114 protein-coding genes, 2 pseudogenes and 4 other annotated features are annotated in these 113,043 nt (G+C 34.0%); of the genes and pseudogenes, 9 read left to right on the top strand and 107 right to left on the bottom strand.

Annotated features, from left to right (window positions below):
- Positions 1–79: 79 nt before the first annotated feature.
- On the bottom strand, positions 80–286 hold the full coding sequence (locus DWY01_RS02710; protein WP_371412811.1) for a hypothetical protein: 207 nt from the start codon (positions 284–286) through the stop codon (positions 80–82).
- Positions 287–488: 202 nt separating this feature from the next.
- Positions 489–1,229, bottom strand: coding sequence for a hypothetical protein (locus DWY01_RS02705; RefSeq protein ID WP_117992819.1), 741 nt, complete (start codon positions 1,227–1,229; stop codon positions 489–491).
- A gap of 302 nt (positions 1,230–1,531) precedes the next feature.
- On the opposite strand from DWY01_RS02705, the gene DWY01_RS02700 reads away from it, so the two are divergent.
- On the top strand, positions 1,532–2,047 hold the full coding sequence (locus DWY01_RS02700; protein WP_117992817.1) for a hypothetical protein: 516 nt from the start codon (positions 1,532–1,534) through the stop codon (positions 2,045–2,047).
- Between the two features lie 650 nt (positions 2,048–2,697).
- Here the strand turns inward: DWY01_RS02700 and ileS are convergent.
- From ileS to hpf, 4 genes are all read right to left on the bottom strand, one after another.
- Positions 2,698–5,424, bottom strand: coding sequence for an isoleucine--tRNA ligase (ileS, locus tag DWY01_RS02690; RefSeq protein WP_117992814.1), 2,727 nt, complete (start codon positions 5,422–5,424; stop codon positions 2,698–2,700).
- A 36-nt stretch (positions 5,425–5,460) separates the two neighbouring features.
- Positions 5,461–5,674: a binding site (T-box leader), on the bottom strand.
- Positions 5,668–6,396, bottom strand: a complete 729-nt coding sequence (locus DWY01_RS02685) for an RNA-binding protein (RefSeq protein ID WP_199519843.1) — start codon at positions 6,394–6,396, stop codon at positions 5,668–5,670. Its footprint overlaps the feature before it by 7 nt.
- Positions 6,397–6,420: 24 nt before the next feature.
- A complete protein-coding gene (locus DWY01_RS02680; protein WP_117992809.1) occupies positions 6,421–6,852 on the bottom strand; it encodes a cell division protein SepF in 432 nt (143 codons plus the stop codon).
- A gap of 116 nt (positions 6,853–6,968) precedes the next feature.
- The gene (gene hpf, locus DWY01_RS02675; protein WP_117992806.1) at positions 6,969–7,502 is read right to left on the bottom strand and encodes a ribosome hibernation-promoting factor, HPF/YfiA family; all 534 of its coding nucleotides are present in this window, start codon (positions 7,500–7,502) and stop codon (positions 6,969–6,971) included.
- 355 nt (positions 7,503–7,857) lie between these two features.
- On the opposite strand from hpf, the gene aroF reads away from it, so the two are divergent.
- Complete coding sequence (gene aroF / locus DWY01_RS02670; protein ID WP_117992804.1) at positions 7,858–8,871, top strand: 3-deoxy-7-phosphoheptulonate synthase; 1,014 nt, start codon at positions 7,858–7,860, stop codon at positions 8,869–8,871.
- A gap of 49 nt (positions 8,872–8,920) precedes the next feature.
- On the top strand, positions 8,921–9,850 hold the full coding sequence (locus tag DWY01_RS02665) for a TIGR01212 family radical SAM protein (RefSeq protein WP_117992801.1): 930 nt from the start codon (positions 8,921–8,923) through the stop codon (positions 9,848–9,850).
- 16 nt (positions 9,851–9,866) lie between these two features.
- Here DWY01_RS02665 and tyrS read toward each other — a convergent pair whose 3' ends face one another.
- From tyrS to DWY01_RS02585, 16 genes are all read right to left on the bottom strand, one after another.
- Positions 9,867–11,099: a tyrosine--tRNA ligase gene (gene tyrS / locus DWY01_RS02660; RefSeq protein ID WP_117992798.1), complete on the bottom strand. Its 1,233-nt coding sequence runs from the start codon at positions 11,097–11,099 to the stop codon at positions 9,867–9,869.
- A 32-nt stretch (positions 11,100–11,131) separates the two neighbouring features.
- Positions 11,132–11,323: a binding site (T-box leader), on the bottom strand.
- Between the two features lie 47 nt (positions 11,324–11,370).
- Positions 11,371–12,114, bottom strand: a complete 744-nt coding sequence (locus DWY01_RS02655) for a GDSL-type esterase/lipase family protein (RefSeq protein WP_117992796.1) — start codon at positions 12,112–12,114, stop codon at positions 11,371–11,373.
- Complete coding sequence (locus DWY01_RS02650) at positions 12,114–13,235, bottom strand: DHHW family protein (protein ID WP_117992793.1); 1,122 nt, start codon at positions 13,233–13,235, stop codon at positions 12,114–12,116. Before DWY01_RS02650 ends, DWY01_RS02655 begins: the two co-directional genes overlap by 1 nt.
- A gap of 11 nt (positions 13,236–13,246) precedes the next feature.
- Positions 13,247–14,620 carry an MBOAT family protein gene (locus tag DWY01_RS02645; protein ID WP_117992790.1) on the bottom strand — a complete coding sequence of 458 codons (1,374 nt, stop codon included), beginning with the start codon at positions 14,618–14,620 and terminating at the stop codon, positions 13,247–13,249.
- A gap of 8 nt (positions 14,621–14,628) precedes the next feature.
- Positions 14,629–15,105 carry a DUF4358 domain-containing protein gene (locus DWY01_RS02640; protein WP_117992788.1) on the bottom strand — a complete coding sequence of 159 codons (477 nt, stop codon included), beginning with the start codon at positions 15,103–15,105 and terminating at the stop codon, positions 14,629–14,631.
- Positions 15,106–15,194: 89 nt separating this feature from the next.
- On the bottom strand, positions 15,195–16,445 hold the full coding sequence (locus DWY01_RS02635) for a peptidoglycan bridge formation glycyltransferase FemA/FemB family protein (protein WP_117992785.1): 1,251 nt from the start codon (positions 16,443–16,445) through the stop codon (positions 15,195–15,197).
- 11 nt (positions 16,446–16,456) lie between these two features.
- Positions 16,457–18,871: a leucine--tRNA ligase gene (gene leuS / locus DWY01_RS02630; RefSeq protein WP_117992783.1), complete on the bottom strand. Its 2,415-nt coding sequence runs from the start codon at positions 18,869–18,871 to the stop codon at positions 16,457–16,459.
- 36 nt (positions 18,872–18,907) lie between these two features.
- Positions 18,908–19,104 (bottom strand) — a binding site (T-box leader).
- 18 nt (positions 19,105–19,122) lie between these two features.
- Positions 19,123–19,386: a hypothetical protein gene (locus DWY01_RS02625; RefSeq protein WP_199519842.1), complete on the bottom strand. Its 264-nt coding sequence runs from the start codon at positions 19,384–19,386 to the stop codon at positions 19,123–19,125.
- An 85-nt stretch (positions 19,387–19,471) separates the two neighbouring features.
- Positions 19,472–19,864 carry a prepilin-type N-terminal cleavage/methylation domain-containing protein gene (locus DWY01_RS02620; protein ID WP_117992781.1) on the bottom strand — a complete coding sequence of 131 codons (393 nt, stop codon included), beginning with the start codon at positions 19,862–19,864 and terminating at the stop codon, positions 19,472–19,474.
- A gap of 110 nt (positions 19,865–19,974) precedes the next feature.
- Positions 19,975–20,367 (bottom strand): competence type IV pilus minor pilin ComGD, encoded by a 393-nt coding sequence (gene comGD / locus DWY01_RS02615; RefSeq protein ID WP_117992780.1) that lies wholly within the window; start codon positions 20,365–20,367, stop codon positions 19,975–19,977.
- Positions 20,345–20,644: a competence type IV pilus major pilin ComGC gene (comGC, locus tag DWY01_RS02610; protein ID WP_117992779.1), complete on the bottom strand. Its 300-nt coding sequence runs from the start codon at positions 20,642–20,644 to the stop codon at positions 20,345–20,347. Before comGC ends, comGD begins: the two co-directional genes overlap by 23 nt.
- Before the next feature lie 10 nt (positions 20,645–20,654).
- Positions 20,655–21,563: a hypothetical protein gene (locus DWY01_RS02605; protein ID WP_147332149.1), complete on the bottom strand. Its 909-nt coding sequence runs from the start codon at positions 21,561–21,563 to the stop codon at positions 20,655–20,657.
- A gap of 4 nt (positions 21,564–21,567) precedes the next feature.
- Positions 21,568–22,557 (bottom strand): ATPase, T2SS/T4P/T4SS family, encoded by a 990-nt coding sequence (locus tag DWY01_RS02600; protein ID WP_158553641.1) that lies wholly within the window; start codon positions 22,555–22,557, stop codon positions 21,568–21,570.
- Positions 22,558–22,600: 43 nt separating this feature from the next.
- Entirely contained in the window at positions 22,601–23,212 is a 612-nt protein-coding gene (locus DWY01_RS02595) for an MBL fold metallo-hydrolase (RefSeq protein WP_117992776.1), read from the bottom strand.
- A gap of 39 nt (positions 23,213–23,251) precedes the next feature.
- Positions 23,252–23,401, bottom strand: coding sequence for a 50S ribosomal protein L33 (rpmG, locus tag DWY01_RS02590; RefSeq protein WP_003864966.1), 150 nt, complete (start codon positions 23,399–23,401; stop codon positions 23,252–23,254).
- 79 nt (positions 23,402–23,480) lie between these two features.
- Positions 23,481–25,556, bottom strand: coding sequence for a penicillin-binding protein 2 (locus DWY01_RS02585; protein WP_199519841.1), 2,076 nt, complete (start codon positions 25,554–25,556; stop codon positions 23,481–23,483).
- A gap of 101 nt (positions 25,557–25,657) precedes the next feature.
- Between DWY01_RS02585 and ispG the strand changes: the two genes are divergently transcribed.
- Positions 25,658–26,707, top strand: coding sequence for a flavodoxin-dependent (E)-4-hydroxy-3-methylbut-2-enyl-diphosphate synthase (ispG, locus tag DWY01_RS02580; RefSeq protein WP_117992775.1), 1,050 nt, complete (start codon positions 25,658–25,660; stop codon positions 26,705–26,707).
- A 14-nt stretch (positions 26,708–26,721) separates the two neighbouring features.
- Here the strand turns inward: ispG and DWY01_RS02575 are convergent, their stop codons facing one another.
- Entirely contained in the window at positions 26,722–27,561 is an 840-nt protein-coding gene (locus DWY01_RS02575) for a deoxyribonuclease IV (RefSeq protein WP_117992774.1), read from the bottom strand.
- Entirely contained in the window at positions 27,558–28,877 is a 1,320-nt protein-coding gene (locus DWY01_RS02570) for a DEAD/DEAH box helicase (protein ID WP_117992773.1), read from the bottom strand. Before DWY01_RS02570 ends, DWY01_RS02575 begins: the two co-directional genes overlap by 4 nt.
- A gap of 80 nt (positions 28,878–28,957) precedes the next feature.
- Between DWY01_RS02570 and ispH the strand changes: the two genes are divergently transcribed.
- Positions 28,958–29,857, top strand: a complete 900-nt coding sequence (ispH, locus tag DWY01_RS02565; RefSeq protein ID WP_117992772.1) for a 4-hydroxy-3-methylbut-2-enyl diphosphate reductase — start codon at positions 28,958–28,960, stop codon at positions 29,855–29,857.
- Here the strand turns inward: ispH and DWY01_RS02560 are convergent.
- From DWY01_RS02560 to rpsO, 22 genes and pseudogenes are all read right to left on the bottom strand, one after another.
- The gene (locus tag DWY01_RS02560) at positions 29,842–30,495 is read right to left on the bottom strand and encodes a class I SAM-dependent methyltransferase (RefSeq protein ID WP_117992771.1); all 654 of its coding nucleotides are present in this window, start codon (positions 30,493–30,495) and stop codon (positions 29,842–29,844) included. The two genes, ispH and DWY01_RS02560, sit on opposite strands and share 16 nt — an antisense overlap.
- A complete protein-coding gene (gene rpoD / locus DWY01_RS02555; RefSeq protein WP_117992770.1) occupies positions 30,495–31,730 on the bottom strand; it encodes an RNA polymerase sigma factor RpoD in 1,236 nt (411 codons plus the stop codon). The genes DWY01_RS02560 and rpoD overlap by 1 nt, the downstream gene beginning before the upstream one ends.
- 4 nt (positions 31,731–31,734) lie before the next feature.
- A complete protein-coding gene (gene dnaG, locus DWY01_RS02550) occupies positions 31,735–33,501 on the bottom strand; it encodes a DNA primase (RefSeq protein ID WP_117992769.1) in 1,767 nt (588 codons plus the stop codon).
- Positions 33,501–34,880 (bottom strand): glycine--tRNA ligase, encoded by a 1,380-nt coding sequence (locus tag DWY01_RS02545; protein ID WP_117992768.1) that lies wholly within the window; start codon positions 34,878–34,880, stop codon positions 33,501–33,503. The genes dnaG and DWY01_RS02545 overlap by 1 nt, the downstream gene beginning before the upstream one ends.
- A 162-nt stretch (positions 34,881–35,042) precedes the next feature.
- The gene (locus tag DWY01_RS11865) at positions 35,043–35,177 is read right to left on the bottom strand and encodes a hypothetical protein (protein ID WP_256372078.1); all 135 of its coding nucleotides are present in this window, start codon (positions 35,175–35,177) and stop codon (positions 35,043–35,045) included.
- 25 nt (positions 35,178–35,202) lie between these two features.
- Positions 35,203–35,430 carry a hypothetical protein gene (locus tag DWY01_RS11770; RefSeq protein WP_243001945.1) on the bottom strand — a complete coding sequence of 76 codons (228 nt, stop codon included), beginning with the start codon at positions 35,428–35,430 and terminating at the stop codon, positions 35,203–35,205.
- Positions 35,431–36,153: a DNA repair protein RecO gene (gene recO, locus DWY01_RS02535; RefSeq protein ID WP_117992767.1), complete on the bottom strand. Its 723-nt coding sequence runs from the start codon at positions 36,151–36,153 to the stop codon at positions 35,431–35,433.
- A complete protein-coding gene (gene era, locus DWY01_RS02530; RefSeq protein WP_117992766.1) occupies positions 36,143–37,051 on the bottom strand; it encodes a GTPase Era in 909 nt (302 codons plus the stop codon). The genes recO and era overlap by 11 nt, the downstream gene beginning before the upstream one ends.
- 11 nt (positions 37,052–37,062) lie before the next feature.
- Positions 37,063–37,410, bottom strand: a complete 348-nt coding sequence (locus tag DWY01_RS02525) for a diacylglycerol kinase (protein WP_117992765.1) — start codon at positions 37,408–37,410, stop codon at positions 37,063–37,065.
- Complete coding sequence (gene ybeY / locus DWY01_RS02520; RefSeq protein ID WP_117992764.1) at positions 37,391–37,846, bottom strand: rRNA maturation RNase YbeY; 456 nt, start codon at positions 37,844–37,846, stop codon at positions 37,391–37,393. Before ybeY ends, DWY01_RS02525 begins: the two co-directional genes overlap by 20 nt.
- A gap of 44 nt (positions 37,847–37,890) precedes the next feature.
- Entirely contained in the window at positions 37,891–38,898 is a 1,008-nt protein-coding gene (locus DWY01_RS02515; RefSeq protein WP_117992763.1) for a LacI family DNA-binding transcriptional regulator, read from the bottom strand.
- Positions 38,899–38,900: 2 nt separating this feature from the next.
- Positions 38,901–39,434 (bottom strand): hypothetical protein, encoded by a 534-nt coding sequence (locus tag DWY01_RS02510; protein ID WP_117992762.1) that lies wholly within the window; start codon positions 39,432–39,434, stop codon positions 38,901–38,903.
- A gap of 1 nt (position 39,435) precedes the next feature.
- Positions 39,436–39,786, bottom strand: coding sequence for a hypothetical protein (locus DWY01_RS02505; protein WP_117992761.1), 351 nt, complete (start codon positions 39,784–39,786; stop codon positions 39,436–39,438).
- A gap of 117 nt (positions 39,787–39,903) precedes the next feature.
- Positions 39,904–40,581: an ATP-binding protein gene (locus DWY01_RS02500; protein WP_243001947.1), complete on the bottom strand. Its 678-nt coding sequence runs from the start codon at positions 40,579–40,581 to the stop codon at positions 39,904–39,906.
- A gap of 195 nt (positions 40,582–40,776) precedes the next feature.
- Positions 40,777–41,099: pseudogene (locus tag DWY01_RS11645) on the bottom strand (AAA family ATPase); the annotation flags it as partial.
- 113 nt (positions 41,100–41,212) lie between these two features.
- The gene (murC, locus tag DWY01_RS02495; protein WP_117992760.1) at positions 41,213–42,520 is read right to left on the bottom strand and encodes a UDP-N-acetylmuramate--L-alanine ligase; all 1,308 of its coding nucleotides are present in this window, start codon (positions 42,518–42,520) and stop codon (positions 41,213–41,215) included.
- Between the two features lies 1 nt (position 42,521).
- The gene (locus tag DWY01_RS02490; RefSeq protein WP_117992759.1) at positions 42,522–43,211 is read right to left on the bottom strand and encodes a hypothetical protein; all 690 of its coding nucleotides are present in this window, start codon (positions 43,209–43,211) and stop codon (positions 42,522–42,524) included.
- On the bottom strand, positions 43,205–43,543 hold the full coding sequence (locus tag DWY01_RS02485) for a thioredoxin family protein (protein ID WP_117992758.1): 339 nt from the start codon (positions 43,541–43,543) through the stop codon (positions 43,205–43,207). Before DWY01_RS02485 ends, DWY01_RS02490 begins: the two co-directional genes overlap by 7 nt.
- The gene (gene trmB / locus DWY01_RS02480) at positions 43,536–44,171 is read right to left on the bottom strand and encodes a tRNA (guanosine(46)-N7)-methyltransferase TrmB (RefSeq protein WP_243001944.1); all 636 of its coding nucleotides are present in this window, start codon (positions 44,169–44,171) and stop codon (positions 43,536–43,538) included. The genes DWY01_RS02485 and trmB overlap by 8 nt, the downstream gene beginning before the upstream one ends.
- 7 nt (positions 44,172–44,178) lie before the next feature.
- A complete protein-coding gene (gene pepV, locus DWY01_RS02475; protein ID WP_117992756.1) occupies positions 44,179–45,567 on the bottom strand; it encodes a dipeptidase PepV in 1,389 nt (462 codons plus the stop codon).
- A 76-nt stretch (positions 45,568–45,643) separates the two neighbouring features.
- The gene (pnp, locus tag DWY01_RS02470) at positions 45,644–47,785 is read right to left on the bottom strand and encodes a polyribonucleotide nucleotidyltransferase (RefSeq protein WP_117992755.1); all 2,142 of its coding nucleotides are present in this window, start codon (positions 47,783–47,785) and stop codon (positions 45,644–45,646) included.
- 67 nt (positions 47,786–47,852) lie between these two features.
- Complete coding sequence (gene rpsO, locus DWY01_RS02465) at positions 47,853–48,119, bottom strand: 30S ribosomal protein S15 (RefSeq protein WP_117992754.1); 267 nt, start codon at positions 48,117–48,119, stop codon at positions 47,853–47,855.
- A 334-nt stretch (positions 48,120–48,453) separates the two neighbouring features.
- Between rpsO and DWY01_RS02460 the strand changes: the two genes are divergently transcribed.
- Positions 48,454–50,295, top strand: a complete 1,842-nt coding sequence (locus DWY01_RS02460; protein WP_117992753.1) for an IS1634 family transposase — start codon at positions 48,454–48,456, stop codon at positions 50,293–50,295.
- 103 nt (positions 50,296–50,398) lie between these two features.
- Here the strand turns inward: DWY01_RS02460 and hemW are convergent, their stop codons facing one another.
- From hemW to fmt, 3 genes are read right to left on the bottom strand one after another with little or no spacing between them, the layout of a single operon-like run.
- On the bottom strand, positions 50,399–51,478 hold the full coding sequence (gene hemW, locus DWY01_RS02455; RefSeq protein ID WP_117992752.1) for a radical SAM family heme chaperone HemW: 1,080 nt from the start codon (positions 51,476–51,478) through the stop codon (positions 50,399–50,401).
- Positions 51,478–53,280: a translation elongation factor 4 gene (lepA, locus tag DWY01_RS02450; RefSeq protein ID WP_117992751.1), complete on the bottom strand. Its 1,803-nt coding sequence runs from the start codon at positions 53,278–53,280 to the stop codon at positions 51,478–51,480. The genes hemW and lepA overlap by 1 nt, the downstream gene beginning before the upstream one ends.
- Before the next feature lie 10 nt (positions 53,281–53,290).
- Entirely contained in the window at positions 53,291–54,220 is a 930-nt protein-coding gene (fmt, locus tag DWY01_RS02445) for a methionyl-tRNA formyltransferase (RefSeq protein WP_117992750.1), read from the bottom strand.
- Positions 54,221–54,331: 111 nt separating this feature from the next.
- Between fmt and rpsT the strand changes: the two genes are divergently transcribed.
- Entirely contained in the window at positions 54,332–54,595 is a 264-nt protein-coding gene (gene rpsT / locus DWY01_RS02440; RefSeq protein WP_117992749.1) for a 30S ribosomal protein S20, read from the top strand.
- Between the two features lie 128 nt (positions 54,596–54,723).
- Here rpsT and holA read toward each other — a convergent pair whose 3' ends face one another.
- The 12 genes from holA to DWY01_RS02380 form a co-directional block, all read right to left on the bottom strand.
- On the bottom strand, positions 54,724–55,665 hold the full coding sequence (holA, locus tag DWY01_RS02435) for a DNA polymerase III subunit delta (RefSeq protein ID WP_158553640.1): 942 nt from the start codon (positions 55,663–55,665) through the stop codon (positions 54,724–54,726).
- The gene (locus tag DWY01_RS02430) at positions 55,662–57,509 is read right to left on the bottom strand and encodes a ComEC/Rec2 family competence protein (protein WP_117992747.1); all 1,848 of its coding nucleotides are present in this window, start codon (positions 57,507–57,509) and stop codon (positions 55,662–55,664) included. Before DWY01_RS02430 ends, holA begins: the two co-directional genes overlap by 4 nt.
- Positions 57,506–57,880 (bottom strand): helix-hairpin-helix domain-containing protein, encoded by a 375-nt coding sequence (locus DWY01_RS02425; protein WP_243001943.1) that lies wholly within the window; start codon positions 57,878–57,880, stop codon positions 57,506–57,508. The genes DWY01_RS02430 and DWY01_RS02425 overlap by 4 nt, the downstream gene beginning before the upstream one ends.
- A gap of 143 nt (positions 57,881–58,023) precedes the next feature.
- Entirely contained in the window at positions 58,024–58,512 is a 489-nt protein-coding gene (gene greA, locus DWY01_RS02420; RefSeq protein WP_117992745.1) for a transcription elongation factor GreA, read from the bottom strand.
- Positions 58,513–58,578: 66 nt separating this feature from the next.
- Positions 58,579–59,670 (bottom strand): endolytic transglycosylase MltG, encoded by a 1,092-nt coding sequence (gene mltG, locus DWY01_RS02415; RefSeq protein WP_117992744.1) that lies wholly within the window; start codon positions 59,668–59,670, stop codon positions 58,579–58,581.
- Complete coding sequence (locus DWY01_RS02410) at positions 59,660–59,917, bottom strand: DUF1292 domain-containing protein (protein ID WP_117992743.1); 258 nt, start codon at positions 59,915–59,917, stop codon at positions 59,660–59,662. Before DWY01_RS02410 ends, mltG begins: the two co-directional genes overlap by 11 nt.
- Before the next feature lie 32 nt (positions 59,918–59,949).
- Positions 59,950–60,375: a Holliday junction resolvase RuvX gene (ruvX, locus tag DWY01_RS02405; RefSeq protein ID WP_117992742.1), complete on the bottom strand. Its 426-nt coding sequence runs from the start codon at positions 60,373–60,375 to the stop codon at positions 59,950–59,952.
- Complete coding sequence (locus tag DWY01_RS02400) at positions 60,375–60,626, bottom strand: IreB family regulatory phosphoprotein (protein ID WP_117573013.1); 252 nt, start codon at positions 60,624–60,626, stop codon at positions 60,375–60,377. Before DWY01_RS02400 ends, ruvX begins: the two co-directional genes overlap by 1 nt.
- A 78-nt stretch (positions 60,627–60,704) precedes the next feature.
- Positions 60,705–60,956, bottom strand: a complete 252-nt coding sequence (locus tag DWY01_RS02395; protein WP_117992741.1) for a hypothetical protein — start codon at positions 60,954–60,956, stop codon at positions 60,705–60,707.
- A gap of 2 nt (positions 60,957–60,958) precedes the next feature.
- Positions 60,959–62,800, bottom strand: a complete 1,842-nt coding sequence (locus DWY01_RS02390; protein WP_117992740.1) for an ABC transporter ATP-binding protein — start codon at positions 62,798–62,800, stop codon at positions 60,959–60,961.
- Positions 62,793–64,976: an ABC transporter transmembrane domain-containing protein gene (locus DWY01_RS02385; RefSeq protein WP_117992739.1), complete on the bottom strand. Its 2,184-nt coding sequence runs from the start codon at positions 64,974–64,976 to the stop codon at positions 62,793–62,795. Before DWY01_RS02385 ends, DWY01_RS02390 begins: the two co-directional genes overlap by 8 nt.
- Complete coding sequence (locus DWY01_RS02380; RefSeq protein ID WP_117992738.1) at positions 64,973–65,410, bottom strand: MarR family winged helix-turn-helix transcriptional regulator; 438 nt, start codon at positions 65,408–65,410, stop codon at positions 64,973–64,975. The genes DWY01_RS02385 and DWY01_RS02380 overlap by 4 nt, the downstream gene beginning before the upstream one ends.
- 225 nt (positions 65,411–65,635) lie before the next feature.
- On the opposite strand from DWY01_RS02380, the gene DWY01_RS11945 reads away from it, so the two are divergent.
- Positions 65,636–66,007, top strand: coding sequence for a hypothetical protein (locus tag DWY01_RS11945; RefSeq protein ID WP_243001942.1), 372 nt, complete (start codon positions 65,636–65,638; stop codon positions 66,005–66,007).
- A gap of 94 nt (positions 66,008–66,101) precedes the next feature.
- On the opposite strand, the gene DWY01_RS02370 is transcribed toward DWY01_RS11945, so the two are convergent.
- The 4 genes from DWY01_RS02370 to DWY01_RS02355 form a co-directional block, all read right to left on the bottom strand.
- Complete coding sequence (locus DWY01_RS02370) at positions 66,102–66,542, bottom strand: hypothetical protein (RefSeq protein ID WP_117992737.1); 441 nt, start codon at positions 66,540–66,542, stop codon at positions 66,102–66,104.
- Between the two features lie 14 nt (positions 66,543–66,556).
- Positions 66,557–67,060 carry a toxin-antitoxin system HicB family antitoxin gene (locus DWY01_RS02365; protein WP_158553639.1) on the bottom strand — a complete coding sequence of 168 codons (504 nt, stop codon included), beginning with the start codon at positions 67,058–67,060 and terminating at the stop codon, positions 66,557–66,559.
- Between the two features lies 1 nt (position 67,061).
- On the bottom strand, positions 67,062–67,325 hold the full coding sequence (locus DWY01_RS02360) for a type II toxin-antitoxin system HicA family toxin (RefSeq protein ID WP_117992735.1): 264 nt from the start codon (positions 67,323–67,325) through the stop codon (positions 67,062–67,064).
- Between the two features lie 162 nt (positions 67,326–67,487).
- Complete coding sequence (locus DWY01_RS02355) at positions 67,488–70,100, bottom strand: valine--tRNA ligase (RefSeq protein WP_199519838.1); 2,613 nt, start codon at positions 70,098–70,100, stop codon at positions 67,488–67,490.
- 39 nt (positions 70,101–70,139) lie between these two features.
- Positions 70,140–70,332: a binding site (T-box leader), on the bottom strand.
- Positions 70,333–70,433: 101 nt separating this feature from the next.
- Here DWY01_RS02355 and DWY01_RS02350 point away from each other — a divergent pair.
- Positions 70,434–70,655, top strand: a complete 222-nt coding sequence (locus tag DWY01_RS02350) for a hypothetical protein (RefSeq protein ID WP_117992733.1) — start codon at positions 70,434–70,436, stop codon at positions 70,653–70,655.
- A gap of 44 nt (positions 70,656–70,699) precedes the next feature.
- On the opposite strand, the gene DWY01_RS02345 is transcribed toward DWY01_RS02350, so the two are convergent.
- The 42 genes and pseudogenes from DWY01_RS02345 to DWY01_RS02140 all read right to left on the bottom strand — a co-directional run bounded on the left by DWY01_RS02345 (position 70,700) and on the right by DWY01_RS02140 (position 112,977).
- Positions 70,700–71,212, bottom strand: a complete 513-nt coding sequence (locus DWY01_RS02345) for a hypothetical protein (RefSeq protein WP_117992732.1) — start codon at positions 71,210–71,212, stop codon at positions 70,700–70,702.
- Between the two features lie 13 nt (positions 71,213–71,225).
- A complete protein-coding gene (locus tag DWY01_RS02340; protein WP_117992731.1) occupies positions 71,226–71,519 on the bottom strand; it encodes an HIRAN domain-containing protein in 294 nt (97 codons plus the stop codon).
- Positions 71,520–71,563: 44 nt separating this feature from the next.
- The gene (locus DWY01_RS11940) at positions 71,564–71,938 is read right to left on the bottom strand and encodes a DUF2752 domain-containing protein (RefSeq protein WP_117992730.1); all 375 of its coding nucleotides are present in this window, start codon (positions 71,936–71,938) and stop codon (positions 71,564–71,566) included.
- On the bottom strand, positions 71,919–72,890 hold the full coding sequence (locus DWY01_RS02330) for a GYF domain-containing protein (RefSeq protein WP_117992729.1): 972 nt from the start codon (positions 72,888–72,890) through the stop codon (positions 71,919–71,921). The genes DWY01_RS11940 and DWY01_RS02330 overlap by 20 nt, the downstream gene beginning before the upstream one ends.
- 101 nt (positions 72,891–72,991) lie before the next feature.
- Entirely contained in the window at positions 72,992–75,010 is a 2,019-nt protein-coding gene (locus DWY01_RS02325; protein WP_117992728.1) for a CAP domain-containing protein, read from the bottom strand.
- 6 nt (positions 75,011–75,016) lie between these two features.
- Positions 75,017–75,304, bottom strand: coding sequence for a hypothetical protein (locus tag DWY01_RS02320; protein WP_117992727.1), 288 nt, complete (start codon positions 75,302–75,304; stop codon positions 75,017–75,019).
- A gap of 48 nt (positions 75,305–75,352) precedes the next feature.
- Positions 75,353–76,195, bottom strand: coding sequence for a hypothetical protein (locus DWY01_RS02315; protein ID WP_117992726.1), 843 nt, complete (start codon positions 76,193–76,195; stop codon positions 75,353–75,355).
- A gap of 109 nt (positions 76,196–76,304) precedes the next feature.
- A complete protein-coding gene (locus DWY01_RS02310) occupies positions 76,305–77,444 on the bottom strand; it encodes a zinc ribbon domain-containing protein (protein ID WP_117992725.1) in 1,140 nt (379 codons plus the stop codon).
- A 56-nt stretch (positions 77,445–77,500) separates the two neighbouring features.
- On the bottom strand, positions 77,501–79,345 hold the full coding sequence (locus DWY01_RS02305) for a nucleoside-diphosphate sugar epimerase/dehydratase (RefSeq protein ID WP_117992724.1): 1,845 nt from the start codon (positions 79,343–79,345) through the stop codon (positions 77,501–77,503).
- A 156-nt stretch (positions 79,346–79,501) separates the two neighbouring features.
- Positions 79,502–79,816, bottom strand: a complete 315-nt coding sequence (locus tag DWY01_RS02300; protein ID WP_117992723.1) for a type II toxin-antitoxin system RelE/ParE family toxin — start codon at positions 79,814–79,816, stop codon at positions 79,502–79,504.
- A complete protein-coding gene (locus tag DWY01_RS02295; RefSeq protein WP_117992722.1) occupies positions 79,806–80,066 on the bottom strand; it encodes a type II toxin-antitoxin system Phd/YefM family antitoxin in 261 nt (86 codons plus the stop codon). Before DWY01_RS02295 ends, DWY01_RS02300 begins: the two co-directional genes overlap by 11 nt.
- A gap of 81 nt (positions 80,067–80,147) precedes the next feature.
- Positions 80,148–80,969: a hypothetical protein gene (locus DWY01_RS02290; protein WP_117992721.1), complete on the bottom strand. Its 822-nt coding sequence runs from the start codon at positions 80,967–80,969 to the stop codon at positions 80,148–80,150.
- 83 nt (positions 80,970–81,052) lie between these two features.
- Complete coding sequence (locus tag DWY01_RS02285) at positions 81,053–81,430, bottom strand: YdcP family protein (protein WP_117992720.1); 378 nt, start codon at positions 81,428–81,430, stop codon at positions 81,053–81,055.
- 15 nt (positions 81,431–81,445) lie between these two features.
- Positions 81,446–81,760 (bottom strand): YdcP family protein, encoded by a 315-nt coding sequence (locus tag DWY01_RS02280; protein WP_117992719.1) that lies wholly within the window; start codon positions 81,758–81,760, stop codon positions 81,446–81,448.
- 219 nt (positions 81,761–81,979) lie between these two features.
- Positions 81,980–84,673: pseudogene (locus DWY01_RS02275) on the bottom strand (VaFE repeat-containing surface-anchored protein).
- A gap of 499 nt (positions 84,674–85,172) precedes the next feature.
- Positions 85,173–85,385, bottom strand: coding sequence for an ATP-binding protein (locus DWY01_RS02270; protein ID WP_158553638.1), 213 nt, complete (start codon positions 85,383–85,385; stop codon positions 85,173–85,175).
- 551 nt (positions 85,386–85,936) lie between these two features.
- Complete coding sequence (locus DWY01_RS02265; RefSeq protein ID WP_117992717.1) at positions 85,937–87,631, bottom strand: LCP family protein; 1,695 nt, start codon at positions 87,629–87,631, stop codon at positions 85,937–85,939.
- An 8-nt stretch (positions 87,632–87,639) separates the two neighbouring features.
- Entirely contained in the window at positions 87,640–89,367 is a 1,728-nt protein-coding gene (locus DWY01_RS02260; protein ID WP_117992716.1) for an LCP family protein, read from the bottom strand.
- Between the two features lie 101 nt (positions 89,368–89,468).
- A complete protein-coding gene (locus DWY01_RS02255; protein ID WP_117992715.1) occupies positions 89,469–89,831 on the bottom strand; it encodes a hypothetical protein in 363 nt (120 codons plus the stop codon).
- Between the two features lie 71 nt (positions 89,832–89,902).
- Positions 89,903–91,408 carry an LCP family protein gene (locus DWY01_RS02250; protein WP_117992714.1) on the bottom strand — a complete coding sequence of 502 codons (1,506 nt, stop codon included), beginning with the start codon at positions 91,406–91,408 and terminating at the stop codon, positions 89,903–89,905.
- A gap of 56 nt (positions 91,409–91,464) precedes the next feature.
- Complete coding sequence (locus DWY01_RS02245) at positions 91,465–92,085, bottom strand: CpsD/CapB family tyrosine-protein kinase (RefSeq protein WP_117992713.1); 621 nt, start codon at positions 92,083–92,085, stop codon at positions 91,465–91,467.
- 24 nt (positions 92,086–92,109) lie between these two features.
- Entirely contained in the window at positions 92,110–92,748 is a 639-nt protein-coding gene (locus tag DWY01_RS02240) for a YveK family protein (protein ID WP_117992712.1), read from the bottom strand.
- Between the two features lie 15 nt (positions 92,749–92,763).
- Positions 92,764–94,125, bottom strand: coding sequence for an exopolysaccharide biosynthesis polyprenyl glycosylphosphotransferase (locus DWY01_RS02235; protein ID WP_199519837.1), 1,362 nt, complete (start codon positions 94,123–94,125; stop codon positions 92,764–92,766).
- Positions 94,126–94,230: 105 nt separating this feature from the next.
- Complete coding sequence (locus DWY01_RS02230; protein WP_117992710.1) at positions 94,231–94,800, bottom strand: hypothetical protein; 570 nt, start codon at positions 94,798–94,800, stop codon at positions 94,231–94,233.
- Entirely contained in the window at positions 94,775–95,494 is a 720-nt protein-coding gene (locus DWY01_RS02225) for a CpsD/CapB family tyrosine-protein kinase (RefSeq protein ID WP_117992709.1), read from the bottom strand. The genes DWY01_RS02230 and DWY01_RS02225 overlap by 26 nt, the downstream gene beginning before the upstream one ends.
- Positions 95,495–95,496: 2 nt before the next feature.
- Positions 95,497–96,273 (bottom strand): tyrosine-protein phosphatase, encoded by a 777-nt coding sequence (locus tag DWY01_RS02220; RefSeq protein WP_117992708.1) that lies wholly within the window; start codon positions 96,271–96,273, stop codon positions 95,497–95,499.
- A complete protein-coding gene (locus DWY01_RS02215) occupies positions 96,273–96,968 on the bottom strand; it encodes a YveK family protein (protein ID WP_117992707.1) in 696 nt (231 codons plus the stop codon). The genes DWY01_RS02220 and DWY01_RS02215 overlap by 1 nt, the downstream gene beginning before the upstream one ends.
- A 106-nt stretch (positions 96,969–97,074) precedes the next feature.
- Complete coding sequence (locus DWY01_RS02210) at positions 97,075–98,133, bottom strand: NAD-dependent epimerase/dehydratase family protein (protein ID WP_117992706.1); 1,059 nt, start codon at positions 98,131–98,133, stop codon at positions 97,075–97,077.
- Positions 98,134–98,149: 16 nt separating this feature from the next.
- Positions 98,150–98,872 (bottom strand): 2-C-methyl-D-erythritol 4-phosphate cytidylyltransferase, encoded by a 723-nt coding sequence (locus tag DWY01_RS02205; RefSeq protein ID WP_117992705.1) that lies wholly within the window; start codon positions 98,870–98,872, stop codon positions 98,150–98,152.
- A 34-nt stretch (positions 98,873–98,906) separates the two neighbouring features.
- Positions 98,907–100,232 (bottom strand): CDP-glycerol glycerophosphotransferase family protein, encoded by a 1,326-nt coding sequence (locus DWY01_RS02200; RefSeq protein ID WP_199519836.1) that lies wholly within the window; start codon positions 100,230–100,232, stop codon positions 98,907–98,909.
- 12 nt (positions 100,233–100,244) lie between these two features.
- Positions 100,245–101,750, bottom strand: coding sequence for an oligosaccharide flippase family protein (locus tag DWY01_RS02195; protein WP_117992704.1), 1,506 nt, complete (start codon positions 101,748–101,750; stop codon positions 100,245–100,247).
- Positions 101,747–102,760 (bottom strand): glycosyltransferase family 2 protein, encoded by a 1,014-nt coding sequence (locus DWY01_RS02190; RefSeq protein WP_117992703.1) that lies wholly within the window; start codon positions 102,758–102,760, stop codon positions 101,747–101,749. The genes DWY01_RS02195 and DWY01_RS02190 overlap by 4 nt, the downstream gene beginning before the upstream one ends.
- Positions 102,757–103,701 (bottom strand): GNAT family N-acetyltransferase, encoded by a 945-nt coding sequence (locus DWY01_RS02185; RefSeq protein WP_117992702.1) that lies wholly within the window; start codon positions 103,699–103,701, stop codon positions 102,757–102,759. Before DWY01_RS02185 ends, DWY01_RS02190 begins: the two co-directional genes overlap by 4 nt.
- Positions 103,702–103,712: 11 nt before the next feature.
- A complete protein-coding gene (locus DWY01_RS02180) occupies positions 103,713–104,810 on the bottom strand; it encodes a DegT/DnrJ/EryC1/StrS aminotransferase family protein (protein ID WP_117992701.1) in 1,098 nt (365 codons plus the stop codon).
- Between the two features lie 2 nt (positions 104,811–104,812).
- Entirely contained in the window at positions 104,813–105,238 is a 426-nt protein-coding gene (locus DWY01_RS02175; RefSeq protein WP_117992700.1) for an FdtA/QdtA family cupin domain-containing protein, read from the bottom strand.
- 109 nt (positions 105,239–105,347) lie between these two features.
- Complete coding sequence (locus DWY01_RS02170; RefSeq protein WP_117992699.1) at positions 105,348–106,289, bottom strand: glycosyltransferase; 942 nt, start codon at positions 106,287–106,289, stop codon at positions 105,348–105,350.
- 38 nt (positions 106,290–106,327) lie between these two features.
- Positions 106,328–107,473 carry an EpsG family protein gene (locus DWY01_RS02165; RefSeq protein WP_117992698.1) on the bottom strand — a complete coding sequence of 382 codons (1,146 nt, stop codon included), beginning with the start codon at positions 107,471–107,473 and terminating at the stop codon, positions 106,328–106,330.
- Positions 107,474–108,319, bottom strand: coding sequence for a glycosyltransferase family 2 protein (locus DWY01_RS02160; protein WP_117992697.1), 846 nt, complete (start codon positions 108,317–108,319; stop codon positions 107,474–107,476).
- The gene (locus DWY01_RS02155; RefSeq protein ID WP_117992696.1) at positions 108,319–109,206 is read right to left on the bottom strand and encodes a glycosyltransferase; all 888 of its coding nucleotides are present in this window, start codon (positions 109,204–109,206) and stop codon (positions 108,319–108,321) included. Before DWY01_RS02155 ends, DWY01_RS02160 begins: the two co-directional genes overlap by 1 nt.
- 154 nt (positions 109,207–109,360) lie before the next feature.
- Positions 109,361–110,488, bottom strand: coding sequence for a glycosyltransferase (locus DWY01_RS02150; protein ID WP_117992695.1), 1,128 nt, complete (start codon positions 110,486–110,488; stop codon positions 109,361–109,363).
- A gap of 123 nt (positions 110,489–110,611) precedes the next feature.
- The gene (locus DWY01_RS02145; protein ID WP_117992694.1) at positions 110,612–111,688 is read right to left on the bottom strand and encodes a glycosyltransferase; all 1,077 of its coding nucleotides are present in this window, start codon (positions 111,686–111,688) and stop codon (positions 110,612–110,614) included.
- Between the two features lie 206 nt (positions 111,689–111,894).
- Complete coding sequence (locus DWY01_RS02140) at positions 111,895–112,977, bottom strand: sugar transferase (protein WP_256372079.1); 1,083 nt, start codon at positions 112,975–112,977, stop codon at positions 111,895–111,897.
- Between the last annotated feature and the right edge of the window lie 66 nt (positions 112,978–113,043).

The following is a 113,043-nucleotide window of genomic DNA, read 5'->3' as shown; positions in this document are numbered from 1 at the left end:
CAGATATTCTATCAGATTTTAAAAAGACTGTCGACAGTCACTTTGTCAACAGTCTGAGAGTAACTCTTGTCAAATAGAGTTACTCTTTTTCATATAAGAATTCTTCAGGTAAAGACAAATTAAAATCCCTAGCTAAAGATCTAAAATCATCTGATGTTATCGTCTGTCGCTTTTTTGATGTCATAGATAAAATTTCTGCACTCTTTTCAGCCGTATGCATCAATCCAAAAGTTGTATCAAAATCAGGTCCTGCCGCAAACATACCATGATGTGCCCAAATAATCAAATCATACTTCTCCATTAATCAATGAAAAGTATTACCATAAAATATCACTAATACTTTTAGCGTTTTTAGCATTTTTTCAGCTAAGATTGTTTTTTCGTTTATATCAGCATATTTCCTATGTTTCTCCATAAGTTTAAAAAAATTGATGTGTTCTGCATTTGTCTAACCAACTTCTGCCTGTCTACTAAAGAAAACAATACCATTACGCAGATTTGATGTTAGCAATTATGCAACTATGGTCAGGAATGCCAATACCTTGCTTCATATTACAAAAAACATCCTTATAAATGGCTTTATTAACGATTACGCCTTCTCCGGTGGCAATATGATCTATTTTCATATAACCACGATAACTGTTGCCTTCCATTGAATATAGGCTAATATTCTTATTTTTAAGATCATTTACAATCATCTGATAATTAAAAAATTGTCGAGGCCTATTATAATATTTGGTAATATCATTACTTATTACGCCGTGATTAAAGTCACCGGTTAAAACAATATGTGATTTATCTGATAAAGCGTCGATATAATTTACTATTTTTTTCCACTGCTTATTTCTATCTTTGAAATCCACATCATCACCACCTGCAACCAAAAGCCGAACTGTAATTAAATCAATATATTCATTTCCTTTTTCTATACGTAAATGCAACATATGTGGCTCTGTCATTTCACCTATGGTTTTTACCGCATATTCATTTTTGATTTCACAAAGAATGCCTCTGCCTTTTGCATCTAAAGATATAAAGCTATTATATCCTGAATTTTCAAACATTTTTAAATATGCTTCATTGTCACAATCCATAAATTCAACATTGGTATATATATCCGTATCTGAAAGAGATAATTGTTTCTTAGCAATATCTTCTGAAATCAAATAATTCTCCTTACTTTTACCATATTCAATTCTAAGATTCAAAGACGTTTCTACAAGTTTCATTTTGTTTTCTCCTCCTGTGTTTTTATTATGTTTCTATGGTGATTCAGGGGAGGTTCCCCGCTAAATCAATCATATATCTTGTCCATCAATTCCTCTTCAAGTTCATCATCTAATAGATTATGATTTCTACATATCGTTACAAAACATATTAATCCTCCTTTCACCTTTTTATATATTGAACTTCGTATTCATATTATATCATCATCAAATATATTTTGCAACATTTTTTGAATACGATTTTAAAATCACCTTACTTTTTTTTGAAAGTTATGCTAAACTTATAACACGGAGGCGAAAATAAAATGAGTTATATCTATAATATTCAACTTACTTTTGCAAATCCATCTCCTACAATTACCTTTACAGATAAAGAAGATGTGATTGATAACGCTATTGAAGATTACAACAATCGAACGTATCAAATGCAAAACCCAAAAAAAATCGAGAAAATATCTCTTGAAAAATCGGTTTTATCTATTAAATTAGAGAGTGCATTACCTTTAAATAGTTTAGGTAGAGCATTAAGAACTTTTTCTACAATTATTATAAAAGAATATAAAGATCCTGAGTTTATAGCTCAAATCACATCAAACGGACAGCTTTTTAGCACAGTTCATTCTTCCGAGAACACAAGTGAAGATGTTTCCAATATCAAAATAGATATTAATGATATTGATGATTTAGAAATTGTCAAAGCGCTACTGGATTACATTTACAAAAAAAGAGATTCAAACTCCACTGTATATAGACAGAAGAAGGCAGCTATGAATAAGATAAAACAAATTGTTGTAGATTCTGGAATATATATTAAAAAATAAATGCTAACATAAAACAATAACGGCAAGAATTCCTTGCCGTTATTGTTTTTCATATATAAATTCTGCATTCTCCATTTCGGTGTGCCTCACATACTAGCATTTTTTTACAAGACAAAAAAACTTCTTCAGCCTTTTTGCCAATGTCAACAAGATAACTTTTCATTTTATCGTAGAGTCGCTGTCCTCTTTTTCCAATTTCAACTTGTTCTTCTTTGAGAAGAATAATCCAAGAAATAAAACAATCGCCTTTTGTTCATATATACCGCCTATTTGTTTAAACATTGTCTTTTGCATAAACTTAAACCTATATTTACTTTGAATTTCTTAATAGGTGCGTGAAAGATTTTTGTTAATTAATTCATCTACTGCATCGGTATACCTTCCAATCTACTATGAGCTTATTAAACAAATTATTCAAACCTTCGATTATATTGCCATACTCAAAATCATCAATATATAAATTTTCTGCACCTCAAAACAAAAAGACAAACAACGCATATTTGATTATGATGTACAAGCGATATGGATTGTAGATAAAGATAGTGATGTTTCATCGGATTTAGAAACAAAAGATTATAAAATCATCACAACAGACAAAATAAAAAATAGAGTAACTCTTGTCAAATAGAGTTACTCTTTTCATTTACATATTAGTCATGTAATACGTGGTTACAACGATCACACAATCCATCTTCATTATCAGATTCAGTGTAGTTCCAGCAACGAGGACATACGTGACCTGTAGCCTTTTCTACTTTTACCTGACAAACTTCAAATTGTTCTAATTCATCCGTTGTGAATGTTACTTTCGATACGATAAACCATTGTGCTGCATTATTTAATACACGATCCATAATTTCTTTTTGTGCATCACTTACATGTAATACAACATGTGCTTCTAATGATTTACCAATTAAACCTTCAGCACGTGCATTTTCTAAAGCTTTGAAGACATCCTTACGAACCTTGAATAATTCTTCCATGTCCGCTTTAATCTTGTCTGCATCAAAGTCTAATTCTAAGTCTTTGAATGTAGTTAAGTGGATACTTTCTGCATCAAAATGCATGTAGTCATTGACTTCTTCACAAGTATGAGCCAAGATTGGAGCCCATAATTTAGTCATCACTTCAACGGCATTATAAAGTACAGTTTGAACTTGACGACGAACTGGAGCATCTTCCTTTTCAATATATAGAATATCCTTAGTGTAATCTAAGTAGTATGCTGATAATTCATTTGTCATTAGGTTTGTCAAATATGTAACAACATCAGAGAAACGATATTCATTATAAGCCTTACGACAATAATCTACAGCATCCTTTAATTCAGTTAAAATATATTGATCCAATTCACTTAATTCATTGAAGTTTACACAATCTTTGGCAGTAAATTGTTGATTATCTAAGTTTGCCATTAAGAAACGCAATGTATTACGTACCTTACGATAGTTTTCACTTACTTGTTTCAAGATCTTTTGACCCATTGAAACATCAGCCTGATAGTCAACGCTACAAGCCCATAAACGCAAGATATCTGCACCATATTTCTTAGTGATTTCACTAGGAGCCACAGCATTCCATTGTGATTTAGACATCTTAACGCCCTTTTCATCCATTACGAAGCCATGTGATAATACTTGTTTATATGGAGCCTTACCATGAACGGCTGTACCTACAATTAAACTTGAGTTGAACCATCCACGATATTGGTCACTACCTTCAAAGTATAAGTCAGCAGGATAGCCTAAACCACGATCCATCATAGCACCTGTGTGACTTGATCCTGAATCGAACCAAACATCCATTGTATCTGTTTCTTTACGGAAGATACCATTTGGAGAATGTTCATTTGTATATCCTTCTGGTAATAAATCTTTTACGTCTCTTTCAAACCATACATTAGATCCATATTCGCCAACTAATTCAGCAACATGATCAAAGATAGCCTGATCCATAATTGGCGTATCATCTTCACCATAAACAATAGGAATTGGTACACCCCATGCACGTTGACGAGAAATACACCAGTCATTACGATCCGCAATCATATTGTGCATACGTTGTTCACCCCATGAAGGAATCCAAGATACAGAGTGAATTTGTTCAAGTAATTCATCACGAATCTGATCAATTGACGCAAACCATTGTGTTGTTGCACGGAAAATGATCGGTTTTTTTGTACGCCAGTCATGTGGGTATGAGTGGGTAATAAATTGAAGCTTTAATAACACACCTAATTCATCTAATTTTTGAGTGACTGTCTTGTTGGCATCTTCAACATATTGACCTGCAAGCCATTCACCAACATCATCCATCATGCATCCTTGTGCATCTACGTTACAATATACTGGTAAACCATATTTCATACCAATATTAAAGTCGTCCACACCAAATCCAGGCGCTGTATGAACACATCCAGTACCAGCATCTGCAGTTACGTGATCTCCACACATCAATAAACTTTCTCTTTCTGGATATAATGGGTGTGTACATGTAATGTATTCGAATTCTTTACCTTTGAAAGTCTTTAAAACATCACGTTTTTCAACTTCAAATTTATCGCATAATTCTTCAACCATGCTTGATAACATGATTAATTTTCCCTTTTCTGTATCCACTAATGAATAGTCAAAATCAGGGTTTACACTAATTCCTAAGTTTGCAGGAATTGTCCAAGGAGTTGTTGTCCAAATAACGAAGTTACAATCTGTATCTAATACTCCTTTACCATCTTTAACGGCAAATTTAACATAGATTGTTGGACTCTTCACATCTTTATATTCAACTTCCGCTTCCGCCAATGCAGATTCACTACTTGGTGACCAATAAACAGGCTTTAATCCTTTATAGATCAAACCTTTCATAGCCATCTTTCCAAAGATTTCGATTTGGTGTTTTTCAAAACCTTTTTGAAGAGTGATATAAGGATGATCATAATCTCCAATCGATCCTAAGCTTAAGAATCCTGCCTTTTGATTTGCGACTTGTTTTAAAGCATAGTCGTAACAAATCTTTCTAAATTCAGCGATACCCATCTTTTTACGATCATAACCTAATTTTGTAACCGCTGTTTCGATAGGTAAACCATGTGTATCCCAACCAGGAATGTATGGTGTTTTATATCCTTCCATAAAATGAGATTTTACGATAACATCCTTTAATACCTTATTTAAGGCATGACCCAAGTGGATGTCGCCATTCGCATAAGGAGGTCCATCGTGCAACACAAATGGTGTAGCTCCCTCTCTTTTTTCTAACATCTTTTCATACAATTTTTCGTCTTGCCAGCGCTTTTGGAAACCAGGTTCTTTTTTAGTCAAATTTCCACGCATTTCAAATGCCGTTTTAGGCATATGAAGAGTTTCTTTGTAGTCCATACTTTATCTCCTTTCAAAATAAAAAAAACGCCCTTATAAAAGGACGTAATAAACACGCGGTACCACCTTAATTCATAGCTTACGCTATGCGCTTTATTGAGATAACGGTTCTACCGGATCTAACTACTACTATTTCGTAAGATCAGCTCAAAAGGGATACCCTTAAACTTATTCATACAATGTTTCACCAAAATTTCATTGCTCTCTAAAATCCTAACGAATAAAGGCGTGTCTTTTTCATAGCTAAATATATTGATCAAAATTCAAAACAAGTCTTCCTTTTTTTGTCGTCGAAATGACTTCTTTAAATTGAAAACGGCCTGTCTTTCGGATTGACACAAAATCATTATTACACAATTGTAAATTTTGTTCAAGTACCACATCATTAACTTTCACAAATCCCGCATGAATTTTTTTCAAGGCCTCACTCCTTGAACAATGCGACAATTGCGCCACAATACTATCCAGTCTTAAACTGCTGCACATAATACGTATTTCTTTTGTGTTGTTTTTGGTGATGACATAATCTAAACACTCTTCAAAATGAACTGTACACTTTCCGATCTGCGTACAATTATCAATAATATATTTTGAAATCTTTTCCTTACAGAAAATATAAAGATCATCATCATGTACAATCAAATCACCAATCACACTACGCTCGATTCCAGAATGCATTAAGCATCCCAAAAGATCCGAGTGAGTCAATGTTTTAAATTTCGCATTGTATGTGGCATGAAGACAAACACAATCACTAAAGCCTTCATAACCCTCAGGTATAAAACAAGCTATTTTTCTTTCTGCCTGATCATAGCCACCATCAAAAACTAAACATATATTTTTTGGCACCATGCTTTGAAGAATACTTTGTTCGGATACCGATAAAAAATAGGTCATGATTGGCCTATTTTGTTTTTGAAAAATACGAATCTGATCTTTCATCTGCGAAATAAACACTTCATGACCTACCATAAATGAGCTCATTAATAGTAAATATTAGTCTTCATCTTCGAAGTCATCAGGACTTCCTAATGAAATAGTTCCTTGAACACCGATTTCAGCTGGAGAACATAAAATTACGTTCTGACCGATTTTTTGAATCTTACCATCAAGTGCATATACAACACCAGTTAAGAAATCAATTGTACGTTGTGCATAATCACGATCTAGCTTGTGTAAGTTTACTACAACAGCACGACCTTCCTTTAAACGTTGTCCTACTTCTTCAGCTTCTCCAAAGCTTCTTGGTTCAAACAATACCATTTTTGTATTTGAATTCAAAGAAGTTGTATTCGTACGAGTTTTTGGTCTCTCATAACGACTTTGAGGTTCTACTTCTTCTACCTTTTCAGCTTGTGGTGCTTCTTGATAATCGTCTTCTTCTTCGATTGGAGCAACGAAGTCTTTTACTTTATCCATAAATCCCATGGGAAAAACCTCCTTAACGAACAATATTATAGCACAAAGAATAACTTAATCAAACCGATATTTATAATTTCCTTACGAATTGAAAGGCATGCCTTTTTGACACGCCTTTTATCCTTTTATTCCGTTTCAATCAATCCGTATCCACCATCATTTCGTTTGTAACAAACGGCGATTTTATTTGTTTCATCATCCGTATAAATGAAGAAATCATGTCCTAATAATTCCATCTTCATAATTGCTTCATCCAAGCTCATTTCAGTTGGAACAATAGATTTTGTACGAACAATTTCATCATCCTGGGCGACATCATCATTAAACAATTCATGATCCACAAAAGCTTCGGCAAGTGATTCTTTATTTTTACGTGTTAAACGCGTTTTTTGTCTACGAATTTGATCTTCCAATTTATCTACAGCACGATCGATAGCTGCATATAAATCGTCATCTACAACCTCTGCACGAAGAATCGCATAACGTGTTGGGATTGTAACTTCAATTTTTTGTTTTGTTGGATATGTACGAACTAAAACATTCGCTACATCATCCTCGCTAATAATGAAGTACTTTGTTAAAACATCCAATTTCTTATGAATTTTTTCTGAGATTCCTTCTGTAACTGTGATGTTTTTTCCTACAATATTGACTTTCATATTATGTACCTCCTATATGATTTGTATTTCTACTTAGATTATAACACGTTTATTTTCTTTTACACTTTTTGACAAAAAATGACAAAAATATAACCAAGTTTGCCAAGAACCTTGACAGCTCTATATATGTAATTTTTTTCAGAAAACATCTTGCACATTTTCATAGATTGCGCTATAGTATGTACAGGTGATTAACATGAACATCCATACAACATATTTTTACTTTTACTTTAGATAGCCCTAATTAAGCCAATCAAAATAGAATGGTATTTTTAATTAGGGCTTTTAAGCATTAACAATTTTAAGTGTTAATGCTTTTTTGTTACTCACTTTACATGGAAAGAAGGATATTATTATGATCATTACTTTAAAGAAAAATGCAACCAAACATGATGTCGACAAATTATTACACAAATTCGAAAAGATGAATCTTCAAGTCACAATGATTCAAGGAGATAACTACAATGTCTTCGGATTGGTTGGAGACACTAGTATCGTTGATGAAAAAAGCGTTCTAGCCAACCCTATCGTATATAACGTTCAGCGTGTAGCCCAGCCTTATAAGCTTGCCAATCGAATGTTTCATCCAGAAGATACAATCGTTGATGTCAACGGCATCAAAATTGGTGGTAAAAAAATTGCGATGATCGCAGGCCCATGTTCGGTTGAGGGTGAAGATCAAATCTGCCGTATTGCCAAAGAAGTGAAAGTTGCAGGAGCCGATATGTTACGTGGCGGTGCCTATAAGCCAAGAACAAGTCCATATGCCTTCCAAGGTATGGGAACAGCCGGTATCATGGCCATGGTAAAAGCTAGAAAAGAAACAGGACTTCCTATTGTATCCGAATTAATGAGTGCAGAACATTTAGATGAATTCGTCGAAAATGTAGATATCATTCAGATTGGTGCTCGTAACATGCAAAACTTTGACCTATTAAAAGCAGTAGGAAGAACAAAAAAACCGATTCTATTAAAGCGAGGCATGTCCGCTACTATCCAAGAATGGATCATGGCTGCTGAATACATTATGTCCGAAGGAAACCCAAACGTCATCTTCTGTGAACGTGGTATTCGTACATTTGAAACCTATACACGTAATACATTAGACTTAAGTGTTGTACCAATTATCAAAGAAAGAACACACTTACCTATTATTATTGATCCAAGCCATGCTGCTGGTGATTATAAATTGATTGAATCTCTGTCTTTAGCTGCCATTGCCGCTGGTGCTGATGGATTGATTATTGAAGTACATGATGATCCTGAAAACGCATGGAGCGATGGTGCTCAAAGCTTAAAACCAAAGCGCTATGCCAATTTAGTTGAAAAAGGAAGAGCCATCGCAAAAGTTATTGGAAGAGGGTTATAAGAAACTGCACACGCAGTTTCTTTTATGTTACAATGGTTCGGGTGATAAAATGAACAATCCATATCCATATTCAAATGACAATAAAAGATATCAGACAATTAATTATTATTTTCGTAATAAATACCATCAAAAAGTGGCTAAGATTCCATTAAATGCAGGCTTTACATGCCCCAATCGCGATGGATCAAAAAGCACAGGTGGATGCACCTTCTGTTCAAGCATGGGCTCAGGTGACAGCATTCTATGCTTTGATGATACATTACAAAAACAATATCAAGAAGGCTTAAAGCGTATGCAAAACAAATGGCCAAACTGTATTGGCTTTGCGTACTTTCAAAGCTATTCCAACACATATGCTCCACTTGAAGTATTAAAAAAAATCTATGATCCTTTCTTTCAAAATCTAGACATTCCAGGTGTTGCGATTGCGACACGCGCCGATTGTTTAAGTGATGAAATCATTGAATATTTAAACAGCCAAGACAAGGAAGTCTGGCTTGAATTAGGACTTCAAAGTGTGCATGAAAAAACAATGGAAAGATGTAATCGTAAACATTCAACACAAATTGTATTTGACTGGCTAGATAAGCTAAAGGACACAAACATTAAAACTTGTGTACATATTATTAATGGACTTCCTGGTGAAACCAAACAAGACATGTTAGAAACTGTCAAACAACTATCCACTCATCCTGTCGATGCGATCAAAATCCATATGCTTCACTTAATTGAAGGCACACAAATGGCTAAAGAATATAAGGAACATTCGTTTCATATTCTAAGTTTAGAGGAATATGCAGATATCGTGGTCGATCAGCTCGAATTATTACCACAAGAATGTATCATTGAACGCTTAACAGGTGATGGTATCGCAAAAGATCTGATTGAACCAAAATGGACAATCAAAAAGACCATTGTGACAAATGAAATCGATAAGTTAATGGTAAAAAGAAATACGTGGCAAGGCAAAAATGTCTAACCACGTATCTTTTATTTTACTTCAAATTTAAACAATAATATCTTTTCTTACCACGACGAATGATCACATAGTTAGATACATACGCTTGTGTAGAATCAATCACTAAGGCTTCATCATTTACTTTTACACCATTTAAGCTGATTGAATTTCCCTTGATCCATTCTCTAGCTTCACGACGACTTGATGCGATCTTAGCCTCAACTAAAACATCAATTAAAGTCTTGCCAGCTTCTTGGTCTACTTTATCCATATTCTTAACGGCATCTAGACGTTGTTGTTCATCCAAATCATTCAATTGACCTCTAAACAATGCATTTGTGATTTTAAGTGCAGATTCCAATCCTTCTTCACCATGTAGATCACGAACAACTTCTTCAGCCAATTTCTTTTGAGCTTCACGTCTTCCAGCATCTTCCTTTAAAGAAACTTCTAACGCATCGATTTCTTCTTTTGTAAGGAAAGTTAATTTCTTTAAGTATTCAATAACCTTTGAATCATCCGTATTGAATAAGAATTGATACAATTCATAAGGTGAAGTCTTCTTAGGATCCAACCATACAGTTCCCGTTTCACTCTTACCAAATTTTGTTCCATCCGCTTTCGTGATCAAAGGCATTGTTAAACCATAACATTTCACGTCGGCTCCACACTTTTTACGAATCAACTCTAGACCTGAAGTGATATTTCCCCATTGGTCCTGTCCACCAATCTGCATTGTACAACCCTTCGTTTGGTATAAATTTAAGAAGTCCAATGACTGAAGGATCATATAAGAGAATTCTGTATAACTGATTCCTGAATCTAAACGTTTTTTAACTGTTTCTTTATTCAACATGTAATTTACGTTAAACAATTTTCCGTAGTCACGTAAGAAATCAATGATTGTGATATCCTTAGTCCAGTCTAAGTTATTAACCATGTCAAAGCCCCATAATTTAGAGATTTGTGCATGTAACGCATCATAGTTTGATTTTAAAACCTCAGGCGTCAACATACTTCTTTCTCCAGTAGCTTTTGGATCTCCAATAAATCCTGTGGCTCCACCCACCAACATGATTGGGTGATGTCCATGTTTTTCTAAACGTTTTGCCATCAACAATGATGAATAGTGTCCAATATGTAAGCTGTCTGCCGTTGGATCTGTACCAATATAGAAAGTAACCTCTCCATTATTGATTACATCTTCTACTTCTTCGCTTGTCACGTTGTCAACAAGTCCACGCCATTTTAACTCTTCAAATAATTCCATTTTGTCCTCCTTGAAAATAAAAAAAATCGCCCTATAAGGACGATTGAATCGCGGTACCACCTTACTTCATACAAAATCTTGTATGCACTTAAACCTTTAACGCAGGTATACGTCAAATTTGAAGCTCCAAGGTGTATTCCACAGGTCTATTTGAAACTTTACACCAACCAGTTTCTCTCTAAGAAATAGATTATCTGTGTACTCTTTCTTTTCATAGCGAATTTATTATATCGAATCTAGAAACTAAACTCAACATGAATTGATTAATTTTTTATTTATCCATCCCAGAAACAATCGATTGTGTCCATATCGGATAAAATTCACTTTTAAAATGAAAACCATCCTCCGTATATATATCAGCCAATCCATTTTCTCCTAGTGACGCATTGTCAATATATCTCGTATACTTGTATTCACCAGCCACCTTCTTTAAAATAGCATTTACTTCATCAAAATTATCTGGAATTTCATAATTCACTTTTGCGGCATCCGTAACTGGAATCAAACCACAAACATATATTGTCGCATCCGGCACGATTTCATGAATATTTTCTATCGCATCCTTCCACAATTGACCATATCCACCTTCCACATCATGTCCTAGCTGCCAACACATATCATTCACGCCATAAGCCATAAAAACATTTTTTGGCTTCATTTCCTTTAACCGATCATTATATTGCGGAACATTCTCAATCGTTTCTCCCATTGCCGCAAAGATACGTGATGCATCAATAAAGCCATAGGAAGTATAATGTAGAACACGTGAATCTCCATAGAACACAAAGTCACCTAAAAGTGAAAATGGGTCCAAATCCTCATTGGAAATGGCAAGATTCCTTTCTTCTTCTTTGATTTCAGAAATTTTCGACTCAATATCATTCATTTCTCTTGTTTCCTGACCTTTAATATAATTCTCACCTTGTTCAGGTCGCTTATTCAATATCGTTATCGATACAACAATACATATAAACACCAAACCTATTACGAACAAACCTAATTTCTTTTTTTTCATTATTCTTCACCCAAAACATCTGCTAAGGATGTATCTTCTACAAACGTATTCGTGTTATATAAATACATCACATCCGTTATAAAATCTTCCTGAATCACCTTTTCAATGTTCTCATTGTAGTAACGCGGATCTACAATCGTTATCGTTCGATAATCATTCATTAAAAACTGCACAAAGCTGTTCGCATAGGAATCCTTAAATATTAGTAAATGTTTCTTTGAATTGTTTTCCAATTCAATTCTTTGAATACTCTTATTTCCTCCCAAGAACACACTGTACTGATCTTTAGAATCAATAAAGCTCGAATCATAGATCGAACCCTTCTTCTTGTTGTCCGCTTCCTGCACATAATAATCATTCAATTTCTTATTCACAAAGATGGAAATCGTATCCTTAATGCCGAAGCTTCCTGTTCCATTGGCCAGAGTTCCCTTGAAATTCTTGGAAACGACCATCTGTTCATAATCATTTAATGAGACTGCATCATTCAGCTTCTGATATGCGTAGAATGCTCCAAGACTTGTCCAGTGATGATCACTCTTATAATAGATGTACTCATCACTATGCTTCTTTAGATTCTTTCTTACATCCACAATTGATACCGAACTTTTTAATTTCTTATATATGGAATCCATAATCTTGTTCTGATCATTTTCATCTGACAAATAAGGCAAATGATCTTCTTGAATCGATACCGCATTGGGAACCAGTAAGAAAGTGGTATTTAAATCGGAATGTGATTTTGCAAACTTATTGATCGCACTCAAGTTTCTAGCCATCTGCTCCTTATTTGGAAGCTTTGCATCCTCGATCAGCTGATTTTTACACAAATAAATATCATCGATCTTCTTTTGACCTAAAAGCTTCAACATCCCATAGCGAAGATGAATAAAACTATTTCTTCCCACAAACTGATCCGCAAACCAGCTTGACAATTTTGTTTCAAAGGAACCATCCATCATCGATGTCCTATCCATTTCAGGAAATCTCTGTAAAGAACGATTCTCTACAAATGACAATTCATGATCTGGAAAAACCAGGTTGACGACAAGTCCAAGAATCAAAATAACCGGCATGCATAGGGTGATGGTTCTTCTTACTAAATTTTGATATTTCTTCATACTCTTACCTTCTAAAACGCAAAATACAAAAAGGATTGGAATGTATTTCCCACAATAAACGCCAGACTTATCATAAACAACACAAACCAGAAACAAATACTAAGTATGGCTCCTCTTTGTTTCATTACACGAAGGATCGCTTTATCAATACGATCAAAGAGTGGCATACTAAATAGAATCGCAATAACGATCAAAACAAAGTTCTGTCTTAACGCAAACAACGCATGCATATCACTAAATCCTGTTGTGCCAATTCCTAACATGGCTAAGATTGTTTTAAATGCCGATACTAAACTTGAACTATAGAAGAATACCCAGCCAATCAAGACAAGAAGCAATGTATATAGATGCTGAATAAAACGAGGCAAACGCTTTAACTTATCCTTCCAGATAAAACGCTCCGCAAGAAGCAGTAAACCATAATACAAGCCCCATACAATAAAATTCATACTGGCACCATGCCATATTCCCGTTAAAAGCCATACAATCAGAATATTACGAATATAGATATTATCCGGAACACGATTTCCACCTAAAGGAATATAAATATAATCTCTGAACCATCGAGACAGTGAGATATGCCATTTTCTCCAAAAATTCTGTATAGAGACAGCTGTATAGGGATGATCAAAGTTTTCATCAAATTCAAACCCAAACAGACGACTGATTCCAATCGCCATATCCGAATAGCCACTAAAATCAAAATAGATCTGCAGCATATACGCAATCGCACATAGCCATGTTCCAAGACTGGTCGTATTCCCTGATAAAGATGCATACATAAGCGATAACTGATCGGCAATAATGACCTTTTTCGCTAGTCCCTTCATGATTCTTTGAAAAGCCTCTCCAAACTCTAGAACACCAATCTTCTTAAAACGAGATAACTCCTTTTCCATGTCATGATATTGAACAATAGGACCCATACTCACCTTTCCAAAAAAAGATAAATATAAAGCTAAAGATAAAAGATTCTTTTGCGGCTCACTCTTACCCATATATACATCGCCCAAATAAGAAATGGCACTAAACGTAAAGAAAGATAAACCAACCGGTAAAGCTAGATCTATATGAATGGATGTAAAGCCAAGAATGAAATTCGTATATTTATAAATCACCAGAATCAACACATGAAACAAAACACCGATCCAGAAGATATATTTACGCTTGTTTCCTTCATAAAGAGCCAACTCTAAACCTGTCAAATAATTCCATACAATTGTTACAAGCATCAACACTAAAGAAGCTGGCTGCCCCCACGAATAAAACAACAACGAACATAGCACCAAAACCAACGTCTTTATCATTTTGTTGGGAATCAATGTATAAGCCAAGAATACAAGCGGCAAAAACATGAATATAAAAATCAAACTATTAAATACCATACATCCCCCTACAGCTGTTCCTTATACAACGAAACAACATCATTCGCCTTGTCACAAGTGACATAAATGGCATAATTCATATCCACCGATATAACAGCCTTCTTTAACAAGCCAACCTGCTCAACACCATATCCATCAAAGGCATGGATCTGTGCATCAATACGATCCTGCATAGCCTTTTTAAAAGCATCCCCCTGACTTGTATCCTTAAACTTCACGATCACAATCTCACGCACATCCATAGGATCGTTTGCCTTATAGTATTCTATATTTTCATAATTGGAAGGATCAATCGCCAAATTCTTTTTGATTGCCTGCCTCTGCTGTTTTTCCAAATGAAAAGCAGCCATCTTCTTCATCACATTCTTTTCAACAACACCAAAATCAGCCGAACTCATACGCGGCCCACTTAGTTCATTGAATAAAAACACGCTAAAAAAAACGACTACAAAAGTCTTTAATATCATTAATATTGTCTTTTTCATACCCTTTTATTTCCTATTCCTCAAGTATTATAAATGAAATTTAAAAATAAAGAAAGATGTACATCCAAACTTTGGACATACATCTCTTTTTAACATACATGCTTTAATTTGTTGTAGATTCTAAAGATAAATGGCTTGCAAGGAAGAATAAAGTTACCAATATATTCTTCTACGACTGCATTAAAGCCACGCTTGAAATCAAAGACTCCATAGCCCTCTTCTCCAGGCTTAAACTTACCACTAATACCATAGAAGTTATAAGAATGATTTCCTTCTTCTACAGCTTTTTGAATGATAAACCATTGAAGAGCATATGGACCTTTGAAACGTTTATATCTTTCATCCGATCCACTAGAAAGGTAATAAACCTCTCCTTTATAGAACAAGAACATCGCTGCAGCAAGTGGCAATTCACCAGAACATTTAGAAGATAATTCATTAGCTTCTTCTTGTCTTACCATTAAAGATTCAAGATTCTTTTGTGCAATCTTCAATCGATTCTGTGAATTCTTTGAATATGGATTTTCTTTTAAAGTTTCATTTGCACGTGCAATCGTTTCTTTTTCCTTTTCCATATTTTGTTGAATATTTAAAGCATACTCATTCACATCCAAATAAGACATATACACCTTGGCGTTTTCGTTAAAATAATCATATTCCTGCTCGTAATATTCTAAACCTAATGTTTCATAATTCTGCTTCTCACCAGACATATCCACCAATTCTTTTAAAATCGATAATTCATCTCTAGAAAGCTCACGAATCTTAACACTATTCTTTAACGCATTACGAATATTATGTCTTGTCTTTGAGATAAAGCCATTAAATACTTCATCCTTTGTCTTATCCTTTATATCTAAGACAGACACAAAACGACATTGACGAGTCATATCATAGCCATACTTTAAAGGAAGCTGAATACAGCCACATGCCTTTAAATTGTCTACGACATCAAAGTTATTGAAGCCATCTTCAACAACATCTCCATCCTGATTTCTTTGTTGAAGTGGAATAGCTGGATCCAATTCAGCATAGATTACGCCTTCTTTTTTAAGATAGTCTTTAAATGTTGTCGTTACCCTTTCAACAAGTGCTGAATCATGATAATCCATGATAAAGCCTCTTGGCACATAACAATATTTAAAAATCTTCATCAGTGGAATCATACCAATCATTCCTGAAGCAACAACCGTATTGTTTTCAACAAACTGTAAATACTCGATTTTCCAACCATTGGATTCCATCTTTTTACTAGCCTCTACCGATTGTAAGAAGCCAGCATATTCAATCGAATCTAAATATTTTTGGTATTCTACATCATTAATTTTTTTTATTTGCATACTACACCTTCTTAGTTGGCAACGATGTTTACAACCTTACCCTTAACAACGATTACCTTACGAATTGTTTTGCCTTCAATCTGACGCTTAACTGTTTCCAATTCCATCGCCTGTTTTTCAAGCTCTTCATTTGAACTTCCCACAGCCGCTTCAAATTTTCCACGAACCTTACCATTGACCTGAACAACACAAGTAATTGTATCTTCTACCAATTTTGCCTCATCATATGTTGGCCATGCTTCATACGCAATGGATTCTTCATGACCTAATAATTGCCACATTTCTTCACCAATATGTGGAGTGATACATGACAACATCTTGATCATACCTTCGGCATATGGTTTATATACTGTTTCTGCTTTATAGGCTTCATTCACGAAAATCATCATTTGCGAAATAGCTGTGTTGAAACCTAATGATTCATAATCCTCTGTAACCTTTTTAACAGTCTGGTTGTAAACCTTATCCAATTTTCCATCATTTGTATCACTGATCTTATCAGATTCAACAAACAAACGATATACACGATCCAACCATCTTCTAGCTCCATCACAGCCAGCCATTGACCAAGGCTTGCTCTGTTCTAATGGACCCATAAACATTTCATATAAACGAAGTGTATCTGCACCATATTTTTTTACAATATCACTTGGATTTACGACAAATTCAGGGAAACGTTTACCCATCTTAATACCATTTTCACCTAAAATCATACCTTGATGTACTAATTTCTTAAATGGTTCTTTGCACGCAACAATACCCTTGTCATATAAGTAATTATTCCAGATACGAGAATACATTAAGTGACCAACCGCATGTTCTGGACCACCGACATATAAGTCAACTGGCATCCAGTGCTTCAATAATTCTGGATCTGCAAGTTTCTCATTGTTGTGTGGATCAATATAACGTAAGTAATACCATGAAGATCCGGCAGATCCCGGCATTGTACTTGTTTCACGAACACCCTTAACACCATTCTGGTTGTATTGTTTCCATTGTGTTGCATTTTCAAGTGGAGCCTTACCATTGTGACCCTTATAATCTTCTAGTTCAGGTAAAATTAAAGGTAATTCTTCATCAGGAAGAACATAGTCTGTTCCATCCTCTAAATGAACAATAGGAACTGGTTCTCCCCAATAACGCTGACGCGCAAAAATCCATTCACGGAAACGGTAGTTTACAGTTTCTTTGGCAATACCCATATCTACTAATTTTTTAGTAATAGCTACTTTGGCTTCTTCAACAGTTAAACCTGTAAATTCTTCAGAATTGATCAATTTGCAGCCTTTACCTAAATAATCCTGTTTTTCAAAGGCATGTTCACTTACATCTTGTCCCTCAATAACTTGAATCATATCAATATTGTGTGCAATCGCATATTCAAAATCACGTTGATCATGACTTGGTACAGCCATGACAGCTCCAGTACCATAGTTTGCCAAGACGAAATCACCAATAAAGACCTCAACCTCTTTACCATTGACTGGATTGATTGCCTTAATTCCTTCTAGACGACAACCAGATTTTCCTTTATTTAATTCTGTACGATCCATCTCAGATTTTGATACAGTCTCTTTAATATATGCCTTTACTTCATCCTGGTTTTTGATTCGAGGCATTAATTCCTGTACCAAATCTCCATCAGGTGCAAGAACCATAAAAGTAATACCATAGATAGTTTCAATACATGTTGTAAAGATAGAGAATTTTCCTCCACCTACAATTTCAAATTGAACCTCAACACCAGTAGAACGACCAATCCAGTGTCTTTGCATTTCCTTTGTTGATTCTGGCCAATCAATTTCATTTAAGCCTTCTAGTAATCTTTCCGCAAAAGCAGCCTGATCAATACAAAGCTGTTTCATATTCTTACGAATAACGGGATAGCCACCACGTTCACTTTTACCATCTACAACTTCATCATTTGATAAAACTGTACCCAATTCTTCACACCAGTTTACTGGCATGTCAACATATTTGGCATAGCCATCCTTATACAATTGTTTAAAGATCCATTGTGTCCAATGATAGAAATCTGGATCTGAAGTCGCAATCATTTTTGACCAGTCATAATCAAAACCTAATTCCTTTAGCTGTTTAGTGAAAGTCTTGATATTCTTTTGTGTAAATCCATTTGGATTGTTTCCTGTTTGAACCGCATATTGCTCAGCAGGTAAACCAAATGAGTCATAGCCCATTGGGTGAAGTACATTATAGCCTTGCATACGTTTCATACGTGAAACAATATCTGTAGCTGTATAGCCTTCTGGATGTCCTGCATGAAGTCCTACACCACTTGGATATGGGAACATATCTAATGCATAAAATTTTGGCTTTGAGAAATCCCAAACATCCGTTTTGAATGTTTCATGTTCTTCCCAATACTTATGCCATTTCTTTTCAACTTCTAAATGATCGTACATATTAGCCTCCTATAAATATAAAAAACGCCCTTGAAATCTAAGGACGTTTGTACGCGGTACCACCTTAGTTCACAACTTTCATTGTGCCCCTCAAGCCCTTTATCGCAGAGCATACGGATAACATTACTCATCAGCTCCTTAGCAAGTTCAAAGGCTGCACACTACTAAATCCCACCAACTTTAGCTCTCTAAAAATGCCATTTCCTTTTACTACTCTAATTCATCGCTATGCATCAATTTTAACTTTTTTTTCAATGTTCGTCAATATCAACCGACACGATTGCCTTATCATCATAATAGATCTTCATACATACATCGAAGTAATCGCACTCAATATATGTACCTTGATCCAATAGATGAACTTCTATATCCTGTACACGAATATCTTTTTCTAAAATCAATTCTTGATTCGTATGACACAAACGAATCTGATTATTGTGCCGAATCATATGCTTGGCATGATCCAAGATAGAAAGCTCCAATACATTCTGTCGATTGGCTTTTAATAAATACACATTTTGCATCGTTTGTAGCGCAAGAAACGAAAGAATTTGAAGCACTAGAAAGAAGCATACTAGACTTGTCCAAGAGGCATATCCGTTAATAGATTTCAAAGTCGTAGATTTTGTTTTGTTTACGAAACCACAAATAAATACCATCTTCTTTCTTATAAAAATAGGCAGAATCTAGCTGCTCCATAAAAATCTCATAGCCAGGACTTTTTACAATGCGATGCTTATCAAAGTATAGAATCATCTTCTCATGATTCAAGATATATTCTAGACAATCATCTTCTACCTGAATTGAAGATGCCATACTCACTTCTCTTCTAAGCTGCAATATCGCATATTGATTTTGTGTATCTATATCCATATGTGAAAAGCGCAAGGCACAGCTTATAACCATACAACCAAGTAAACTGACTAAACATGTTATAAAAAGTGCGAGTAAAGCTTCAATCAGTGTAAAACCATTTCTTTTGAATTCTTTCATCGATTTTTAGATTCCTTTGAAAATATAGAGTATGTAACCCATTTAACAAAAGACTTACACATAATAGAATCACAAAAAACGCAAATAGAGCATCCTCTAGTAGAAAACCATTATTCCTTTTCAAGACGAACCCTACCTGTTCCTAATTGATATACAAGCTTCATTTTTGAATTCGCATTCTGACATCGTAAAGTTAATGCCTTTGAAATATTACCCTTGGTATTATAGTAAAAGCTCACTGGATCACATACGATATCTTTAGGAATGTAATATTCTATATCACCAACATTAATTTTAGAATCTACACTCATATCGATTCTTTGATGCTCGACATATGCCTTTTCCTGCGCTGTAATGCTTAATGTTTGAACCTTCTTCATAAATAGATAAAGAGAAGTATTCATTTGAGTTGAAAAGCCAAAGCTTAAGATAGAAACAATCAAAAGTACCACTAACATTTCTAAAAGCGTAAAGCCATTCTTATTGCGATACAGCCTGCCCATCGATTATCACCACTTTACTATGATCCGGACATGTATCCTGTCCTTTCTTCAAATAGCCAAAGTCAATCAGCTCCTGTACACTTGTAGGCGTTTCTAGCTGATCGATTTCATACAACATGATTTGCGAATTCACTATTTCCAACAAAGCTTCACACCCCTTATTTCTAATGATCTTCTCCTTTTGTTGAATGTTAGGTAGAGTAATCAATAAGAGCAGTGCAACAATTAACATCACAATCATCATTTCTAAAATCGTAAATCCATTTTTCTTTTCCATAGTTCCTCCTTTAAAATTGATTTAACATATTTAGTGGCATCATCATAATTTGATACACAAGCAATACAAGAACACCAATACTCAAATAGGAATAAAGCTGAATACCAAGGACAATACGCTTTACGCATCTTTCTATATCCATCGTACTTTTCTTAATATACAAATCAAAAAACACCTGAAATCGGTTATTCGTAAGAGCATAGCGCAACATCTTTTTAAAATCAGAATCAAAGATTTCTTCCTTCAAAAAACTTTCCTCTAAACTATTTCCATTCAAAAGATGATCTAAAATATGATTTGAAATCATCCCTACGATACTAAAATCCATATGTGACATCGTTTCTAGCACCTGCTGCGTTGAACTATAAGTATTTTCAAGGTTTTGATAGATACAGACAAATTGTAAAGACACCATTTTTTTCATCAATGGAAATGGACAATAGTAAAGGCTTTTTGAAAATCGATTAAAGACCATATAGAACCAGATCAAAAAGAAAAGCAACAGTAGAATACTCAATCCAAATGTATATTTGAGGACTTGAATCACAAGCAGTACCTTTCCATTTGAAATATAGTCCTGCATTTGAATAAGTACATAATCCGAGAAGAAAAGCACCATAAAAAATGCGAACACAAGTAAAAAGAAAGGATATGCGATCTTTTGTAGCAGCTTATCAAATACAAGCTTTGAATGCTTTTCAATCTGTGTCACACATATAATGGCTTGATTTAGATTTAAGGAAGAAGACAATATCTTTAAATACTTAAAGTACAGCTTCTTCTGTCCCATACAAAAGATATCGACAAGACTTATTCCTTCCTTTAATCGAGAAATCATTTCTTCATCCTTTTTAAATACTAGATGGATCAAGGTTTCTAAGGGCATTCCATTATTCATTAGCTTTTCAAATTGTTCCACCTCCTCACGCAAGACAAGCACAATCGTAGTCTGCCTGGGCATCCATGATATATCCTTTTTCAATACCCTGTGAAATTTTTTTAGATAAGGTAGTAAAGTCTTCGGGATAATCACCCTGTTTAAGAACGTGCTCCAGCACTTTTTGATCCATGATTTCATACACACATACCTTTTTGTCGCCTGATGCATAGAGGCGTTGTGAAATAATGGCTGTACAAACACTTAATAAATCCTTGTTTGATACACCCAAATCCTCAAGACGACGAATACACTCCTTTCCATCCTTGGCATGAATACTCGTTAAAACAAAGTGACCAGTCAAGCTTGCTCTTAAGACCATCTTTGCGGTATAGCTGTTTCTTGTTTCTCCAATACAAATGACATCTGGATCATGGCGCAAAAGCTGTTCAATACCTACATCATAGGTAAAGCCCATTGCCTCATTGATTTGAAGTTGTAAATAGGAATCATCCTCAATCTCAATTGGATCCTCTAAGCTAACCACTTTATGCTTCTTCGTTTTGGCAATCTCATGCAGCAATGCATGTAAAGTTGTCGTTTTACCACTATTTGTAGGTCCGACACTGATGACTAAGCCTTGCCGTAACGGAATCAAAGACTCAAAGTAAGCTGTATCCTGTTGCCATAATGACAATTGATCGAGGTGGATTGCCTGTTGCGTATTCAACATACGAATGACACCTGTTTGAACATTTTGGTTAAAAAGCATACTAAAGCGACAAAAGACTTCATGATTATGAATCAAAACTTTAAACTGCCCACTTTGCGGAACAAATGGATTGGTCAGATCCATTCTTGAAATGAATTTTAAATATTCAAAGAAAGCAGGTTGCCAAATATCTTGGTATACATCTAACATTTCACTCTGTGTTCTTAATTTAATTTGTAGTTTTTGATTTTGTAGAACAAAATGAATATCACTCGCCTTTTTTTGAATCGCATATTCAATTAAATCCTTTAATAAATCATCCATTTTTTTACCTCCCTTATCTAATACGAAAAAAAAAGCAGAAATTCTAATAAATTTCTGCATATTTTAAACTTTCGTTCCATTTTTTCTCTTGCGATAAAGAAGTAGAGGGTCCATGTCCCGGATACACCTTATAATCTTTGTCTAATTGATACAATTTTTTTAAGGATTGTTTCATCATCGAAACAGAGCCAGTCGCTAGATCCATTCTTCCGATTGAGCCTTGAAATAATACGTCACCTGTAAATAAGCAATCCTCGATTCTTAAAACCGTTGAACCAATCGAATGCCCAGGACAATATATCGCCTCTATTTCAAATCCTGCAATCTCATTTATTCCTTCTTTGATTGGTTTTGGATGCGCATCACATGTCACATCCATATAGAAGGCTGAAGATGAATTTAAATCGGGATCTTGAAGAAAATCAAATTCCTGCGGATTTAAATATACATCACAATGATACGCATCAACTCCTGATATATGATCAAAGTGTGCATGCGTTAATACGATAGCTTCTAATGTACATTCATTTTCTTTTAAGATGGATTCTAAATTAGGAAATCTGTCCGCCGGATCAATTAGGATAGCATGATGATTTTCCATGACTAAATAACAGTTTGCCTGTACAGGACCTAATGGTTGTTGAATGATTTTCATAGCCTAATACATAAAAAAGACCGAATAAAACGGCCTTTCTTACTTTTTCTCCTTATGTTCAGTCTGCTGATTGCATTTTGGACAATATTTTTTAACAGTCATACGTTCAGGATGTTTTTTCTTATTTCTTGTACCAATATAGTTTTCTTCACCGCAAACAGAGCACTTAAATGTAATACGATCTCTCATGTTCAGTCCTCCTCACATTAGTAATTACTAGTTGATTCTAGCATAACTTACAAGTCAATTTCAAGTCATTTTCAAAAATTTAACTTGCTGGATATAATTCAAAATATTTTTCAATAAATTTTGGCATCACCACCGTCGAACAAATATTGGCTGCAACCTCTTGATTGTTCTGTCCAGACGTTGGTGCTGAGCACGCAAAGGCCATTGTTGGATTATCACTTGGTGCATATCCAACAAGGTTAGCCGTTGTCCATTCTTCCACTTCGGCTGTACCTGTTTTTGCCGATACAGGAACACTATACTTCATGATATCTTCTCCACAGTTTCCACTTGTGACACAAGCTCTAAAGCCCTGTTGAACACGTTCTAGGTATTCCTCATTCTTTTTTGGCAATACGGATTTGATCTTCTTTTCATTCGAAACAACGACTTCTTGTGAGTTCACCTCTGTGGCATAGCTAAATAAACGAGGCTGATATAAATTTCCATCTGACGCAATGGTTGAGCTATAGATTGCTAATTGAAGTGGTGAATACATGTCAAACTGTCCAATGGAATAGTTTAACAACATACCCGGTTCGGAACCATAGCCCATATATCCACTCGATTCACCAGGTACATCAAGACCCGTCTTATTTCCAAGTCCAAACATTGAATAATAAGAACGCATCTTATTTAAAGTACCTTGTAAATCTGATACATTTAGTGGTTCTCCTTCGACATAGCTTGCACCTGCTAAACGTATGGCGACATTAAACATATATACGTTACTACTTACCTCCAAGGCTCTCACATCATTAACTGGACCATGATCTACATAGGAACCAAATTCCTGTCCACCAATATTCATAACCTTATCATAAATAACATCACCCGGCTTAATGACACCTTCGCTTTCACCCATGTATACTGTAGCCCCTTTAATGCAGGAGCCTGGATTGACTAATGACATATAGTTTCCTGAGGCAAAATATGTCAATTGTTTAGAATCCAAATCCATCTGATAGCCCGACATCGCAAGCACAGAGCCATCCTGTGGATTTAAGACAGTCGTAAATAAAGATTGGAAGTTTTCACGGTTTACTGTACCACCATTTTCACTCAATGTATTTTTCACAATATCATCCAAAGTTGATTGAAGCTCAATATCAATGGATAAATGAATGTCATAGCCTTTCTTAGCTTCCTGTACAACTTCCTTTTGTGCCAATCCATTTGAGTCATAGGTAATCTTGGCAATTTCTGGTGTACCCGCTAATAAATCATTGTATTGATATTCAAGACCTGATTTTCCAACGCTGGCATTTAACTGATAGCCCCTAGATAAATAGTAGCTGGCAAGCTCACTTGGAAGTCCTTGTGTACTTGTTGTTACACTTCCTAAAATATCGGATAAAGCCTCACCATATGGATATTCTCGTTTCCAACCTCCAAAGTCTACGTCAAAACCAGGAAATTCTGTTTTATGTTCAACAAGATAAGCGACATCATCATCGCTTACATCTTCTAAGACAACATTTTCCTGTCCCGTACTTTGGTTAGAAATCATTCGTTGATAGATGACGCAAAGCTTTAAATCGGCCTGTGTCATTTCACCAATTTGCTTCTTTCCAATACGATTCATTAAAATCTGATATCGTTTACTTTCGGCATTATCGCCCCAAGCACCACTCTTATATTGCTTCAACTCACGACTTGTCATCAAGTGGTTAGCTGCATATTCCGAATCGGTTGGTGACAAAAAAGATTTATAAGTAATATAAGCTTGTTTTTTGTCTTCATCCGTAAAGTCTTTGGTGCTCACATTAAAGACCTTTACAATACGCTTGGCATATAGCTTATAATCATCTGCTGTCATATTGTTTGGAGATGTAAATACAATATTATGACTAACGACAGTCTTCGCTAAGACCTTTCCATTACAATCATAGATCTGGCCACGAGGTGCCGATGTATATTGTTTAATGGATGTATAATCTTCACGCTTAGCCGTATAATCATTATAAGAAATGATCTGAAGATAAAACAATCGTAAAAAGATGACCAAGAAACAAACAGCAATTGCCATTGTAAGAATCAGGATACGATTGGAAATGACTTGATCAACCGAAATGTTTTGATTTGCCCTTTTCAATGATTTTCTACTCTTTTTCAAATGGATCCCCCTTTATACGAACATACTATATTATACACGTTTCTAAGATGAAATGGAAAAAAAAGAAGGATTGGCGTATACTTTAGCTATGGAGGTTTGCAATGAAAAGAACAGAAACACGCCAAGTAAAAGTAAAAAATTTAGAGATTGGCCATAATAACAAAGTCATCATTCAATCAATGTGCAACATTGAAACAAAAAAGGCAGATGAGGTTGCCCAACAAATTTTAAATCTAGAAAAAATGGGCTGCGAATTAATTCGTGTCAGCTGTATGGATATGGAGGATGCCAAAGCCATCGCAGATATTAAAAAACAGATCCATATTCCATTAGTCGCAGATATTCATTTTGATTATCGCTTAGCTCTTGCTTGTATTGAAGCAGGTGCCGATAAAATTCGTTTAAACCCTGGCAACATTGGTTCAAGAGAAAATGTGGAAAAAGTCGTAAAGGCTTGTAAAGAAAAACATATTCCTATTCGTATTGGTATCAATGGAGGTTCCTTAGAGAAGGATATCCACGAAAAATATGGTAAGCCAACTGCCCAAGGTATGATTGAAAGTGCCAAAAGACATGTACAAATTCTAGAAGATTTAGATTTCTATGATACTGTCTTATCTTTTAAATCAAGTGATCCATTATTATGTATTGAAGCTTATAGACTAGCTGCAAAAACCTTTGACTACCCATTACATTTAGGGGTTACAGAAGCAGGTACCACAATGACAAGTGCCATTAAGTCCAGTTTAGCTTTAGGTACTTTATTAAATGAAGGTATTGGGAATACCATTCGTATCAGTGTGAATGGTGCTCCTGAAAAAGAAATTCCAATCGTTAAGGAATTATTGAAGGACTGCAAGCTGATTCATAATGTGCCAAATTTAATTGCATGCCCTACGTGTGGTCGTACACAATGGGATATGGAGCCTGCTGTAAATGAAATTGAAAGCTATCTTCAAACCGTAAACAAAGATATTACTGTCGCAATCATGGGATGTGCTGTCAATGGTCCTGGTGAAGCAAAACATGCCGATATTGCGATTGCGGGTGGTAAAAAAGAAGGTTTATTGATCAAGAAGGGTGAAATCATAGAAAAGATTCCTCAAGAAAAGATCGTAGCTCGTTTAAAAGAAGAAATTGAAAAATTTTAAATAAAGAAAAGATCTCAGCGCAGTGCTGAGATTTCTTCTTTATATGGCGCCTTTTTATCAATAAATGGCGTTTCTAATATTTTTGTAACATTTTCTAGCTTTGGATGGTGCACAATCGAATATAAAATATCAAATCCAATATGCCCCTTTCCAATATTTTCATGACGATCCTTATGAGCTCCTAAAACATTCTTTGAATCATTGATGTGCATACAAAGAAGATTTTCTAAACCCAAAATAGAATCAAAGTCGTTCAGAACCTTTTCAAAATCATGAAGATCATAGCCTGCATCCCAAATATGACATGTATCCATACAATATCCAATACGTGATTTTTTATTTATACCAGAATAAATTTTCTTTAACTGTTCAAATGTAAATCCACATTCATTTCCTTTTCCTGCCATGGTTTCAAGGGCGATCTTAACATCCGTAGAATCCTGATCTAAAACTTCATTTAAACCATTGATGATCCATTCAATACCGACATCCATTCCAGCGCCGACATGGCTTCCTGGATGAAGAACTAAAGTTTTAGCACCGATGGCTTGAACACGCTCTAATTCAGACTTTAAAAATTCTCGTCCAAACTCTGCGGTTTCTGGCTTTAACGCATTGGCCAAATTAATTATATATGGAGCATGTACAATGACACGATCAATAGAAAAATCATTGTCAAGCATAAAGGTTTTAGCTTCATCAATCTTTAGTTTAGAAACAGCTACACGACGTGTATTGCTTGGAGGACCCGTATAAATCATACAGGCATTGGCCCCATAGGATACAGCTTCTTCAATGGCTCCTTTAAAATAGTCTGGTGCCTTAAAGGATACATGACAGCCTAAATAGATCATACATCCATTCCTTTTTGGCGTTGTCTTTCTTTGGCACGCTCTTTTTGTTGGCGCTTAATATCCGATTTAATCATTTCACGACGCTTTTTACGTTTCATACGATCAATTTCCTGACGTTGTCTTTTCTTATAGTTAGGCTTAACCTTCTTTTTCTTGTGAACGATTTTTTCCACTTCTTCATGGAACTCATCCTTCTTATTTGGACGTTTATTCACATAAGGCTTTAAGTCAACCATTTCCTTATTTTTAACATCCATATGTTCAAATTCAATTCCTTGTTTGATCAAAGATTGGATTGATTTGGCATCACTTTCTTTATAAAGTGCAATACATTGACCATCACGAGTGGCTCTTCCTGTACGTCCAGCACGGTGAATATAAAATTTTAAATCTTTAGGGAAACCACAGCTAATAACGTGTGTGATTCCTTCTAAATCGATTCCACGACTCGCAATATCACTGGCTACAATATAGCTTTTCTTTTGGCTTTGAATCATTTTAATAGCCTGCATACGCGCACGTGATTCAAGTCCTGAATGTAATTCAACTAAATCATAACCATTTTCACGCATTGTATTGGCAATGTTTTGGGCTTCTTGAGTCGTGTTGGCAAAAATTAAACAAACATAAGGCTGAATACATGGAAGTACATCTAAGATTTTTTGTTCGTAGCTCTTGTGCTTGCATGGCACTAAAATATGCTTAACATCACTTTGGAAAGCTTCTTCCTTTTTGATTTCGATCATTTCTGGATCGTATAAATATTTCTTTAAAAATGGCTGCAAAGATTCTGGAATGGTTGCAGAGAATACCATCATTTGGACCTTCTTGTCCATTTTCGATAGAATTTCATCAATATCTTCTAAGAAACCAAATTCCAATGTCATATCTGCTTCATCTATGACAACCATTTTAGCAGTATCCAAACGTAAGACGTTATCCTTGATAAACATGTCTTTCATACGTCCTGGTGTACCAATAACGATTTGTGGCTGTTTGTCCATGGAAGTTACCTTTTCCATACCACCTGTAACTAGCTTTACACGTACACCAAAATGTTTGGCAATTTTACGACAACGATCATACAATTGGTAGGCTAATTCTCTTGTTGGTGCTGAAATGACAGCTTGTACACAATCTTGATCAAAGTCTAACATATCAAAGATAGGCATAAAGAAAGCGTGTGACTTTCCGGATCCTGTACTAGATACACCAATGATATCTCTATTTTTATTTTTACGATTTAACACCTGCTCTTGAATGGGTGTTAAAGTTTTAAAATGCTCTAAATCCATTATTTCTTGAATACGATTCATATTTTCACATCCTTTTCTTTAGTATTATCCCAAAAATCTTCTTATTTTACAAATACAAATAATTAAGGCATAATGTATATATGAAAACACAAAAAATTATTACAGTCAAGCCTCAAGGCTATTGTGGAGGCGTATTAAAAGCAATTGAAACAGCCAAACAAACAAGGGATACATACCCTAATAAAAAAATCACGATTCTAGGTAATCTTGTGCACAATCAATATGTAAAAAAAGCACTGCAAGCTTATCATATTGATACGATTGAAGATAAGACAAAGACGCGCTATGAATTGTTAGACGAGATTAAAGATGGCATTGTCATCTTTACAGCACATGGAGTAAGTCCTAAAGTCTATGAAAAAGCCAAGGAAAAAGGCTTGATCTTAGTGGATGCAAGCTGCCCTTTTGTCTTACAGACACAAAAGATTGTGAAGCAATATTTAGATCAGGACTACTCAATCTTCTATATCGGTAAAAATAAACATCCCGAAGCCGAATCGATTTATACAATGAGTGATCGTGTCTATTTAATTGAACCAAAAAAAGATATTCCAATTATTCAAACCAACAAAATTTTTGTGACAAATCAAACAACAATGTCGATCTACGATATTCAAGATATCTTTGAACAGATCAAAGAAAAATATCCACAGGCTATATTTCACGATGAAATCTGTAATGCGACGCGTGTTCGTCAGCAGGCTATACTGGATTTGAAGGATGTTGATTGTTTAATTGTGGTAGGAGATCCTACGAGCAATAATTCGCAAAAGCTTGTAGACATCGCAAAAAAGGCTAATATTCCCAATGTATTCTCAATCCAAACGGTAGAGGATATTGATAAGAAGGACTTTGAACAATACCAAACCATTGCGATCACAAGTGGAGCAAGTACTCCGACATATCTTACAAATCAGGTAAGGGATTATTTAACCAATCCGATTGAAAAACCAAAAATCCGTATTCAGGAAATTCTCTGAGTACGGATTTCTTTTATATATTCAATTTTTTCAAGAAACTCTGGCTTCAAAACTTTACTAAGTATGTTTCTATACTTATTCTCTTCAAAATCTAAATAATCTTGATACGTATCATTTCTTAACATATTCATTCCAAAACGAAGATGAGCTTCGGATATATTTTGAACAGTTGTATCCACAACACAATCCAAGATTGGATAATAGTGATTGTTGTCGTAAATCATCTTTTCACGAACAATATGAATTTTGTTTTCCATCAAATATTTTCTTAATGCATAATCATCTTTATGACTTGACAACAATAAACGTAATCCTGGATAAAGCTTTCCTTTAGAAAGAATATCAATGATGAGTTTGCCACCCATGCCACAAATAATGATTTGATTGACATCGTCATGAAGTCCTTGAATACCATCCAATAAACAACAAGTAACTTGGTCACTTAATTGATTTTCAAGAATAGTTTTCTTCGCATTATCTAATGGACCTTGGGCTACATCACATGCATATCCTTTTTTTGCCTGTTGGTTCAAAATAGCGTTGCATACAACATAGGCATGATCACAGCCAATATCGGCAATGACATCTCCATTGACCCATTCTAATATTTCTTGAATTCGATTCGAACAAGGTATCATTATTTCACAAAGTCTCTTAGGCGTTTGCAGCGATTTGGATTTTTTAGCTTGCGTAAAGCCTTCGCTTCAATCTGACGAATACGTTCACGTGTTACGTTGAATTCTTTACCAACTTCTTCTAGTGTACGTGTTCTTCCGTCTAACAATCCAAAACGTAAACGCAATACTTTTTCTTCACGTTCTGTTAGGCCTTCTAATACCGCGTTGATTTCATCCTTCAATAATTGGTTGTTTGTGTAATCATCTGGAGATAATGTGTCTTTATCTTCAATGAAGTCCCCTAAATGTGAGTCATCTTCTTCACCAATTGGTGTTTCAAGGCTGACTGGATCTAAGGCAATCTTTTGGATTTCACGAACCTTTTCCGCTGAGATGTTTTCCATCTTTTCAGCGATTTCTTCAGGCAATGGATCACGGCCTAAGTCTTGAACCAATTGACGTTGAATACGTGTTAATTTATTGATGGTTTCAACCATGTGCACAGGAATACGAATGGTACGTGCCTGGTCTGCGATAGCACGTGTAATGGATTGACGAATCCACCATGTCGCATATGTTGAGAATTTGAATCCTTTTGTGTAGTCAAATTTTTCAACGGCTTTGATTAATCCACAGTTTCCTTCCTGGATCAAATCCAAGAATAACATTCCACGTCCTACATATTTTTTCGCAATAGAAACAACTAAACGTAAGTTTGAAGATATCAATGTTTGTTTAGCATTTTCGCCTTCATCAATAACTTTTTGAAGTTTCTTTCTTTCTTCTTCACTTAAATCTGGATTCTTAATATCTTCCTTGGCTTGTTCCCCCTCTTGGATCTGACGAGCTATAATCGGCTCTTCCTTTGGATCCAATAATGGAATTTGACCAATTTCCTTTAAGTACATCTTAACTGGATCATTGATCTTTGCGTGTGAAGCATTCGCGAATGTTTTTTCCAATTGTGAAATTTCTTCAGCAATTGAATCTTCTTCATCTAGATCTTCATCACTTAGATCATCATCTAGAACTTCATCTTCATCCAATTCATCACCATCAATGAATTCGATCAAGTTTTCGTCAATCCAGTTATATAGATCATCCATTGTATCATCATCTAAATTTAAAGCACTAACGGCATCTAAGAAAGCTTTTTGTGAAACATCCACATTTTGTTCTTTGCACTGTAACAAATATTCTTTTGCTTCTTCTAAGCTCGCAAACTTTAATTTTTTAGATTCACTTGTATTTGCCATACTTTCATCCTTCCTTTCGATGTAAGATTTCATTTCTTTGAACTATAAGTTCCTGTTTTTTACTCGCCAATGAAATCTTGATCATCGGATCCTGAACATTCTTGATCTGATTGTTTAGATTGTCAATTTGGGCTTGTAAAGTACACTCTTTGATCTTCATTAAGCTATCGTTAAAGAAGTCTTCATTATATCCATAAACATGAAATGGATTTTCCATTAGGGTTACTAACAAATTACGAACCTCTTCTTTTTCAATGTGACTCATCAGTACATCAAAGTCGATGTGGTCCATACTTCGATACATGTCATAACAATATAATGACAATTCTTCACAGACTGGATCTTCAAAGAAGCCAATCTGATCTTTGAATTGGTCGGCCGCAATTTTACTATTTAGAATCATCCATAAGGCCCCATGTTCTGCTAACGTTCTTCCATTTTTTAATGGCTCTATATTTTGAATTGCTGCAGGTCTAGTGTAGGATTCCTTTTTGGGCATGACTTGCGGTGTTTGATGCGATAGATCAAAGCCCGTCAAATCACGGATACGAGAATAATAATCGGCCTTTTCAAAGTCGGTGCATGTTCTTTCAATAAAGGACTGCATTTCCGAAGTGAATTTTTTCTTATCCTCGTAGTTATCTAAATCATATTGGTTCGGTAAATATTCAAATAAAAATTCGACAAAGGAAACTGTTTTATGTACCGATAGATACAATTCATCTTTTCCTAATTCATTAAATATTTCATCCGGATCTTTACCCGTTGTATTTTTTACGATGGAAAAAACTAAACCATAATCAACGGCTAGCTTTCCAAATTTATAAGTGGCTGCCTTACCGGCTCTATCCCCGTCATAACATACCACCAATGGAACATTTAAACGTTTTAATAACACCATCTGCTCTTTTGTACAAGCCGTTCCTAAACAAGCAATGCTTTCATGGATATCTGCCTTTTCAAAGGCAATCACATCCATAGCCCCTTCGACTAAAATACATCGTTTGTTCTTTTTCGCAAATTCCTTAGCTCTATGATAATTAAAAATCAAATTACCCTTATGATAGATTTTCGTTTCAGAAGTATTGATATACTTTGCCGTTTTCTTATCTTCATTAAGGCGTCTAGCCGTAAAGCCAACAGGATTTCCATTCTCATCATGAATGGGAATCATAAGTCGTTGCTCAAATACGGCATAGGTATCTAAATCGTGAGTACGAATTAAACCTGTTTCTGTAAGTATTTGTTCGTTAAAACCTTTTGCCTTGAGATACTTCACACTACGACTCGATTCAGGTGCATACCCAATCTCAAATCTTTTTATAATATCTTCATTTATTTTTCTTTGACTTAAATACCGTTTAACACTTTCTCCATTCTCACTCTCTAGCTCAAATGTTAAAAAACGAATGTACGATTGAATACAGTCATAATATGGCTTATTAACATCCACCTTAGGTTGAAACTGATGTACATCCAAATGAAGTGGATAATGGATCAGTTCCGCCACCTTACAAACGGCTTCTAGAAAGGAAATATTTTCAATCTTTTGTACAAAGGTAAAGACATTTCCTCCTGTACCGCACACAAAACATTTGAAGATTTGTTTATCTGTTGAAATGGATAAGCTTGGATCATGATCATCATGAAAAGGACAGATTGCTTTATAATCTTTGCCTTTTTTTTCTAATGTGATATAGTGGGACATCACATCAACAATATCAGCTTGTTGACGAATGGCCTTTATATCATCTTCAGATATCCAGCTCATTAAAATGCGATTCTATTTTCAATATATGAAACAAGATCATCTAAAGAAACACGTTCTTGTTGCATAGTGTCACGATCTCTGACTGTTACACATCCATCGTTAGCTGTTTCAAAGTCAACAGTTACACAGAATGGCGTACCAATCGCATCCTGACGACGGTAACGTTTACCAATGCTTTGTGCATCATCATAAGTTACACTGAAGTGTTTAGCTAATTTTGCGAATACTTCATCACCTTGGTCAGATAATTTCTTAGAAAGTGGAAGTACAGCAACTTTATATGGTGCTAAAGCAGGATGTAATTTTAATACAACACGAGAATCGTTTTCTAATTGTTCTTCTTGATATGCTTCACACATAACGGCCAACATCAAACGTTCAACACCTACACTTGGTTCGATAACGTAAGGGATGTATTTTTCGTTTGCTTCTTGGTCAAAGTATTCTAAGTTTTGTTTAGAAGTTGTCTGGTGTGCTTTTAAGTCAAAATCTGTACGGTCTGCGATACCCCATAACTCACCCCATCCGATAGGTTCAGAGAAGTGGTATTCGATATCACTTGTACCATTTGAATAGTGAGCCAATTCTTCTGGATCATGTGCACGTAAACGAATATTTTCTTCGTTGATACCTAAGTCCTTTAAGAATTGAACACAGTTTTTACAATAGTATTCAAACCAATCTAAATCAGTTCCAGGTTTACAGAAGAATTCCAATTCCATCTGTTCGAATTCACGAGTACGGAAAATGAAGTTTCCTGGTGTGATTTCGTTACGGAAGCTTTTACCAATCTGTCCAATACCAAATGGTAATTTTTTACGCATTGTTCTTTGTACGTTTTTAAAGTTGACAAAGATACCCTGTGCAGTTTCAGGACGTAAATAGATTGTGCTTTTTGCATCTTCCAAAACACCCTGGAATGTTTTAAACATCAAGTTAAATTGACGAATGTTTGTGAAGTTTTTAGCGCCACATTTTGGACATGTGATTTCATGCTCCGCAATATAGTTTTCCATGTCTTCATTTGACATACCACCACAGTTTACTGTGTGGTTGCTCGCTTCTTCAATCAATTGATCCGCTCTAAAACGGCTTTTACATTCTTTACAATCCATCAATGGATCACTAAAGCCTCCAACGTGACCACTAGCTACCCAAACATTTGGATTCATTAAAATGGCACTTTGTAAACCAACATTGTGTTCACTTTCCTGGATGAAGCGTTTCCACCATGCATTTTTAATATTGTTCTTTAATTCAATGCCTAAAGGACCAAAATCCCAAGTATTTGCCAAACCACCATAGATTTCTGAACCTTGGTAAACAAACCCAGAGGTTTTCATGTGATTTACTACATCATTGAATGTCTTTTCGTTCATGTTAATTACCTCATTTCTTTCATGTATACAGACAAAAGGATACACTTTCATATTATATCCTATTTTTCAATAAATTTCTAGACCAAAAGCCACACAGACAAAAAACAAAAAGCCACGATTTCTCATGGCATGTTTTTAATCATTCACTCGAGCACCAACTCACTATGCATGCATAGCCAAATAAAGAACGGCCTTCTTATACTTCTCTAGTCTTTTAAAATCTCTTTCTGTTGGTTCCTTGATTCTTGTGATATCTAGGTTGTGCAAAAGATCTGCAACCTTCACTTTCTTAGCCATTCTACAAATATAATTTTGGTAGTTTTCATTCTTTTTTCTCGTTAATATGATTACGGTGTCTACAATTTCTTAGTTGCTCTACTGTAATATCTGTATCTTCTAATACATCATGTAAATAGGCGACGGCTTTTTCCGTATCTGTATCCATATAAGATGTGACTGTCATAGGATGAAGAATATAATCCTTGCCGGCTTTATCCACTTGACCAGCATGTGCTTTTTTGGCGATTTGAAATGCTAATTCTTGATACATTTAATTCAACCCTCGAATATTTTCTACAAACCGAATGCTTGGGTAATTCTTTTGACTATGATACTCCATCCATTTGGCTAGATAGATTAAATCGTCAAGATTGAAATTGAAATGATTTTTAACATAGTCCAAATTTTCTTCTTTACACTTAAATAAAGCACGGTATTTTTTCAGTTGTTCAATACTCCATTTTGGATATTGACCATGATTACATTTTTCGCATAGGAATCCACCATCCTTTTGTGAAAGTGTTTCAACTCTTGTACTACTACAATGTACACAGCCATCCACGAAAGGCTGAATTCCCTCTTGTTCGATGCAGTATTTTAGAACGATACATGCCCAGAAATAGAAATCATCAAGATTTTTATCGGCTGAGTTCCAACAATCCAACAACACATTGAATAGATTTTCTTCTTTTCGCGTTCTTTGAATCAAATCATGTAACACGAAGCAGCAGCTTGATTTAAGTAAATCTTCTTGAATATGGTAGTAATAATGAATGGTATGTCCCTGTAGCAACAAGGGCATCTTCATTTTATCTTCAATCATGAATTCGTTATAAGAAAAGGGCTGTACAAGCCGCAAATTCTTAGAATTTGGTTTGAACAGTCCTCTCGCATATAAAGTTAGAATGGAATCGGCCGTCAACACCTTGACTAAGCCATCCTTTTCTTTGTATTCAACAACACTTAAAACAAGCGCTTGAATTTTAGTCTTCATCGATTTGTTCCAATTCGTCTAAGCCAAATTCTTTGATCTTGTTTTCATGATTACGCCAATTCTTTTCTACACGCACAAACAATTCTAGATCCACACTGCATCCAAGCATATCCTTTAATTCTTTTTGCGCTTCAAGACGAATGGAGCGAATCATACTTGCTTGTTTTCCAATCAAAATACCCTTTTGTGACTCACGATCTACCACAACCATCATCTGAAGATACATACGGTTTCCACGTTTTTCCTTACGTTCAAGAATGACCGCTACACTATGAGGAATTTCCTCGTGTGTCTTAAATAAAATCTTTTCACGAACGATTTCACACATTCTAAAATTAATATCATGATCGGATTTCATTTCTTCAGGAAACATTGGCTCCCCTTCTGGTAAATACCCCTTAAATACTTTTAATAACTCTTCTAGGTTATCTTTATCCAATGCACTGATTGGTACAATGTCATTAAAGTCATATTGTTTCTGCCAATACATCAAACGCTTTAATAATTGTTCCTTTGGAAGCTTATCAATTTTATTCATAATCAAAACAACAGGTTTGTGCAGTGTTTCAATACGTTTTAAAATAAAGGAATCCCCTGTCCCAAAGGCTTGACTTCCATCTACAATCCATCCGATCACATCGCAATCTTCCATAGCAGAATAGGCATTTTTATTTAATACACGTCCAAGCTGTTGTTGCGGCTTATGAATACCTGGTGTATCCACAAACACATATTGACAATCTTCATGTGTTAAAATGCCTGAAATGTTGTTTCTTGTCGTATTTGGTTTATCCGACATAATCGCAATCTTTTCTTTCAACAATGCATTCAATAAGGTTGATTTTCCAGCATTGGGTCTTCCTACGATCGCAATAAATCCTGATTTATAATTACTCATTTTACCTCCGATTAAAATAGTTTAGGGATAAATACATAGAGCCCTATAATTGCAGCAAATATACTGATAATAAAGACAGCTCCTGCTGCCATATCCTTGATGTGTTTTGCCTGGTCTGTATGCTCTAAAGAGATGTAGTCTACACATCTTTCAATACATGAATTGATAATTTCACTAAACCAAACCATACAGATAGCTCCAATCAACAGTATCCACTCATTGAGTGTACAATGAAATAGAAAGCCAAACAAAATCACTATAAGTCCAAATATCCCTTGAAGACGTATACTACGATCACATGTGAAAGCATAAAACAGTCCTTCAAAAGCATATTTGAATCTACCTTTGAACCAATTCATCTAAAATCTCATCCTGTAAGGCGAACATGACCTTTTCATCCTCTTCCTTCATGTGGTCATATCCCATTAAATGCAAAAGTCCATGACAAAACAAGAAACAAGCTTCACGACGAATCGAATGGCCATAAGCCTTAGCTTGATCACGAATGGCTTGTACGTTAATAAAGATATCACCAAGCTCATATTGATCCTCTTCAATCAACATATCACTCATATCGTCTTGAATCGCAAAGCTAATCACATCCGTAGGACGATCGACATTACGATAATCACGATTGATTTCATGAATCTGTTCAGGTGTCACATAAATTACAGATAAACTCCAATCTCCCTTTCTGTCTAACACCTGGCAGGCACGTTCTAGTATCATTTCAAAGTCTTTTTTGTATCGATAGACACTTCTATCTTTTGCGTTGTTTGTAAAAATTATTTCCATGCCTAGATTATACAACAAACTAAAAAAGAGTTCAAAATGAACTCTTACTTTGTCGTTTCTCTAAACATTTTTGAGAATGAGATTTCAATATCTTTATTCTGTTTTACCGATTCATCATCTACTAACATCTTAGTCAATAAACGCATCGCAACAGCACCTAAATCATATTCAGGAATGTTGTATGTTGAAATCGTTGGACGCATCATTGTTAGATATTTTGAATTCAAGATACATACAAGTTCTGTATCATCTGGAATGGAATATCCACTCTCTTTACATGCATTCATCAAAGCGATGGCTTGAGAATCACGGAATGTGATAACCATACGACTTGGCTTATGACTCTTATAGTAGTCAGATAAGAATGTATAGCTTGACTTATAACTATCATCATAAGTTACATATTTATCGAATACTAAGCCTTTTTCTGCATAAGCACGGTCTACACCTGCTTTTAATTGTTCCATCATAGAAAGATTTAATTTATCTTCTACCATTGAAATATCATCAATACCCTTTCCGAAGCATTCATTCACAAATTCATAGGCCATGCGTTCAAAGTCAATATAAACATTTCCTACATTACCAATCTTTTGTCCTTTTAATTTGCTTCCAACAACTACCATTGGAATCTGGTATTCGTGTAATACTTCCATTTCATCTTCTGAGAAATTATCGTTAAATAAGATGACACCATCTACACGTGATTTAATAATAGATTCAATCACATCCTGCATTTTAGAAATACCCTTACTTGTCGTATGGAACATGATGTTGTAGTTGTAGATTTTTGCGACATCCATCAAACCATTCAAAATCTTTGCGTTATACGCAAATAATTTTTCACTCATAACGATTGAAATCGTAGTTGTTTTTGATAGCGCTAGCCCTTGCGCAATCGCATTTGGTTTGTAGCCCAATTTTTCAATGGCCTGTTGAACACGTAAACGTGTGTCTTCACGTACCACATTACTATCATTAATAACACGTGATACAGTTGCTAAAGAGACATCTGCTTCTTTGGCAACATCATAAATGGTAATTCTTTTCATCCTTATTCGTCCCCCTTGTTAAATATCTTCTTCAATCCACTAAACAATGCATCTGTGGCTTTACCTGTTACTTCTTCTGCTTTATCAACGGCACGAATAACAGAATCATTTGTACGAATCTCATCTACCTTTTCATCTGCCTTATCGATGACTTTACGTAAAGAATCATTTTTTCTTAATGTATCCTTTCCATACTTAAAGCCTTCAACAACTAAGCCGGCTGTACCTTGTAAAAATTCTTTTCCTGCAGAAACAGTCTGTTTAAATTGTTCACTTTCACTGACTTCAATTACTTTGTTCTTTGTAGCGGCAAGGATATCCTTCACATCATCCTTAGCATTTGCTAATGCTTCCTTCACTTTTTCTGGATCCTTTGCATCCTTTAATAAGTCACGCACATCATCATAGATCTTTTCAATTTTTGATTTAGCGTCCTCTATAATTCTTTCATTATCTGTATTTTCGGACTCATGCATAACTTCAAGTTCCTGAATCGATTCTTTTTCTAAATCATCAATTAATTGTTTTTCATCCATGTCATTCATCCTCCTTTGTTTCTAGACTCTCTTTGCCAGCCTTTTTAACCTGTATCCAGTCTTTGGCATTTTGCACATTTTCACTCACTGCGCCCACGACATTCATAAAAGCATCTCTAGCCGTTTGATTCACTTCATCAACCGTATTTGAAATATTTTCTGCCGTCTTTAATGGCGCATCCAATTTTTTCAATTGATCATTGGCTGTATCTAATGTTTTTGATACTTGTTTTAATGTTTCAATCAATTGTTTTAAAAATAAAATTAAATAAACTAAGGCAATTACACCTACGATTGGTAAAATATATGAAAATGCACGAGCTAACGTTTCCATCATCGCATCTATAGTCACAAATACCACCTCAGAAAGATTATAACATGAACTTTCTAACTTATCTATTGAAATTGAAACTTTTTTCACAAATGTGTAAACGCTACAAAATATAAAAGTACCTAATATACACTTCAACTAAATATATTCAATTGGTAATGCGATCATATCTTCAGTTAAATACATCTTTCGATCATATCGACACAAAATGATACCTGGCTGCACTTCCTTATTTGGAATATCTTTTAATGCCGAGAAATGTTTTCCCATCGCCTTTGTGGGATTACCCGTCATTTTAATTTCAATCGGATACAATTTCCCATCTTCATCAATTACTACATCAATTTCTCTTTGATCACGATCACGATAGAAATATATGTTTGAAATGGTTTTACCTGCATTTAAATGACTTTTTAAAATTTCAGAGACAATGAAATTCTCGTATATATTTCCAGCTTGAGCACCTGTCATAGCTGTATCTGCACTAGTCCACCTAGCTAAGTAACATACCAATCCAGTATCATAAAAGTAAACTTTTGGTGTTTTGACAACTCTCTTTAATATATTGTTAGAATATGGTTCCAACAAATAGATAATTCCTGAAGTTTGTAGTATAGAAAGCCATCGTTTAATAGTATCCGCACTTGTTTCTACTTCATTCGCAACTGCATTTATGTTTAATAATTCACCGCACCGTACCGCAAGGGATGTTAAAAACTTAATGAATTTTAACTCATTAGAAACATTTATAATTTGTCGAACATCTCTTTCGATATATGTTTTCACATAAGAAGAATAGTATCTTTGCCAATTCATCTCTCCATCTTGAAGTTGTGGCATACTTCCTCTATGAATCCAATACCACAAGTCAGAATAACTTTGAATTTGTAATTGTCTTTCATTAAAATAGGCTTCATTTGGGATAAAAGGCTTATTAAATTCAACATGATGGATTTCGCGTAACGACAACCCTTTTAATTCCACAATCGCCATGCGCCCAGCTAAAGTTTCACTGACCCCTTTCATCAATTCAAAAGCCTGTGATCCAATAAGCGCAAAGCTTCCCTTTTGTTTATTCGTGTCTACATACATTTTCAAATATCTAAAAATACTAGGTGCATATTGTACTTCGTCAATAAACACGGGTGGTTGATAGTTTTTAAAAACAAGTTTGTCTCTTCTAAAGCCTGTGTCAAAACAATTGGATCATCTAATGTTACATACTGAAATTTATCACAAACATTTTGTAGAAGTGTTGTTTTACCAACTTGTCTAGGTCCAGTAACTAATACAATTGGAAACTGTTCTAAACACTCTTTTATAGTTTCCTCCATATGTCTTTTAATATACATATCCGTTCTCCTTTCGGCTAATCTAAGATATAACCATATCATAGCCGCTTTTCTGTTTTTCCACAACCAAAAAAGAGAACAGGAAGACTGTTCTCTTATAAGATTTTCTCTAATTTATCTCTTAATAGATAGATATCTTTACTAGACATAAACACAAAGGCTGCTGGAGCTAGTTCTTTTAGCTTTTCTGCCGAAGCATCATCTACATCTAATAAAAGCGCATTTGGACAACGATCCATTAAGTCTTGAATTGTAACGGTAATCGTTTCGTCTTCTCTTACGGCATTCTTAGGAAAATCAAGCAAACATACTTGATCTGCCGTATTTAGACTTTTCGCAAAGTCATCCAAGAAATATTGTAAACGAGAATAACGATCTGGCTTATATAAAGCGACAACCTTCTTTTCTGGATATTTTTTACGAACCGCATCAATCATATAACGAATAGCTGTTGGATGGTGTGCATAGTCATCCACTAAAACACTATCCTTGACTTCATCAATCACAAATCGACGAGCAATTCCTTTATATTCCTTTAAGCCTTGTACAATTAAATCTGCAGGCATTCCTAACATATGAGCTAAGGCAAAGCATCCTAAAGCATCCTGCATAAATGGATCTCCTACCTCATTTAATTCAACATGAGCTAAGATTTCACCATTGTGCTTACAATCAAAATGCATACCAAATGGACCTTGTTCAATATTGATAGCTTGATAATCATTACCATCCTGCATACCATATGTAGTAACTGGTACATTATAATGCATATTTTTTAAGTGTGCGTCATCCCCAAAAATCACAACGCCTTTTTTAACTTGATTCGCAAAGCTTTGGAAAGCGGAAACATAATCATCCATATCTTTGTAATAGTCTACGTGATCCATTTCAATATTGGTAATGATCGCATAATCTGGGTGATATGCCAAAAAATGTCTTTGGAATTCACATGACTCCAACACAAAATGGTTGGCATGCTCTGGCATATAGCCATGTCCATCCCCAATTAAATAGGCACATTCATCCTGCAAGGCTAGAACATGACTTAAAATACCTGTTGTGGTTGATTTTCCATGTGTCCCGGCCACACAAATTGAGCTATAAGACTCTAATAAAATACCTAAGTATTCATTATAATAATACGTTTTCACCGTTGGATTGTCTAAGGCAGCCTTTACTTCTGGATGACTCGCATCAAAAGATAGACCAATGATAACCGTATCGTTATCTTTAATATTCTTTGGATCAAACGAATAAATTGGAATATTACGAGCTCTTAAATCATCTTCTGTAAAAATATATTTTTCGATATCACTACCCGTTACCTCTTTATGTTCATCATAAAGAATGCATGCCAAGGCAGCCATACCTGTTCCTTTAATACCAATAAAGTGATAAGCCATTTTATTCACCTTCTTTGTCAAATAAAGTTTCTTGTTTGTTGGTTTCCTTTTTTGGCTTTTCTAACATTTCAGAAAGATTCATATTTTCTTTCTTATCCTCTACCTTATATTCAGGAATCGATTCAGCTGGCTGCATACTAGGTAAGTAGGTTCCAAACATTGGAGATAAGATTTTTGAGAAATCTTCATCTTCTGGTTTTTGTAAAGAAATCGCATCATGAACCTTGTCGAATTCTTTCTTTGAATCCTCTACATTTCCAAAGATTGGAGAAATAACTGGTTGATAATCTAAATCCTCAGCTACACGACGAACTTTTACTGATTTATGACGATCATATTTGTATTCCTTTTGTTTCTTTTGTGGTTTTACCTCTTCACGAGTAACTGAATCAACGTCTAAGCCTTGGAAAATCGTTGTTTTCTTTTGTTTTGGCTGAATAATTGCCTTTTCAAAGATTGGAGAATTCATATAGTCTGTAGAATCTTTTTCTACTACCTTTGATTCTTCTACGACTGGTTCTGGCTGAACCACTTCTTCCTTGACTGGTTCTACTTTTTCAATAACCTTTGGCTGTTCTACAACTGGCTCTGGTGTTTCTTTAACTTCTTCTTTTGCAGGTTCTTCGACTACTTCATCTTCATCTTCTTCAATATCTTCATTGAAGATCGCATGCATTAAATCCTTTAACATAGTTCCTTCTCACTTTCTATTGTTTGACTCAAAAATGCTTCTATCTCTTCCTTTGTCTTACGAAGTGTAGAAACAAATCTAGAAATCTCTTTTCCATCCTTAAAACAGATAAAGCTAGGAATTCCCATCACTTCATATTCAAGTGCAATATCCATACATTGGTCTCGATTTAAGGAATAGAATTGTAAATCATTAAATTCTTCTTCAATTTCAGGTAAAAACGGCTTGATGTACATGCAGTCTGGACACCAGAAGGCTGTAAACATCATGACCTGAATCCTCGAATGATTGAGTGCCTTTTCAAACTCTTCTTTATTTCTTATATCAGTCATGGATATATCTCCAAACACAACGATAGATTGGCTGCCCTAAAGAAATGAATTTTTGTTCATATTCTGTAATCGCATCCTCATCATGTGTTTCCCGACGATAATCTACACTGACTTCGACCATTTTAAAGCCGGCATTTTGAAATTCAATTAAGCTATATTCGAACAAAGCACTGTTATCCGTCTTCATTTGAATCTCACCATCACGAGATAAAATACGCTTATATTGATCCAAGAACGTGGCACTGGATAGGCGTCTTTTTGCATAACGCTTCTTAGGCCATGGATCTGAGAAATTTAAGTGAATCACATCAACTTCACGAGGACCAAACCATTCTCCAATGGTGCTGGCATCATCTTGAATCAATTTTAAATGCTTGTCAGCTTCATCCTCATCATATTTTTTAGCGGCAATTCCCGCTGCACTTTCATTCTTTTCAATCGCAATAAAACCTGTATCTGGATACATCTTCGCCATATCCAAAGAATAGTTTCCTTTACCACATCCAATTTCGATATGTAAAGTATCCGTTCCTAATAGTTTTTTCCATTGACCCGCTTGTTTTGAGGGTTCTTTTACTAAACAATTTGCGTTAGGCAAGTAATCTGTTGCCCACTTTACTTTACGCATTCTCATATTAGCTACACAATGTCACGATCGCATCGGCATAAATACAGATAGCCTGTAATAGATTATCTAATTTAATACCCTCATCACGTTGGTGACATCCTCCTACAAACGCATCGGTTTCAATCACTTCATTTGGAAGTTCTGGACCATAAGATACGAAATTCTTAAATTTACGTGCATACGTTCCACCACCAATTGTGATTGGGCATGAGAAAGTATCGCCAGTATATTTTTGGTAGACACTCATTAAGTCTTTAACTAAACGAGAATCTGGATCTACGAACAATGGTTTTGAATCCCCACGATTTTCAGCTTTGATATTTGAAGTAAGACTTGCGCAAGCCTCATCAAATTTAGCCATGATTTCATTCCCATTTGTATCATTTGGATAACGAATATCAATTAAAATATCCGTTTTATTATCTTCCATATTTACAATACCAGTGTTTATTGTTAAGAATGACATATATAAACCATCCTTTTCAATACCTACTGGTTTTCCCATCCAATCCTTCAATAAGAAGTATAGATCTTTTGACAATTGATCATTGTAAGCCTGACCAATAAAGTTCAATAATAGAACCGCTGCATTTACACCATCATATGGCATAGCTGCATGGGCAAATGCACCATCGATATGAAGTGTAACTCCGTCAGCACTTCTTTTAATAGATCCTTTCACGCCTTGAGTATCACAATAGAATTTAAATAACTCTTCCTGTTGATAGCTCATCACTTCAACAGTTACATCCGCTTTCCCAATAACGATATTTGGACGACTTCCCGCATGAAGCTTTTTAATTACAGTAACATCATTACTTACAAGTCCAACATGTAAGCCACCCTTTTCTCCATAGATAACTGGGAAGTTTGCATCAGGTACAAAGCCCATTTGTGGAACTTCGGCATGATCTACATAGTAGTTCATACATTCCATACCTGATTCTTCATCGCATCCTGTAATCAACATCACACGTTTCTTTAATGGGATGTTTAAATCACGAATCATTTTCAATGCGTAATAACCAGCTAATGCAGGTCCTTTATCATCCATTACACCACGTCCAAAGATGTAGCCATTTTCTAAAGTTACCTTTAAAGGATTCTTTGTCCATCCTTCACCAAGAGGAACAATGTCCAAGTGGCCAAGAACGCCAAAAGTTTCTTCACCTTGCCCATATTCAACAACGCCAGCATATCCGTCCACGTCTTTTGTTTCAAAGCCATCACGTTTAGCCATATCTAGCATCGCATCTAATACGTCACGACAATTTTTACCAAAAGGTGCATTTTCAGCCTTTGTTGATTCGTCACGAACACTTTCATACGATACAAGTGTATTTAAATCTTTTAAGAAATCATCTTTATATTTAAGTACTTCTGTATTAAAATCCATAATTTTTCACCTCTACCCAACTATTTTACCACAACCATAGAAAAAAGGAACTCGCATTTTAACGAGTTCCTGACTTTTACGCTTCCGTTTTTTCTTCTTCTGTTTTTGGCTTTGGAAGTAAAGCTTTCGCGCTTACATTAATACGACCCTTATTGTCGATTTCTGTAACCTTAACATCGATGATATCACCTAGTTTTAATACATCTTCTACTTTTTCTACACGGTGATGAGAAATTTTAGAAATGTGTAATAAACCATCTGTATTACCAAATAAGTTAACGAATGCACCGAATTTTTCTAAACGAACAACCTTAGCCGCATATACATCGCCTACTTTAGCTACACGTACAATGTCGCTAATCATTTGTTTCGCTTTTTCGATTGTATCGTAATCATTGTGGTAGATCACAACCTTACCATCATCATCAATATCAATCTTCACATTGTCACATTGTGCAATGATTTCGTTGATCATTTTTCCACCAGGTCCAATCACATCTTTGATCTTGTCTGGGTCAATGTTCATCATCGCAATCTTAGGTGCATATGGACTCAATTGTTTTCTAGGTTCTGAAATACATGCCAACATGTTATCTAAGATTTCTAGACGAGCCTTGTGTGCTTGTGCCAATGCTTCTTCAAAGATATTTTTAGTGATACCTGTTACTTTGATATCCATCTGTAAAGCTGTGATACCATTTGTTGTTCCGGCAACCTTAAAGTCCATATCTCCAAAGTGGTCTTCCATACCTTGGATATCTGTTAATACAGTATATTTACCTGAATCATCATCCATAATCAATCCCATCGCAATACCAGCTACTGGAGCTTTGATAGGAACACCGGCAGCCATTAAAGACATTGTTCCGGCACAAATACTTGCCTGAGAACTTGAACCGTTACTTTCCATAACGTCCGCAACTGTACGAATTGTATATGGGAATTCATCAACACTTGGCAATACTTGAGCTAAGGCTCTTTCACCTAGAGCACCATGACCAATTTCACGACGTCCTGGATTTCCCATACGTCCTGTTTCCCCAACGCAATATGGTGGGAAGTTATAGTGGTGCATGAAACGCTTTGATTCTACAACTGTTAAGTCATCAATAATTTGGTTATCATTTAATGCGCCTAAAGTAGTTGTTGATAATACCTGTGTTTCTCCACGAGTAAACAAAGCAGAACCATGGACACGTGGCAATAAATCTACTTGTGAGTTTAAAGGACGGATTTCATCGATTTGACGACCATCTGGACGAACCTTGTCTTCAATGATCAAACGACGTACTTCGTCAGCTTCAATTCCACGACAGATTTCACGAGCCTGTTTAACCGCATTGTTCTGATCTTTTTCAGATGCATATTCTTTATTTGCGATCATTTCAGCTGCTTCATCTGTTAAATCATCAATTTTTCCGTAACGCTCTAATTTTTCTTTAATACTTACAGCCGCACGAATTTGTGCTTCAAAGTTTGCACGAACTTCACTGTCGATTGTTTCATCAACGGCATATAATTCGATTTCACGTTTTTCTTTACCACAAGCTGCAACAATTTCTTCCTGGAATGCACATAATTTCTTGATTTGTTCATGTCCAAACATCAATGCCGCAAGCATATCTTCTTCACTGACTTCTTTTGCTCCAGCTTCCACCATATTTAAAGCCTGTGCAGTACCAGCTACTGTTAAATCGATATCGCTTTCTTCCATTTGAGCCACTGTAGGGTTGGCAACCAATTCTCCATTGATACATCCAACCTTAACACCTGCGATAGGTCCATTGAATGGAATATCTGAAATACATAATGCCAATGAAGCACCAAACATAGCTGCCATTTCTGGACTTGCATCTTGGTCTACACTTAATACAGTGTTAACAACCTGTACTTCATTACGGAACCCTTCCGCAAATAAAGGACGGATTGGACGGTCGATCATACGAGCTGTTAATGTCGCATGTTCGCTTGGTCTTCCTTCACGACGTAAAAATCCTCCTGGAATCTTTCCAACAGAATATAACTTTTCTTCAAAACTTACTGTTAAAGGGAAAAAGTCAATCCCTTCTTTTGCCTGGTTTGATGCACAAGCAGTCGATAAAGTTACTGTATCACCATAGCGGATGATAACGGCTCCATCAGCCTGTTTTGCGATTTCCCCAGTTTCTACTGTGATCCCCCGACCACAAAAATCTAAATGAAACTCTTGTTTCGCCATTTTTTCACCTCAATCATACTTATATATAATAACAAATAAATAGCTAAAAAAAAAGTAATCTTTTCGATTACTTTCTTAAACCTAATTTAGCGATCAATGCTTTGTAACGGTCTAAATCTTTACCCTTCAAGTAAGCTAATAATTTTTTACGACGACCAACTTTTTTCATCAATCCACGTTGTGAGTGGTAATCGTGTTTGTGTTCCTTGAAGTGTTCAGTTAAACGGTTAATTTCTTCTGTCAATACAGCGATTTGAACTTCAGGAGAACCTGTGTCACCTTCGTGTACTGCATACTCTTGCATAATTGCTTTTTTTTCAGCTTTTAATAACATTTTTTTCTTCCTCCATGTATATTAGTCCTTTTCTACCGAGCGAAAGGTTGGAAGTTTCCAGACTCTCAGTACAAAAGCTATTAAATAATATCACTCAATCATCATAAAATCAACTAGAATCGTATTTAATATTTCAAGTCCTGCATCATTCAAATAGATGTGATTTTCACTATATTCAAAGTAAGCTGCATATTTTGACGGGAGTTTAACACTTGCTCATAGCCAAAATAGCCAAATGTCGTTTATGTACGGCTTTTTTTTCGTCAAATTTTTATTTTTTTACTGTTGTATGTGTTGTAATTGTGATATAATGGTTGTAAAGGATGGCGCTTCTATGAAACTGTATTATGATAAACGACTTAAAGATCCTACTTACTATATTCAGCAGGGATTTAGAAATGGTAAAAAAACGACAACCAAAAATATCAAAAGATTAGGTAAACATTCTGAGCTTCTTCTTATAACGGATAATCCTTTGGAATACGCTAAAAACGAAGTAAAAAAAATGAATGAGGAATATCGTTCTGGCAGATCTGAATTCATTGTTACTATGGACTTTAATGAAAGAATCCCTTCTAATGATTCTCCTTGTTCGAATTCTACTAGTTTGAACATTGGATATCTGTATCTTAAGGATATCTATGCCAAATTGAATCTGTCTGATTTTTTTAAATCAGTTTCTTCTGACCGAAAGATCACCTACGACTGTAATAAAATCTGTCAGTTTCTTACCTATGCAAGGATTCTGGATCCTGCCAGTAAATATGGAACATACGATAAACTTGATACATACTATGAGAAACCTCAGGTTGAATACCAACATATGATTCGTTTCTTGGATATTCTAGACAGAAACAGTGACAAATATTTAAAACATCTTTTTGACAATTCCGAAAACATCGTTAAACGAGATACTTCAGTTATGTACTATGACTGTACAAACTATTTCTTTGAAACAGAAAAGCCTGATGAGGAGATTGTTGACGAAGTTACTGGAGAAATTATCCTTGGACTTCGTCAGTTCGGAATCAGTAAGGAAAACAAGACATCTCCTATTGTTGAAATGGGGCTTATCATGGACAGCCGTGGAATCCCTATTTCTATGTGTATTCATCCAGGAAACACAAATGAACAGCTTACTGCCGTTCCACTTGAAAAAGAAGTTATAAAAATGACCGGAAACAAAAAGTTCATATATTGTGCGGATGCAGGACTTGGATCCTACAATATCCGTAAATTCAATGATATGGGTGGTAGAGCCTATATCGTTACACAGTCAGTAAAAAAACTTGGACAAGAGATCAAAGATATCGTATTCAACGATTCAAACTACCGTCTATTGTCAAATGACGATGCGATCACATTGAAAGAAATGCGAACATTTAATAAAAAAGACGCAAACAATCTAAGTCTATACAATGATTTTGCCTATAAAGCGATTCCAGCCAACACGGCCATGGATACAGGACTTTATGAAGAAAAAGTATATAAGAACGGTCGAACAAAAAAAGTAAAAGCCAAAGGAACATTACATCAATATATCATTGTCACTTTCTCTAGAAAGATGATGGAATACCAGAGGACTATCCGCGAAAGACAGCTTGAACGTGCTAAAAAGTTATTAAGACTTAAAGATCCTGAAAAGATAAAAAAAGGACCCAACGATATACGTCGATTCCTTAAGAACACATCATCTGATACAGCTAATTATGTGTTGGATATGGATAAAATCCATGAAGAAGAAAAATACGATGGATTCTATGCCGTCGCAACAAACCTTGACGATTCAGCCAAAGACATCCTAGCAGTAGCTCAAAATAGATACAAAATCGAAGACTGTTTTAGAATCATGAAGACTAATTTCGATGCAAGACCAGTATTCTTGAGAAAGCCAGAAAGAATACGTGCACATTTCTTGATCTGCTACACTGCACTACTTATATACAGGCTTATGGAGTGCAAGTTGGATGACAACTTAACTCATGTAACAACATCAAACCTAATAAAAACATTACGAAATATGAATGTAGTAAATATGGATGACATGTACTACAAATCCATCTATAGTGGAAGTCAGGCATTAGATGCATTAGAAAGATGTTTCGAGCTACAACTAAACAGAAAGTACTATAGACCAAGTGATTTAAACAAAATAGTAAAAAAAATTTCAAAATAGAAATCACATACAACATTTCAAAAAAACGAAAGTGCTAGATTAAACCTTGAATAAAGGCTTTCTAGCACTTTTTACTTTTTCAACTGTCAAACTCGGGATAATATCACTCAATCATCATAAAATCAACTAGAATCGTATTTAATATTTCAAGTCCTGCATCATTCAAATAGATGTGATTTTCACTATATTCAAAGTAAGCTGCATATTTTGACAAAACAGATGCATACTTCAATCTAAAATCACTTTGATACCTTTCATTCCACGCTAAAATGTTCAATCCAAACTTGGTACGCAAAGCCATCATAATCGCATCCATACTTCTTTCTAACAATGTTTCAGAAATATATGTAGGACAAGATCCTTTCAAACAATACTCTTTTAAGTTTGTCGTATTATCATAACGAATTCCATTGATTCTTCCACTAGCTCCGCATCCAATGCCATAAAAGTCTTGATCTTGCCAATAGGCTAGATTATGTCTTGAATGATGGCCTGGCTTACAAAAGCTTGAGATTTCATAATGAATATAACCTGCTTCTTCTAAAGTCTTTGTGATATATTCAAACATATCGGCCTCTAAATCCGAATCGATTGGTTCAATGCCAGTCTTGCCAAAGACAGAATTTTCTTCAATCTGCAAAGAATAAATAGATAAATGCGGTATATCTAAACTTAAAAACATTGAAATATCATGCTTCACATCTTCCATCGTTTGGTTGGGCAAGCCAAAAATCAAATCAATGGAAAACGTTGAAATCGAACTCTTCTTAATTTTTTCAATCACCGAAACAGCCTGACTAACCGTATGTCTTCGGTTGCACACTTGAAGAAGTTCATCCTTAAAACTTTGTACACCTAAACTAATACGATTGACACCTAAGCTTTCATATAACCTTAGCTTTTCATCACTCAATGATTCCGGATTGCATTCTACAGTAAATTCATCGATAGAAGCGGGAAAATAATTTCGTATTTCACTAAAGTCATTCACACTTAATAAACTGGGTGTGCCTCCACCAAAATAAAGAGTATGAAGATCATGGATCTTATACTCTTGAATTTCTTGAATCAACTGCTCTTTCCAATTTGAAAAGAACATTTCATTTTTTTGAACGCGAACAAAGTCGCAATAGCTGCATATCGAATCACAGAATGGAATATGCACATAACATGAGGGTACCATTAATCATCATCCATGCTAAGAACGGCCATAAACGCTTCCTGAGGAATTTCTACCGAACCTACCATCTTCATACGTTTCTTACCTTCTTTTTGTTTCTCCAACAATTTCTTCTTACGTGAGATATCACCACCGTAACATTTTGCCAAAACGTTTTTACGCAATGCCTTAATGTTTGTACGCGCAATGATTTTTCCTCCAATGGCAGCCTGAACTGGAATTTCAAATTGCTGCTTAGGAATCAAATCTTTTAATTTAACAGCCATCGCATTACCGCGGTTATACGCAAAGTCTCTAAAGACAATTGTAGATAGGGCATCGACAATTTGTCCATTCAATAAGATATCCATCTTCACTAATGAGCTTGTGCGATAACCACTAAATTCATAGTCAAAGCTCGCATATCCTTTTGTGCAGGATTTCATCTTATCAAAGAAGTCATAAATAATTTCACTTAATGGCATTTGGTACACCATCATCATACGAACATCATCCAAAACTTGAAGATCTACATATTCTCCACGTTTTTTCTGACAAAGATCCATCATAGGTCCCACATATTCCTTTGGTACCATGATGTCACATTTTACATATGGCTCTTCAATATGATCTACCTTTTGTGGCTCTGGTAAAGCCGATGGGTTGTCGATTTCTTCCATCGTACCATCGGTTTTATAGACACGATAAATTACGGATGGGCTTGTCGCAATCAAGCTTAAATTGTATTCACGTTCTAAACGCTCTTCTACAACGTCCATATGTAATAAGCCTAAGAATCCACATCGAAAGCCAAAGCCTAAGGCTTGGGAAGTTTCGGGTTCAAAATGTAGGGCTGCATCATTTAATTTTAATTTTGATAAAGCTTCCTTTAAATCATCATAACGCGCATTATCCACGGGATATAAACCGCAATAAACCATTGGGTGCATTTCACGATATCCAGATAGTGGTTCATCAGCTGGATTGGATGCGATTGTAATCGTATCACCGACACGGACATCTTCAATATTTTTAATGGCTGCACTCACCCATCCTACATCTCCACAGTTCAACTGGTCTTCTACTACTTCTTTTGGTGTACGAACACCGACTTCTGTGACTTCATATTCTGCACCCGTAGCCATAAAACGAATCTTATCTTTTGGTTTGATAGTTCCATTCTTTACAGAAACAAACGCAATAATTCCACGATATGAATCATAGAAAGAGTCAAAAACTAAGGCTTGTGTAGGCGCTTCTTTATTTCCTTTTGGACTTGGAAGCTTATGAACGATTTCTTCTAAGACTTGATCAACATTCAATCCAGATTTTGCGCTGATTTCAACGGCTTCACTACAATCTAATCCGATTAGGTCTTCAATTTCTTTTTTTACAACCTCTGGCTGTGCACTTGGAAGATCCACCTTATTTAACACAGGTAAAATTTCCAAATCATTTTCTAAAGCTAAATAAACATTTGCCAAAGTCTGTGCCTGTACGCCTTGTGCTGCATCAACCACAAGAATAGCCCCATCACATGCAGCTAAAGAGCGAGACACTTCATATGTAAAGTCGACATGGCCCGGTGTATCAATCAAATGAAACAAGTAGTCCTGACCATCCTTGGCATGATATACAAGCTGTACAGCATTTAATTTAATTGTGATTCCACGCTCTCTTTCTAGATCCATTGAATCTAGAATTTGATCTTTCATTTCACGTTTTTCAACCGTATCCGTTAATTCTAGGATTCGATCGGCTAACGTACTTTTTCCGTGGTCAATATGTGCAATGATACAAAAATTACGAATATTCTTTTGATCCATAGACTTCCCCCTACTCTACACTATTTCCGACTAAATTACGGCCTTGTCCATTAAAGAAGTTTGCACAATCCATGACTGGCTTTCCTTCCATTTGACAAGTTTCAATCACAAGTGTACCTGAATGAAGTCCAATTCCTAGTTTGTTCTTGCCAATCTTGACTAAAGATGCGAATGAATTGGCTTCCTTCAAATAACTTGCCTTTAAGATTTTAAATTTCTTTCCTTTTAATAATACATAGGCACCTGGCGCATCGGAGAAGGCACGAATTTGATTTAAAATATGTTCATCATCCTGATTCAAATCAATATGCTCCTCTTCTTTTGATAAAACTGGTGAAAAGATTACTTTACTTTCGTCTTGCTCTACATATACAGCCTTTCCGGAACAAATTTCTTCAAAATGTTCAAGTAATAGTTCACTCGCACAAATTCCCATCTTATCAAATAAAGATGTGGAATTATCACTAGGCAAAATTTCAATTTCTTTTTGAGCTAAGACAGGACCCGCATCCATTTTTGGTGCCATTTTCATTAAAGACATACCACTGACCTTATCTCCATTCCAAATAGCTCTTTGAATTGGTGCTCCCCCTCTATATTTAGGAAGCAAAGAACCATGAAGATTGACACAACCATACTTTGGTAGATCCAATACTTCTTTCGGTACGATTTGTCCATAGGCACAAGTGACAATTAGATCGGGTTCAAAATCGAGAATGGCTTGATAATCCGATTTAATTTTGATCGGTTGAAATACAGGGATACCATATTCTAAAGCTACTTCTTTAACTTCCGAATAAACAACCTGTTGTTTACGTCCCTTTTTTTTATCTGGCTGCGTTACTACTAAGCCTACATGTATATCGTTTTCTAACATTGTTTTTAATACGACACTAGCAATTTTGGGTGTTCCCATAAAAATAATGCGTCTATTTTCCATATATATCACTCCAATACTAGAGTATTATAGCGTATTTTTGCGAAGTTGTGTTGCAATAAATCGAGAAATTTGCTATAATCCATTTGCAATTTATGTCAGGAGGTGCACTTCATGCCACAGATTAAATCTCAAAAGAAACGTGTCTTAACAAATAACAAGGCTCACAAATTAGTCGTATCTAAAAAATCAGCATTGAAATCAAGTATTAAAGCCGTATTAGCAGCTGTTGATGCTAAAGATAAAGAAGCTGCTGTAGCAGCTTACAACGACTGCAGTTCAAAATTGGACAAAGCCGTAGCTAAAGGTATTCACCACAAAAACTACGCTAGCCGTCAAAAAGCACGTTTAGCAAAAGCTATTAACGAAATCGCGTAATGAAGGATTAAGAAGTCATATGACTTCTTTTTTTTTATAAATCGAACCTTTTTTACATCCTAAAATGTTTGAATAACACCTTCACTTTTTCACACATTTCATTTTTGCTAATTAAAAAAGAACAAGGACTATTCCTTGTTCAACATTAAGTTTAGACAGAAGTATTCAAAGCCATCATCCTTATCAATCTTACCCATTTTCATTTGTTGATCAAAGTCAGCTAATAAAGATAGATTGTAAAGTAAGGCTTCGCTTGAAAAGCGCATAGCCTTCTGCATATTGATCTTTACACGATACGGATTGGCCTTTAGCTCTTGGGCAATGGTTGCCTGCGCCTTGCCTTCATCCATTAATACGCGTACTTGAAACAGAAAGCGAATTTGACTAGCAAGTAGTGCCACTATGGCTACGGGCTGCATATTCAGCTTTCTAAAGTTACGGTAGTAGGCTAACAATAAAATTCCATTTTGGCTAAAGAAAGCTTCCACCATTTTAAAAATATCATTCATCGGTTCTACGACTAATAAATTTTGTACATCTTCTAACGTCGGGTTTTTAGAATAGATTGAAATCTTTTCTATCTCATTTTGAATACACATGGGATCCAAACCCATTCTTGATGTCATCCAATCTAATGTTTTAAAATCAACCTTTACACCATACTCCTTTAATTTATCCTGCACATAAAACTTTTGTGACTTTTCATCCAAAGCTAGACAAGAATATAATGTAGCCACATTACTGATTTCCTTGACCTTTTTCTTTCTAGAATCCAATTTATCACTTGGACAAACCAGCACAAGAATCATCTCTGTGTCTTTTCTTAAAAGAAAAGGATCCACTTCATAGCTTGTCGTATTCTTGCTCGATAAGAAAGTACAATTATTCACAATAATCATCTTATCATCATCAAAAATCGAATAGGCGTCTAAATCCTGTAAAACAGAAGATATATCATCGGTTTGTGCATCATATACATTCACATTTTCTTCTATATGATGTCTTTTTTTAATCGCATCCAGCTTCATTGAAACCATGCTTTTGTCTTTTCCGTATAAAATATAAATCATATAATTATTATACCAAACATTCCATCGTTTGTGACAACAAATCCAAAGTGATGCAATGTATAAATCGCAATACTTCCACTGGTATTTGTACATAATGTATTTATATTTAAGCTTTGTAAATTCTTTAATGTTTCTGTACTCGGATGATTATACTTATTCTTATAACCCGCACTGATAATGGCTAATCGACAATCGAGTTGATTTAAAAATTCTTCATCTGAGCTTGTATTCGAACCATGATGCCCTACCTTAATGACATCTGCCTTTAAATCATACATATCTAGCAATTGTTTTTCTATATCCTTGCTGGCATCCCCCATAAAGAGATAAGTAAAGTCATCATAAGTAAAATAACTAATGATACTATTATCATTTTCATCTTTAGCTATTCTATCTTTCAGCAACAAATAAAACGGATAATTTACATGTACTTTTTGATCTGATTTTCGAATAACTTGATTAATTTTTACTTTATCCTTAAGACTTTCATAGCCCCCACTATGATCATAATCATCATGCGTTAAAATAAGTGTATCAATTGTCTTGATATTTTTATTTTCAAGAAACGGAACAATGATACTTTCTACATTGTCACGATACAGATTTTGACCACAATCAATCATTACTACACTCTTTCTAAAGGGTTCTACAATAATACTACAGTCTGCCTGGCCAATATTGAGTGTATAGACTTGAAAGAAGGGGCAACAAAATATTTCGAATAATGGAATTAATAAAATACAGAGATATTTATATTGAAAATGTTTAAGACATTGAATATAAACCATTATAAAAGAAAAGATAAAGAATGCTTGAGGTGCATAATGCAGTGTGATATCCATAAGCTTAAAATCAACAAGCTTTGGAATAAAGAATCCAAAAAGAAATAAAAGCCCATATAACTTTCTTAACAGATTGAAACAAAACAATGATACAAGGTTGATCTTTTTAAAGTAGATCATTAAACAACATACAAGTACTAGCTTTTGTACGAGCCATTTATGTTCAGTACAAAAATAAGATACGAACTGCAACAAAAGAGGTACTACAAAGGAAATAGAAAGAACTTGTGTTGGATAGATGGTTGAAAATAAAAGAATGGTACTTGCAATTTGATTTTCTTTTGTTTTAAAACAAAGACAGCTCAATTGATACAAGATAAAGCGTGACAAGGAAAGTGTATAGACAAAAAGAGAACCAAATCCAATACTGAATATAAGTAAAAGGATTCGAATGTGTTTTTCATCGTACTTTCTTTTCAATAAAGAGAACACAATATAATAAGCACTCATATAGCCATAGCCAAGCATTGTATAGATTTGATCAATCGATTCATTGTGGATTCCATAATAGAGGGATAGACAAACATCGGCATTCTTTCTAGATTTAATCAATTGATACATCTTCGATTTTAATGAATGGGAATGTTTTATAACTACAATATCCTTCGTCTTATAGAATATATTCTTAGTTTGATTGTATTTGGCAAAAGAAAACAAGGTGAAATTATCATCTGTATGGATGGGTTCAAAATGTTTTATTTCTATTTGATCCTGAAAACTTAAATCTTGATTGGTATGGACTAACACTTTACTTTTATGATTACTCGCAATACAATACCCTTTCTTAATTTCGATAATGTAATAGATTCCACAGTCTGGTGTTTTCGGTATTTGAATTCTAAATATAGATAGAAGCATTAAAATTAAGAAGAGAAACAATACTCTTTTATCTTTGAATCGTTCGTATAAATAGATAAGAAAACAAAAGCTAAAACATACAATACACAGAGGATCTTGTAAGATCAAACAAGCCAAATAGCCTAATGATAGTATCAACATCATAGACAAATAGCATCCTTGATTTTATTAAAGAGACCATCCCCTATGCCTTTGACTTCCTTGATTTGTTCTAACGTTTGAAATGTATTGTTCTTTCGATATTCAATGATTCTAGACGCAATGGAAGGGCCAATGCCAGACAAGGTTTGTAGCTCTTCTTGTGTAGCACTATTAATAGAAATCTTTGGCTGTTCTTTCTTTTCTGGAATCACAATAACATCCTTATCTTTCAACACCTGTGTATAAGAAAGACTGGAATCATCACCATTTTCTAATAGGCCACCACTTGCATTGATTAAACTTGATATAGTGTCCTGGAATTTGAGTGTATAGACACCTGGATTTTTTACAGCCCCCTTGATTTCAACTTGCATTAAAGTGGGTTTGGCTTCTTGTAAGGTAATAGGGGTATACCGGTTGAAGCATGTAAAGACAAAGAAAATGAAAGCACAAAAAAAGAGAAGAGTTCGTTTCATATATATCACCCTTCTCTTATACGTTATTTTTTGATGTTTTTTTACTTAATTTCTAAAATTTCTACATCATAAGGTTCTTCAACACGTTTTACTGTACAAACATCTCCTACCTTGTGATCCATGATCACTTCTGCAAGAGGTGTCGTGTTTGAAAGCTTACCATTGAATGGATCGGCTTCAATTGTACCAACGATTGAGAATGTAACTTCTTGGTTGTCTGATTTATCTAAAATCTTAACAACAGAACCTAATTTAACGACATTCTTTTTATTTTTCTTTTCCGCACCGTCTGATTCTGAAATGATTTCGGCATTTTTGATCATTGCCTCTAATTCACGAATACGACCTTCAACCTGTGCCTGGTGTTCTCTGGCAGCATCATAGTCGGCGTTTTCAGACAAGTCACCTTGTGCACGAGCTTCCTGTAACTCAACGATAACTTCCTGACGAACTTTATGAACTAGGTTTTCATGTTCATTAACTAAATCATTATAACCTTCTTGGGTAACGTAAAATTTTTCATTTGCCATGTGGTATCACTCCTTGTATTTAGCACAAAAAATTATAACATAATCCTCGGATTATGCAAAATATTGTTACAGATTTAAGCCTAATCTTTCGCAGATTTGTTGGTGCTCTTCATATGTTTTTGAATAATGCACTTTTCCATCTACCTTATTGTAGATATCTGCCGCAAAGAATAGGTATCCACCTTTTCGATCTGGATTTAGCACGGCTTGAAATGCTTCTTCCCCCGGATTTAAGATAGGTCCAACAGGCAAGCCCTCATTCATATACGTATTGTATGGTGAATCCATTTCAGGATTGGTTTCACAATCCTTTGGATCATTAAAATCATCATACAACGCATAACATACAGTTACACTGGATTGTAGCTTCATATTCTGATCTAAACGATTATAGAATACACCTGCAACCTTAGCCATATCTTCCTTTGAACCTGCTTCAAATTGAACAACACTTGAAAGCGTTACAATTTGATGTACAGACATGTTGCTCTTTTTAAAAGCCTCTTTATTTTGTTTATACATCAATTCAAAACGATCTAACATCACACGTGTAATATCATCAATCGTAGCATTCTCTTCTAAATAATATGTATCTGGGAATAAATATCCTTCTAATTTGACTTTATAGTTGGAATTATTTAAATCATCAACATTTAAGAAAGAATAATCCTTCGCCAATTTTTGAATGTATGAAACATCATTCCATTGACTCAAGATTTCTTCGGCTGAATACTTTCCGTTATAAACCTCTGATATTTCAGCTGCAATTTCCTTAGCCCATTTACCTTCCGGTATTTTCAATACTGTGGTATCCTTCTTTAATTTCGTGCTGTCTTGAATATAGCTTAGAATTTCTTTTGTATCCATACCATTATTCAATTCAAATGTACCGGCCACAAAATTTGTATTGTGACTTAACTTTGCGTAAAACTTTGTGACACTTGGATTTGAAATTAAATTGTCTTTTTTTAAATTTTGTACAACCTCATCAAGCGTATCTCCGCTTTCAATTGTGAATACTATTTCCTTATCCCCGCTGCCCGTACTTGATAGTCCTGTCTTGATCATAAAAATACTACCAAGCCCGGCGATAATTAAAATGCTTACAACAACGATTAGAACAACTCTTACAGAATTGACCTTTCGCCTAGTCGGCATTTTCCTCGTCCTCAACAAATGTGTTGATTACTTCTTCAACCATTTCCCATTCTGCTTCTGTTTCAATAGGAATCAATTGACCCTTGTCATCATAACGAGATGCGAATACTTCACCCTCATCATTTTCTGGGTCTTGGAAAACAACATATTGACAACCCGTTTCATCACTGTCAAAAGTGAAAAGAATGGTCATCTTTTTTTCGTTTCCATCTTCATCATATACATATAAACTATTTGAATCTAACATACATTACTTCCTTTCAAAAATAAAGGAGGACATTAAAATCCCCCGTTTTGTCTGTCCAAAAAACTCTGTAAAATTTGAACGGCAGCCATCTGATCAATTACTTTTTTACGTTTCTTTCTAGAAACATCCGCTTGAAGTAAAATTCTCTCGGCCGCAACCGTTGTAAGTCGTTCATCCCATAGATGAACTTTAATCCCTGAAGATTCTAATTTCTTGGCAAATTCACAAGATATTTCACCACGAACACCGATATCTCCATTCATATGCTTTGGCAAGCCTAAAACTACTTCTTTGACTTTATTTTCATTTAATAGCTTTAAAACTTCTTCTAAACAAGCATCATAATCATCCGATTCAAAACGTACGGTCGTTAAAGCTCGACACGTAATATGAAGCGCATCACAAATCGATACACCACATGTTTTTGAACCCAGATCTAAACCAATGATACGATCCATTATTTCTCTAAATAAGCACGTACAAGTTCTTCAATGATTTCATAACGTTCGATCTTTTGAATCAAGTTACGAGCATTCTTGTGAGAAGAAATATACGCTGGGTCGTTACTGATCAAATAACCAGCAATCTGATTTTCTGAATTATAACCACGTTCTTCCAAAGCATCACTTACTTCGCGTAGAATCATCTTGATATTTTCACGACGAATCTCCTCCGTAGTAAATGTCATTGTTTCGGTAATGTCTTTCATAATTTCACACTCCTTAACACGTTTTTATTATATATGAATCTCAATCAAAAAGAAAGCGATTTAGTACAAAATGGCATGTTAGGCACCCCAAATACAATAGATACAATCACTTTTTTGTTGAATATCCTCTAAAATAAAGATCCATTTTGGACAAGAATAAAGATTTCGCTCACGATTCTTTATCTCAACAATCGTATCCAGCTGGATTTTCAGCATTCTTCTTTCAAAATCCTCATACGATTTATTTTGCACATCTAACCCAAATACATCATACATTAAAGAATATTCTTCATCTTGAATTTCATCTAGATCTACTTGAATCTTTCGCATATTTAAGCCTCTTCAAATTGCGCATTGTATAACTTCGTATAGAAGCCATTACGCTTCATCAATTCATCGTGACTGCCCACTTCGACAATATCACCATGATCCATAACGATAATATTATCTGCATCACGAATCGTAGACAATCGATGCGCAATCACAAAGCTTGTACGACCCTTCATCAATTCATCCATACCCTTTTGAATCAAGACCTCCGTACGTGTATCTACACTGCTTGTAGCTTCATCCAAAATCAAGATCTTAGGATCGGCCAAGAAGGCACGGGCAATCGTCAATAATTGTCTTTGTCCTTGACTTATATTGCTTGAAGACTCATTTAATACAGTATCATAGCCATGATCTAAAGTACGAATAAAATGATCGACGTGTGCTGTTTTAGCAGCCGCAATGACCTGTTCATCGCTAGCGTCTGGCTTACCAAAACGAAGATTTTCTAGAATACTACCCTCAAATAGCCATGCATCTTGTAATACCATACCAACCATACTGCGTAAGCTGCTTCTTGTATATTCTTTAATGTTATGGCCATCAATATAGATGGATCCTGAATTCAACTCATAGAAACGCATCAATAATTTTACAATCGTTGTCTTACCAGCTCCAGTAGGACCTACAATAGCGGTTGTCTGGCCTGGCTTGATATACATTGAGAAATCATTAATAACAATTTTATTTGGATCATATCCAAAACAAACATTCTCAAAAGTAACCTGTCCTTTGACATCGTTTAATACAACTGGATTCGAGGCATCTTTCGATTCTTCTTGGGCAGCCAAGAATTCAAAGACACGCTCTGCAGCCGCTGCTGTACTTTGAAGCATATTCATCGATTGTGAGATTTGTGAAATAGGTTGTGTAAAGTTACGAGTATAAGTGATAAAAGATTGTATGTCACCAACAGCAATCTCACCACGAATTGTTAAATATCCTCCAAGAATACATACACCGACATAGCCAATATTCCCAATCAAATTGGTTAATGGCATCATTAAGCCAGATAAAAACTGACTTCTCCAAGCACTTGTATACAATTGATCATTGTATACTTTAAAAGTTTTAAGTGAATCTTCTTCCCCGTTAAATGCCTTTACAATCGTATGCGCGGCATACATCTCTTCAATATGTCCATTGACTTGTCCCAATGATTTTTGTTGGGCCTTGAAATATCGTTGTGATTTTTTAACAACAACCATCACTAAAACCATACTTAACGGAATAACAACTAAAGCCATCAGTGTCATCTTCCATGAAATACTTAACATCATCACTAAGAATCCAATGATTTGTACAAAGCTAGAAACCATAGTCGATAATGATTGGTTTAAAGATTGTACTAAAGTATCCACATCATTGGTAAATCGAGATAGAATGTCTCCATGACTATTTTTATCAAAGTAAGACAAAGGTAAACGATCTATTTTTTGATTCATTTCCTTACGAAGCTGATATCCCATTTTATTAGATACACCACTCATTAGCCAGCCTTGTAGATAAGAGAAGGCTGTACTCATCGCATAAACAGCTAGTAGTAAGGCGCATGTTTTTTTGATCGCATCAAAATCAATACCACCCTTACCCTGTACTTTATTCATAAATCCTTGTGCAATTTCCGTAATAATATTACCTTGGATTTTAGGTCCAATAACCATAATACATACGGACACAATGGCACAAATAATACCAATCAAAAATGAGAATTTAAAAGGTTTGATGTAGTTTAAAAGCTTCTTCATTGTTCCCTTGAAGTCTTTTGCCTTTTCACCACCGCCACGCATTCTATGGCCACCCATTGGTCCTCTTGGACGATTGTTTTGTTTCGAATTAGACATTGGCAAGTTCCTCCTTTGTCAACTGGCTAGACGCAATCTGTTGATATACCTTACAAGATTCCATCAACTCTTCATGTGTTCCTTTACCTACCATTTTTCCCTCATCCAACACAATGATTTGATCCGCATGCAGAATACTTGAAATACGTTGAGCCACAAGTAATACAGTACTCTTTGTTTCTTTACAAGAAGCAGCTAGAGCCTCTCTAAGCTTTGCGTCTGTTTTAAAGTCTAGTGCACTAAAGCTATCATCAAAAATATAGATTTCTGGCTTGCGCACAATGGCACGGGCAATCGAAAGTCTTTGTCTTTGTCCACCGGATACGTTGGTACCGCCTTGGTTGATTTCACTATGAATACCCTCAGGTTTCTTGTTTACAAACTCACTACTTTGAGAAATATCTAGAGCACTCTGAATATCATTCTCACTTGCATCTTTCTTGGAATACAATAGGTTGGACTCAATATCTCCCGATAGTAACATCCCTTTTTGTGGAACATAGCCAATACGACTTCTTAAATCGGCTTGTTTGACATCACGAATATCGACACCATCCACTAAGATCGACCCACTCGTCACATCATAGAAACGTGGTACTAAGTTAATTAATGTTGATTTACCAGAGCCAGTACTTCCAATAAAGGCTGTGGTTTGTCCTGGTTTTGTACTAAAGCTAATATCACTTAACACATCCTCATCGGCTCCTGGATATCTAAAGGATACATTGTCAAAGGATACAACACCTCGCATAGAAGATGAAAAATCACAAGTATTTTCTTTATCTGTAACAGTAATTTCACTGCTTAATACTTCTTGTATACGTTGTGCACTGACATTGGCACGAGGAAGCATAATTGTGACCATAGTAATCATTAAGAAGGCCATAATGACTTGCATCGCATACTGCATAAAGGCCATGATACTTCCCACTTGAATAATGCCGGCATCAACTTGTTTTGAGCCAAACCATAAAATCATCAATGTTGTACCGTTCATTAAAAACATCATGATCGGCATCATAATCGCCATAGCTCGTGTTGTGAATAAGGAAATAGAAGTAATATCTGAATTGGCTTTATCAAATTTTTCTTCTTCAATCTTCTCATTATTAAAGGCACGAATAACCAACATACCATCCAACAGTTCACGAACAACACTGTTCATTTTATCGATCATTTTCTGCATAACCTTAAATTTAGGCATGACAATCATAAAGATCAATAAGACAACGCTTAAAATCACAACCACACATAAAGCCAGAATCCAAGTCATATTGGCACCCGATTCAATGACGTGTAAAATGGCTCCTACACCAATAATGGGTGCATACATGACAATTCGTAAAAACATAACGATTGTCATTTGAAGCTGTTGAATATCATTTGTAGTACGTGTAATCAAGCTAGAAGTACTAAATGTATTTAGATTTTCATTTGAGAAATGCGTAACCTTTTCAAACACAGATTGACGCAAATTTTTAGAGAAGCCTGCCGCAATGCGTGATGCCAAAAAGCCAACTAGAATGGCACAAACTGCACTAGCTAGGGCATAGCCTAACATCTTGATTCCAGAAGAAATAATATAGTCCTGTTGGATTTTTTCCATATCCATGCCTAGATCTGTATATTCTTTCTTTAAGAATTGTGAGCTCATACTTGATACTGTAGAAGTTCCTAATTTAGAAATCTCGGATTTTGCGTCTTTTCTATATGTATCTACACCATTCATCATAAGAAGTTGTGGAATTTGTACATTCTGTTTAGAAGCTGCTTGACTCACTTCCATCACTGTCATTTGAAGTAGAGTTAAGCAATCTTCAAGAGAAGATTTCTTCGTATCATTAATATCTTTTAATAGATATACATTTTCCTTTTTCAATGCAGGAATTTCTGATTTTAAATCCTTACTTGCCGATGCACTTTCAACTAACTTATAGCTTGAAGTAATCAAATCCTTTTCTGAATCCGTAGCGAACATCAAAAAAGAATTCAGTGTCTTTTCACTGATTTGTTGATAGACACCACTTTCAATACCCGAATTCTGAATTCCTGTATTGACAATGTTTTGCATATAATCTGGCATTGTTAGCTCACAAGTAGCTTGACCAAACAACAAACCAAACGCAAGTAAAATAGAAAACCAATATGGCTTTAAATATTTCAATATTTTCGTCATTTATTTTCCTCCATATACTTATTTGTCTTGATTAATATATCTCTTAGATGCGCACAGTCAGACTTTCCTAGATAATCCAAGTAATGATATACATTCTCTACATGTGTATCCATGCGCTTTTGAAACATATCAATAGCTTCCGGAACAATTTGAATATAAACCGTTCTACGATCCGTATTCGAATGCACCCTTTGAAGAAGCCCCTTCTTTTCAAAGCCAGCCACCATCTGCGAAACAGCTGCCGGAGATACACCCAATATACTTGCTAATTCACTCATCGTAATCTGATGATTTTCAGCTCTATAAATCGTTTTAAACAACATCACATCCTTCAGTCGCGGTCCATCTTTACAATGGCGGTTATTACGAACATAGTTTGTGATGGTATACGTTAGATCAAACATTAAATCTAATACTTCATCTTGAACTTGCATAATGCCCTCCAATTTACTTAAGTTACTTAACTATATACCTACTTAACTATTAAGTCAATAAAAAAAGTATCTTTAGAAATCTCTGATAAAAATGATGCATTACTAGCTGATCAAACACTAGAGAATGCTCATAATGCATATCCAGAAGCAACACCCTTAGTACATTCAGACAGAGGTTTCGCGTATACAAGACAAGTATATAAATTTAAATTGGATGAATATGATATGTCACAATCTATGTCACGTGTATCAAAGTGCATTGATAATGATGTGTGTGAAGGTTTTCAGGGACAATTTAAAGATATGTTGTTTATCCTATATCCAAACATCACTTCCAAAGAAGAGATGAGACAAGCTATCAAAGGAACGCTAGATTACTACATCAATCATTATCCACAAAAAAGATTAAACGGTAAAACTTGTGGACAAGTACGAAAAGAATCGCTAGAACAAAATGAATTTACACAATATCCAATTATTCCAGCAAGAAGATATGTCAGATACTGGAATGAAATTGAATCAAAGAAGAAACATCAAAAAGAAATTATTATAGAAGAAATAAAAAACAATCCAAACCAAATTGGAATGGGTTGTTGATCGATGAGACTTTTAAATATTTCCCATGTCTACTTGACTAGGGTTGTATCACTTTACTGCTCTAAATACTATTAATATAATAAATATAATCGAATTATTGATTACTTTCTTTATTATCACTCAACACAGGAGGAAGAATAATTGGTACATTACCAAATGTTCCTGTTATATTCGCAATCAATTGCGAAAGAAATGCACCTAGTTCAATTTTATCAATTAAAAAGCCAGCTCTTTTCTTAGCATATTCTAACATCTCGTCAGAATCTTTAAAATTATTCTTCGTTGTTTTATCCAAGAAAAAATCTCCAATCATAGAAGCTCTTATGAACGGATTATCATTTTTGTTTAATGTCAAAGCTCTTTCTATCTTAACACTTATTTTTTCATAATCACAAGAAATTACTTCTACAGTTTGTTGGATATCCATAGGATAGCCTTCTTCAATACTTTTTTGTTCTGGAATAAACGCAGAATCATAATTGATTTTATCTACTTTAGCATTAACACTAATTATTTGTAATTTGTTATTTTCCATTGCCTTACCTCCTGTTATGCTCCAAAACACTTCAACTTTAATTTTGAAGAGTTTGGTACTTCCTTATTCCAAGAGCGTAATCCGATTGGTTGATACTCTGAAATATTGTATCCTGTTCTTATTTCATCAACACTATGTTTGATGTTTTTAATCATGTTAAACATTTCTAAGGAGTATGAATCTCTACCTATTTTCTCGCTAATAGCCGTTTGTATATATGAATTTAAACTTACTCCTTCACGTTTTGCATTTTCAATTAATTGTTTATGTGTTGTTTTTGCTACTCTTAAAGCAATCTTGCCACTTGGTAAATCAGTTTCTAATGTTGGAACAGGTGCCTCAATTCCTTCTGATTTTAAACATTCAAGGTATACTTGTTTAGAAATTTCAGCATCAGCAATTGCTTCTTCTACTGTATCTCCTCCACCAACGCAACCTTTTAAATCTGGATACTCAACACACCACTCAGTTCTTCCATCATCAAAATGAATTGGATAAACTTTCATTGGATATTCCATTTTACATTTCTCCTTTTTTATCTTTAATTTCATCTACTAGTTCAATAGCTTGTTTAACATATCCTGCCTTTACTGTATTTCCATGTTTTGGGACTGGGAATGGTCTGCTTAACAAATCATGTTTAAATATTACATGACTAGTCCCATCATGACTTTTTTTAAAAAAGCCAAAATATATTAAATATTTTTCAAGTTCTGAGAAACTAATCTGATCACCGGATCTATAATTCTCAATTTTTTTAATTAATTTATCGATCTGTGACATATTTCCCCTTTCTTGCGTGATATCATATATAATATCACTACAGTTATGTTACGCCAATTTCGAACTATTTTCAACCAAAAAGTAGATAAAATAATTCCCTTATTATTGAATTTATTGTATATATAAAACGCCTAGAGTTTGTCTCTGGGCGTTTGATTTATACTATCCTAACTTCTTAAGGATGTTATCTAATTGTGTTTTTGTCATTTCTAGCTTTTCTGTGTAAGAAGCTAGTTTTTCTTTTTCTGCATTGACCTTAGCTTCTGGAGCTTTATTGACAAATCCAGGATTTTTCAACATACCTGAACAACGTTTGATTTCGTTTTCTAGGCGTACGATTTCTTTTTCTAGTTTTCCCTTTTCTTCTTCTAAGTCAATTAAAGCGTCCATTGCGACTGTTAATACAGCCTTTTCGATTGTACGAGATAGTACATCTTCTGTATTTAAGTCTTCTTTTACTGTAGCGTGTGCCATACGTACAAGGATGGCTGTTGATTCTGAATTTAGTGCTACATAGCCATTGTCGTTGTGTAGTGAGATTGTTAAGTCTTCACTTGGTTTCATTGAATATTCAACCTTGATTTCACGAACGGTTTGAATAGCACTGATGACTAATGCCATTTCGTCTTTTTCAGCATCTGTATATTCAAACTCAACTTTTTCTGGCCATGTTTCTACGTTTAAGCTTTCTTTATCGTGTGGCAAGTTCAAATAGATTTCTTCTGTCACAAATGGCATGAATGGTGATAATACTTTTAGAATTCCCATCATAACTGTATAAAGAACGGCTTTTGTGTTGGCTACTAAGCTTTCGTCTTCTGAATATAGAGTGGCTTTTGATAGTTCAATGTACCAGCTGCAGAAATCGTCCCATACAAAGCTATATAGTTCGTTTCCTACAATTGCCAATTCGTATTTGTCCATATTTGTTGAAACGTGGTCTAAGACTTCGTTAAAGCGTGCTAAAATCCATTTGTCTACGCTGTTAGCCTTAGTCATGTCTAGTTCTGGTTTTGTATCCCCAATTTGCATTTGAACATAACGAGCTGCATTCCAGATCTTGTTGATAAAGTTCCAGCTTGCATCCATCTTTGTTTCGTCAAAACGTAAGTCTTGTCCTGGAGTTGAGTTTGTAGTTAAGAAGAAACGTAAGGCGTCAGCACCCTTTTCTTGAATCACATCCATTGGGTCAATTCCGTTTCCTAATGATTTAGACATTTTACGTCCTTGTGTATCACGAACAAGTCCATGGATCAATACATCTTTGAATGGACGGTTCTTCATGCAGTAGCGTGTTTGGAATGCCATACGTGCTACCCAGAAGAAAATAATGTCATATCCTGTTACTAATACGTCATTAGGGAAATAACGTTCTAGATCGGCTGTAGTTTCTGGCCAGCCAAGTGTTGAGAATGGCCATAATGCACTTGAGAACCATGTATCCAATACGTCTTCGTCTTGTGTCCAGTTTTCAATGTCTTTTGGATCTTCCATTCCAACATAGATTTCACCTGTTTCTTTGTTTGTCCATGCTGGAATTCTATGTCCCCACCATAACTGACGTGAAATACACCAGTCTTCAATGTTTTCTAGCCATTGTTCAAATGTTTTATTGAAACGTGGTGGTACGAAGTTGATTCTTTGATCTTCAATTTCTTGATTTTTTAATACCTCTTCAGCCAATGGCTTCATCTTAACAAACCATTGCTTGCTTAAGTAAGGTTCTACAATAACACCTGTTCTTTCAGAGTGTCCTACTTGGTGTAAGTGTTCTTCAATATGATCAACTACACCTGCTTCTTTAAAGTCATTTACTAATGCTTCACGACATTCAAAACGATCCATACCTGCGTATTTACCGCACATGTCATTCATAGTTCCATCTGGATTCATACAGATTGGCATTGGCAAGTTGTATTTTTTAGCTAATGCGAAGTCGTTAGGATCATGTGCCGGCGTACATTTCATAACGGCTGTACCGAAGCTCATATCAATATAGTCATCTGCCATAATTGGAAGTTTGTCTCCATTTGCAGGGTTGATCGCATGCATTCCAACGATATCTTTATATCTTTCATCGTCTGGGTGAACAAAGATTGCTTGGTCGGCAAACATTGTTTCTGGACGTGTTGTCGCAATGACTAATTCTTGTCCTGTTTCTACGACTTTATATTTAAAGTAGTACATGTGACCCATGATTTCTTTATGTTCTACTTCGATATTACTCAATGCAGTTTTAGCTTCAGGGTCCCAGTTAATGATTCTTTCACCTTGATAGATCAATCCATCATTATATAGGTCAACAAAGACTTTACGAACCGCATGGCTTAATCCTTCATCTAATGTAAAGCGTTCACGACTATAGTCTAAAGATAATCCTAATTTAGCCCATTGGCTACGAATAGTAGAAGCATATTCTTCTTTCCATTCCCATGCTCTTTCCAAGAATTTTTCACGACCAATGTCATAGCGTGAAATGCCTTCTGATTTTAAACGAGCATCCACCTTTGCCTGTGTTGCGATACCCGCATGGTCCATACCTGCAACCCAGCATACATCGTATCCTTTTAATCTTTTATAACGACATAAAATATCTTGTAAAGTTGTATCCCATGCATGTCCCAAGTGTAGCTTTCCAGTTACGTTTGGTGGAGGGATCACAATACAATATGGGCGTTTTGTCATATCGCCCGCTGTGAAATACCCTTTTTCAATCCAATTTTGGTATTTATCATTTTCTACTGCTAAATGATTATATTTTGCTTCCAACGTCATCCACAATCATCCTTTCCGTAAATATAAAAAAGCACATCCCCATAGGACGTGCTTGACGTGGTACCACCTAATTTTATTCTCATTCACATTAACGCTGTGTCACGAAATTTACTACTTCAGTTCATAAATTCAACTCAAAGACTACCTTCATTTACCCAATACACAAGCTTTCACCAGACGCCTGCTCTCTAAAGAATCAGTATAAATTACTCCTTCTTGTCATCGCTTTGAGTTTAGTTTATCAAAGAAATAGTGAAAACTCAAATCATTTTGAAAAATAAGTTGTTTTCTACTCCCGTTTACTATATGATGATTAAAGAAAGCGGTGTAAACATGGAGAATCAATTATACAATCAAATCAAGCAAGTTCATGAACAGTATATTAAAGAACAAAATCGTTTAGAAGATGAAATCGATCGATTAAGACGAGAAATTGTTTGTCTAGAAAATGAAGACGAAATCGAAGCCTTAAACAAGCTAGTAAAAATCGATGATATCAAGCGTAAGATGGTTGTAGAATTTATTCATAGCTTAGATAAGATTGTGGAACAATAATATCCACAATCTTTTTTCTTTAAACCCCATCTACAAGGATGAGATCAAAAACAAATATCAGTTTTCAGATATTTATACACATCCTCATTCCATTCCTTTAATTCCTTAGGACTTGTGATATATAAGCTTAATGCCTCACAAAAGAATTCATTCGCATTATGAATGCCCAAATCATAATATTCAACACCATTATCTTCATAGAGCTTTTTAAACTTCTTTGATGAAGAATAATGATACGTATCATCTAAGATATGCCCAATTTCATGTACTAATACAGCCTTATAATCCTTGATGGACTTCGTTCTTTCATCTACTAACAATATCACCGTATTGTCTTTATAATTGCCATCCACGATCTCTTCATCATTGATTTCAAATGAATCTAAATCACATAAGACAATGGATTTACATTCCTTCTTTAGTGGATCTGGCAATGAATTGTATTGCTCATTCACTTTTTCGCAAAGCGTTTTATCTGCAGAACCATCTGCAGAAACTATTGATTTACTACAACCCAATAACGATAAGCATAATAATAAGATGAACCCTTTTTTCATGTTTCCTTTTTTCCTATTCTATGAGTTCACAAACAATTCCCTTATCTAGCTTTAGCCATACCTTTCCCTGTGCCTCATCCTCAATCTTGTCATATAATCTTCCTGCACTATAGCTTTCTCCAATGACAGTATATGGACTATTGGCAACATAACCAATCTTTCCTAAGCCAGGATAGTTTACACTGATTGCTTCTTTATCATATTCATTATCCTTTTCTTTCTTTAAATATACGACCATTTCTCTTTCTAAAAATGAATCTCCATAATAATGATTGAATCCGGTAATTGTGAAATACATGTTTGACATATGCTTGTCCTCCTTTTGACTCCACCATATATCTTTAATTGACATTATATATGTCTAAATATAAAATAAATCAAACTATTTCGATCATATACCATGGGACTATTTGGAAAATACATAATCATTCGATAAATATAATACGCAATCATAAGAATGCACCAGATTATCAATAGGATTTTAATAATCTTCTCATTCTTTCGAAAATAAACACAAGCCAAAAAAATAAGCATGGTAGGTATTAAAAGTGCATGGTAGTACAAGGATCGTTCCATATCCGTATGAAGAAGATAGTAGAGGCTTGTTGTCATATTGCATCCTGGGCATGGTATACCCGTTATGGTTTGAAAGGGACATTTATAGAAGAATAAAAGAAGGAATAGTAGTACCACTATTCCTAATTTCTTAATTTTTTGCGAAGTCATTGATATTACTTTGAATGATGCAATAAGAGATCAATGGAAGTCCAAAGATAGATAGAATCAATAAGATGACACTATCATCACTTGGATGTGTTCCATTGCTGCGTGTTAGGCTTGAAATTAATTTACCCGCTTTATACATGTAGTAAAGTTGGTAAATGCCACATGTCACAATACTTAAGATAAGAACAAGACCGCCATCCGATCCTTTTTCCTGTCCCTGGCTTTCACATAGTTCATTTAAATCTTTTGCCAGGCAGTATAACCAATATAGACAATAGAATCCGCATGTCACAAAAGATAATAAGATGCATAGGCCAATATTCTTTTCTTTAACACTTGTATATGCATATGTCGATGTAGCTGTATTTGTATTTGTAAATACAGGTGCTACAGGACTCTTAGTAGCAAGCTCCGTATTCTTTAGGCGAACCCAGTCTTGCATGCCAGTCTTCCATACAAAGCTATCGTTATTTAATACACCACGTGAAATCATGCTCTTCATTTCTTCTAATGAGAATGGTCCCTTTGAATCATTATTTTCTACATAGTACCAGTCTTTTTCTGTATCTACATGTAAGAATTCAGCTAATTCTGTATCCTCAAGCTTTTTCCAGTCTGTCATACTTGCTTTCCAAACTAAAGTACTCGCTTTAATTTCATTCGATTCAAGCTTCGCCTTCATTTCATCTAATGTAAAAGATCCCTTAGAATCATTATTTTCTACATAATACCATTCGGATACAGGTGGTTGGGATGATTCAGATTTTTCTTCATCCTTAGATGTCTCTGTAGTTTCAGACATCTCTTCAGTTTGTGTCTCATCCACAATTTCTAATGGTTCAACAATTTCTTCTTCAACCTCAGCTTCCGTTTCAACTTCAACCTTTGTTCCACAATTCGAACAAAACTTTGCATCATCGCTTAATTTGTGCCCACAATTTTTACAAAACATAAATAATACTTCCTCTCCGTAGTAATATACTTATTATAAAATGAATGGAAATATAACTCAACAAAAAAATAAAGCTCGAGAGATTCCCGAGCTATTATAAACTATTGTTTTTTACTTCTACGCTTAGCTTCCACTATGCCTAGAGCTGCAACACCCATCATAGCCATATTTAAGCCAGCTTGCGTTTTGACTCCTGTATTCGTTGAAGATGATGTCGTCGCATTATTCTTTGTAGGTGATGAAACAGTTTCTGTTTTTGCAGCATGCTTAGAAGTTTCTTGAATATACGCATCCAAAGCCTTCATTGTATCATCATAAACCCTTTGTGCCTGTGCCTCATCCTTTTTAGCCTCTTCATATACCGCAAGTAATCTTACATACTTGATGTTTGCGTTGGCATATTGCGCATGAAGCTTGTCGAATGAATCAACAGATTGAGCTAATGCATTAAGGTATGTCAACAATTCTTCATCTGTAATAGATGATACATCTGCCTGAGTACCCTTTTCCTTTACTTCATTGATAACAGCTAAGACTTTCTTTTGATAATCAATATTCGCATTCAATGTCTTCTTGTTTTCTAATAATTCTGTAATTTCATCCGAAGTCTTTTGCATATCAGCCTTTGCCTTTTCTTGATCCAAAGTATATCTTTCAACCAATTTAGCTTGGGCTTTTACATCAGCATTCGCATCTTCAACGGCTTTTAAGGCATCATTATAAGCAGATAATGCATCATTCGCATTCTTTAAAGCCAAATCCTGTTGTGCAAGTAATGAAGCTGCAGATTCCAATGCAGTATTTGCAGAATCAGAAGCAGCCTTGGCTTTATCCTTTGCCACAACAGAAGCATCATATGCATCCTTAACAGGTTTTAATGTATTTGAAACATTCGTTAATTTCATTTGAGATAAAGCGAGTGCAGTCTTGGCATCACTTAATTGTTTTTTTGCATCTTCCTTGTTCGAATTCCAATTATTAATCTTCTTCGTTAATTCCTTAACTTTAGCTTTTTTAGATTCAACAGACTGATCCGCTGTATTTTTATTTGATGTAGCTGTTTTTAAACCTTTTTCTTTTGTTTCAACATTTGATTTAGCTATATCTAGAGCAGCTAAATTTTTATTTTTCAAAGCCTGTGCATCATTCTTAGCTGCTTGTTTAGATGCAACATCTGTATTTGCCAAGTCAAGACTAGCCTTAGCTGATGTCACTTTAGAATCGAGACCTTGTTGTTTTGAAGTTGGTACAGCCAATTGATCTTTAATACCCTGCAATTTTAATTTAGCATCATCCAAAGCCTTCTGTGCCTTTTCTACAGCCGAATGATCCTTATTGTCTGATGCATTCTTTACAGCATCTTGTTTCGCTTTATATTCCTTATTCACTGCATCAATCTGAGTCTTATATTCATTTACCTTAGCTTCAAACTCATCCACTGTCATCGTTACATCCTTTGATGGAGCTGGATTTGTTGAAAAATCTTGAGAATAGTTTCCTTGATATGCTCCCTGACTTGAATGTCCCATACCAAAACAATTCATATTTGAATCAATTAAATTCTTATAATGACCAATACTACCACCAGAACTATATGTATATACACCAGCCTGTTGTGCAGCCTTAGCAATTTCTTCATCACTAGCTTGTGGATGATTTACTTTATAATTATCAATAAAATCAGAATATGCCTTTTCAGCATCATACCAACCAGTATATGGATCTACTTTACCCCACGCTAAGTTTTCACTGAAATATCCATAGTTTCCATTTTTCACAATTCCAGAATGTCCTATATGTGTCTGTGCCCAGTCTGAGTTAGCCTGTGCAAGCGCCATCTGGAACATACTTATCTTTAAAGTATTCAATCCATGTTTTTCACGAATCGTATTCATTTTATAAAGATATGGAATAACAGCTTCCATGTTGTCTAAGCTTGTCGCATCGCCTTCTTGTCCTAATTGAACATATTGAGCAATCTTTCCATAAGTAGTGTTATTCTTATCAAAGACTTTAGCTGTTAATTGACCTAAATCTTTACTTACATATTCAAAGAATCCTTGTGTTCCTTTATTGATTTGATCAATTGTAGTCTGATTGTCATGAATAAATGTATTCAAATTTTCTTAAGCTATTTCCTTTTCACTCTTATTTGAATCATAGGCCTTTTGCGCATCATTTAATGCCGTTTGAGCTGCACTCACATCAGCTTCACACTGTACCTTTTGTGTATTTAAGTCATCAATCACACTCTGATTCTTCTTAGCATTTGTATCTGCTTCATCATAAGCCTTTTGAGCATCCGATTGTTTCTTTGTAGCTGTTTCTAATGCAACACTAGCCGATTCAAAATCGTTAACACTCTGATTATAATTTGATTGAGCTGTTGTTTGAGCCGATTGTGCCGCACTCAATTCCTTAGTCGCATGATCAAGTGCTGTTTGTGCATTTGCAGCTGCATTTTATGCATCTGTTAATTCAGCATTTGCCTGATTCAATTCATTCTGAGCATTTGTTAGGGCATCACTACCCGTAAATGAATCTACATTCTTTTGTGCTTCATTCACAGCATTTTGTTTTTTTGTTACTTCTAAGTTTGCAGCATTATATGCACTATTTGCAGCATCATATAAAGCCTTCTTATTTTCTAAATTGCTACTAGCATCCTTTAATTTTGAAGTAGCTGCATCACTAGCTGCTTTAGCCAAATCATAAGTACTCTTAGCACTTTCTTGTTCTTTTTTAGCCGTTTCTAAATCCGTATCCACCGTATTCTTATCCAACTTAGAAAGCTTATCATTTACTTCATCAAGCTTAGCCTGCTTATCCGCTAAGTCTTTTTTAGCCTGTTCTAAATTCTTAGCAGCATCCTGCTCATTCTTTGTATAAGTATCCAATTCAGCTTGTTTATTTGAAATCGACTTTTCTAGATCACCCATTAACTTCAATAAGTTTTGATACTCCTGATCCTTTGCACCATAAACACTCTCATATTGTTCTTGTACAACACCAGACTGTTTATCCTGTGCTGCAATGGCTGCATCCAATTCTTTCTTAGCCACATCCGAATCGGCCTTCTTCTCTTCCGTAACTTTCTTTACATCGTCCAAGTTACTTTTAGCCGTCTTAACCGAATCCTCTAATTTCTCTTTCTTTGTTTTCTTAGCATCTACATCCTCTTTAACAACACTCGTATTTGTAGTATCTTTGGCAAATATGGGTGTTAAACCTACAGATGTAACTGTAGAAGCGGCTGTAAAACCTACAGCTGCAGTAATAATGATTTTGTCTTTTACATTCTTCATTTAACTTACCCCTCTTTATATTTTGTATAATACTCCCAACGCAATTAAAAAGTGTTAACAATTATTAAATTTTCACAAAAAAAGAGTCTTTGATTTCAAATCAAAAACTCTAGTTTACTTTCGTTAAATAGGTCATTCCTTTACTCCAATCCTCAATACAAACCCATTTACCATGTTCAATCAAACCCCAAATATCTTGACCCGTACTCTTTATGTCTCGAATCTTAACAAGTTGCCCCTTTTTTAATATATCTACCTTTGCAGCACTCGTAGAATAATCATTTCGAATCACCATATCATAATTGGCTTCATATGTATCTGTATATCCCGTATATCCATCTGTGATTGGATAATAAGCATCACTTGTATCTGCACTCAGTGTGTTTCCAAGTGCTTCAAATGAATAGGCATTAATAACTGGTGTACCATTTTCTAAAAATACAGTTCCAATAACCATAGTTTCACAACCACCAAAGTCAGGACTAGCCCCACGTATTTCAATATGTTTATCTAAAGTCATATTATCAACTGTAGCAATCAATCTACCATCCGATGTTTCTAATACAGACTGTGGAAGCATGCCATGTATCTTTAAACGCTTTCCAGCATATTTCTCTGGATCACTTAATATATCATCTACACTTACAGTAGAACCCTCCTTCACAGTATCACTTGGCTCTTCTTTAACTACGACCTTCTTTTCTTCATTAAGACCAAGCTTCTTTTCTAATTCCTTCTTACCCTCTTCTTTTGAAAGCTTTTTATTCACAGTAACACGATCTACATTAAATACAATATTTCCTGATTTCTTTTCTAGACTTCCATCCATAGATATCTTGCTTAAACTACCCACATTCTTTAATTCATCTGAATCAATCAATACATAGTTTTTCTTTTTAAAGCTTTTAGCACTTGAACTAATCGCATAATCCTTATCTATGTCTAACCCATCTTCTTTACGGAATAAATAGCCACTTGTATGAATGGTTGTATCCAAATAATCTTCTGCTCGATCTTCATCCTGTACGATTTCAGATAAGTCATCCACTATGATATTCTTTGTTTCATCAGATTCACTTCCTAGTAATCCTAATCCTATAATCACAATAAATATCACAACGAACATAGCTACACCCACATAGATGTACGTGTTATCTTTTTCTTTTGGCATAACATTACCACAATTCCTACAAAAGCTTTCTCCTTTTTGAATTTCATTTCCACAACGTGGACATACCCTTTTTTTCATGATGATACCTCGACTTTTCTTAATTATAACACTAAAAAAGAGAATCCACCGATTCTCTATTCTTGGATCATATTCATTAATACTTCTTTAATATAAGTCTTATCATCTGTTTGAGCCATTAATCTCTTTAATTCATCTAATTTAGCATCCACTTCATTTGAATCAATATTCATCTTTTCATGGACAAAAATCAAGTTATTGTCCGTCTTATGACATTTCTCCATTTCCAATGTCAATTCTTCAAACATCTTTTCGCCTGGTCGCAAACCGATTTCTTGAATTTCAATATCACGCCCCGGAACAAGTCCAGCTAGACGAATCATTTTATCAGCCAAATTCCAAATTTTTACAGGTTTACCCATATCCAATACGAAGATTTCTCTTTCGTTCGCATAGAACCCAGCCTGAAGGACCAATTGAGCCGCTTCTGGAATTGTCATAAAGTAACGCTTAATATCTCTATGTGTTACTGTAACAGGACCACCATTTTTAATTTGTTCTTTGAAGATAGGAATAACAGATCCATTGGATCCTAAAACATTTCCAAAGCGTACTGCAGCCATGTGAATCTTACCATTGGTATTTCTTGATTGCATATACATTTCTGTCATACGCTTCGTAGCCCCCATGACATTGGTTGGATTCACTGCCTTATCTGTAGATATCATAATAAAACGAGATATACCACAATCGCAGCAAGCATCAATCACATTCTTTGTTCCAAAGATATTATTACGAATAGCCTCAGTAGGACGGTCTTCCATGAGTGGTACATGCTTATGTGCAGCTGCATGATAAACTACGTCTGGCTTATAGCTTTTCATCAATTTATAGATTTCTTCTCTTTCACGAATGGAAATAATCAAAGATTCCAATTGAATTGAATCATTCATTTGATGTTTTCTTTTCATCACTAAGAATTCTTGTTTTAACATATAAAGTGCATTTTCATTGATATCCACCATAATCAATTTAGATGGATTGAAATGCACAATTTGACGACACAATTCAGAGCCAATCGAACCTCCGGCTCCTGTAACACACACCACTTTATTTGTTAGATAAGAACCAATTTCATCTATCTTTAAATCAATACTAGGACGGTTTAATAAGTCTTTGATGTCGATATCCTCAAATGAAATATGATTACTAGCATCATTACCCACTAATATGCGCATAATTTTTGTTGGTACAGAAGTGGATGTACACAAATCTAATATTTCTTGTTTTCTTTCACTACTAACAGAAGAAATCGTAATAAAGATACATCGAATATTATATTCTTCACAGACTTTTTTTACTTCAGAAATTGTTCCAAGAACGGGTTTACCACTTAGCATTGTCCCTTTCTTTTTAAAATCATCCAAAAAACCAACAACATTATAAGGATAAGCCATATTATGATAGATTTCATTCATCAATAAATATCCACCATTTCCAGCTCCTATAATCAAGCAGTTCTCGACTCTTTCTAGATCCATAATATAGCGTCTAGCCAAACGATAGAGCATTCTAGCACCTAACAAGAACACAAAGCACAATAATTCAGCTAATGCGATCAGCTCAATATTGAATAAGCCTACCTTTAAAACAAAGTAAGACATAATCAAGAAGCAAACTAAACAGCTAAAGAATGTTCGAATAATTTCATTCGGACCTGTATATGTCCATAGTGACATTTGTGTCTTAAACAATCGCAAAACCATAAAGTGAAGTGCCAATAAAAAGAATAAACCTAATCCCAAGATTTTTGTCAAAGTAATGACTCGTCCTGAAATAAGAAAATTATTCTGAATTAAAAAGGCTACGATATATGCGAAAAAGACAATACACACATCAATCAATGATATTAATAGTCCTCTGTATTTTTGGTATATATTTGATTTATACAAACTATTCATAAATAAAACCTCTTTTACAGTTCTTAATTATAACTGATTTTACACAAAATGTAAAAAAGAGCCCAAAGGCTCTTCACTTAGAGATGGAAAGAAAATAGATTTTAATGATGTCTTCAAGTGGAAGCATCAACTAACTGCTTTATGTCTGTTATTTAATTATAAATGTCTGTCCGTATCTCTTGCACCATACATCAAGCGTCGTACTTCCATCACATCATCAATCACTACATAATAAACAACGTAATTGCGTACATAAATCCGATAGTAAGGGTAGTCACGTTTTTTTGCGGATGGGTATGGTTCAAAGGCAACAGGATTGTTCAGCCTTTCCAGTATAGCAGCTTCCACATCATCAACCAGACGGATTGCTGCGTCCTCGTTCTTTAAAACATTCGTAATGTAACTCGCTGTGCTAACCAAATCCTGTTCAAAAAGCGGTAAGTACCGCAGCTTATAGGATTTATTTTCCATGTATAGCTCTCCTTACATTACTGAATACTGTTTCGTGAGAAAGACGTTCCTCTGTCATAGCTGCCTGTCGGTCAGCTTCATCAAGTTTCATTTCTATACTGTCTGTCAAACTTGCATATTCTTCCAGACTTAAAACAACCATAGCACCGTAACCATTCTTTGTAAGATATACAGGTTTCCCTCCGTTTACGATAGCTTCAATTTCTGGAAATTTATTTCTAAGGTCTGAAACAGGTCGAATTTGTATCATGTTTAATCGCTCCTTTCATATCGTTTATTCTATCCTAATTTTATCAGAATATTATCACAGAAGCAATATTAACTTGTGCTTCTACCGAAACATATCGCCAAATGCTCCAATAATTGTTTCCCAAAATCCAATAGGTTCTCGAACCCTTTTTTCGACTTTTTTAAGAAGTTTGTCAATTTCTTCAATTAATCTGTCCTTTTCTCCACACAAGCTATTAAACTCCTCAATATTATTGTTAAATCTTTCATAAATATATTCAATATATTCTTCCACACTTACATTCAAACTGTCAGGATAAATTTTGAATGTATATTTCATAGGATTTCCTAGCGAAAATTCCACAGCACATGACGAGGTATCAATCTTTTGCAAAAGTGCTTTGGTGGCTTCTTTGTTATAGAGGATAAAGTAACCTCTAGGGGAAAAAGTTCTACAATTTGTTGGATTTACAGATTCAAAATGTGCTTTTTCATCTTCAGACCTATTGTAAGTTTTAAAGGAATATCCGTCTCGGTATACATCAAGATTAGATACTAATTCATTATGCAAATCGGGAATATGACGTTTTAAATTCCATGAATATATCAAAATTCTTTTTTCCAAATCTAATGAACTTTTCGCTATTTTTTTCTTGATAAATAAAATATCTCCTGTGCTTTCAAGTTCTTTTATCAGTGGCAGATATTCATCATTCTTTTTATAATGCTCCCATAATTTGGGACAATCATCTGCCAATGCTTCCTTTAATTCAGAAAAATGTCTATGAATATTTTTATAGAGTTCTTGTAGTTTTGCACGGTCTGCTTGATTTTTCCCAGATTTTAGGCCAAGAATAAAAGTCACCATACTGACAAATAGGCTCGTTGCTAAACTTAATAAAACTGTTTGCATGGTTTGTGACATTATCTACACCCCTTATGCTTTAAGTATCAATAACATTATATCTCGATTTACAAGCACCTACAATATACTTTCAAACCAGTTAATTATTTTTTCTGCTGTGTCGTATTTTGTGAAGTGTTTACATTCTGGTTATTTTTATTCTTCAGAACAATATCATCTGCTTTGATATACCAGTCCACATCCGCACCGTTGAATGTAGCAGTCGCCACCGTGTCAGCCACGGGATTGATGATTTCCACCTCTGCATTGTAATCAAATTCTTTCAGCGGAACAGAAGCAGGAATACTTACCTGTATCATGCGTCCCTGTCCTCTGGACTTCAAATCGTAGGTGCGTTCCTTGATTTCTTCCGAAACCGTCCCGTCCTCGTTCTGCACATGAACCTCACGACGCAGTGCTGAGAACTTCAATACGCCAAAAGTCTTTTCTTTATCAAAGATAATACCATTTGATAATCTCATATTCTTTGTAACTCCTTATGCTTTCACCATGTCGTCAGCAGACAGGATATAGTTTGTGAATCCACGGTTGCCGATTTTGTAACCCTCGGCGGTAATCTTCGGATTGATAAGTTTGATTCTTTCCTCAACCTCAAAATTTTTTTCACCAGCAGAAGCAGGAAGTGCCACAACAATATCATCAGCTCGCTGCACATCCGAATAAAGGTTGAAGCTACGGGAAACTACCGCCATGCGTCCGTTGATCCGACGCTGCTTCACTTTATTTTCACCTGCAAATTCCAAATTTCCGAACGTTTTTTCCATGTTTGGGATAACGTGTTTTAATTCCATAAATGTTTTACCTCTTTTCTTTCTTATTTTATTATTTAATAAAGTGCCATTCTACTGGCTGGATAGTATCTGTCTGCCTGTGAATTATCAAGGACGTTGTGTTAAGCTCCGCACCCTTGACAATCCCCATTCAAAAAGATAGTTAGCTGTCAGCCACAGTCTGACTTTTTAATCGAGCGATGGACGGACAACTGATTTTTTATGCTGATATTTCATAGATTAGTCCGTTTGGAATTTACGGAATTTCTTATAAGTTGCAAAGATAAGACCAGCAGCAGAAATCCCCATCATAGCGAACAATGCGACAAATGGTGTGTTGTCACCTGCCTTTGGTGAATCACTGGTCTTTGTTGGTGTACTGGGTTCATCTGGTGTCGTAGGAGATTCTAGTGCTTCTTTGACGGTCACCGTCTGTCCCTCGTCTTTGATGTCCTTATGTTCAGCCACTTTGATAGGTTCATCTGGATTTGTCACGTCGTATAATTCCTCAAAGGTAACAAGTGATTTTCCTGCAAGCTCGCTGGCATTGAATGTAAATGCCATCTCAACTTCCATTTTAGAATCGGTTGCAGTGAAAGTAATCTCATTTTCTACGCGCTTACCATTTACAAGAAGTACTGCATTTTCAGACTTCACCATTTTCCAGCCTTTCAGCAGATACTTTGTACCCACTTCCAGACCATCTAAAGCAACTGTATCAACGATAGTCACTTTGTCAGTAGCTTCGATTGTCTTTTTACCTGTTGCCTTATCCATAGCGGTCGTGTGCATGGTAATCACACGTTCTGTAATGGTTACGGTCTGTCCGTCGTCCTCAATGTCTTTGTGTTCAGCAACCTTGATAGGCTCGTCTGGATTTGTTACGTCGTACAATTCCTCAAAGGTTACAAGGTCTTTTCCAACAAGCTCATTGGTGTTGAATGTGAACGAAATCTGAACCTCCATTTCGGAATCTGTAGCAGTGAAAGTAAGTTCATTTTCCACACGTTCACCATCAATGAAAAGTTCCACATTTTCAGACTTCACCATTTCCCAACCTTTCAGTGTGTACTTCGTACCTTTTACAAGACCATCTAGAGTGACCGTACCAACGATTGTTACCTCTTTTCCAGCCACGATTGATTTTTTACCAGTGGATTTATCCGTAACAGTAGTATGGATAGTGATTTCTTCCTCGTATTCATCTACCAACGTACCTAAATCAATGACCGTATTATTTTTCGATACAATGACTTCAAAAGCTGGAATCAATTTCAATCCCTTGTTAGAATCGCAGCGTAATTCTTCAATCTCGTAAGTGTCATAGAGTAATGCCCCTTTGCTGTCGTCTGGTTCTGATGTTCCAAACCAGATACCGTCCTCACTGGAAGTTCCAGCGTTTGTATTCTGCTTATGAGATACCCAGTCAGCAGAAGTTTAGAACAGACCGTTGTTGTCAATGGCAATAATGTGGCTTTCACCTGTCGTTTTGCTGGTAATTTTAAATGGCACATTTGCTAATCGTTCGTGAGTGCCAGCACCGATTTTGATACCCTCAATGTCACCTCGCTTAATCTGGTTGTAGACAGAGTTTTCTTCGTCAGTCAAATCCACGATTTTCCCATTCGCTGTGATTTCAAATTCACGGGAAGTTGCACTTGTTGTCAAGTAACCCTGTGGAGCTTTGCTTTCTTTAATGCGATATTTACCATAAGGTAAGGTATCTGCGTCAGTGGTAGCGATACCATCAACACCTTTATAGATTGTCATTACCACTTCATTCTTGTTGTATAATTTTCCATTCACCAAGACTGGATTATCGTTAAGGGTAGTAATAGTAAATGCGTTATCTTTTAAAGTAGCACCGCCCTGTGCTTTGGTACCTTTTGTTTCAAGGTCACGTTTCTGGATTTTTACACCGCCACGAATAACCTTGTCTGATACGGAATACTGATTGCTGCCGCTTAACACTGCAAGTTCCCCATCCTCGGTAATCTGTGCTACATACAGACCAGTGATCTGTTCAGAACTGTGTTTCGTCTGCATGTAAGGCCCCTCTAATAAGTAACCCGTTGGAGCTGTCTGTTCTTCCACAGTGATTGTTCCGAGCGGTAGACAGATTGAACCCTTTCGGAGCTTCGGTTTCTTTTACATAATAAGTACCTGCTTGGATTTCCACGATGTCAGTGTTCCCGTTCTTATCAGTGGTAAGGGAAGTAACAAGGTCGATGCAATCTTTATTAGAATAGATTCCGTAGGTCGCACCTGCCAGAGAATAACAGTCGTTATCTTTTGTGATGGAAGTGTTTGCTGATGTTTTCTGGATAGTTGCGTTGCCAACATCCAGTTTGCCCAGAACTGTCCTAAGTCCTGCGCCTCACCAGTATAGATATAACCACCACATTCATATCTGTCTTTGTTTTTATTTACAAATTCTTTTGCGTTAGCATAAACTTCCGACTGGATTTTTTCTGATACTTCATCATAAGCAGCTCGTACATTGTTATAGCCCCAGCCTAAATGAACACTTAATCTGCGCTAGACAACACACTGCTCCAGTAGATATACCTGTGTGTTGGAAAGACTTGTGTGCTTTTTTGCATACTCTTTGACATATTCTAAAGATAAGGCAACGTCTGTAATCTGTTCGTCGCTCATTCTATCCTCCGCATTGATACGGTTCTTATATCCAGACTTAAAATCTGTGTTTATATCAATACAGTATGCGGTCTGTCCGTCAGCAATCGTTATGCTTTCTTCAAAACTTTTTATCTCTATACCACCATTGTCAACCTTAACAATCGTCCCTGCTTTCCCTTCTGTTGTGGTATAAACAGAATCCGCAGCATGAACCTGCTGCGTGGCAGGTAGCGTTGTAACCACGGTTGCAAAGGTAAGAATAGCTGTAAGCAATCGCTTCATAATCTTTTTCATAATATTTGTTTCTCCTTTCGTTTTTTGAGTACAAAAAAAACCATAGGACACTCCTATGGCAAAAAATAAAGCACCATTTCTCGTACAAAAACAATGCTTTTAGTATCTATATTTGGTTGTAAATTTCATATCGCGTTGAGGCAATTAACACAGTTTTTAAAAAGTAGTAAATTAGTAGTACAAATCTTTGAAACATCCCTGTAAAGCAAGTAAAATCAAGCATTTGAGAGGTTGGTTAGTGTACTGCCGTGTTTTTACCAACAACTCGTGTGTATATATGATAAGGGCGAACTATCTTTCCGTATAATTCGCTTTTTTCATTTTTTACCAATTTATCTCGATATTCCTTTTCCAAGTAAAAAGGTGTTTCAAAGCTATACTTTATTATAAGCACATCTATTTCATGACTATTTATGGTTATTGTTTGGACTTCAATCCTAGGACGAACTCCTCCTGCAAAAGAAATATTCCTTAAAATATCTACTATATTTTGCTGATTTCATCTTCTTTCATCATTTTCAACACCTAAGATAGAAAAAGTATTATCTTCAACACCAAAGATTATATATGAATCTCTTCTAGCTCGATTATTTGCCATACATAAAATATCATGAACAAGTTCAGCTTTATCGTTATGATGTTCTCGTTTAAAATCCCACCAATCATCTTCACGATGTGTCGCTATCAATTGTGTGATTTCGTCATAAAACATTTTTTTCACCATCCTTCTTTACTTCGTAAGTTGTAGTATCTTAATCAACCTTACTTAGCGTTGCCTATAGTTCTGGTTACTTAATATTTTTACCAAGAACACCTTTATCTTTAAGTGTATTTATTCATTTTGATTTCAGTTCCACGAACATATCTGTTAAATAAATAGAATCACCCAAATGTGATAATTATTAACATCAACAAAGTTTTTTTTGCAGAAATAGCATTATCTTTCAACTATTATAGGAAATCTTCCTTCCATTAATTGTTTTTAACAAGATAAGTGCCTTTAGGCTCAACAAATACTTGAAGTTACTCAAATCTATCAATGTTGTTTTATTGTAAGAAAAGAGCATAGTCTGGGGCAAAGCATTCACCACAACCAATAAGCTATTTCTATAATACAGTATCTACAAAGACTTATTTCCACCGCATCTCGTTTCATGAATGCACACCATACCGAATAAATTCAGAACGTCATAACCTACATTGTCGTAAGCTATGACGTTTATTTCAAAGATTAATAATTGAAGTCACCTAAGGCCCTACGGTTTAGTATTCTGGAGTGTACTCTTCTTCTGTATCCGATGGATAATATCCACCTTCAGGATCATATGTGGTTTGATCTTGTTGAATCTGATCTGTGTACACATTATTATCCTCTACTTCTGGTGTTAAGTAATCTGTTGAGGTAGAAGTAGATTGACTAGGATAATAGTCATATTGAGGCTCACCATCCTCGGCAACTGTCGAACTTGATTTCCCATTCATCACAGCTTCAATCTTTTCTCGAGCAATTCGTACTGTATTCAAGTCTGGAACCTGAACACTTGCAGCTTGTCCTAAAGAAGCACACATCAATTCATCTCCTAAACCAGAGATTTGATAGGTTTCAAATTTCCAATCTGGCTTTGCCTGTAACTCATATTTGATTAAATCTGTGATTTCATCATATGTCATATTTGTTTCAAAAGCACTCTCTAATGAATTAATGAAACTAGTATAGTTCACTAATGCACTACTACTAATAGCACGATTGATAATGGCCTGCATTACTTTTTGTTGGTTTCGAACACGTTGATAATCCCCATCCACATAGGCTTTTCTTTCACGTGCAAACGCAAGGGCTGTTTCACCATCCACATGATGCATTCCGACTGGAAGACCTGGCTTCATATTCGCCCAGAACAAATCACATTGTTCGCCTTCCTCTACATTTAAATCAATACCATCCAAAGCATCTACTACATCAATTACACTTGTAAAGTTTACGCGGAATGAGTAGTTCACCTTTAAATCATAGAATTTTTCAACCGTTTGACGCGTTGTATTCAATCCATAAATGCCCGTATGCGTAATCTTATCCATTTGTCCCTCTGGACAAGCCGTATCACCATCCGCATCGCAAACCGTTTCTACATATGTATCACGAGACATGCTCGTTAACAAAATTGTAGAAGTCTTAGGATTGATTGTCACAAGCATATTCACATCACTACGACTCAATTCACTAACATCCCCTGTCGTATCATTTCCACTAATTAGAATTGTGAATGGATTCTTAGTAATATCCGAAACAACTAAAGAATCATTCTTCTTTGTCGTATAGTAAGAAGTGGAATATACAACACGAGTTTCTGTAGAGAAATGCTCATATTCTTCTACACTTGTAACATTACCACGATACGATTCATTTAAAATCATCGCATCAATTTCACCATTGTATAAAGCTTCAACTTCACTTAAGGCACCATCAAATTTCTTAGTCTTAAAATAATTAGAACCTTTCTTTTTCTTAACCGATTTCAATAATTTATTGGTTCCAACCTTATCCACATTATTCAATCGACCCACCTTTTTACCTTTTAAAGAAGATAGATCCTTAATATTGCTGTCATCCATGACAATAATCGAAACCGTATTCTTTACATCCCCAATTTTATGATCCGTAACCTTCTGCATAAAACCATCCGTTTTATATACATAGAAGTTTCCAATTCCCATAGACACCGTATATAATAATACAAAAATCATCGCAAACACTTTGCTGACAACACCATGTGCCATAAGATTGATCCATAAAATTAGAATTAAAGAAATTAAGACAAAAACCAAAATAACAGGAATAAATAGATTTTGAGGTAAGATATCCATCTTAATCAATTGATACGTAAAGAACGCCATTAAGACAATCATTACAATACTTAGCAAGATAGCTATCACTTTATATACTTTGTTTTCTTTCATAAGACTCCTTAGTAGTTCGTGTCATCATACCCCTGTTCTGGAGCATAATAATCACTTTGGTCATAATAAGACGAATCATCATATGTATACGTATTTTCCGGTACATATGGCTCATAATAGTTAGTAGAATAATCCTGAGTCGGTTGTTCTTCAACAGCTGGTTCTTGTTGAACAACTGTATCCACTGAATCATCCTTTACAGATTTTGAACTTTTGCCCTTTAATACCGCATTGATCTTTAAACGAGCAATCTTATTCATAGCTTCATTTTGATAGGTTACAGAAGTATATGTCTGTGCAATATAACAGAATTCATTTCCACCATCCCCAGAAATAGAATACGATTCAAACTTCCAGTCTGGCATGCTCTGTAATTCATACTTCACAAAATCACTGATTTCATCACCCGATAAATTTGTTTCAAACGCAACGGCCAACGCATCCATGAACTTTCCATAGTTTGTGATCATCTTAGGTGAAACAATACGCTTGAAAATAGCCTTAAACACCTTTTGTTGGTTCTTAACACGCTGATTATCCCCATCCGCATACGCATGTCTTTCACGTGCAAAAGCTAGAGCCGTTTCACCATCCACATGATGCTTACCAACACTTAAACCAGGCTGCATGTTCGCATACAAAATATCACATTGCTCGCCCTCTTTAACATCCAAATCAATACCATCCAAGGCATCTACTAAATTCACAACACTCGAGAAATTAATGCGAACATTATAATTAATCTTAATTCCCAAAGTATCTTCAATTGCCTTTTCCGTACTCTTAATGCCATATAAACCTGTATGCGTTAATTTATCCTTGCTTCCTACAGGACAACCACCATCCTCAACACAAGGAAGATCCACATAATAATCACGAGGAACACTCGTCATTAGAATCGTTCCCTTTTTCGGATTTACCGTTAATAATAAGTTGGCATCACTACGCGTATTCCCTGACTGCAAAGTACCATACGAATCATTTCCACTTACTAAAACCGTAAATGCATCCTTCGTAATATCATTGACTGGATTACTATCATTATCCTGAACTTCACGAGGCTCATAATGCGTATTTTGATAAGCAACCTTAGTCTTCGTATTAAACGTAAAATACTCCTCTGTTTCGTGCAAAATGTCACGATACTTTTCATTTAAACAAATCGCATCTATGTCACCATCATATAAAGCATCCACCAATTCATCCAAATTCGAATAATCCTCTGTTGAATACTTCACATTCTCATCGGACAACGCTTTGAGAGTACGCTTCGTTGCCTTTTTATCCATCTTTAAAACAGTACCAATCGTTTTATTCTTTAATCCCTTCGCCTTTTTAATATTCGAATCCTTCATGACAATAACCGAAGTTGTCGTTGCCTTTTTATCCGCAAGACTTGTTACTACATCAAACGTATCCTTGGTCTTATATATAAAATAATTGCCATAACCAAGACTGACACACATACAAAGTGCAATCAACCCCATGATAAAACGACCAAAAAACTTCTTTGCCTTGAAATTCATTATTAAAGTAACCAATAAAGCTAGAATCACTAACAATAAGGATACTACAATAATCAAATTCATAGGCAATAAGTTCAATCTTACAATCTGATAAATTAGTAAGCCCGAAGCTATAAATATAAATAAAGTTAAAAACTTACTAATTAACCTTCTATTTTTCCTTTTTTTCTTTTTTACTTTCTTAGAAAGCTCTACATCATTTTTAGGCATAAAAAATAATCTCCTATATCTTTTTTGTAGCTCACAATTTCATATTATATAATAATTTACCATTACTTGGCAAATTCACAAAAAAATGTAGACACAATTGTCTACATAAAATGTTCACAACGATAGGAAAAAGCTTCAAAATTATTTGATTTTCCCAAGTACAAATTCTTCTCGTAACTCAACATAGAAGCCTTATATTTATAAGATGAAGCCTTATTAGAAAATTCATTCAACACATCAAAGAAAAGTAAGAATAAACTTGCCACAACTAAAACAACACTACCCAAAACAAACCATACAATAGGTAAGATCAAGTAAAGTACATTTAATACAATACAACCAAATAAACAACAAAAACACGCAATCTGAATTCCAATATGCGCGTTATGATATTTACGACTCAATCCCTCATACTCACGAATCTTCGTATTAATTCGATTCTCAATGTATTCCTTTGTTTCCATAATAATAACGCCTCACTTCTACAAACAGTATACACCTTACAAAAAATAAAAAAAGTAAGGATCATTGACCCTTACTCTACATCCTCCGCTGATTTACCAGCAAGAACAGCATTAATTTTGTCTTTAGCTGTTGTTACTGTACCTTGATCAGGAACCATTACATAAGCAGCATCACCAAGCTCAGCACACATTAATGTATCTCCCGTACCATTTACCATATACTGTTCCATCTTCCATTTTGGATTCTTATTCAATTGATATTTAATTAAATCAGAAATCTCATCATTACTCATTGTAGTTGAGAATGTATTTGCCATACTATCCATAATAGAAGCATAGTTAGTCACAATAGCAGGACTTGTAATCTTATCTACAATACCCATTAGAACTTGCTGTTGGTTCTTTGTACGTTGACGATCCCCTTCACTATATGCATAACGTTCACGAGCATAAGCCAATGCTTGTTCACCATTCAAATGATTAACACCTTCATGGACACTAAATGACGGAATCATCAAAAAACTATCTACAGCATAACCAGGAGCAACATTTACATCAATTCCACCAACCGCATCAACAAGTTCAGTTACCGTATCAAATCCAACTTTAAATGTATAGTTGATTTCAATACCTAATAATTTTTCTACAGTACGCTTCGTTGTATTGGTACCATGAATACCAGTATGTGTAATCTTATCCAATTGACCTTCCATACAGCCATCTCCCGCATCACAAGCTGTAGTTACATAGAAGTCACGAGGAACAGAAGTTAATAAGATTGTTCCAGTCTTAGGATTCACAGTTGCCACCATGATTACATCACTACGACCATTTTCATCAAATCCACCACGAGTATCCGATCCAGAAATCAACACATTAAATGGAGTACTCGTAATATTACTTACTGCATTTGCCTTATCTGTATTTTCAACCTTGTAAGAAGTTTGGTATACAACACGAGTATTGTTGTCGAAATCTTTATATGCATCAATGTCTGTAATCTGACTACGACTAGATTCACTAATCACAATAGAATCCACTTCCCCACTATAGAAAGATTCTAACATTTCTGTTAAGCTACCATATTCTTTTTGTTCCATTTGAATTCCAGAATTATTTAATTCCTTAATTACCTTTTTAGAACCTACTGTATTAATATTAGCTAGTGTACCAATACTATGACCTGCAAGATCAGCTTTCTTTTTCAAATCACTTGATTCCTTAACGACAACACTAACGGTATTCTTTGAATGTTTCGCTACATTTGTGATATTTGAAAGTAAACCACCTGTTTTTGACATATAGTAGCCACCCACACAAGATCCTAGTGAAATCACTAAGGAAATAATGATACAAATAAGCTTTGAAACAATACCTTTAGTTGCAAAACATAACAGCAATATAAAAATAAAATCCAATAACACAAATAAAATAGTTACTAAGAATAATAATTGTGAAGGTAAAATATTCAATTTAATAATGTTAAATAACAAATACATTGTTGTCGCAAGCAATATAATTGAGAATATAATACCAAACACTTTTCCAACTTTATTTTGTTTTTTATCTTTTCTCATAATAAAAATCTCCTCATGCTTTTCTATTTTACTACAAAAAAGGAATAGGTTCTAGCCTATTCCACTTTATTTAATATAGTACCCACAATGGCAGCACCATTTCTTTTTAGACGTTCTATAGACTCTTTCGCTAATTTTTTCTCTGTTTCCGGCAATGAGATAACTAATATTGTGCCATCCACTACATGACTGACTGGAATTACATCACTTGAATCTTCTAAGCTAGGACAATCAATAATTATAAAATCAAATTCCGCTTTCATAATTTCCATGAATTCTTTAAAATCTTGTCCACTCAATAAATCAATTGGATGTTTTAAATTACTACCTGCTCTCATCACATATAATACATTATCAGAGTATTCTTCCTCAAACTTTGATGTATACTTTTCGTAATTCACATAATCCTTTTTATCTAATATTTCCGTAAGCCCTACTTCATTTTTAATTTCAAAGTGATTATGTACCTGTGGCTTATTAATATCCGCATCAATTAATAAAACCTTTGGACGATTGGCCGCAAAAGCCGTGGCTAACTCACACGCAACAGTTGTTGTACCAGCACCATGATTTACACTAGTCAAACAAATACTATGCATATGTGGATGTTTTTCATTATACTCGACATTTGTACGCAGCTTACGATACGCTGAGCTGCTCGATATATTACGTTCCATTTATTATTCTCCTATTTCATTCAATTACTTATTTACTGGTATTTCTGCCAAGACATCCACACCTAAATATGCCTCTACCTCATCTTTATTTTTAAAGTGTTTATCAAACAAGAAACAAAGAACAAAATAAGCCACACCAATTGTAAAACCAACTAAAACTCCTATTATAGTATTTTTTTTCACATTTGGACTTACAGGAACATTATTCACTTGCGCCTCGTTTAAGGTCGTAATACCATATAGATTTAATTCACCACTTAATTCTTTTTCAAAAGCTTTTATCACTTCATTGACAACTTTATAAGATAAGTTAGGATCACTTGTAGTAACTGCAATATTATAATTGTAAGAATTATTTGAATCTCTAGTTACGACAATTGATTCATTTAAACTTGAACTATCCATTTTCAATTTAGAACCAACATCATTAAGTACTCTATCCCCAACTAAATAAGAAGTATAATCTAACAATTCTCCTTGAGGATGTATAGTAATGTCAGTGCTTGAAACATAACTTTTTGGTAAAATAAATGCTGATAATACGAACGCAACCATTCCACAAACGAATGTACAAATTAAAATCTTCTTACTATTTTTTAATAAAGCTTTCAATAATTCTAATAAATCAATTTCCATTTCATCATTTAAATAATCATTGTTCATATTTCCTATTTCCTTCTATACTGCTCCATGTCCATAAAGAACTTGTTTTACAGTCTTAAATAATAATGTAACATCCAACCAAAAAGACCAGTTTCTATAATAGTACTCATCCAATACTAAGCGATGTTCAAAATCCACATCACTTCTTCCATGTGTTTGCCACATACCGGTGATTCCTGGTTTAGTTGCAATTACATCATAGTAATAATTCCCCATATCTTCTTTTTCTCTTGGTAAATAAGGTCTAGGACCAATTAAAGACATTTGTCCAAGCAATACGTTAATAAACTGTGGAAATTCGTCCAAGCTCTTTTCACGTAAAAATTTACCTGCACTTGTAATACGTGGATCATTTACCAATTTTTTATTCTTAGTATACTCTTCACGAATGGCAGAATCTGATGCCATTAAATCTTCTAAAATTTTATCTGCATTCATAACCATGGAACGATATTTATACATTTTAAATTCTTTTCCATTTTTACCTATGCGATTCTGCGTAAAGAAAATAGGGCCTTTATCTCCTTCTTTACGATTCTTAACAAACACAAATATTGTCAATGGGATTAAAAGAAGCATTCCACATAAACCTGCACAAATATCCAATAATCGTTTTAATACATGAGAACCAAAATGATATAGTCCACGTGAATTAGAAATCATTAGTACTCCATCAAAATCTTCAGCCTTTGTATCAAATGTTACTAAGCCATTAATTTGAGGTAAGTATTTAATCGCATCTACTTTATTTTTGAATGTTTTAAATACAGCATTCAAATCATCACTATCCAATTCTGGAATTGCAATCAAAACAGTTTCAATATGTTTTGATTGTATAATTGAATCTACTGCATCTAAATCATATGTTTTATTGACATCTACAATTTGTTCCTGATTTACATTTTTAATTCTTTCTGACTTATTACAATTCACATATCCAATTACATCCAATAAAGAATAGCTATTGCCATGACAAACCATACCTAATTTCTCAGCTGTATGACCAACACCAACAATTAATGTATTATGTTTAAACCATCTTCGAAGTAATTTATGTGAATATCTTGAATTTACACCAGCAAACACAAACAAAACAACAGTTAATAAAACAAACCCAAAAAATTTCTTTATAGTCCAAGTACTGATTGGGAAAACAAGAAAGCTTCCAATAAAAAATCCAATATGACTTAAAATAATTAAACGTATTTCATCATATATTAACAAGACTTTTCCTTGATATCTTCCAATCAATAATTGCATCAAAAAATATAATATACATAATTTCCAACAAGTTTCTAAATTGTATCCACTAAATTGAATAATAAACATAAAAAAAACAAATTCGATTGTTATTTTTAAAGTTCCTATTTTTGACATTAAATCATCAACTCCATATGACCTACTCATTATACTAAAAAAAAAAGAAAAGGACAAATCTTTATGTAAGCGTTAATCATAAAGTGTTCTTTTCTTTATCGAATATTAACTCTGGATAGAAGATAATACAGTGAATGTAGCTACATCAACCATTGCCGTATTATGAATATCTTGGAAAGTAAACGTAACTGTATATTGTTGTGTGGCTTCATCTAAAGTACATCCAATATCTGTTACATCATCTTGTCCAAGTCCCGCATTAGCAAGAGCTGCATTTATTGCCTGTTGCTGATTCGCATCAAATGAAGTCTTTGATTCTTTTTTTTCTTCTTTTTTAGTTTCTTCCGAATTTGTTTCAACAGGAGCTGTAGTTTTTTCTGGTTCTGCTACCTCTTCTTCATCACTTTTACGTTTATAATTGCGATCTTGTATAATACCATCTTTACCAATCTTATATTCATAAGATCCAGTATTTGTATCAAAACTTACTGTATAGTATTTCTTTTCTTCTTGAATCGATACATTCGAACATTCTTTTTTAGTGGCATTCGCATCATCTCTTGCCACTTCTAAAATATCGTTTTGTGTGATTTCTAATTCACTATTTCCACATCCAGTTAATAATAGAGTTGAAGCTAAAATAATAAAACTATTTCTTTTTCTTCTTTTTACCATTGTCTTCTCCTCCATACCCATATCCGTAGCCATAGCCATAATTACTGTCACTTGCTGATTCTACTTTGTTTAATACAACCCCCATGACATGACCACCATTTCTTTCTACGTCATTTATGGCTGCTTTTACTTTACGTTTATCAGAAGATTTTGAATCAACTACATATAAAACTCCATCACTTACGTTACATAATGGAATAGCATCAGATGCGACTGCCATTGGTGGACAGTCTATAATAATATATCCAAATTCTTGACGTGCTTGATCCAAGAATTTAGCTAATCTTTTTGAACCCAATACTTCACTTGGATTTGGAACTCTATGACCTGCAGTAATGACAGATAGTGCATATCCTCCATCAAATTGTACATTTTGTACGCCTTCATAGGATTGAATACTTACGCCCTCTCTAAATTCTGAAATAATATTCGTTAATCCAGAACGATTTGAAATCTGTAATGTTTTATGAACTGAAGCATTTCTTAAATCACAATCGATTAATAATACATTTTTATATTTAGCTGCCATAATACGAGCTAAATTACAAGCTATAGTACTCTTACCTTCATTCGGAATTGTACTAACCACGTTGATTACTTGAATCGCATCATCCATCTGACTAAATTCAATATTTGTACGTAATCCACGATAGATTTCATCCACATCAAATTGATTTCTTTTCTTTCTTGCCATTTCTATCTCCCAAAGAAACCAAACAGTTTCTTTTTCTTTTCAACCTCAATATTTAATATCTCTTTATTACTCAATAATAACTTAGGATTCTCATAAAATAAGATATCCGCATTATCAAATCCAATACGCTTACCTACAACTGAATACACATCACTCAATTGTTCAATTCGATTCCCACTAGCTCTATGTGTATCAGTGCATATTACATCACAATATCCGTTATCTAATAACTCTAATGCATTCGATTGTATTTTCTTACCATTTACACCAAGAATCGAAGTACGATTCATTTGTAGAATACACCCCATATCTACCCAATGATCAATGATGTCATAATCTAATCCATCATGGAAATATCTTTCAATATGAGCTAATACTGGAACAAAATCCTTCATCTTCAATTCATATAAACATTCATCTCTATAATCAATCGAATGAATATCACGAAGAACATTATATTCTACTAACATATAACGTGAACTATTTAAAGTTGGATATAAATCTAATTCCAAAGCTTCAATGAATTCACCATTCATCATAACTTCCCCACCAAAATAAATAGGGATAGGACTCATCTTTCTTAATTCCAATTGACGAGTTACCATTTCATTATAGATATGAACATCTAATTGACCAGGAATAAAATGTGGCGTACTACAAATACCTACAATACCATCCTTCTTAGCATTCTCTAATGAACTTACTGCATCCTCAATTGAAGGCATACCATCATCAATACCCCAAGCAATATGAGAATGCAAATCAATATACTTAGCCATTATAGTTCAGGAATCTCGCAGAATACTGGAATACCCAAATACTTTTCTGCCTCTTCCTTAGTACGTAAACGATTATCCAATAAGAACTTCATCACTGCATAACCAACACCTATGACTAATCCAAGTACCCCAGACATCATAGTATTCTTTTTTACATTAGGACCACTAGGAACATAAGACAATTTCGCCTTGTCAACTACTTCAATATTACGAACATTCAAATTCTTCTGCATTGTACGAATAAACGTACTTACTGTATCATTCGCGATATCTTTAGATAACTTAGGATCTGTCGTTGTTGCTGAAATTGTAATTATCTCTGTATTAGACTCATTACTAACACTAACAAGCTTTTTAACACTATCTGCACTCTCTAATCCAACATCTTTAGCTACCTCAGACATAATGTTATTCTGCGTTAATAAATTCACCGCATTCGTAACCAATTTACTATTCGCCATCTGTGAATTATAATCCAAAGATCCACTTTCACTAATCTGTGGCGTTAAATAAATTGATGTACTAGCCGTATACGTTGGAGCAATCAATAACTTTGTTCCAAAGAAACCACCAACACCAAACAATATACATAAAACAATAATCAACTTAATATGTTTTAAAACCGAACGAAATAACTCAGTTAAATCAATTGTTTCTTCGTCTAAATTAATATCTTTCTCTATTTTATAATCCATAAAATCCTTCCTTTATACAACATAATGGTGAAATTCAACTTACCATCATTTCAGTTAATTAACTTAAAATCTTGTTACATAATTTTCTTGATACTTTTTTATATATTTAATCAATAAGTTTTAGTATATCTATAGTCCTTCTAAGACCTGTATTTATGTCATATCGCGCTTTCCATTCTAATTTATTTAATTTTGCCGAATCAAGACGTGCTTTTGTAGCTTTACTATAACCAGCACTCTCTACAACATCTGGGAGTTCAAATATAACATTTTTATCGACATAATTAGCTATTATTGTCGCTAAATCTTTCAATGTAACATCAGAAGCTTCATCTGCAATATTATATGCCTCTCCACATTTGCCCTTAAGTAAAACTGTTAATAATCCAGATACACTATCCATGACATATAAGTAGGAGTAATATTGATTGCCTTCACTTTTTAAAACAATATCTTCAGCTGCTACGCCTTTATGAATAAACTGAGACAATGCTTTGGTATCTGTTTTTAAAAGAGTAGGACCATAAGTTCTAGTTAATCTAGGGATAACAATATCTAATCCCTTCTGAGCAATATATGCTTGACACAGAGCTTCCCCACATCTCTTACTTTCTGGATAACCCGCTCTGGTTGTATTACAATCTATATATCCACAATACTTTTCATCAAACTTCTCAACATCACCACGATTTTCACCATAAATCTCATTTGATGATGCAAAAGCGAATCTAGTAGCTTTATGCTCAACAGCAAAATCCAATAGATTTTGCACACCTATAATATTTGTAGTTATAGTCCCTATAGGATCTGTTGCATATTGCATCGGATGTGTATTACTTGCAAGGTGTAAAATATAGTCAATTTTTAAATTACTATTCATTTCTAATTTCTTATTAACATCATATTCAATAAAGTTAAAATAAGAATTATCAAAACAATATTCGAATCTATTAAACATTTTTGTTTTGCTTCTTCCAAGTGCATATACGATACAATTTAAGCCTTTGAGATTTTTCATCATTATAACATCAATTAACATACTTCCTATTAACCCAGTTGCTCCTGATATCATAATAGATTTGTTTTTTAACTTATCCCAAGGAAGATCTAAATTTGCAACATATTTAACATCTTCTTGGTATTGTGGATTTTCATATACTTTCATAAGAATAATTCTCCTTTTATTTTAACCACGTTTCCTTGTCTGCTTTTAAATACGCTTTAAACATTTCTAAATCATCTTTTGTAGTTAATTTTATATTTTTATCTGAACCAGCTGCAAAATGTAATTTTACACCAAGTTCAACCATCATTGTATTAGTATAATGGGATCCATAAATACCTATTTTCTTTTCAAAAGCCTCATGATACTTTGAATCTAATAACTCAAATTTGTATGCTTGAGGTGTTGATACTCTTCTAAGAGTCTCACGGGGAATATATTGACTTGTTGTAGTATTATCATTTTCGTCAATCACAAAAATTTGTTCATTATATGGCATAGATGTAACGGCATTACCATATTTAGAACATTTGCTAATGACATCAGACAATACAGATGGCTCAACTAGTGGTCTAATTCCATCATGTATAATTATATTATCATCTGGATTTACTTTTCCTTCTAGCCCATATACACCATTTCGAATTGATTCTTGACCTGAATTACCTCCAGAAACAATCCATTTCAGTTTTGTTATATTAAATTGTTTAGCATATGCCCAAACTATATCATGCCATCCATCAATACATACCAATTCAATAGCATCGATTTGTGGATGTTTTTGAAAACTTTCTAAAGTGTAAATTAAAATTGGTTTATCGTACACATTAATAAATTGTTTTGGTAAATCTTGTCCCATTCTAGATCCTATTCCACCTGCGATAATGATTGCAATATTCATATTAATATTTCCTCCTAAATTTTTCGTTATAATTTTAATGTTTTTTTGCATCTTGTTTTAAAGTGTTAAGAATTATTTGAGCAGATCCTCCATTATAACTTTTCAAATCATTTAAAATTTCTAACCGTTTTTCTTTTAAATCATCAATACCGTTTCTCAAATTATTTAAGATTTCCTCAAGCTCATTCCAATTATTAACCCAATAAAAACCTTCGGACATTTTTTTAGATAGTTCATTAAACATATCAACTTTATGACAGTAGATAATAGGCTTTCCTGTCATAAAGTAGTCTGCTATAAAACTAGATGTATCAGAAATAAGACAATCTGAACTAAAAATTGTATCAAAATACGTTTTTTTATCATCAATACTCATATTTGAGGATTGATGATATAAAGACTTATATACTTGCGCCTCTTTTTCTGTTAATTCTCCTGTTCTATTCCAGTTTAAAAACGCTTGTGGATGTGGTCTAAACAGCAAAGCAATATCTGTGTGCTTTTGCGCAAATTTTACCAATAAATCTTTATAATCAAAGAAACTACAATTACCTTCATTTGTACACCATCTAGGAGTCCACATCACTCTATATTGATTTTTTTTAGAAAAAAGCCAAGACTTACTTTCTTTATTTTTATAATCATCAATATCATCATATCTAGGAAATCCTGAAATAATAGTTTTAACATTTGTTGCAGAATAATTCACTAAAATATTATTTATCATCTTATCATCAACATCATTTTGTGTAAAATAAAAACTAACATCTGTCATAAAATCTTCAGGAGATGTTTCTTCTAAAACACCATTTCCGATAAAATCAAATGCGTATGGTACGTAGCAAATCTTTGCATATGTTCCTACATTCCAACTCTTATACGATTCACAACGAGTGTCATTGTAAGGCTGTTGATAAAAAACATAATCTGGACTTAACTGTCTTATATCATACCATTCCTTAGTTTCATAATTATATCCATTAATACAATTATATCCTGCCCAAAATTGTTCAGCACCTTCTGATTCATATATCTCATGATTCAATCCTTTTTTAGGTAATTCTTTTTTATTAGGTATTGCAATAATAAATACATTAAAATCATTATCATTATTTAAAGCGTTATAAACATTCTTTAATGAATCCCAAACAGCCGGTCTATGACAAATAAAAACAACATTAATTTTTTCATGTTTTATTAATTTAAGCTGAAGCTTATAATCTACGGCTTGTTGTCCAATTCTTACTGCATTATGTTTAGAATAATAAGATTCTTTCTCTAATAATAAATTCTTTTGAACTAGTTTATTAATTCCCGGTAACCGTTTTATTAAATTTTTTATCCTTCTAATACTTTTCATAATATTATACACCTACTTTATAATTGCTTTTAACTTAGACATTACTATACTTTTTTGCGAATAATCCAATTCAACAATGAACAAAACAATTATATAAATTAATCCATAAATACAAGCAATAGAAATCAATTTAAACCAATTATTTATAATAATATTTTGTAATAATACATATCCGATAAATGTCATAATAACAACTGGCACTATCCATTTTAACATTTCCTTCCAAAAATAAATAACATTTAACCCTATCCTTTTATGATAATACCAATTCATAAAGAATCCATGACCAATTAAAGTTGCAAATAGTGTTCCTAAACAAGTCCCCACAACACCCCATTTATTAATTAATACAATGCTAATCAAGACATTTAAGCAAGCAATTAAAAAATAAACTATTGATCGCATCTTATGCATATTTTTTGCATTCTGTATATTTACTCCTAACGTTTGAATAGCTGGTATATATCCAGCTAACATCAAAATTAAAGCAGCAAAATATGAAATGTCATATTCATTACCAACCCATAGATTTACAAACTGTCTACCGATTAAAATAAAACCAGATAAGACCAAAAGCATTAAATAATTATTTATTTTTCCTACTTTGGTAAAAACGTCGGTTAAATCCTCACTGTCCGAATTACTAATAACTAATCTATTAGCTTTAGGAACATACATTTCTGGAACAATCCACGATACTGTAGTGTAATAATTTTTTAAATTATAACCAACACTATAAACAGCAACTGGAATGGTACCTATTATCCGTCCAAGCAAAAACTTATCAACATTTGAATTTAATTGATCAACAATATCGCTTAAAAAAATAAAAAAAGTATATCCCAATAACTCTTTAAATATTAAATTATCAAAATACTTGATATTTATCTTCATTTCTAATTTTACATAACAATACCACATATTAAGAATCAGTCTTATAACAGTCAATAATAAAGTAACAGAAACGACACCTACTGAACCAAATCCCATATGCAATAACGGTATATTAAGTATAGGTATAGCAATATTTAAGAGAATAACTATCGCTTTTTGATAAACAAATCTTTCATTTGCTGACATAAAAGCAACATATAAACTATTTGGAAACGAAATAGCCAGATTAATTACCATTATAATCAATAATTTTCTAGCAATTACATAATCGGTCGTTGTTAATTGATTTCCTAATATATTAATGTTGAATAATAAAACAATACCAGCAAATAAACACAAACAAGCAATGACTAAAAACACTCTCATAAACATTCCATTTACATTCGCAACTTCGTTATCATCACCTTTCGTTCTTGCTATAACATAGTATCTAATATATGCACCATTAAAACCTAAATTCATCAAATTTAGATAATTTATAACTGACAAAACTAATTGATATAATCCATACTCGTTTTGTCCTAATGATTTAATCATGACAGGTGTATATACTAATCCTACAATAATACCAATAATTTGTGAAAAAAATGATAAAATAATACCACCTGTTATCTGTTTTTTCATTTAACAACCTCTTCCTTAAGATATTTCAGAAATTCTTTAAATGTATATATTTTTTTTAAATATAAAATCCTTCGGATTTCTTTTTTTCTTCTTGTATCTAAATTATCGTAATTGATTATATCTAAACAATAAGATGACTCTAAATGTTTGCAACCTTCTATATATTTTTGGCATTTATCATAACCTAAAGTATCTTTAATTTTCTTTCTCCACACATACATTGTTATTAATGATGAAGAATACCTTTGTATTATCAATTTCCTCAATGTTACATCTAACAATCTTAAATCAATATCCATTCCTTGTACGTTTAGAACAGCTTGTTCTAGTTTGTTCATACTATTATAAACACTCCGAACTGTTTGACGATATGCATAAATAGGACGATTAATAGCAAACATTTCACCATAATTTAAACTATTAACGACAATATTATTATCATCAAAATACCCTAGTTTTTTTATATATTCAATTCTATCATTATCAAAGCATTTCTTATGAACACAACCACCAGCAGGCAAATAAAGCTTCTTTAAGTAATAGCTTTTATCAACTTGCTTATTATTTATAGAAGCAGGTAAAGTAATTTCTTTTTCATATTTTACATTTCCAAAATATTTAAAACCAAATGCAACTATAGAGATACTACTATCACATTCAAAAACTGTTATAGCTTCTTTTATAAACTCTGTATCACAAAAATAATCATCACCATCAAGTGTACAATAAATATCTCCTGTTGAATGTTGTAAAACATTCAGTCTATTAGCACTAGCACGCTTGATTGAATCATACTTTATGTCCACTTCTCTAGGCATAATATATAATTTTATGTTATCCGGATATTGTTTTACATATTCATTAATTTCATCTATAGTACCATCTGTTGATCCATCATCACCTACAAGTATTTCCCATTCACATGGCTTGTTGATTGCAAGAATACTATCCATGCTTTGTTTTACGTATTCTTTTTGGTTATAATAGGTCACTAAAAATGACACTTTCATAAATTTAACTCCCAAATTTCATATACTCCAGTACGGCCACCAAATCCTTCTTTTTGAGCACAAAGTCCCTCATTCAAATAAATTTTTCCATGTTCAGTGGAAATACCAAAGTCTAACCATTTTTTTGTTTCTCTATATTTATTAAGAACAGTTGATATAGCTAAATCTAATGCTCCTATTTGTCTTGCTTCATCGTTAGCTGCCATATACTGAGTATGAACAACGTGATCATACTCATATACTACAGTTCCAGCAATCAATTTATTATCTTTTATACTTGCGAACAAATGTATATTTTCTGGAAATCTGTCATGTAAAAGTTTTAATTCTTCTCCAGTATGTACAGCTTTAACATCATGACGTTCTGTAAGTACTTCATTTTCAAGATCAATAAATTTTTTGAAATCTTCTAATCCTGTTAATTCTTCAACTATCACGCCTTCTCTCTTTGCTCTTGAAATTTGTGCTTTTCTACCTTTTGGCATTTTAAGAGGCGATTCTAAATTAACATAAGTTGAAACGTCAACTGTATCTAAATTTGCTCCATTAGCAAATAGTGCAAATCTATCTTCTTCAGCTGGTTGATTATGGTAAATATGAGGAATACATTTATATCTAATATTTTTAAAATCATTTTCTTTGCAATATTTGATCAGCTCTTCAAAACAATCCATTAAAGTATGTTGTTTCATTTTTGAATCTGTTATAAATCCACCATATGTTAAACCACCATGCGAAATCAGTTCATCTCCATGTTCACTCATAGGTAATAGTGCTATTAACTTATCATCGTCATAAAACATTAATGAATGGTCTTTAAATCTATCCTTATGATAATCCATATAATTTCTATCAAACATAAACAAATAATTTTTACTCTGTTTATTGAATTGATTCCAAAGTTCGATTTTCTCTTCACTATATCTTTCTAGTTTTATCATCAAAATTCCCTCTATTTAAATTCATTAATCTTATCAATTACATATTGTACTTCTTGATCTGTCATTCCATAATACATTGGAATACTTAATTCCGTTTTACTGATTTCCTCAGCAATTGGATAGTCACCCTTTTTAAATCCAAGATTCTCATAGCATCCTTGTAAATGCATTGGAATTGGATAGTGTTTATTCGTACTAATACCAGCATCATTCAAAAACTTTTCGAGTTCATCTCTTCTATCACATCTTACACCGAATATATGCCATACAGGTTCAGCATATTCTGGCACAAATGGCAAATTAATTTCTGGGTTATTGATTCCATCTAAATATTTTTGAGCTATCTTTCTTCTTTCTACATTTACTTTATTCAAGTGAGGAAGCTTTGCAGCAAGAAAAGCAGCCTGTAATTCATCCAAGCGTGAATTATTCCCTTGATAAATATGATGATATTTGTAATCCGATCCATAATTACCTAATGCTCTTACCTTTTTAGCCAATTCTTCATTATTCGTTACAGTTGCACCTGCATCTCCTAATGCACCCAAATTTTTTCCTGGATAGAATGAGAATCCAGCAGCATCCCCAAAAGAACCAATTACTTTACCTTTATACTTAGCTCCATGAGCTTGTGCACAATCCTCAACTACATAAAGATTATATTTCTTTGCAACTTCCATAATCGGATCCATATCACAAGCTTGTCCATATAAATGTACAGGCATAATAGCTTTCGTTTTATTAGTAATTGCTGCTTCAATCTTTGTTGGATCAATATTAAACGTACGGATATCTGGTTCAACAAATACCGGAGTTGCACCAACATACGTAACTGCAAGTGCAGTTGCAATATATGTATTTGAAGGAACAATAACTTCGTCACCTTCTTTAATTCCCATTGCTTTCAAAGCAAGGAATAGAGAATCTAATCCATTCCCCACGCCTACACAATACTTAGAATTGCAGTATTCAGCAAAAGCTTTTTCAAAGGCTTCGTCCTCAACACCTTCAATATACCATGAACGATCATATACACGCTCAAAGGCATCCCTCAAATCCTTATCTAATTCATTTTCCAATGGTTTAAATGTCACAAATGGTACTTTCATTTTTATTCCTCCACATCTTCATTTTTATCATTATTTCGTACAAATTCTAAGAATTCATCATAATTTCTAATATAATCAGTTTCATCGTATACTTCAGAAGCTAATACCATTAATACTGCATCTGAAGAAAAGTCAAACATCTCTCTCCACATATTATTAGAAACATATAAACCTTCATACGGCTTTTCAAGGGGTACTACTTTTTTTTCTTCACCATTATCTAGACGAATTTTACAACTACCATGAATACAAATCAAAATTTGTTGCAAATTTTTATGTGCATGAAATCCTCTTGTTACACCTTCTCCAGTATCATACATATAATATACACGTTTTATTCTAAACGGAATATCTTTAAACTCTTCTAATGCCACTAATTGACCTCGCTCATCTCCATGAGGTTGAAATACATATTTTATAACTTGCATATATAGCTTCCTTTCAAATCATTTTAAATATAATTGTTTACGTTAAATATTTTCCAAAGTAAAATTTAAAATTTTCAATAATCTAAAGTTACTATTTCTTCATAAATATTCATAATAACTTATCAATTAATTCACCTACTTTTTCGTTAAATGCATATATAGCTTTACTAAGCATAATTTTACAATCAGATAGATATAAGAAAACTCTCTCCCTAGTATTTTCGCATTTTGCACTTTTAGAGTTGTGATCAATATATTTTTTTACATATTCTGGTAATGAATTATAATGTTCCTTCATTAAAATAGTATTATAAGTTTTTTTATCTTCAAGATACTTAGGATTAATATTGCCTGTTGAGATTCCTCCAAGTCTATAATAGATTCCATTAATGTTATATGCGGTTTCTACATCTACTCCAGATGAAAACATTTTTAATAAAAACGGAGAATCTTCCCATAAAACAAATCTTTGATCATATCCTCCTAAACGATGAAATAAGTCTTTTTTTATATAAAGTGTACTTCCTGACACCATATTATAAAACTTTCCTGTCACCAATGAATAATATTTTTTTTCAGCTGTGTCAATAGACTTAATTCTTCTATAATCAATCTTATGTGGCAAGTTATATGCAATTTCTTTTTTCTCATTAACAGCTACACGTGAAACACTTAATGCTTCGCATCCTGTCTTCATGAATGTATGTACAACATTGGATACCACATTATTATCATAAAACTCATCATCGCCAGCAAGTGGCATTAAAATAGCCCCCTTAGCAATACAATAAGCATTACCTTCATTTGTGACTGTGCCTCTGTTTTCCTTTGAAATTAAAAATTTAACATCAATAACATTATCCTTTTTGTTGTCTTTAATAATCTTTTTGACTTTGTCTAGTGGAAAATTTCCAGATCCATCATCTGCAATAATATATTCAATTGGTGCATATGTTTGACTTAATACTGATTTAATATTTTCTTCTAAATAATCAAAGTTTTTATATGTCTCTGTGACTATTGTTACCAATGGCAAAAATGACTTCTCCATATGTACTCCTCTCTAAATTTATTAACATTATATGTAGCTTATCTCAACACCCGAACAATCCCATCGAATGAAAATAATGGTATAACCCTGTCAAAAGGAACAAAATATCTAATACAATAGATAATAGAAAGCATTAAGAATAATATAATAATATATTTATTTCTCTTGCTATTAAAAAATCTCTCTTGAAAACAAAATAATAATAACTCATATCCTATCATATATTCTATTTCTATGAATCTATGAAAGTTTTGATCATATATTAACAAAGGTAAGACCAGTCCAGTTAAACATAATATAGTAAAACTACTTGAAATAAATAAACCTTTATCATATAGATTTTTTATATTTTTATTTATAACTCGAAACCTAGAAGACCCAATCAATCCCCAAGCAATAATAACCATAAGTAACCACGCTATTGTTATTTCTATTATCCACATAATTGATGACACTTCAACTGCTCCCGTAAAATAACGTGTTATAACTTGTTTATCAAGGAATATAGATGCAATATTTGGAATCATTTTTAATGATAATAATACAATGATGATCCCTAACATTGTTAAAAAAATTGATTTTTGCATATTTGTTCGTTTAAACATGGCTATAATAAGATAAATCAAGCAAAAAATACTAGCACTATGAATCATGGTAGCAAATAACACTATAATCAAATACTTAAAAACTTTATGCTTACCATTACATTGTAAAATGGTAATAGCATATATGATCATACTATACGCTAAAAAAAACTTTAGTTGAATTATATTAAGTAATCCAGGAAAAATAAGCATTAAAGCTAAAACTTTATTCTCATCTATAGCAATTTTTCTGCATGCACGACTTATAATAAAAATCGATAATATTAATATAAATGGAATCATTCCTCTATAATTAAAACCGATCGAGTAAAAAATTCGACATAAAAAAGACCAGCCAGGAGTATCATAATTTATGTTTCCAGCATTAGTCCAGTCAAATATATTTGTATATATATCAACATCCGTATATATTTCTGTAGAAATAGAAATTAATGATAGTACTAATCCAGCAAGTAACCAATATATTCTTTTTAATTCAATTAATTTTTTTTTACCGACAAAATCAATGGATACATTTGTTTTTAATGGTAAAAAAGGTAACAAAATAGTGCATATATATATTAACAATTTTAACATCATTTAAAACCTCATTTCAGATATCATTTTCTTGCCATCTAAAATCCCTTTATAAAGACATCTTATATTTTTGATTTTGTTATTCTCTAGAAAAACTACCCTTAGAATATGTGTTAAGATTTCTTTCTTTTCTCTATTAAGATTTACAATATCCCTATACTTGTACGCACAAACTAATTTATTACGTACAATATAATAATTTCTAATTGGTGGATGATTAAAAGTTAATATTACCTTTCCTAAGACATGATATGTTTTTGCATGACCAATCTCATGTAAAATTTCAACTGTGTTAACTCGCAAAATTTTATAATCATTTCTTTTTAAATTAAGACAATAATCAAAATCAACATAGTCAATAAACAATTCTTCGGAAAATCCTCCAATTTTCTTCCAAATCTTTGTTGATGTCAAAGAAGCTGATGTTATACAATATTCAACAAAATCCGTTTTGCCTAATTCGTTATTTTCAAATTCAAAATTTCTATCTTTAATTTTTGGACAGATAATTCCAACATCCGTCATCTTTAAATATAGTTTATATCCATCTATCAAATTTTGTGGACAAATTGTATCTTGATCCAACGTTAGAACCCACTCATAATCATTATTATAAGCGTATTTCATTATTTGATTCAACGCCTTAGCAATTCCAAAATTACATTTATTATCAATGTAAACATATTGAGAATCCTTAAGTAATAAATTGATCATTTTCTTTCTATCTATTGACGATATAGTACTATTATCAACAAATATAATTTTATCAACCTGCTTCGTAATAGACATAATATTTTCTCTTAATCTATCTAAATTTGGATTATATAAAACTATTCCTGCTAATATCATTATAACCTCATCTCTTTCACTTTCCTTTTTCCATCTAAAACACCTTTACATATAGATGTAGCTGTACCGGTATGATTCTTAATTCTTATAATGTTACGAATATTTGCGCAAAAACCTTTAATTTTTTCTAGTGGAAAATTTAACATATCACGATTCTTATAAATATAATATACTCTGTTCCTTGCAGTATAGTAAGATCTCCAGGGTTTTATTACTGGTCTATATGACAATTTAGCTAAAATATCAAAATTAAACATTTTTGCAGCATTCATTAAAAAATCATGACAAATAACAGGTTCTATAGTACTAGCTTCTTGATCTAATAAAAGACTATTAATCTGATAAATTTTATATCCATTTCTACGAACAGACATACAGTAATCAAAATCAATATAATCTATGAAATACCACTCATCAAAATAACCAACTTCGTTTAAAACTGTAACATTATAGACTGCACCAGATTGAATGCATTCCTTAATTTCAATGTATCCTTCAGTTAATACTGGTTTTTTTACTCTTCTTCTTGAGTCAAACATAACAGGACAAAGGATTGCTGCATCTGTTAAATCAAAATACTTTGAATATTTTAGCATACAATTTTCATCACTAACTGAATCTTGATCAAGTAATAGAATCCAATCCACATCTTTATTAAATGCTTCTATACAAATTTTATTTAATCCATATGCTAAACCTTTATTATCATTAGATTTTATTAACATTATCCGATTATACTCATTCACAAGATTAAATAATCCATCATAATTATTTGAACCATTATCGAAAACAACCACCATTGAAACCTGTTTATAGATACTATCAATATTTTCTTTTAATCTTTTTAAATTTGGATTATAAGTTACCAATCCTGCCCATATTTCCATAAATATTTAACTCCTTACTCATTTATTTAACATCAAAAAATATATTACTGATTATACCGTGCTATATAGTATAAGTAATTAATATTTGTCACTTCATTTACATATAAGTATGCATAGTCAAAAAGAGACAGATTCGTCACTTATAAAAAAAATATCAATATACTTTTTTACCTTTACCAAGATATAAATTTTCTAGTTTCTTTGCTTCAATTTTTATGCTGTATCCCCCACTTACTATATAATTTATTGCATTACTATCTCTTTCTTCATTCTTAGAAAGAATAATACGTTTTACCCACAAATTGTAATTTTCTTTGCTAATAGATAAAAATTCAACATTAGGTGTAATCTTACATCTTTTATCTACATTATCGGAAACTATACATTTTAATCCAGCAGCTTGAGCTTCTATTGTAACTACTGGTAACCCCTCAAATAATGATGGAAGAACGAATACGTCCATTGCTTGATAATAATCTTGTGGATTTGTAACATTTCCAATAAAAAAAACTGAATTTGAAATTCCTAGTTCCGTAATCTTATTTTGAATGTTTTCGTATAACTCACCCGCACCAATTAATATTAATTTAGCATCTGGAATACAATGAAGAACTCTAACAAATACATCTACTAAGTACATGTGATTTTTTTGTTCCATAAACCGTCCTATATGTCCTATAACATATTCATTCTTTATTCCTAGTTTACTTCTAATTTTTTTTCTTTTAACTTCATTATATTTAAACTCATTTTCATCTATCGCATTATTTAATATTATTACTTTTTGATTTTCCATCTCTTTGTTCCCAAAAAGAAAAGCACCTGCTTCATAACCACAAGCCATCCAAACATTTGCAGCTTTTTTATTCAAATATCTCATAATAGGTAAAACAAACTTGACCTTAAACAAACTCATTTTAAATGCATTATGTGAATGTGAAATTCTAGTTTCAACTCCTAATAATCTAGCCATAAATAACACATAGAAATTCATCAAAGTCATGTGACTATGAACAACATCGAATTGTTGTTTTTTTAGTATGTTCCACACCTCAATACAATGTTTTAAAATATTCTTTTTTTTATGTGTAACTAGATGTACAACAATTCCAAGGTCTGTAAAAAGTTGAACACAATTCGGATCATATATATCTTGTGAAATAACATGAAATTCAAAAATATCTTTCGATGGTAAATGGCTTATATAATTTAAAATCATAGACTCTACACCACCAAATTCTAATCTTGGAATAAACTCAGCTACTTTAACTTTATCATCCATTACTTAATTAACTCCTCTAATAACTTTTATTTCTACTCTTAATATAAGATTTTATTAATTTCTAATACCATATATATAACTCAAAAAAACATTTATTAATTATACTAATATAATAAACATTTGTTATTTTTTTATTGATTTTTCGTATATAGTCATATAATTATTTGCCATAGTTTTAGTATTATATTCACACATAATTTCTTTATAAGCATTATCTATAATCTGTCTAGAATAACTATTTTCTCTTGATTTTTGTATTGAATTAACAAATTCTTCTAATTCTTTACATACATATCCATTTTCCTCATCTCGAATAACATCTCGATTTCCAATGATATCACTTACTACACATACTTTTTTCATATACATAGACTCTAGTAATGATATCGGAAGTCCTTCCCATCTACTCGGCAAAAGAAACACATCTGCATTGATAGCATACTTTATTGCTTTACTCCTATCAATCCATCCAGTAATCTCGATATTTTTACTAGTTAACATATTTCTTAATTCACCATCACCAATCCAAATAAATCTTACATCTGGTAACATCATTGCAATTTCATTAAACAAAGTCGGGTTCTTTTGATAACAAATTCTCCCTAACGTATACACAGTAAATGGATGATCAACTCTTTCTGTACTATCTATAATTTTTTGGAGTTCCAACGTATTAATACCGTTATTCACATAAATGGCATTTTTAGTAAGTCTCAATGTTTCTTGATGTTCACCCATACTACAACTTATCGTCGTACAATTTCGTTTTGCGCATAACTTTTCAATCAACATAAATATACAACGTTTCATTGGCTTATAATTTTCCATCAAAAAGCTATATCCATGAGGAGTATAAAAAACTGGAGTACTGCCATTAAATGCCATACGCCCTATCACTCCAGCCTTACTACTGTGGAGATGAATTATATCTGGTTTAATTTTTGATGCGATTTGTCTTACTTCAAATAAGGATTTGATATCCTTTATCGGATTAATTGCACGTTCAAAACTTTCAACTTTAACCAAGTGTATTCTTTCATCAAAATATTCTTTATAATTTTTTGGCGTTTGTTCCCTCACACCATAAGCAATATACATATCATATGTATCTATTAATTCGTTTGCCATATCAACTATGTATGTAAAAATACCTCCACCCATTGCTTCCACAACATATAGTATTTTCTTTTTTTTTCTCAATTTTTTTCCTCCATAATCTTCTGTATTTTTTTATACGTTTATTTTTACGATTTTTTCTTATTAACTTCCATATTAATTTTTTTTATTAGAATAAATTAAATTCAACATATATAATTTTCATGTGTCACCAGTATAATTTCTACGATCAAGTAAATTTTATATTTTCCTCTTATAAATATTAATAACAATTTTTATTTAAATAATCACTACACAGCACCTTTTTTACATACTACAACTAATACAGTCTTTAATAGAATCTTAATATCTAAACCAAGATTCCAATTCTCAATATAATACTTATCTAATTCAACAACTTCATCAAAATCTATAATTTCGCTTCTTCCACTAACTTGCCACATTCCTGTAATTCCAGGTTTAATGGCTAGTCGTGCAAAATGTTGATATTCATATAGATTTGTTTCTGAAATTAAAGGAGGTCTTGTACCTACAATAGACATATCTCCTTTTAACACATTAAAAAACTGAGGAAATTCATCAATACTTGTTTTTCGAATGAATTCACCGATACCTGTTTTATGTGATCCATCTGGCATTACTTTATTTCCAATCACTCGAGGGTCAAAATCAATCTTAAACATCTTACCATCCCCAAGCTTGTTATCTTTCATTAATTCCTTTTTTCTTTCTTCCGCATCTAAATACATACTACGGAATTTATACATCTTAAACTTCTTACCATTCTTACCAACACGCTCTTGTGAGAAGAAGATGGGTCCTGGACTTGCAATATAAATGGCAGGCCCAACAAAGATACATAGAATCAATGTGAAAACACATCCAATTATACCACACATAATGTCGAACACCCTTTTTAAAAACAATTCATTTAAAGAAGCATAGTTAATACTAGTAGTAAGTACTGTATAATCTCCAATTTTTTCAACAAATTGTTTCTTACCAGGTGTATTCACAACCTTAGCCAAATTCATATGTACGGTAATACCAGCCAAAGTTAATTGTTCAATCAATTGATTAGGATACTCAATTTCATTTGGCAAAACAATCAATACTTCGTCTACCCATTCTTTACATGCATACATTCCAACTGTTTCATTATTCGCAACAACAGCAACGTCATGTACATGTTTACCAACACAATCCTGATCCAATAATGCAACACCAACAATGTCATAACGAGAAAAATTACTCTTCTCTACATTATCTATTACACTATTCGCAACACGACTCGAAGTAACTACTAATAGCTTTCTTCTTTTACCAGCATTGACACCCTTCTTTATATAGCCCTTCCATACTTCTCTAACTATATAAGTTACTGGTACTATGTCAAGAAAAAGGACTCATAAAATAGATAAATTTTAAATTTTAATGCT

Source organism: Eubacterium sp. AF22-8LB (assembly GCF_003458715.1).
Classification (GTDB): Bacteria; Bacillota_I; Bacilli_A; order Erysipelotrichales; family Erysipelotrichaceae; genus Holdemanella.
Note: the sequence above shows the minus strand (reverse complement) of the source record. Positions and strands in the feature narration are given on the sequence as shown.

Coding starts and splice junctions, on each gene's coding strand:
- pnp (WP_117992755.1), bottom strand. CDS start 47,785: ATGGCGAAACAAGAGTTTCATTTAGATTTTTGTGGTCGGGGGATCACA.
- DWY01_RS02190 (WP_117992703.1), bottom strand. CDS start 102,760: ATGAAAGTGTCATTTTTAGTGACCTATTATAACCAAAAAGAATACGTA.
- DWY01_RS02485 (WP_117992758.1), bottom strand. CDS start 43,543: ATGACTGATATAAGAAATAAAGAAGAGTTTGAAAAGGCACTCAATCAT.
- DWY01_RS02330 (WP_117992729.1), bottom strand. CDS start 72,890: ATGTTTTGTAAAAATTGTGGGCACAAATTAAGCGATGATGCAAAGTTT.
- hpf (WP_117992806.1), bottom strand. CDS start 7,502: ATGAAAGTCAATATTGTAGGAAAAAACATCACAGTTACAGAAGGAATC.
- comGC (WP_117992779.1), bottom strand. CDS start 20,644: ATGGAAAAGAAAAATGGATTTACGATTTTAGAAATGATGATTGTGATG.
- dnaG (WP_117992769.1), bottom strand. CDS start 33,501: ATGAGCTGGATATCTGAAGATGATATAAAGGCCATTCGTCAACAAGCT.
- DWY01_RS02510 (WP_117992762.1), bottom strand. CDS start 39,434: ATGGATGAAAAACAATTAATTGATGATTTAGAAAAAGAATCGATTCAG.
- DWY01_RS02305 (WP_117992724.1), bottom strand. CDS start 79,345: ATGAATAGTTTGTATAAATCAAATATATACCAAAAATACAGAGGACTA.
- DWY01_RS11770 (WP_243001945.1), bottom strand. CDS start 35,430: ATGTATCAAGAATTAGCATTTCAAATCGCCAAAAAAGCACATGCTGGT.
- DWY01_RS02600 (WP_158553641.1), bottom strand. CDS start 22,557: ATGGATGATTTATTAAAGGATTTAATTGAATATGCGATTCAAAAAAAG.
- DWY01_RS02635 (WP_117992785.1), bottom strand. CDS start 16,445: ATGCAAATAAAAAAAATTAATGATGTAGAATACCAAAAATATTTAGAT.
- DWY01_RS11940 (WP_117992730.1), bottom strand. CDS start 71,938: ATGACTTCGCAAAAAATTAAGAAATTAGGAATAGTGGTACTACTATTC.
- DWY01_RS02345 (WP_117992732.1), bottom strand. CDS start 71,212: ATGAAAAAAGGGTTCATCTTATTATTATGCTTATCGTTATTGGGTTGT.
- DWY01_RS02285 (WP_117992720.1), bottom strand. CDS start 81,430: ATGAGATTATCAAATGGTATTATCTTTGATAAAGAAAAGACTTTTGGC.
- rpoD (WP_117992770.1), bottom strand. CDS start 31,730: ATGGCAAATACAAGTGAATCTAAAAAATTAAAGTTTGCGAGCTTAGAA.
- DWY01_RS02705 (WP_117992819.1), bottom strand. CDS start 1,229: ATGAAACTTGTAGAAACGTCTTTGAATCTTAGAATTGAATATGGTAAA.
- DWY01_RS02170 (WP_117992699.1), bottom strand. CDS start 106,289: ATGGAGAAGTCATTTTTGCCATTGGTAACAATAGTCACAGAGACATAT.
- DWY01_RS02655 (WP_117992796.1), bottom strand. CDS start 12,114: ATGAAAAAAAAGAAATTAGGTTTGTTCGTAATAGGTTTGGTGTTTATA.
- DWY01_RS02460 (WP_117992753.1), top strand. CDS start 48,454: ATGAAACTGTATTATGATAAACGACTTAAAGATCCTACTTACTATATT.
- pepV (WP_117992756.1), bottom strand. CDS start 45,567: ATGGATTTTAATACAGAAGTACTTAAATATAAAGATGATTTCTTAAAA.
- DWY01_RS02300 (WP_117992723.1), bottom strand. CDS start 79,816: ATGGAAAATAAATCCTATAAGCTGCGGTACTTACCGCTTTTTGAACAG.
- DWY01_RS02490 (WP_117992759.1), bottom strand. CDS start 43,211: ATGTTAAAGGATTTAATGCATGCGATCTTCAATGAAGATATTGAAGAA.
- DWY01_RS02315 (WP_117992726.1), bottom strand. CDS start 76,195: ATGAAGAATGTAAAAGACAAAATCATTATTACTGCAGCTGTAGGTTTT.
- DWY01_RS02245 (WP_117992713.1), bottom strand. CDS start 92,085: ATGGAACGTAATATATCGAGCAGCTCAGCGTATCGTAAGCTGCGTACA.
- ruvX (WP_117992742.1), bottom strand. CDS start 60,375: ATGGATCGTATCATTGGTTTAGATCTGGGTTCAAAAACATGTGGTGTA.
- DWY01_RS02250 (WP_117992714.1), bottom strand. CDS start 91,408: ATGAGAAAAGATAAAAAACAAAATAAAGTTGGAAAAGTGTTTGGTATT.
- DWY01_RS02380 (WP_117992738.1), bottom strand. CDS start 65,410: ATGCAAGTTCAAGATGAAGTATTAGATTTAATGTTTGATCTAACGTAT.
- trmB (WP_243001944.1), bottom strand. CDS start 44,171: ATGCGTAAAGTAAAGTGGGCAACAGATTACTTGCCTAACGCAAATTGT.
- DWY01_RS02350 (WP_117992733.1), top strand. CDS start 70,434: ATGGAGAATCAATTATACAATCAAATCAAGCAAGTTCATGAACAGTAT.
- DWY01_RS02295 (WP_117992722.1), bottom strand. CDS start 80,066: ATGATACAAATTCGACCTGTTTCAGACCTTAGAAATAAATTTCCAGAA.
- DWY01_RS02500 (WP_243001947.1), bottom strand. CDS start 40,581: ATGAATTGGCAAAGATACTATTCTTCTTATGTGAAAACATATATCGAA.
- DWY01_RS02365 (WP_158553639.1), bottom strand. CDS start 67,060: ATGGAATATCCAATGAAAGTTTATCCAATTCATTTTGATGATGGAAGA.
- DWY01_RS02210 (WP_117992706.1), bottom strand. CDS start 98,133: ATGAAAGTATATGAAAATCCACAATACCAAGAAGATGTTAAATATGTT.
- DWY01_RS02665 (WP_117992801.1), top strand. CDS start 8,921: ATGAACAATCCATATCCATATTCAAATGACAATAAAAGATATCAGACA.
- tyrS (WP_117992798.1), bottom strand. CDS start 11,099: ATGGAATTATTTGAAGAGTTAAAATGGCGTGGACTTGTTGACAACGTG.
- DWY01_RS02255 (WP_117992715.1), bottom strand. CDS start 89,831: ATGGAAACAAAGGAATACATTGAGAATCGAATTAATACGAAGATTCGT.
- DWY01_RS02700 (WP_117992817.1), top strand. CDS start 1,532: ATGAGTTATATCTATAATATTCAACTTACTTTTGCAAATCCATCTCCT.
- DWY01_RS02575 (WP_117992774.1), bottom strand. CDS start 27,561: ATGATCTATTTAGGCTGTCATGTATCCTTTAAGGCACCAGACTATTTT.
- DWY01_RS02595 (WP_117992776.1), bottom strand. CDS start 23,212: ATGAAAATCATTCAACAACCATTAGGTCCTGTACAGGCAAACTGTTAT.
- DWY01_RS02390 (WP_117992740.1), bottom strand. CDS start 62,800: ATGTCTAATTCGAAACAAAACAATCGTCCAAGAGGACCAATGGGTGGC.
- rpsT (WP_117992749.1), top strand. CDS start 54,332: ATGCCACAGATTAAATCTCAAAAGAAACGTGTCTTAACAAATAACAAG.
- DWY01_RS02195 (WP_117992704.1), bottom strand. CDS start 101,750: ATGAAAAAACAGATAACAGGTGGTATTATTTTATCATTTTTTTCACAA.
- DWY01_RS02560 (WP_117992771.1), bottom strand. CDS start 30,495: ATGATACCTTGTTCGAATCGAATTCAAGAAATATTAGAATGGGTCAAT.
- DWY01_RS02395 (WP_117992741.1), bottom strand. CDS start 60,956: ATGCGAAAGATTCAAGTAGATCTAGATGAAATTCAAGATGAAGAATAT.
- DWY01_RS11865 (WP_256372078.1), bottom strand. CDS start 35,177: ATGGCTAAGAAAGTGAAGGTTGCAGATCTTTTGCACAACCTAGATATC.
- DWY01_RS02685 (WP_199519843.1), bottom strand. CDS start 6,396: ATGGTAGGTCATGAAGTGTTTATTTCGCAGATGAAAGATCAGATTCGT.
- ileS (WP_117992814.1), bottom strand. CDS start 5,424: ATGGACTACAAAGAAACTCTTCATATGCCTAAAACGGCATTTGAAATG.
- murC (WP_117992760.1), bottom strand. CDS start 42,520: ATGGCTTATCACTTTATTGGTATTAAAGGAACAGGTATGGCTGCCTTG.
- DWY01_RS02180 (WP_117992701.1), bottom strand. CDS start 104,810: ATGAAAGTACCATTTGTGACATTTAAACCATTGGAAAATGAATTAGAT.
- DWY01_RS02360 (WP_117992735.1), bottom strand. CDS start 67,325: ATGTCACAGATCGATAAATTAATTAAAAAAATTGAGAATTATAGATCC.
- lepA (WP_117992751.1), bottom strand. CDS start 53,280: ATGGATCAAAAGAATATTCGTAATTTTTGTATCATTGCACATATTGAC.
- DWY01_RS02150 (WP_117992695.1), bottom strand. CDS start 110,488: ATGGATGATAAAGTTAAAGTAGCTGAGTTTATTCCAAGATTAGAATTT.
- DWY01_RS02680 (WP_117992809.1), bottom strand. CDS start 6,852: ATGGGATTTATGGATAAAGTAAAAGACTTCGTTGCTCCAATCGAAGAA.
- greA (WP_117992745.1), bottom strand. CDS start 58,512: ATGGCAAATGAAAAATTTTACGTTACCCAAGAAGGTTATAATGATTTA.
- DWY01_RS02355 (WP_199519838.1), bottom strand. CDS start 70,100: ATGACGTTGGAAGCAAAATATAATCATTTAGCAGTAGAAAATGATAAA.
- DWY01_RS02525 (WP_117992765.1), bottom strand. CDS start 37,410: ATGAATTGGTTCAAAGGTAGATTCAAATATGCTTTTGAAGGACTGTTT.
- DWY01_RS02270 (WP_158553638.1), bottom strand. CDS start 85,385: ATGTTTTATGACGAAATCACACAATTGATAGCGACACATCGTGAAGAT.
- DWY01_RS02385 (WP_117992739.1), bottom strand. CDS start 64,976: ATGACGAAAATATTGAAATATTTAAAGCCATATTGGTTTTCTATTTTA.
- mltG (WP_117992744.1), bottom strand. CDS start 59,670: ATGCCGACTAGGCGAAAGGTCAATTCTGTAAGAGTTGTTCTAATCGTT.
- DWY01_RS02160 (WP_117992697.1), bottom strand. CDS start 108,319: ATGATATTAGCAGGAATAGTTTTATATAATCCAAATTTAGATAGATTA.
- ispG (WP_117992775.1), top strand. CDS start 25,658: ATGAAAAGAACAGAAACACGCCAAGTAAAAGTAAAAAATTTAGAGATT.
- DWY01_RS02545 (WP_117992768.1), bottom strand. CDS start 34,880: ATGAACGAAAAGACATTCAATGATGTAGTAAATCACATGAAAACCTCT.
- fmt (WP_117992750.1), bottom strand. CDS start 54,220: ATGGAAAATAGACGCATTATTTTTATGGGAACACCCAAAATTGCTAGT.
- DWY01_RS02645 (WP_117992790.1), bottom strand. CDS start 14,620: ATGGTATTTAATAGTTTGATTTTTATATTCATGTTTTTGCCGCTTGTA.
- DWY01_RS02640 (WP_117992788.1), bottom strand. CDS start 15,105: ATGAAAAAGACAATATTAATGATATTAAAGACTTTTGTAGTCGTTTTT.
- DWY01_RS02430 (WP_117992747.1), bottom strand. CDS start 57,509: ATGATGTTGATACTATCATTAGGCTATTTGGCTTGTTTGATCTTACAA.
- aroF (WP_117992804.1), top strand. CDS start 7,858: ATGATCATTACTTTAAAGAAAAATGCAACCAAACATGATGTCGACAAA.
- DWY01_RS02620 (WP_117992781.1), bottom strand. CDS start 19,864: ATGAAAGAATTCAAAAGAAATGGTTTTACACTGATTGAAGCTTTACTC.
- recO (WP_117992767.1), bottom strand. CDS start 36,153: ATGAAGACTAAAATTCAAGCGCTTGTTTTAAGTGTTGTTGAATACAAA.
- DWY01_RS02650 (WP_117992793.1), bottom strand. CDS start 13,235: ATGAAGAAATATCAAAATTTAGTAAGAAGAACCATCACCCTATGCATG.
- DWY01_RS02570 (WP_117992773.1), bottom strand. CDS start 28,877: ATGAATCGTATTCAAGAAATAATGGATTTAGAGCATTTTAAAACTTTA.
- ispH (WP_117992772.1), top strand. CDS start 28,958: ATGAAAACACAAAAAATTATTACAGTCAAGCCTCAAGGCTATTGTGGA.
- DWY01_RS02240 (WP_117992712.1), bottom strand. CDS start 92,748: ATGAACAATGATTATTTAAATGATGAAATGGAAATTGATTTATTAGAA.
- DWY01_RS02260 (WP_117992716.1), bottom strand. CDS start 89,367: ATGCCTAAAAATGATGTAGAGCTTTCTAAGAAAGTAAAAAAGAAAAAA.
- DWY01_RS02310 (WP_117992725.1), bottom strand. CDS start 77,444: ATGAAAAAAAGGGTATGTCCACGTTGTGGAAATGAAATTCAAAAAGGA.
- rpmG (WP_003864966.1), bottom strand. CDS start 23,401: ATGAGAGATCGTATTACATTTAAGTGCTCTGTTTGCGGTGAAGAAAAC.
- DWY01_RS02205 (WP_117992705.1), bottom strand. CDS start 98,872: ATGAATATTGCAATCATTATCGCAGGTGGAATAGGATCTAGAATGGGA.
- holA (WP_158553640.1), bottom strand. CDS start 55,665: ATGATTTATATTTTATACGGAAAAGACAAAAGCATGGTTTCAATGAAG.
- DWY01_RS02340 (WP_117992731.1), bottom strand. CDS start 71,519: ATGTCAAACATGTATTTCACAATTACCGGATTCAATCATTATTATGGA.
- leuS (WP_117992783.1), bottom strand. CDS start 18,871: ATGTACGATCATTTAGAAGTTGAAAAGAAATGGCATAAGTATTGGGAA.
- DWY01_RS02155 (WP_117992696.1), bottom strand. CDS start 109,206: ATGGAAATATGGGCAGGATTGGTAACTTATAATCCAAATTTAAAAAGA.
- DWY01_RS02165 (WP_117992698.1), bottom strand. CDS start 107,473: ATGATGTTAAAATTGTTAATATATATATGCACTATTTTGTTACCTTTT.
- DWY01_RS02200 (WP_199519836.1), bottom strand. CDS start 100,232: ATGAAAAGTATTAGAAGGATAAAAAATTTAATAAAACGGTTACCGGGA.
- DWY01_RS02235 (WP_199519837.1), bottom strand. CDS start 94,125: ATGTCAAAAATAGGAACTTTAAAAATAACAATCGAATTTGTTTTTTTT.
- rpsO (WP_117992754.1), bottom strand. CDS start 48,119: ATGTTATTAAAAGCTGAAAAAAAAGCAATTATGCAAGAGTATGCAGTA.
- DWY01_RS02185 (WP_117992702.1), bottom strand. CDS start 103,701: ATGATAAAACTAGAAAGATATAGTGAAGAGAAAATCGAACTTTGGAAT.
- DWY01_RS02410 (WP_117992743.1), bottom strand. CDS start 59,917: ATGTTAGATTCAAATAGTTTATATGTATATGATGAAGATGGAAACGAA.
- DWY01_RS02515 (WP_117992763.1), bottom strand. CDS start 38,898: ATGAAAAGAATTACCATTTATGATGTTGCCAAAGAAGCAGATGTCTCT.
- DWY01_RS02280 (WP_117992719.1), bottom strand. CDS start 81,760: ATGGAATTAAAACACGTTATCCCAAACATGGAAAAAACGTTCGGAAAT.
- DWY01_RS02220 (WP_117992708.1), bottom strand. CDS start 96,273: ATGGCTAAGTATATTGATTTGCATTCTCATATTGCTTGGGGTATTGAT.
- DWY01_RS02400 (WP_117573013.1), bottom strand. CDS start 60,626: ATGAAAGACATTACCGAAACAATGACATTTACTACGGAGGAGATTCGT.
- comGD (WP_117992780.1), bottom strand. CDS start 20,367: ATGGGCAGGCTGTATCGCAATAAGAATGGCTTTACGCTTTTAGAAATG.
- DWY01_RS02370 (WP_117992737.1), bottom strand. CDS start 66,542: ATGGAAAATAACAAATTACAAATAATTAGTGTTAATGCTAAAGTAGAT.
- DWY01_RS11945 (WP_243001942.1), top strand. CDS start 65,636: ATGTCACAATCTATGTCACGTGTATCAAAGTGCATTGATAATGATGTG.
- DWY01_RS02215 (WP_117992707.1), bottom strand. CDS start 96,968: ATGGATTATAAAATAGAGAAAGATATTAATTTAGACGAAGAAACAATT.
- era (WP_117992766.1), bottom strand. CDS start 37,051: ATGAGTAATTATAAATCAGGATTTATTGCGATCGTAGGAAGACCCAAT.
- DWY01_RS02230 (WP_117992710.1), bottom strand. CDS start 94,800: ATGGTAAAAAGAAGAAAAAGAAATAGTTTTATTATTTTAGCTTCAACT.
- DWY01_RS02175 (WP_117992700.1), bottom strand. CDS start 105,238: ATGCAAGTTATAAAATATGTATTTCAACCTCATGGAGATGAGCGAGGT.
- ybeY (WP_117992764.1), bottom strand. CDS start 37,846: ATGGAAATAATTTTTACAAACAACGCAAAAGATAGAAGTGTCTATCGA.
- hemW (WP_117992752.1), bottom strand. CDS start 51,478: ATGGTACCCTCATGTTATGTGCATATTCCATTCTGTGATTCGATATGC.
- DWY01_RS02425 (WP_243001943.1), bottom strand. CDS start 57,880: ATGCAAGTTGAAATCAAGGGGGCTGTAAAAAATCCAGGTGTCTATACA.
- DWY01_RS02225 (WP_117992709.1), bottom strand. CDS start 95,494: ATGGCAAGAAAGAAAAGAAATCAATTTGATGTGGATGAAATCTATCGT.
- DWY01_RS02265 (WP_117992717.1), bottom strand. CDS start 87,631: ATGAAAGAAAACAAAGTATATAAAGTGATAGCTATCTTGCTAAGTATT.
- DWY01_RS02290 (WP_117992721.1), bottom strand. CDS start 80,969: ATGTCACAAACCATGCAAACAGTTTTATTAAGTTTAGCAACGAGCCTA.